The organism is Kitasatospora sp. NPDC033851, assembly GCF_055576085.1.
On the sequence record NZ_JBVIRL010000011.1, the window covers coordinates 54723 to 168926 of the forward strand.

Genomic DNA, 114204 nt, shown 5'->3' on the forward strand with positions numbered 1-114204 from the left:
GCCGTCACCCGGTCACCTGCTTGACCAGCGCGGTGAACTGCTCGGGCGAGGCCGCCTTGCCGTCGGTGAGGACGTCCAGCTTCCGGCCGTCCAGCTTGACCGTCGGGGTGCCGGTGACGTCGCTCTTGTCGAACTCCTCGTTGACCTTGGCCGCCCACGGCGCGTAGGTGCCCTCCTGGACGGCCTTGACGAAGGCGTCCGTCTTCAGACCGGGCACCCGGCCGGCCAGGTCCAGGACGTGGTTGACGTCGCCGAAGGCGTCGCTGCGCTCGTCCGGCTGGTTGGCGTAGAGCACGTCGTGGAACTGCTTGAACTTGTCCACGCCCTCGTTCAGGGCGGCGCCGGCGGCGGCCAGCGCGGTGCGCGAGCCCTTCCCGCCGAGGTTCTTGTCCAGGAACGTCGCCAGGTGGTACTCGATCTTGTACGTGCCCGCGTCGGCGAGCTGCTGGATGGTCGTGCCGGTGGTGGTCTCCAACTGCTCGCAGAACGGGCAGCGGAAGTCCTCGTAGATCGACAGCGTGTGCGGGGCGTCGGCCTTGCCGTAGGAGATCACCGTGCCGCCGTCGCCGGTCGCGTTCGCCGGAACGACCAGCGGGCCGCTCGCGGCGGCGTCCGAACCGGAGCCGGAGGAGCCGCCGACGGCGAAGGCCACGCCCGCCGCGAGGGCCAGCACCGCGGCGGAGGCGACGCCGACCACCACCCGGCGGCGGATCCGGTCGGAGCGCTCGGCCTGGGCGCGGGCGCTGCGCATGCGGTCGGTGGCGGAGGTCTTCTGGTCGGTCTTGCGGGTGTTGCTCATGGGGTGTCGTCCTGTGCTCTCGGGCGTGCGGGGGTGCGGGCGCGGCCGGTCGGGGCCTGCGCGGGGAGAGACGGCCGGGTGAGCGAGCGGGCTCGGGTCGCGCGGGGAAGCCCGGGGCGAGCAAGGAAGCTCGGGTCGAGCGAGGGGCTCAGACGGCCAGGGCGAACACCGGCGGACCGCGCCGGACGGCCGGACGGACGACGACGTCCTCGGCGGGGACCAGCACGCGGCTGGCCGGGGGGAACGGCATCCGCGCCACCGGACGGGCCGGGACGGGCGCGGTGAGCAGCAGCAGCCGGCGGGCGGCGGCCGGGAGGTGGCGGTGCAGGAACTCGCCCAGCATCCGGACCGCCCGGGCGAGGCCGGACAACGCGGCGTCCGCGCGGCGCAGCCAGTACGCGCCGACCAGCGCGATCACCGCGTGCAACAGCAGGAGCAGCAGCACGCCGGTCTGCTGGGAGACGCCGTGGCCGAGCAGGAAACCGCCCAGCGAACCGCCGCCGCACAGCAGCGGCTGCAGGCCGTGCCCGGCGCCGGGCGGCAGGGAGGGACAGGCGGTCTGGGCGACGTCGAACAGCGCGCCGGCGCCCAGCTGCAGGGGCAGGAACACCGCGGCGATCGTCGGGTAACCGCGCTCGCGGCCCGCCAGGGCGAAGGCCACCGCGAAGACGGCGACCGAGGCGAGGAGCATCGGACCGACCGGCAGCGCGCGGCCGGTGACCAGCACCTGACCGAGCCCGGCGAGCAGCACGACCAGCGCGGCGAAGACCGCCGCGCGAAGCGTCCTGGTGACCGGGCCGATGTCCATGGCATCCGAGTCTGCCACAGGTTGAAAGTGGAACGGTCTGCTCGGCGGCGCTCTGTGAAGAGCCTCACCACCTGTGCTGAGCTGGGCTTATGTGTCTCTTACGGCTCCTGCGGCGGCTCGTCGGCGGCGCTCACCCGGGCCTCGACCAGCTCCCGGAAATGCTGCAGGTCCTCGCGGACCGTCCGCTCGATCGCCCCGGCCTGGGCGAAGCCGCGCGGCCCGCCGAACGCCTCGTGCACCGCCTCCGGGTCGTACTCCACCCGGATCTGCAGCCGGGTGTGCCGGGCGTCGAGCGGCAGCAGGGCGAACGCGCCGCGGAGCCGGAGGGAGTCCAGCGTCCGCCAGGCCATCACCCGGCCCCGGCCGCGGTCGGTGATCTCGGTGTCGACCGAGCGCTCGGCGCCGCCGACCGCCACCCCGAGGTGCGCCAGGTTCTGCCCGTGCGGATGGGCACTGCGGACGCCGTCGACGAACCGCGGGTAGTCGTGCACCCGGTGGAGCTGCTCCCAGGCGGCGAGGACGGGGGCGGCGATGTCGATCTGTTCCTCAAGGGTGCTCATGGCGGCGCGGCACCTCCCTCCGTTCCAGCCTGCGCTTCGGGGTGGGGGTGGGCAAAGGCGGCGGAGGCGGAGGGGCGGTTGCGGCAGCGGGCAGGGCGCGCGTCGGGCGGTGGGCTGGGGGAGACTGGGCGCATGCCGGAGCTGCCCGAGGTCGAGGCGCTGAGCGCCTTCCTGTCCGAGCGGCTGACCGGGCGTGTGATCGCCCGGGTGCAGCCGGTGGCGATCAGCGCGCTGAAGACGTACGACCCGCCGGTGACGGCGCTGGAGGGACGGACGGTCGGCGCGGTGGCCCGGCGCGGCAAGTTCCTGGACATCGAGGCCGACGGGCTGCACCTGGTGGTCCACCTGGCCCGGGCGGGCTGGCTGCGGTGGAAGGACAGCCTGCCCGCCGAGCCGCCGCGGCTCGGCCCGAAGAACCCGCTGGCGCTGCGGCTGCGCCTGGAGGGCGAGGCCGGTGACGGTTTCGACCTCACCGAGGCCGGGACGAAGAAGGGCCTCGCGGTCTACGTGGTGAAGGACCCGGCCGAGGTGCCGGGCGTGGCCAGGCTCGGCCCGGACCCGCTGGATCCGGGCTTCACCCTGGACGCCTTCGCCGCGCTGCTGCGGGACGACCGGCACCGGATCAAGGGCGTGCTGCGGGACCAGAGCGTGCTGGCGGGGGTGGGCAACGCCTACTCGGACGAGGTGCTGCACGCGGCCCGGATGTCGCCGTACAAGATCGCGGCCAGTCTGAGCGAGGAGGAGACGGCGCGGCTGTACGAGGCGCTCGGCAGCACGCTGCGCGAGGCGGTGGAGCGCTCGCGCGGGCTGGCGGCGGGGGACCTGAAGGCGGAGAAGAAGCTCGGGTTGCGGGTGCACGGCCGGACCGGCCAGCCGTGCCCGGTCTGCGGGGACACCGTACGGGAGGTGTCCTTCGCGGACTCCTCGCTGCAGTACTGCCCGACCTGCCAGACCGGGGGCAAGCCGCTGGCCGACCGGCGGATGTCGCGGCTGCTGAAGTGAACCCGGTGCCGGGCGGGTCGGTGTGCGGCCGTCCTGCCCGGCACCGGTTCGGCGGCTCAGCGCTTGATGGCGACGCCGCCCCAGTAGTACGCGGCCTTCGGGTCGGCCGGGGGCTCGCCGTCCGGGCGCCAGGCCAGGACCGGGGCGACGCCCGGCTCGACCAGCTCCCAGCCGTCGAAGAAGCGGACCACGTCGTCGTAGGAGCGCGGTACCAGGGTCATCCCGCCGGCCCGGGCGGCCTCGGCGACCTTGCCGACGGCCTCCGGGTCGAAGTCCGGGGTGGGGGTGGTGAGGGCGATGCAGCTGCCGGCGGGCAGGGCGTCGCGCAGCGCGGCGACCCGGCCCCACGGGTCGTCCTCGTCGGCGATCAGCATCAGTACGGCGATCATCAGCAGGCCGACCGGCTCGGTGAGGTCGAGGGTGGAGGTGAGCGCCGGGTCGGCGAACAGTTCCTCGGGCTTGCGCAGGTCGGCGTGGATGTAGGTGGTGCGGCTGGCCGGGCTGGAGACCATCAGCGCGCGGGCGTGGGCGAGCACGATCGGGTCGTTGTCGACGTAGACCACCCGGGTGCCGGGGCTGACGGCCTCGGCGATCTCGTGGGTGTTGGGCGAGGTGGGGATGCCGGTGCCGAGGTCGAGGAACTGACGGATGCCGTGTTCCCGGGCCAGGTGGCGGACGGCCCGGCCCTGGAAGGCGCGGTTGGCCTTGGCCATCTCCTTGACGCTCGGCACGGCCTGCTCGATGGCCTGCCCCATGGCGCGGTCCGGCGGAAAGTTGGTCTTGCCGCCCAGCCAGTAGTCGTACACGCGCGCGGAGTGCGGAGTGGTGGTGTCGACGCCGAAACGTTCCCACTGGCTCGGCTCGACGGCGTCGTCCTGCGGGCCCTGCTGGGGGAAGTTCTGACTTGTCGTCATGGCCACGTCCTCTGATGGCAGATCATCACACTGGGGAAGGCACAGCGTAGCGGCCCGGGCGGGAGGCCGAGCGTCCGGTCGGGGAAGACCGGCGGAAGAACCCGGGAAGCGGGGTGTGTGCGACCGCCCTTGGGCCGTCGGAGTGGTGATCGGGGCTGTAGGGGCTACCCCTGGGAGGGGCGGTGACGGCCGGGGGAAGCATTCAGAATGCTGTCAGATCGTCAGATTACTTCGCGAAGATTGCTGCTGGTCGCGGCCGGGATGTCCCTGCTGGGGGCGGCCGCCGGTTGCCGGAGCCCCTGGAACGGCGAGGAGAGTGGCGCCGAAGTGGGGGTCGCCGAGATCGCCCTTCCGGTGGCGCCGCCCGGGCCCGAGGGAGCGCCGGGCGCCGCACCGGCCGCGCCGTCGGCGGTGCCCTCGTCGACCGCTTCGCCCTCGATGACCCGCCCGTCGCCGTCCGCCTCCCCGTCGGCCGCTGCGCCGAGCGTGGTGCCCGTGCACAAGACGCTCACGGACGCGGAGAGCAAGCCGGTGTACGAGCTGGACGCGGCGCGGCGGGTGGTGGCGCTCACCATCGACGACGGGCCGGACCCCCGGCACACGCCCACCGTGCTGGCGCTGCTCCAGCAGCACGGGATCCGGGCGACCTTCTTCCTGATCGGCGAGAACGCGGTCGAGCACCCGGAGCTGGTGCGGGAGATCGCGGACCGAGGCCACCACATCGCCAACCACACCTGGACCCACCCGGACCTGCGGCACCTGTCCGAGACCAAGGTGAAGGACGAGTTGGAGCGCACCACGGACCTGCTGCACAGGACCACCGGCCGGCTGCCCACCTGGTTCCGCGCGCCGGGCGGGGACTGGTCCCCGGTCTCGCTCAAGGTGGCCACCGACCTCGGGATGCGCAACATGGGCTGGTCGGTGGACCCGAGGGACTGGGCCCGGCCGGGCACCTCGGTGATCACCGACCGGATCCTCAAGGACGTCCGGCCCGGGGCGATCGTGCTCAACCACGACGGCGGAGGGGACCGCTCGCAGACGGTGGCGGCGCTGAAGACGTACCTGCCGGTGCTCATCGACTCGGGGTACTCCTTCACGGCTCCGCCGAACTGAGCGACACGGATCGATGGGGAGTGACATGCGGGATGGACGGCAAGGTGGCGGCTTTTCGGTTCAAACCACTCGAAAGGGTGGATTGGAAGAACCGTTTCTGCGGATTTCTGGCTTCTAGGGTGGTCTCGCACCAATTCATCAGGTACCGCCCGGGTACCACCTGAAAGGCCCTCACCCATGCGTCTCCGCAACACCGTTCTCGCCGTCGCCAGCGCCGTCGCCCTCGTTCTCGCCGTTCCGATGTCCGCCAACGCCGCCACCGGCGACTTCCTCTACAAGGTCGGCCCCGGGGTCCCGGCCGGGATCGCCGACCCGGAGAGCGGCAAGTGCATCGACCTGTTCGGCGCGACGGAGAAGGCCCCGGCTTTCGCGCCGGAGAACTTCACCACCTCCACGGCCACGGTGTTCCTCGACTTCGGCTGCAACGGCGACACCTTCTACGTCATGAACCCCGGCAAGAAGCTGGGCGACCGGCTGAAGCTGCGTTCCGTCATCTTCTCCTGAGGCCGACGGACGGGCTGGACCTCCCGGGCGGGCGGTCCGGCGATCGGTAGGGACCGATCGCCGGGCCGCCCGTCTGTTGGGGCTCGTGGGGTGGCGGCGTAGCGTGGCAGGGAGGGGGTTGCCGTCCCGGCCGCGGAGGAGGAAGTCATGTCCGTACGGGAACCGGACGCGGTGAAGCAGGAGGCCTTCGCCGGACGGATGGTGCAGGTGCTGAACGACGCCTGCCTGGGATTCCTGACCAGCCTCGGCCACCAGACCGGGCTCTTCGACCTGATGGCCGGACTCGCGCCCTCGACCAGCGAGGAGATCGCGAGCACCGCCGGACTGAACGAGCGCTACGTGCGCGAGTGGCTGGGCGGCATGGTGGTCGGCGGCATCGTCGAGTACGACCCGGAACGGCGCACCTACGCGCTCCCGCCCGAGCACGCGGCGTCCCTGACCCGGGCGGCCGGGCCGGACAACCTGGGCGCCATGATGCAGTTCCTGTCGATGATCGGCGAGGTCGAGCAGGACCTGCTCGGCCACTTCCGCACCGGCGGCGGGATGCCGTACTCCGCCTACCCGCGCTTCCAGCGGCTGCAGGCCGAGGAGACCGCCCGGGTGTACGACCTGGCGCTGGTGGACGCGATCGTGCCGCTGGTGGACGGGCTGACCGAGCGGCTGCGGGCCGGGATCGACGTGGTGGACATCGGCACCGGGCAGGGCCACGCCATCACGGTGCTCGCCAAGGCGTTCCCCGCGAGCCGGTTCACGGGGATCGACATCTCCGCCGAGGGGATCGCCGCCGCCCGCGAATCGGCGGCCGAACTCGGCCTCCACAACGCCTGGTTCGAGGTCACCGACTCCGCCGAGCTGACCGGCAGGTACGACCTGGTCACCGCCTTCGACGTGATCCACGACCTGGCCCGCCCGACCCGGACGCTCGCCGCCGTCGCGGGCGCGCTGCGGCCCGACGGGGTCTTCCTGATGGGCGACATCGCGGCCAGCAGCAAGCTGGAGGAGAACGTCGAGCACCCGCTGGCGCCCGCGCTCTACACCTTCTCGACCTTCTACTGCATGGCGGTCTCGCTCGGCGAGGGCGGCGAGGGCCTCGGGACGGTCTGGGGCGAGCAGACCGCGCGGCGGATGCTGGCGGAGGCCGGGTTCCGGTCGGTCGAGGCGAAGCGGGTCGAGGGGGACATCCTGAACCTGTACTACGTGGCGCGGCCGGACGGGGCGGCTGCCTGAGGGGACGGTTCCCGGCCGGGGTGGCGAACGGCTGCCGGGCGCGGTTTTCGGCCGGGGTGGCCCGGGCGCGGCGGCAGACGTACGTTCGAAGTGTCCGGCCCGTTCGCGGCGCGCCGGCGCGTGCGCGCCCGGCGGCCCGGTCCGTGCAGCCCTGGGCGGAGTGAAGGAGGGCACGGGATGACCGGCAACGGCTACGCACACCCCGAGGCGCTGGTCGGCACCGACTGGCTGGCCCACCACCTGGACGACGGGACGATCCGGGTCGTCGAGGTGGACGAGGACACCACCGCCTACGACCGGGACCACATTCCCGGCGCGGTCGGCTGGAACTGGACCACCGACCTGCACAGCCGGGTCGGCCGCGACTACGCCGACCGCGACGGCGTCCAGCACCTGCTGCGGGCGGCCGGGATCGAGGACGACACCACCGTGGTGCTGTACGGCGGCAACAACAACTGGTTCGCCGCGTACGCCTACTGGCTCTTGCGGCTGCGCGGTTTCGGGCCGGTGCGGCTGTTGGACGGCGGGCGCAAGAAGTGGGAGCTGGAGGGCCGCGAGCTCACTGGCGAGGTGATGGACTACCAGCACACCGGCTACCGGCTGACCGGGCCCGAGCGGCCGGAGCTGCGGGCGCTGCGGGACGAGGTGCTGGCCAAGGCCGAGGTGTTCGCCAAGCCAGGGGCGGACGCGGTCCTGGTGGACGTCCGCTCGCCGGCCGAGTTCCGGGGCGAGCTGATCGCGCCGCCGCACCTGCCGCAGGAGCAGGCACAGGTGCCCGGGCACATCCCGGGCGCGGTCAACATCCCCTGGTCGCAGGCGGCCAACGATGACGGTTCGTTCCGGTCGGCGGAGGAGCTGCGGGCACTGTACGCGGGCAAGGGCGTGGAGACGGAGCGCGAGGTGATCGCCTACTGCCGGATCGGCGAGCGGTCGGCGCACACCTGGTTCGCGCTCACCGAGCTGCTCGGCTACCCGCACGTGAAGAACTACGACGGCTCGTGGACGGAGTACGGCTCGCTGGTGCGGGCTCCGGTGACGCTCGGGGCCTGAGTGGTGAGAGTGGCCTGAGCGGCAGGAGTGACAAGTGGGGTGAGGTGACGGCGTCGCGGCATTGCTGCGACGGTGTCATTTCGGCGCGTTTCTTTTCATGAACATCTCACAATGGGGGAGTGGAGCGGGGACCACCGGGACAAGGATCGATCCAACCCATCGTTCCGGTGATCCCTGGAGGACCACGTGCGCAAGAGGCTGATCGTCTCTGCTGCCAGTGCCCTGAGCCTGTTCCTGGCCGTCCCCGCCTCGGCATCCGACTTCCAACCCGGCGCGGCCGGGACGGGCGACTCCTACTACCCGACCTACGGCAACGGCGGATACAACGTCTCGCACTACGACATCCGGCTGAAGTACCAGCCCGCCACCGACGAACTCGAAGGCACCACCACCATCCTGGCCACCGCCACCCAGGACCTCTCCCGGTTCAACCTCGACTTCGCGCTGAACGTCTCGGAGGTCCGGGTCAACGGGCGGCCCGCGACCTTCACCACCAGCGGAGAGCAGGAGCTGGAGGTCACCCCCGCCCGGCCGCTCGCCAAGGGCAGCCAGGCCACCGTGGTGGTCCGCTACAAGGGTGTGCCCTCCACTGTGAAGAAGTACGGCTTCACCGCCTGGCTGCGCACGCCGGACGGCGCGGTGGCGGCCGGTGAGCCCGAGTCGGCCTGGTGGTGGTTCCCGAGCAACGACCACCCGAGCGACAAGGCCACCTTCGACGTCTCGGTGCTGGTGCCGGACGGCAACCAGGTGATCAGCAACGGCCTCCTGACCGGCACCTCCTCCCAGGCCGGGTGGACCCGCTACAGCTGGCGCGAGACCAAGCCCCAGGCGACATATCTGGCCACGCTCGCGGTCGGCAAGTTCGACGTCACGACGGACACCACGCCGAGCGGGCTGCCGGTCTACAACGCGTACAGCAAGGACCTCGGCGACAACGCGGACGCGGCCAAGGCGAGCGTCGAGCGCACCGGCGAACTCGTCGACTGGCTGAGCGGCTACTTCGGCGACTACCCGTTCAGCTCGGTCGGCGGCTACGTCCCCAACGTCCCGACCGGCTTCGCGCTGGAGACCCAGACCCGGGTCTTCTACAGCCCCCGGATGTTCGCGAAGGGCTCCAACACCTCGGTGGTCGTCCACGAGCTGGCCCACCAGTGGTACGGCGACAGCGTCTCGCTCTCGCGCTGGAGCGACATCTGGCTGAACGAGGGCTTCGCCCGGTACTCGCAGTTCCTCTGGTCCGAGCACGAGAACGAGGGCACCGCGCAGGAACTGGCCGACTACGTCTACGCCTCCCACCCGGCCGCCGACCCGTTCTGGACCGTCAAGCCGGGCGACCCGGGTGCCGACGACCAGTTCTCGGGCGCCGTGTACGACCGGGGCGCGGTCGCCATCCAGGCGCTGCGCAACACCGTCGGGGACGAGAAGTTCTTCCAGATCCTCAAGGGCTGGCCCACCGAGCGCCGCTACGGCAACGCCACCATCCCGGAATTCCAGGCGTACGCGGAGAAGATCTCCGGCAAGAAGCTCGGCGACCTCTTCCAGACCTGGCTCTTCACCGCCGCGAAGCCGGCCGCCGGGCCGGTGCCGGCGGGGGCCGCGGCGGCCGCCTCGCTGGCGCCGGGCGCGGGCCAGGCCGACGAGCAGCTGCCGGCGGAGCCGAAGTCCTGGAAGAAGATCCAGGAGACCAACTCCCTGCACGACGCGCGGCACTGACCCGCGGCATTGACCCGCGGCACTGACGCCCCGGTTGTGACGCCGGGTCGGGCCAGGTGAGGTGAGGTGAGGTGACGGGCGGGGCCCGGGTGTCCGCTCGAGCGCGAGCGGGCGGCCGGGCTACGCCGTTGCGGGACCGTCCGCCGCTGCTCCCCGGCCGTCCGCCGCCAGTAGCTCGGTGAGGCGGCGGACGGCGAAGGGTATGAGATCCCGGACCGGGACCAGCCGGCAGGGCGCGGCACCCACCAGCACCTCGCGGATGCCCGCCTGCTCCTCGAACTCCCGGCCCACGAGCGGGAAGTGGGTGTCATTGTCGTCGCCCACGTCCGGCGCCTCGACCCAGACCCGCTCGCCCTGGATCGCCATCGGGAAGCGCCGGAGCTTGAGCCGCCGGTTCGGCGCGAAAGTCTCGGCGTAGTGCAGGAAGGTGTTGCGGTTGTGCCCCACGCCGACCAGCAGCACATGGCCGCCGAGGTCGTGCAGCGCGCCGAACGGCGACTCCCGGCCGATGGCGAAGCCGAGCGAGCGGCGGGTGGTGACCTCCCGGGCGTGCGCCCCCACGGCGGCGACCGAGGCCTGCGGGTGCGTGCTGCGCAGGCTCTCCGGCAGGGCGCGCAGGGCCTCCGCCACCGCCCCCATGGGGGAGGGGAGATCGGGCCGGAACAGCGGGACGGCGGCCCGGAGTTCGGCGACCTCGGGGGTGGGCGGCCCGGGGTGCCCGGGGGCCGGGTCGCTGACCGTGGCGGTCGTGAAGGTGGGCACCGCGACGGTGCCGGACGGCCCCACCGCCTCGCGCAGGCTGGCCACCACGGCCGCCGCGCCGCCCTCGACCCGGCCGAGGCTGGAGAGCGAGGAGTGCACGATCAGCGCCATGCCCTCGCGGACGCCCACCCGGCGCCAGCCCGCCACGAGGTCGGCGGTGGTGAGTGGCGTGGTGAGCGGGATGGTGCCCGGTGCGGTCATGGTGCCCCCTGGTGATGCCGGTGTCGGTTCCGGAGCTGCGGGATGTGGTGCCGGTGCGGGTGCGGCGGTGATGCATCGACGGTGTGGTGGTGGTCCGATCGTTCGGGGCCGACCATAGCGGGTGCCACTGACAACCGGTCAGGAAGGGGCCGGGCCCCGGCTCATCGGGTGTCCGCCTCGGCGAGGGCCCGGGCCTCCTGCTCGGGGGTGAAGCCGTGGCCGAGCGGCGGTTCGCCGCGGCCGCGGTCCCAGGCGAGCACGTCGGCGACGGTGACGGCGAGCGGGGTCGCGGGCAGTCCGGCGGCGCGGGCCCGGGCGGGGTTGCGCCGCCGGCCGGGCCAGAGCGGCTCGGCCCGGACCAGCGGGAAGAACGGCGGCGGGGCGGTCTCCGGCGGCACCGGGACGACCTCCACTTCGGTGCCCGCGACCTCGGCGCAGACGGCGATCAGCCCGCCCAGGGTGGTCGGCTCGGCCGGGCCGACCGCGTGGAAGGCGCCCGGTCGGTCGTCCCGGAGCAGCCGGAGCACCAGCCGGGCGAGGTCGCGCACGTCGACCACCTGGACCGGCTGCTCCGGGCGGCCGGGCAGGGCGATCCGGCCGCCGCGCGCCGCCCGGCGCGCCCAGTAGGTGAGCCCGCGGTTCTCGTCGTGCGGCCCGGCCACCTTGCCGGGCCGCACGATGGTCGCCCGGTCGCCGTAGCGGGCGGTGACGTCGTCCTCGCAGGCGACCTTGAGCCGGCCGTAGGTCTCCTCGGTGAGCTGCTCCGCCTCGCACAGCGGGGCGCGGAGCGGGGCGGACTCGTCCGAGCCGGGGGCGAGGCCGTCCCGCCGGTACACCGCGTGGCTGGAGATGCAGAGGTAACGGCTGACCCGGTCGCCGAGGACGGCCATGGCCTGGTCGACCTGGTGCGGGCGGTAGCCACTGACGTCCACCACGGCGTCCCAGCGGCCGTCCCGCAGGGCGGTGAGGTCGCCGGTGTCGCGGTCGCCGATCAGCCGGCGGGCGTCGGGGAAGAGGCCGGGGCTGGTCCGGCCGCGGTTGAACAGGGTGACCTCGGCGCCGGATCGCAGGGCGTCGTCGACGATCGTGCGGCCGACGAAGGAGGTGCCACCGAGGACGAGGAACCGCATGGGGCCCAGGGTAGGACCCGGTGTCAACCGAGCTGACTGGGCGTCGGGTGGCCCGTGAGCTTCGGGTAGTCGGTGAGACCGGTCGCCGTCCGGCCGTAGAGGTGGGTCGGGTCGACGGGGGTGAGCGGGGCGTGGGCGGCGAACCGTTCCGGCAGGTCGGGGTTGGCGATGAAGGCGCGGCCGTAGGAGACCAGGTCGGCCAGCCCGGCGGCCAGGACCGCCTCGCCGCGTTCGCGGTCGGTGGCGGCGCGGTTCTCGCCGACATTGGCGATCAGCGGGCCGGACCAGCGGGGGCGCAGGTCGGCCAGGGCCGGGTAGTCGTCGTTGTCGGTGAGGTGGAGGTAGGCCAGGCCGAGGCCGTCGAGTTCGGCGATCAGCGCCCGGTAGACCGGTGCCGGGTCGGCCTCGTGCATGCCGAACTGCGGGTTGCCGGGGGACAGTCGCAGGCCGAGGCGGTCGGGGCCGATCGCGTCGGCGACGGCGGTGACGAGTTCGATCGGGAAGCGCAGGCGGTCGGCGAGGGTGTGGGGGCCGTACTCGTCGGTGCGCAGGTTGGTGTTGTCGGCCAGGAACTGGTGGATCAGGTAGGAGTTGGCGCCGTGCAGTTCGACGGCGTCGAAGCCGGCGGCGAGTGCGTTGCGGGCGGCGCCGACGTGGTCGGCGATCGCCTGGTGGATCTCCTCGCGGGTCATCTCGCGCGGGGTGACGGCTTCGGCCTTGCCGCCGTCCCTGACGTGCACCGGGCCCGGTGCGGGGACGGCGGAGGGGCCGGCCGGCAGGTCGCCGAGCAGCCGGTTGAGGGGGTGTCCCTGGCGGCCGCCGTGCATCAGCTGGGCGACGATCCGCCCGCCGGCCGCCTGCACGGCCTCGGTGACCGCGCGCCAGCCGGCCACGTGCGCGGGCGTCTCCAGGCCCGGGAGGTACCAGCCGGACTGGCCGCGGCTGCTGGGCCAGATGCCCTCGGTGACGATCAGGCCGGCGCTCGCGCGCTGGGCGTAGTACTCGGCGACGACGGGCAGTGGCGTACCGTCCTCGGCGGCCCGGTAGCGCGTCATCGGGGCCATGACGACGCGGTTGGGGAGGTCGAGTGAGCCGAGGCGGTACGGGCCGAGCAGGGATTCCGTGGTGGTGGTCATGCCGGCACGGTAGAACTTGACATCAATGTCAGGTTCAAGCGCCGGTGGCCCCTTCGGTGGTTGCCGGGGTCGCGAGGGTTGCGGCTGCGGCGCTCGCCTCGGTGAGGATCAACTCCTCCATGCCGTACAGGAAGTGCTCCATCGCGGGGCGCGGCAGCACGGAGGGGTTCGCGGTCATGGCGAGGCTGAGCGCCTCGGGGGACTGCAGGGCGTCCAGGGCGTAGGTCAGGCCGGGGCGCGGCTCGAACTCGACCGGCCAGGTGAGGGTGGTCCGGTCGTCGCCGGGGTCGGCGGTGGCGGGGAGCAGCTCGCGGGTGTCGTTGAAGACGCAGGACCGGTCGGCGAGTTCGACGCCCTCGGCGGTCAGCCGCGCGATCTCGGCGGCCAGCGCGTGCAGCGAGTCGTGCAGGTGCAGCAGCTGCTCCAGTGCGCCGCGCACGACGGGCAGCGGCAGCCCGGGGTCCAGTGGCGCGGCGGTGGTGATGTTGTAGCGCGGCGCGTCGGCCGGGGCCAGCCGGCGTACGGCGTCCCAGATGGCCTGTTGGCCCCAGGTGGCCGGGCCGGACCCGGCCCGTCCGGACGAGAAGACGATCTCCAGCAGTTGACGAGTGCTCACCGTGAGGCTCTCCGTGGTGCGGTGGTCATGACGTCGTGCCGGTGCGTTGGGAGCGCGGGGTGCTGCTGGGGAGAGTGTGGCGCACCGCCCGCCGCACGTCGAGGGTCCGGTGGGTCGGGGGTGGCCGGGTGGGACGGGGGACGGGGGTTCCATGGTTGTCTTGATATGAAGTATCTTGATGTCGAGATTGATGCCGAGAGATTGATGCCGATCGTGCGACGGGGGCCTGCCATGCGGGGGAACGGACTGATAGCGCAGCTGCGGAAGCCCCCGGGCGGGCGGGACGCGCGGATCATGCTGCTGGCGCAGTGCGTCGACCGGACCGGGACCGGCGTCTGGGCGGCGGCCTCGGTGCTCTACTTCACCTACGTGTGCGGGATGGACGCCCGGCAGCTCGGCCTGCTGCTGGGCGTCGGCGCGGTGGCGGGGATCGCCGGATCGCCGCTGGCCGGGCGGGCGGCCGAGCGGGTGCCGGTGCGGTGGCTGCTGATCGGGTGCCACCTGCTGCGGCTGGGGACGATGAGCCTGCTGCTGGTCGTCGACGACTTCGCCGCGCTGCTCCCCGTCGTCGCCCTGACCTGCCTCGCCGAGCGGGCCGCCAAGACCCTGGAGATGCTGTTCGCCACCCGGATCGCGGGCGAGCGGCGCGCCACGTACCAGGCGCTGTTCCGCAGCGTGGCCAACGCCGGGTACGCGGTCGGCGCGGGCATCTCGGCGATCGGCCTCGCCGTGGGCACCACCGCCGCCTACCGCACGCTGATCGTGGCCAACGGGCTCTCCTTCGTCCTGGCCGCCGTCCTCGTCTGGCGTACCCGGGAACCGGCCGGGCGCGGCCTGGTCGCGGCGGCCTCCGGGGCGGAGCCCGCCGCCGACCCGATCGCCGCGCCGAGCCCCTGGCGCGACCGCGGCTACCTGCTGTTCGTCCTGCTGGACATGCCGATGAACCTGGACGACTCGATCCTCAACGTCGGCCTGCCGCTCTGGCTCGTCCACCACACCGGCGCGCCGCACGCCGTCGTCCCGGTCTTCCTGGTCCTCAACACGGTGCTCGTGGTGCTGCTGCAACTGCGCGTCTCGGCACTGGCGGAGGGCCCGCGCGGGGCGGCCGCGGCGGTGGGCTGGTACGGGGCGACGCTGTTCGCCGGCTGTCTGTTGATCGCGCTCGCCACCGGCGCAGGGCCATGGACGGCCTCGCTCGCGTTGCTGGCCGCGGCGATGCTGGTCACCCTGGCGGAGCTGATGCGGTCGGTGAGCTCCTGGGAGCTGGCGGTCGTCCTGGCGCCGCCGGGTGCCCAGGCCTCGTACCTGGGGGTGGCCGGGATGTCCCAGTCGGTACAGAAGTCGGTGGGCCCGCTGCTGCTGACCGGGGTGGTGATGGCGGCCGGACCGGCCGGCTGGCTGGGCCTCGGCGCGGCGAGCGTCGGCCTCGGCGCGCTCCAGCGCCGGGCCAGCCTGCGCCGACTGGCCGCCCTGACCGGCCCGGCGGCGCCCGAGGCTCCGGCGGCGACCAAGGTTTCGGCGGCCGAGCCGTCGAAGCGGGCGGGCGCGGCGGTCGGCTGAGTCGGTGGACGCCGCCGGGCCGGTCAGCGGGCGCCCGGGGCGTTGGCGGCGGTGACGTATAGGCCCGGGGTGCGCGGGACTGATCAACGGGCTGAGCTTTGATCACCGGGGACGTTCGAAAATGCTCAACCGTGGCCCCTGGGGTCGGCGGGGTCCGATGGCCGGATCGTGCCTGGTTCTGCCGGATTTGAGTGGCTGTGAGCGGTCGCGGCAGGGCGCTTTGGAGGTCTTGACTTCCCCGAAGTGCTCTGCAACCCTTTGCTCGAAGTTGAGCGATAGTGGTCAGAGTGAATCAAAATCGACCCAGTCTCGATACAGCCTCGCGCGCACACGGCCCCGGTCCGTCGTGACTCGTGCCGGCGCGTCGCGCTCGGGCTCCGTTCCCCCACGGCAGCACCGATAGGTGCCCCGCAAAGGAGTACCCGTGTCCCTTCCCCCACCCCGAAGGCTCGCCGTCGCACTGACAGCCGCAGCCGCGCTGCTGGCCCCCGCCGTCCTTCCGGCCGGAGCCGGGGCCGCGGCCTCGGCCGATGCCTCCGCGACCGCGACCGCGACCTACACGGTGAGCGTCGGAGCGCCGACCCCCTACCCGCACCCGACCGACACCCCGGCCGTCCCGTACGTCGACAAGGACGGCACCTTCTACTTCCAGCAGTCGGCCGCGCTCTACGGCAAGAACGACCCGCGCTACTGGGACTTCTTCACCGGGAGCGACTTCGACACCGCCACCCGCTCCGGTGCCATCAGCGACGCCGTGAACCCGGCCGACGCCACCGACCGGAACAACGACACGACCGCGCGCTGCAACAACAGCCCCACGGGCCGCGAGGCGACGTTCGCCGGCGGCACCAGCGGGTACGCGCAGAAGAACTACTGCGACCTGTCCGGGGTCTGGGTCGATCCCGACACCGGTGACTGGTACGGGCTGGTGCACAACGAGTTCACCCCGCAGCCGTTCGGCGACGGACTCCACTACGACGCGATCGACTACGCGGTCTCCACCGACCAGGGTCGGACCTGGAGCATCAGGGACCACGCCATCACCTCGCCGTACAGCACGAAGCGGGGCGACACCGCCCAGTTCCCGAACCAGACGTACTCCTACGGCGACGGCGACCAGCGGCTGCTCGTGGATGCCGCGTCCGGGTACTTCTACGTGTTCTACGGCTCGCGCGTCGTGGACAAGAGCGGCGGCTGGAAGGCCTTCCACGAGCACGTCGCCCGCGCGCCGATCTCCGCCAAGATGGCCCCCGGCTCCTGGCAGAAGTGGTACGACGGCGCCTGGTCCCAGCCCGGCCGGGGCGGCCGGGAGAGCAACATGGTGCCGGCCGACTCCGCGAACCCCGCCGGCTACACCCCGGTGGCGGGGGAGTACGACCCGGCCACCACGGGGACCGCGGACCAGCAGGTCGCGGCCGGGAAGATGCCCCCGACCTCGCCCCTGTTCGTCATGGACGTGACCTACGACGCCCATCTCGGGCTGTACATCGGCGAGCCGCAGGCCGTCGACCAGAGCGGCAACGCGCCCCAGCGCTACTACGCCACCGCGGACCTCTCCACCCAGAAGTGGGTCCCGATCGGCGACAGCGGGAGCTACCACACCGCCTCCTGGTACCGCTGGTTCCTCGACGGCGCCAATCGCACCGGCTCCGCGATCGTCGGCCGCACCTTCCGCACCTACTGCGCGTTCGGGTGCTCCGGCGGCGCGTCCGGCGAGTACGTGAACGTCACCATCGACTCCTCGACGCCCGCGACGCCTCCTGTCGACGTGAGCAGGACGTACCGGATCGCCAACGGCGACGGCCGGGTGCTCGCCCAGCTCGCCGGGGGCTCGGCCACCACCTCGGTGGCGGCGCCGACCGGCTCCGCTCGGGAGTCCTGGGCCTTCGCCGCCAACGGTGACGGCTCCTACCGGATCGCCAACTCCGCCACCGGGCAGCTGCTCGGCGTCGATTCCTCGGCGGTCGGCGGCCGCGCCTGGGGCGCCCGCCCCACCACCGGTCCGGCTCCGGCGGGCGGGCCGACCGTCGGTCAGCAGTGGTTCCTCCTTCCCGGTACGGCGGCCGACGGCACGAGGACCGGTTCGCTGCGGATCGTGAACCGTTACAGCGGCCTCGCGCTCGGCCTGTCCGCGAACGCCGGCCGGCTCACCGAGACCACCCCGGCCCGGAGTTGGACGGACACCACCGGAAGTACCGTGGGCGGCGCGCGGACCGCGGCCGAGCAGACCCTGACGCTCACGCCCGACGGAGCGGCCGCACTCGACGGTCCCCGCACGGTGGTGGCCTCGGGCAAGGCGCTGGACGATCCCGGCCACTCCACCGGCCAGGGCACCCAGCTCGTCACCTGGACCCCCAACGGCGGCGCGAACCAGAGCTGGGTCTTCACCCGGCAGCCCGACGGCAGCTACCGGATCGCGAACGCCGAGTCGAAGCTGTGCATGGACGTCAGCGGCGGCTCGACCTCGGCCGGCGCCCAGGTGATCCAGTGGGCCTGCACCGGCGGCGCCAACCAGCGGTGGATCGCCACCCCGGTGGCGGGCGGCTACACGCTCGCCTCGCAGCAGAGCGGGCTGCTGCTCACCACCGCGTCGAAGAGCGTCGGCGCGCCGGTCACCCAGCAGCCCGACACCGGCTCCGCCCTCCAGCACTGGGTCATCGGCTGAGCTGACCGGACCGTGACGGCCGTCAGGCCGTGACGCGCAGGGCCCGCGGAGGCGCTCCGCGGGCCCTGCGCGTACGTGGCGCGTGCCGATGGGGTATTGATTCGGTCGGGAGTCGAACGATGCTCGGGGTCGAACTGTGGCGGGGAGTCGAACTATGGCTGACCCGTGGGCTGCCGGGCCGGCTCAGTCGCGGCTCATCGCTCGCGTCGGGTCCTGGTAGACGGCGTCGAGGGCGAGCAGGGCGGCTCCGCGCATGGTGCCGGTCAGGCCGATCCGGGACAGGAGGATCTCGGAGCCGCCCGAGTCCGGTGCCATCACGCGCTCGCGGACCTGGTCGGTCACGCTGTCGATCAGGTACTCGCCGAAGAACGCGAAGTGGCCGCCGAGCACGACCAGTCGGGGGTTGAGGATGTCGGCGAGGAGCGCGATGCCGGGGGCGAGGTTGTCGGCGATGCGCCGCAGCGCGTCCAGTGTGCGGGCGTCCCCGGCCCGCGCGCGGTCGCGCAGTTCGGTGAGGCGCCGTTCCAGGTCCACCATCGGGTCCCAGACCATGTCGCCGGGGTCGGCGGCGTAGCGCAGCAGGGCCCCGCGGCCCACGGTGGTCTCCCAGCAGCCGCGCCGCCCGCAGGTGCAGAGCCGGTCGGAGGGCACCAGCTGGAGGTGGCCGACCTCGCCCGCGTAGCCGCCCGTGCCGCGCAGGAGCTGTCCGCCCGCGATGATGCCGACGCCGACGCCGGTCTGGCCGGTGACGTAGACGAGGTCGCGGACGTCGTCGGCGGACGCCCGGACGTACTCGGCCAGGGCGCCGAGCTTGGCGTCGTTCTCCAGGTGCAGCTCCGGGGCGGTGGGGCCGAGCCGCTCGCGCAGGCCGGCGATCGCCGGCACGTCGCTCCAGCCGATGTTGGAGGCGTAGGTGACGGTGCCGGTGGCGAGCCTGACGGTGCCCGGCGTCGCCAGCGTCACCCCGACGATGTGCCCGCCGTCGCGGCGGAGCCGGTCGATGCCCCGGGTGATCAGCTGGGCGGTGGTGTCGAGGACGGCGCCGGGGCCGGCGGCCCGTACGTCGAACGGGATCCGTTCCTCGGCGGTCACCTCGCCCTTGAGGTTGAGGGCGAGCAGGCCGACGTAGTCCACGTTGATCTCGGCGCCGATGCCGTGGACGCCGGTGCCGTCGATCTCCACGGCCTGTCCCGGCCGACCGACCGTGCCCCGGTCCCGTTCGGCCTCGCCCTCGCGGATCAGGCCGCCGTCGAGGAGTTCCGCGGTCAGGTTGGACACGGTCGCCTTGGGCAGGCCGGTGTCCTCGGCGATCCGGCTGCGGCTGCGCGGGCCGTCGTCGCGCAGGAGTCGCAGGACCATGCCCAGGTTGGCCCGCCGGGCGGAGGAGCGGTCGCGGGCGACGGCCGGTCCCGCCATCGCCAGGTTCCGTACGCCGGTGCCCTCCAGTGCTGAGCTGATTGCCCTCTCCTCTCGCGCGTCATCCCCGGGCCGGCCGTGCGGTGCTCCCCGACTCGTGGCGCGGGCTGCTGCGGCCGGTCCGCCACCGCTCTTGACTTTAGCAGGGTTAGTTCAAACAATAACCGAACGAATTATGCACCGCCCGGTCCCCCAACCGAGGAGACGCACGTGAAGGCCGGAACAACCACCCTCGCCGCGATAGCCGTCGTCACCGCATCGACCGTCCTGGTCGGCTGCTCGTCCAGTGGTGACCAGGGATCGACGGGCTCCGCCGGGGGGCCCGTGAAGCTGGAGCTCTGGGGCTGGGCCCCCGGATACGACCAGGTCGTGGAGGCGTTCAACCGGACCCACCCGGACATCCAGGTGACCTTCGGCAAGACCGCCTCCGGCTCCAAGGGCGGCTACACCAAGATGCTCACCGCCGCGAAGGCCGGCAACGCCCCCTGCCTGGCCCAGGTCGGCTACGAGACGCTGCCCAGCTTCGCCGCCGCCGGCGCCCTCACCGACATCACCAAGTACACCGCCGACGCCAAGGCGAAGTTCGCCGACTGGACCTGGAAGCAGGTCACCATCGGCGGGCAGACCTACGGCATCCCCGTGGACACCGCGCCGATGGCGCTGTACTACCGCAAGGACCTCTTCGCCAAGTACGGCATCACCACCCCGCCGGCCACCTGGGAGGAGTACGCGGCCGACGCCGCCACGGTGCACGCCGCCGACCCGACCGTCTACCTCGGCAACTTCGGCAACGACGCCTACAACTACGCCGGGCTCGCCTGGCAGGCGGGCGCCAAGTGGTTCGGCACCGGCAACGACACCTGGCAGGTGAGCCTCGCCGGCGAGGCCGGCACGAAGGTGGCCGGATTCTGGCAGGGCCTGCTGGACAGGAAGCTCCTCAAGGCCGATCCGAGCTACGACCCGTCGCTCTACGCCGACCTGACGGACGGCAAGGTCCTGACCGACGTCAACGCGGTCTGGAACGCCCCGACCCTCGCGAGCAGCGTCAAGAGCGGCGCCGGCCAGTGGGCGGTCGCCCCGATGCCGGTCTGGGACGCCGCCGACCCGGTCTACGGCAACGACGGCGGCTCGGCCACCGCCGTCCTCAAGGGCTGCGCCCACGCCAAGGAGGCCGCCGAGTTCGCCGCCTGGATGAGCACCGACCCCGACAGCGTCGGCACCCTGATCAAGGTCACCGGCATCTACCCGGCCGCGACCTCGGGCCTGACCAACCCCGCGCTCACCCAACCCGACCCGTTCTACGGCGGCCAGGTGATCTTCGACGTCTTCAAGACCGAGAGCGCCCACATCGCCACCGACTGGCAGTGGGGCCCCACCATGACGCAGACCTCCACCGACCTCGGCGACGGGCTCGGCAAGGCCGGCACCGGCGGCGCCACCCTGCCGAGCGTGCTCGCCGACGTGCAGCGCAAGACCGTGGCCGGCATGAAGCAGCAGGGCCTGGCCGTCTCCGGCTGACGCCCCGCCGGCCGGCCCCGCACCACCCCCACGGGTGCGGGTCCGGAATGACGGCTCCGCACCATCCGGTCAGACCGAGGAGAGGCAACACGCATGACCACCGCCCCCGCCGGGCGGACAGCACCGCAGGCCCCGCCGGAACGGCCGGCCCGGCCCGCCCGCCGCCCACGCGGCCGGGGCCGGACCGCCGCCCTGTTCCTGGCCCCCTTCCTGCTGCTGTTCACGGCCCTGTACCTGGCACCCATCGGCTACACCGTCCACCAGAGCCTGTACCGGATGCGCCGCTCCGGCCTCGGCCTCTCGGCACCCACGCAGGTGTTCGCCGGCCTCGGCAACTACACCACCGCGCTGGGCGACCCGGAGTTCCGCGCCTCGCTGCTGCGGGTGCTGCTGATCGGTGTCGTCCAGGTGCCGCTGATGCTGCTGCTGGCCCTGGTCCTGGCGCTCCTCCTGGACGCCAGGTCGACCATGTTCAAGCGGTTCTTCCGGCTGGCGTTCTTCCTGCCCTACGCCCTGCCCGGCGTGGTCGGCGCGATCATGTGGTCGTACCTGGTGGCCCCCGGACTCAGCCCGATCACCGCAGCCGCCGAACACCTCGGCCTCCACCTGAGCCTGACCTCCGACGCCATGCTCGGCCCGACCATCGGCAACATGCTGACCTGGGGGTGGACCGGCTACAACATGCTGATCATCTACTCCGCCCTGCAGTCCATCCCGGCGGAACTCGGCGAGGCCGCCGTCATGGACGGCTGCTCGGCCATCGGCATCGCCTGGCGCATCAAGGTGCCGATGATCCGCCCGGCCCTCGTGCTCACCACGGTGTTCTCCATCATCGGCACCGCCCAGCTCTACAACGAGCCGGCCATCCTGCACAACGTGGCGCCGAACCTGAGCAGCACCTACACCCCGATCTACGCCGCCTACAACGCCGTGGACGCCGACAACTTCACCATGGCCGCCACCGAGTCCGTCCTGCTCGCGCTGCTGGCGTTCGTGCTCTCCTTCGGCTTCCTCAAGCTCGTCCAGCGCCGCGGAGCCGCCCTGTGAGCACACCGTCCACCCCCCGCACGCACCCGCCGGCCTCCCGCTGGCTCGTCCTGGGCGTCCTGCTCATCGCCTCCGTCTACTTCCTGGCCCCCGTGTGGTGGCTGCTCGTCGCCTCGACGAAGACCAGCAGCGGCCTCTTCTCCGGGAACGGCTTCTGGTTCGGTGACTTCGCCCTCTTCGACAACCTCGGCCAGGTGTTCACCCGCCAGGACGGCATCTACTGGCAGTGGCTGGGCAACAGCGCCCTCTACGCGGTCGGCGGCGCGGGGATCAGCACCCTCTTCTCCGCCATGGCGGGCTACGCGCTGGCCAAGTACCGGTTCCGCGGGCGGGAACTCACCTTCAACGGTGTCCTCGCCGCCGTACTCGTCCCGCAGCCGCTGCTGGCCGTGCCGCTCTACCTGCTCTTCTCCCGGCTCCACCTGGTCAACACCCACTGGGCGGTCCTGCTGCCCAGCATGGTCAGCCCCTTCGGCGTCTACCTCGCCCGCGTCTACGCCGCCGCCTCCGTCCCCGACGAGATCATCGAGGCCGGACGGATCGACGGAGCCGGCGAACTGCGGATCTTCGCCACCATCGCGCTGCGGGTGATGTCCCCGGCGCTGGTCACCGTCTTCCTGTTCCAGTTCGTCTCCATCTGGACCAACTACCTGCTGCCCGTCCTGATGCTGGCCGACGACCACCTCCAGCCGGTCACCGTCGGCGTCGTCGGCTGGCAGGCCCAGCGGGCGCTCGGACCCGGCGCGCCGCCGCTGAACATCGTGATCACCGCGGCCATGGTCTCCGCCGTCCCGCTGGTCGTCCTCTTCCTGTCCCTGCAACGCTTCTGGCGCTCCGGCCTCACCGCCGGCAGCACCAAGTGAGGAGGCCTCGCGTGCCCGCGAGGTACCACCTGCGGTTCCAGCTCCACCCGACCCCGGACGCCGCCGAACGGGCCGCCGAACTGGCCGAGTTCTGCCGGGACGCCGGCGTCGACGAGGTCGTCCTCCTCCTCGGAGCGGAGGAGTTCCACGCCGGGCACCCCTACGGCGCCGCCGAGGACCGCTGGTACGACACCGCCTCCGCCGCGGCCACGGTCCTGCGGACGGCCGGGCTCGACGTCAGCCTCAACCCCTGGGTGACCGCCGGCCACGCGGACCGCGGCCGCGTCGACCGCCTGGGATTCGCGCCCATGGTCGGCCCGGACGGCACGGTGGCCACCGCGCAGGCGTCCTTCGCCTGCCCGCGCTTCCGCTCCTGGATCACCGCCCACTACGCCCGCTTCGCCGACCTGGACCTGCGAGTGCTGTGGCTGGAGGACGACTTCCGCTACCACAACCACGCCCCGCTGCCCTGGGGCGGCGGCTTCGAACCCCTGATGCTCGACCGGTTCGCCGACCTGGCGGGGGAGCGGGCGACCCGGGAACAGCTCGTCGCGGCCGTGACCGCCCCCGGCGCGCCCCACCCCTGGCGCGCACTCCTGCAACAGGTCTGGCGCACCGCCCAACTGGAGGTCGCCTCGGCGATCGCGGCGGCCGTCTCCGAGCGGTCCGGCGGCCGTACCGGGCTCGGCCTGATGAGTTCCGAGCCCGGCGTCCACGCCGTCGAGGGCCGCGACTGGCCCGCCCTCTTCGACGCGCTCGCCATCGACGGACAGGTCACCCACCGGCCCCACTTCGCCCGCTACGGCGACGCCCCGGGCCGCGAACTCAGCTTCTCCGTCTGGATGCTGGAGGTCCAACGGGCCCTGCGGCCGCCGTACGTGCGCAGCGAACCGGAGATCGAGAACTGGCCGCACACCGCGTGGTCCAAGTCCGACACCCAGACCTGGTCCGAACTGGTCACCGCCCAACTCGCCGGCTCGGACGCCCTGTTCCTCAACGTCCACCCGATGCAGTCCGGCCGCGCCCAGCGCTTCCCCCGCGTCGCCGAACTGCTGCGCCGCTCCCGGCCCGCGCTCGACCTCGTCGCCGAACGCGTCCCGGGCCGGCCGGTCACCCACGGCGTGGCGCTCCCGGTGCGCCAGGACGCCGCCGCCCGGGTGCGCACCGACCGGGGCGGCGACCTCGCCGACCTGGCCGTGGACCCGGGCCCGGCAGCGGACTTCCTGCTCCGCTACGGCGTCCCCGTCACCGCCGGGGACGCCCCGGTCCGCGTCCTGTTCGGCCGGCTCGCCCGGGTCTACGACGACGCCGAGCTCCGGCGGATGCTCACCGGCGGCCTGCTGCTGGACGGCACCGCCGCGCGCATCCTCTGCGCACGCGGATTCGGGCACCTGATCGGCGTCACCGTCGACGAACTCGCCCAGCGCGAGGGCGGCCGCGAGAGCGTTGCCGAGCCGGGCCCCTACGCGCTGGAGCGGGTGCTCCCGGTGCCGGGGGCCGGTGCGAGTCACGGTGCCTACCTCAGCGTCAACGCGCAGCCGGCGCTCGCCCGGCTGCGGCCGGCCGCGGACGCCGAGAGCTGGACCGAGGTCCTGACCCCGGACCACCAGGTGTGGGGCACCGGCCGGTGCGTCGTCACCAACGAACTCGGGGGCCGCGTCGGCGTCCTGGCCGCCACCGCCGTCGAACTGCTGCCCTACGACGACGACGGCCAGCGGCTGCTGCACGCCATGGTCCGCTACCTGGAGGGCGACCGCCCCACCCTGCCACTGGTCAGCGGCGGCCCCCACCTGATCCCGCAGCTGGCCCGGACGGACGACGGCTGGCGCCTCGCCGTGGCCAACGGCAGCGCGGACCCGGCCCGGGTCCGGGTGCACCTGCCCGGCGACCCCGTCCACACCGAGACCACCCTGCTCCGCCCGCTGGCCGCTCCGGAGAGCGTCGCCGCCACCGCGACCGGCCGCACCGTCGACATCGACGGGGACCTGCCGCACCGCGGTTGGCTGCTCGTCGACTGGCGGTAGCGGCGGAGTACGTGCCGACGGCCTGTCGGACGGATGGCTCGGACGGCCTGATCAGACGGATGACTCAGACGGACGGGTCAGACGGGCGGCTCAGACCGATGGCTCAGACGGGCGGCTCAGACGGATGTCACCGTGCGGAACCTGTCCCCGCCGAGGATCCAGCGGCCGCGGCGCATGACGGCGACCAGGTCGAAGCTGTCGGAGTCGACCACGACGAGGTCGGCGAGCTTGCCTGCTTCGAGGGTGCCGATGGAGTCGCTCAGGCCGAGCAGCCGGGCCGGGGTGGCGGACAGCGACTCGACGGTCTGGCCGAGGGTCAGCTTCCCCAGGGTGAGCGCTCTTCGGAACACCCGGTCGAGGGTGAGGGTGGAGCCCGCGATGGAGCTGCCGTCCGGAAGCAACGCCACGCCGTCCTTGACTTCGACTTGGAGGGGGCCGAGGGGGTAGAGGCCGTCGCCCATGCCGGCGGCGCCCATGGCGTCGGTGATCAGGGCGACGCGGGAGGGGCCGGCGGTGCCGTAGGTGAGGTCGAGGACGGAGGGGTGCAGGTGGACGCCGTCGTTGATGAGTTCGACGGTGACCCGTTCGTCCTCGAGGAGGGCGACGATGGGGCCGGGGGCGCGGTGGGCGATGCCGGGCATGGCGTTGAAGAGGTGGGTGGCGACGGTGGCGCCGGCGTCGATTGCTTTCAGGGTGGTGGCGTAGTCGGAGTCGGTGTGGCCGACGGCGGCGATCACGCCGAGGTCGGCGAGCATCCGTACGGAGTCGAGGCCGCCGGGCAGTTCGGGGGCGAGGGTGACCATCGCGGTGTGGCCGCGGGCGGCGTCGACGAGTTTGCGGACCAGGGCGGGGTCGGGGTCGCGCAGCAGGTCGGGGCGGTGGGCGCCGCAGCGGTTGTGGGAGATGAAGGGGCCCTCGAAGTGGATGCCGGCCAGGACGCCGTCCTCGACGAGTTCGGAGAGTACGGCGGCCTGGCGGGCGAGGTCGTCGATCTCGCCGGTGACGGTGGAGGCCACCGTGGTGGTGGTGCCGTGTTCGAGGTGGGTCCGGGCGGCGGTCAGGGCTTCCTCGGCGATGCCGGAGGCGTAGGAGGCGCCGCCGCCGCCGTGGACGTGCAGGTCGACGAAGCCGGGCACGACGGTGTGTCCGGTCAGGTCGAGGTCGCCGGGCTCGGGCTGACCGCTCGCGATGGCCGCGATGCGGTCGCCCTCGACGGCCAGCCGGTCGCCCTCGACGACGCCGCCGGGCAGGACCAGGCGGGCGCCGGCCAGGGCAGTACGGTCACGGTCCACGACGATCACAGCCCCCGGTGGTGCTTGGAATTGATCGAATGCTCGACATTGTAGTCATCTTTGAGCAGAATTCTCGATGCCTCTGAAGCCACCGAGGGGCGGTACCGGAGGCTCTACCGAGCGGTGGTCCACCGGGGGTACCGGGGGACGCGGGCTGCCCGTTGGGTCGGCTGACGGGCCTGGCCTACACTCCGTCCATGCTCAAAGCCGATCGTGCCGCCCGGATCCTGTCGCACATCGCCGAGGCCGGAAGCGCCGACGTGCACGCGCTCGCCGAGCTGCTCGGGGTGTCGGGCGCGACCGTGCGCCGGGACCTACAGGAGCTGCACGATCAGGGCCTGCTGCACCGCACGCGGGGCGGGGCGGTGACGGGAGCGGTGAACCTGGAAGTCCCCCTGCGGCACCGCGGTGAGAAGCAGCAGGAGGAGAAGCGCCGGATCGCCCGGGCGGCAGCCGAACTGGTGCCGGACGGGGCCGTGGTGGGCCTGACCGGCGGCACGACCACCACCGAGCTGGCCAAGGCCTTGGCCGAGCGGGGCAACCTCACCGTGGTCACCAACGCCGTGAACATCGCGGCCGAGCTGATCGTGCGCCCGGAGATCCGGCTGGTCGTGATCGGCGGCATCGCCCGGTCGGCCAGCTACGAACTGGTCGGGCCGGCCGCGGACAGCATGCTCCAGCGCTACCACCTCGACCTCGCCTTCATCGGCGTGGACGGCCTCACTGCCCAAGAGGGCTGCACCACCCACGACGAGATGGAGGCCCAGACCGACCGGGCGTTCCTGCGCAGCAGCGCGCGTACGGTCGTGCTCGCCGACCGGACCAAGGTCGGCCGGGTCACCTTCGCCTCGATCTGCCCGCTCGCCGACGTCCACGACCTGGTGACGGACACCGGGCTCTCCGATGCCCAGGAGAAGGCCATCGCCGACTGCGGCGTACGGGTGCGGCGAGCCTGAGCGACCGCACCGGGTTCCGGCCGGGCGCGCCCGGAAACCGCGGAGGGCTGCTCACGGAACCGTGAGCAGCCCTCCGGGCAGCCGTCGCGGCGCACCGGGTGTCGGTGACGGGCGGGTGCGGTTCAGGAGCGGACGGCGGTGACGACGTGGTAGTCGAGGAGGCCGTCGCGCCAGGCGGGGAGGAAGTTGCGGGTCCAGTGGGCGGTGGGGACGGTGCCGGTGAGGTAGCGGTCGAGGCCGGGCCAGACGTCGGCGCCGATCGACTCGGTGGTGACCTCGGAGAAGCCGGCCGTCGCGAGGTCGTCGGTGAAGGCGTCGAGGGGGTGGGCGACGTCCAGTCCGTCGGCGAAGCTGGCGAGGAGGATGGCCAGGCGTTCGGCGGCGTCGGGGCCGGGGGCGGTGAAGAAGGTGGTGACGACGAGGCGGCCGCCTGGCCGCAGGACGCGGGCGGCTTCGTGGGCGAAGCCGGTGAGTTCGCGGAAGTGCTGGGCGGCCTCGACGGAGTACAGGCCGTCCAGGAAGGAATCGGGGAACGGGAGTTCGTCGGCCGAGCCGAGGGCGTAGGCGAGCCGGTCGGGATAGGTGGCCAGGGCCTTGGCGTTGACGGCGCGGGCGCGTTCGACCTGGTCGGGGTGGATGTCGACGCCGGTGACGGCAGCGAAGCGGAACTCGCGCAGTGCGAGGGCGGCGCCCAGCCCGCGCCCGCAGCCGACCTCGGCGAGGCGCTGCTGCTCGCGCGGCTCAGGGAAGGCCCCCAGGACGCGTCGGTAGAGCTGCTCCTGGCTGTGCACCCGGTCCTCGGGGGTGGGAGCGGTGAGGTCGATGCCGTGCCAGTCGCCGAAGTTGATGAATCCGCCTGCGAAACTGGCGGCTTTGGACAGATCGCCGGCGCCGTAAGTCTGGCGCACGGTCGGGGGGATGCGGTTGTGGTCCATGGGCCGCTGGATCTCCTGCTCGGTGGGCGCCCGGGCGTCGGGCGCGCCGAGGTACGTACCCAAACCGGTGGTGGTCCGAACACGGTACGTGATGGGCCGGTGTGCTTGGCGGGAAAGGGGCGCGGCGGTGTTCCGAGGGGGCTCGGAACACCGCCGCGCGACCGGGGGCGGCGACGGGTGAGGTCGGCCGGCTCGTCGAGCCGGGGCAGCCGCGTCGGTTGGGTCGGTTGGGTCGGCTGTGACCGGCGGGAGATAAATCCCTGCCGGTCGGGCGCCGGGTTCGCTACAGTCCGCGAGGATTCCCGCGATCTTGACGAGACATGAGGAGAACGACACCGTGAAGACCCCCGACGAACGCCCCGTACCGCCGCTGACCGGCGGAGAACGCGAGATGCTGCGCGGCTTCCTGGACTTCCACCGGGCGACCCTCGCCATGAAGTGCGAGGGCCTGAGCGACGAACAGCTGCGGCAGCGCTCCAGCCCGCCGTCCACGCTGTCCCTCCTCGGACTGGTGCGGCACATGGCGGATGTGGAGCGCACCTGGTTCCGCCGGGTGATCAACGGCGAGGACCTCCCGCTGGTCTGGTCGGACAGCGACTACCAGGCCTCGTACGACGCCGCCGACGCCACCCGGGCCGAGGCCTTCGCCGGCTGGCAGGCCGAGGTCGAGCACTCCCGCCGCATCGAGCTCGCCGCCGAGACCCTCGACGTCACGGGCTACCAGGCCCGATGGGACGCCGACGTGTCACTGCGGCTGGTGATGCTGCACCTGATCCACGAGTACGCCCGGCACAACGGGCACGCCGACTTCCTGCGGGAGGCGATCGACGGGGTGGTGGGGGCGTAGCGGAGTCACGCGGGGCACGGCGCCACCCGCCGGGGATGCCGTTACCAGCCGAGACTGCCGCCGGCACCCGGGGCGCGGCGCTACCAGCCGAGGAGGTGGGTGCGGCGGGTGAGGGCGGTGAGCACGGTCTCGGCGGCAGTCTCGTCGGTGAGGTCGCTGGTGTCGAGGGTGTGCGGGGCGTCGTCCGGGGCCGGGCCGGCATGGAGGACGACGTAGTGGAGCGCGGTGCCGGTGGCGCGGCTCTCGCGGCGGAAGGTGTCCAGTGCGGCCGGGACGGCCGGGCACTCCACCACGACCTGGTAGCCGCGGGTGGCGTAGGCGAAGGCGGCCTGGGCCGCGGCGGCCAGAGCGGTGGCGTTCTGGCGGCCGGCCTCCGGCAGGTGGGGCGGGAGCCGGCCGCTGCGGATGACCCGCAGGAAGTCGTCCGTCCGCAGGTGGACGCTCAGGCGCAGTTCCCGCGCGAGCAGCTCCGCGACCGGGCTGTTCCCGGCCACGGACGGGTCGACAAGGACGAGGACGCCCCCGGCGCCCCGGCCGCCCCCGAGCTCCGGCCCACCTTCGGTCGTACGGTTCACAGCTGCTGATCCCTTCGCGGGCCGGGGACGGTCGGGTAGCCGGGGCGAGGCGGTCGGAGTGCGAAGGAGCTGGTCGGTCCATATCCGGACAGCCGACCGCCTCGTCCCTACGACTGATGCGTTTCGGAGATCAACCTAGTCCAAACGGGTGCCCCGAGTCGTCCCCCACCCGGTCCGCGGACGGGCACCGCGGGCGCTCGGTGGCCGCCCGGTGACCGGGCGGTGGCCCGCCCGCGTCGTTCCGGTGCCCCCGCGGGTGCCCCTGCCGGTGCTCCTGCCCCGGTGCTCCGGTGGCTGCTCCGGTGGCTGCGACCGTCGGTGCGGTCAGTGCTCCTCGGCGCGCAGGACGATCGGGTTGGTGAGCGCCGCCATCGGGCCCCAGGGCAGGTCCGGGCCCATCGCGTTGCCCCTGCCCGGCGTGCCGTCCGGCTTCGGATGGCGCACCTCGGCCCGGACGTACGCGGCGAGCGAGGCCGTCGTGCGCCACACCACCGTGCCGGAGCCGGCCGCGGGCAGTGACTCCTGGTGCATCTGCCCCTCGTCGGTGACCAGCCGGACCGTCCCGCCGGGCACCCCGGAGACGGTGAGCCGGACGTCCAGCGGAGCGTCGGCCGGGACGGTCAGCTCCTCGCCGATGCCCGCCTGGCGGCCGTGCCCGGTGACGGTGAACTCCAGTTGGACGGCCCGGGATTCGGCGAGCCAGCTGCGCCCGTCGCGCAGCCCGTCGAGGATCGCGTCCCGGGTGAGGTCCTCGGCCAGCACCACGTTGTGCGGGGAGCCGATCACCTGCGGCTCGCTGTGTGCGTCACTGTTGCCCAGGGCGGGCAGCCAGGAGCGGCCCTCGCGCAGGGCGACGGCGAGCCGGCCGTCCCAGGTGTCCACAGCGGACTCGTCGTCGTACGTCCAGGGGCCGTTCCACACCTCGACGGCGTCGGCCTGCTCGTAGCCGAACTTCCACTGGCAGGCGACGTACGGGCAGTACGGGTGCGCGGGCACGACCAGGCCGCCGGAGCGGTGGACCTGGCGGACGAAGCGCGGGAACTCCTCGTCGCGCGAGCGGTAGCGCCAGTCGACGAACTGCCCGCCTTCCAGGCCGAGGGCCAGCCAGTGGCCATTGCGGGTGGTGATCTCCTCGCCCGGGACGATCAGCAGGTCCGGGCCGGCCAGTGGGCCCCAGACGGCGTGCGAGGAACTGGTGTTGTGGTCGGTGGAGACGATGAAGTCCAGGCCGGCCGCGCGGGCCCCGGTCGCGACCTCCTCGGGCAGGCGCCGCCCGTCGGAGTGGACGGTGTGCAGGTGGCAGTCGCCCCGGTACCAGGCCCGGCCGCGGCCGCGGGCCCGCTCTGCCGGGTAGTGCGGGGTGAACTGCGGCCCGGGCGCGCCGAACCGGAGGGTGACCTGGACGCGGTAGTCCAGACCCTGCGGGGCGATCTGGTACGGGCCCAGGACGACGTGCCAGGTGCCGGGGTTGACCGGGCCGGGGAGGTAGCCCGGCGTGGCGGCGGAGCGGGAGAGGCTGAACTCGGTGCGGAAGCCGCCGGACCAACCGCGGAAGCCGGGGCCGCCGAGGTCGGTGCCGCGCTCGTCGAAGACGCCGATGTCGCAGGAGTTGCCTGGGGTGCCGGCCGGGACCGGAGGCTTGTCGTAGCTGTAGGAGACGGCCATCTCGCGGACGCCTTCGGGGACTTCGACCGGGAGGTAGACGAAGTCGGGGGCGCCGGTGGCGAGATGGCCGGTGAGGGTGAGGGTGCGGTCGGGGGCTGCGGTAGGGGCTGCGGCGGGTGCGGCGACGGCCTCGCCGGTGGTGGTGGCGAGGCCGAGTGCGGTGGCGGCACCGGTGGCGAGGCCGGTACGGAGCAGGTCGCGGCGGGCGGGGTGCGGGGTGCTGGGTTCGGTCGGCATCGAGGTCTCCGGATCGGGGCGGGGCGGGTCGCTCGCGTGCCTACCCGGGTGAGTGAACCGGGGGTGAGTCGGGGCCCACGGGGACGGGGCGGGTCGGTGAAGAGGGGCCGGGCGGGGGCCGGGGCGAGTTGCGGGGAGTGACGAATGGTCGGTTCATAGTCATGTAATCGGTTGATAGGAGTACAGATGGGTCGGGAGGCGGGCGTGGCGGTGAGTCGGCGGACGCTGCTCGTGGTAATGGCCGGAAGCGTACTGGCGGGGTGCGGGACGCGGTCGGCCTCGACCTCCCCCGCCGGGGAGGTCTCAGGTCCGGCCTCCGCTTCGGCGACGGCGGCTGCCACGGCGGGCGGCATACCCGTGGAGGCCGGCGCCGCGCCGACGGCCGCCGCGACCGCCACGCCCACCGATGCGCCCACACCCGCGCCGACTCCGGCTCTGACCCCGGCACTGACCCCGGCTCCGGCGAAGGAGCCGACCCGGGCGGAGGTCGTCGACCGGTACGGGGCCGTGACCCCGACGGACTGGGGGCTGGAGGTCGCCGGGGTGATCACCGAGCTGCCCGAGGGCGAACGCGCGACGGCGCTCACCTTCGATGCCTGCGGCGGCCCCGGCGGCAACGGCTACGACGCCGAGCTGATCGGCTTCCTGCGCGCGAACGCCGTCCCGGCCACGCTCTTCCTGAACGCCCGCTGGATCGACGCCAACCCGGACGAGTTCGAGCAGCTCGCCGCCGACCCGCTGTTCGAGATCGGCAACCACGGCACCGTCCACCGGCCGCTGTCGGTCACCGGCCGCTCCGCCTACGGCATCGCCGGCACCCGCGACGTCGGCGCGGTGTACGACGAGGTGGCGGGCAACGCGCGGAAGCTCGCCGACCTGCTCGGGCACCCGCCCCGCTTCTTCCGCTCCGGCACCGCGCACTACGACGACGTCGCCACCCGGGTCGTCGCCGACCTGGGCGAGCGCGTCGCCGGCTTCACCGTGAACGGGGACGGCGGCGCGACGCTCAGCGCCTCCCAGGTGCGGCAGGAGGTCGGGTCGGCACCGCCGGGCGCGATCGTGATCGGCCACCTGAACCACCCCGGCGGCGGCACCGCCCCCGGCGTGGCGGCGGCGGTGCCGGGGATGCTGGCGGCGGGGCGGCGGTTCGTCCGGCTCTCGGACGTGCTGTAGGCCGGGCGCTCGGCACTCGGGCCTCGGGCCGCGCTACGTGAGCCGCAGGCCGCCCGGGTGCTCCTCCTCGATGATCCGCACCAGCCAGTCGAAGACCGTCGGCCCCTTGCCCGCCCGGGCGGCGGCCAGCTCGGCGGCGACGTCCTCGCGGTTGGTGGGGTGGCAGCGGCCCAGCCGCAGCTCCAGTTGGCGGGCGGTCTCCGGGTGGCCGAGGTTGCGGCGGGAGACCTCGTGGTCGCGCCACTCGATGACCCAGTCCCCGTCGTCGGGCGTGCCGTAGCCGCCGCGCAGGCAGTCGGCGAAGGCGTCGAGGTTGCGGCCGAAGTAGCCGTCCACGCCGATCTCCTGCCCGACGGCGTCCCAGAAGTCCTCCAGGGTGCCGATCCTGCTGCCGTCGATCACGTAAGTCACCGTCACGGGTCGAGGATATGCCCGGGTGGTGAACGGACGGTCGACGAAGGGTTACGGCTCCACGGCGATGGCGGTGGCGATCAGCCCGTCCCGGACGGCCCAGCGGCCGTCGAAGCCGTCGAGCCGCCGCCCGCCGACCACCGGGCCGGGGACCAGCAGGCGGGCGGTGAAGGTGCCGTCGGGGGAGAGGTCCAGCTCGGCCTCGCTGAACTCCAGGAAGAGCCCGGTCAGCGGGAACCACGCCTTGTACACCGACTCCTTGGCGCTGAACAGCATCCGGTCCCACGGGGTGCCCGGGTGGGCGGCGGCCAGGTCGGCGAGTCGCCGCTGCTCGACGGGCAGCGCTATGGCGTCCAGGACGCCTTCCGGCAGCGGCAGCGCGGGCTCGGCGTCGATGCCGACGGAGGCGAGGGTGCCGGCCCGGGCCACGGCCGCCCCGCGGAAGCCGTCGCAGTGGGTGAGGCTGCCGACCACGCCGTCCGGCCAGCTCGGCGCGCCGCGCAGGCCCGGGACGAGCGGGCGGTAGGGGACGCCGAGCCGGGCGAGGGCGGTCCGGGCGCAGTGCCGGACGGTGGTGAACTCGCGGCGCCGCTTGTCGACGGCCTTGGCGATGACCGCCTCCTCCGCCGGCTCCAGCCGGGCCTTCGGCGGGTCGTCGTACGCCACCTCGGTCGCCACGACGTCCGGCAGCAGGTCCCCGATCACCCGTTCCCCCCTCGGTCGGTCGCGCGGGGTCGTCGCCGCGCGGGACGAGCGTAACCCGATCGGGGGATCTTGGTGGGCGGAACCGGGACTGCTGCCGGGGATCCGTCCTGCCGCGTGCTATTCGAAGGCGGCCGCCGCCTCGCGCAGCGCCCGGGCGACCGTCTCCGGGTCGTACGGCGCCGGGTCGCCGGGCAGGTAGGTGACGGACTTCAGCGCGCCGGTGTAGCAGAAGGAGCGGTGGCGCTCGTACACCGGCCAGGAGACCGGGGACTTGCGGTCGATGCCGACGCTGATGCCCTGGAACGGTGCCATGCCGATCAGCTGGTGCACCGGGCCGAGGCGGCCGGCCCCGGTTCCGGCCTCGGTGCCGGTCTCGGTTCCGGCCTCGTCGCCGTCCACGAGCAGTCGGAACTCCCACGCGAGGCCGGCGACCGCGGTGGCTTCCAGGGTGACCAGCCGGGTGCCTTCCGGCAGGGGACCGCCGTCGGCCTCCAGCAGTTCGCCGTACTGGTTGTAGGCCAGGCGCAGCCGGCCGTCCTCGACGTAGAGGCTGTAGCCGCCACCCTGGTCGCCGTGCGAGACCAGGACGCCCTGGTCGCCCGCCCGGTAGCCGTCGAGCGCGACCTCGACGGTGAAGGAGCGGAAGGAGATCAGCCGGGAGGAGCGGTAGCGCTCCAGCTCGGGAGTGCCGGGCAGCAGGGTGACCGGGCGGCGCAGCCGGTCCGCCTCGGGGCCGCGCAGGGCGAGGGCGCCGCTGCCGTCGGCGAGCGGGAAGACGCCGTCGCGCCAGGCGGCGTCCTCCCAGGCGGTGGACAACTCCTTGACCAGGTCGGGGTGTTCGTCGGCGACGTCGTGGATCTCGGTCGGGTCGGTGCGCAGGTCGTACAGCGCCCACTCGCCGTCGTCGTACGGGGTGCCGGGGCGGTGCAGGGTGACCAGCTTCCAGCCGTCGCGGTAGTAGCTGCGGTTGCCGGTCATCTCGCAGTACTGCTCGTGGTGGGTGCTGGGGGTCGTGCCGTCGCGCAGGACGGCGGCGAAGCTGATGCCGTCGAGTTCCTGGACGGGACGCTCCCGCCGCTCCGACGGCCGTTCCAGGTCCGCGAGTTCGAGCAGGGTGGGGAGGATGTCGGTGACGTACTGGTACTGGGCGCGGACGCCGCTGTCGCCCTCGGCGCGCGGCAGGCCGGCCGGCCAGGAGAGCACGAAGGGTACGCGGACGCCGCCCGCGTAGGTCTGGCCCTTGTAGAGGCGGAACGGGGTGTTGGAGGCCATGCCCCAGCCGCGCGGATAGTGGACCAGGCTCTGCGGCCCGCCGATGAGGTCGATCTCGCGCCCGACGTCCGGGTTCCAGTCGTCGGGGAGGTTCGGGTGGTGGACGAAGCGGCTGAAGTAGCTGCGGGTGCCCTCGGCGCCGCCCTCGCCGGTGCCGCCGTTGTCGCTGGTGAACACGATGACGGTGTTGTCGAGTTCGCCGAGGGCGGCCAGGGTGTCGGTGAGGCGGCCGAGGTTCTGGTCGACGTTGTCGACCATCGCCGCGTACACCTCCATGTAGCGGGCGTACAACTTCTTCTGCACGTCGGTGAGTTCGTCCCAGGGGTCGACCTCGTAGCCGGCCTCGGAGTTGCGCTCGGGCAGTTCGGTGCCGGCCGGGAAGTGGCCGGCGGCGAGCTGGCGGGCGAAACGGGCGCGGCGCAGCTCGTCCCAGCCGTCGTCGTAGCGGCCCTGGTGGCGGGCCAGGTCCGCGGGCTTGGCCTGCAGCGGGCCGTGTACGGCGTTGTGGGCGAGGTAGAGGAAGAAGGGCTTGTCGGCGTCGTGGGCGCGCAGCGACTTGACCATCTTGATGGCCTGGTCGGTGATGTCGTCGGTGTAGTAGTAGTCGTCGGGGAACTCGTCGATGTCCAACGGGCTGTTGTCACGGACGAGTTGGTGCGGGTGGAAGAGGCCGGTGAGGCCTTCCAGGACGCCGTAGTACTGGTCGAAGCCCTTCTGTAGCGGCCAGTTGGCGCGGTCGTCGGCGGCGTTGGAGGCGGAGTCGCGGGTGAGGTGCCACTTGCCGACGGCGTAGGTGGCGTAGCCGGCGTCGTGGAGCAGTTCGGCGAGGGTGGGGATGTCCCCGGCGACTTCCATGCCGTAGCCGGGGAAGCCCGGGTCGGCGTTGGCGACGAAGGAGTAGCCGACCCGGTGCGGGTTGAGGCCGGTGAGCAGGGCGGCCCGGGCGGGGGAGCAGAGCGGCATGGTGTGGTAGTTGGCGAGCTTGACGCCGGTGGCGGCGAGCCGGTCCAGGGTCGGGGTGGGGATCTCGGAGCCGAACGGGCCGATGTCGCTGTAGCCCATGTCGTCGATCAGGACGACGACGATGTTGGGCGCGCCCTCGCGCGGGCGGACCCGCTGCGGCCAGGCGGGGGTGGACTCGCGGAAGGTGCGGCCGACGGTGCCGGGGAAGCCGGCGTACGGGTCGCGGCGGTGCGGGTTCGCTTCGGGTGCGGTGGTCATATGCTGCTCCGGGTGGTGGCGCGGGTGGCGGCCGGTAGGGGCTCCAGGCGCGGGACGGCGGCCAGGAGCTCGGCGGTGTACGGGTGTTCGGGCGCGGTGACGACGCGGTCGGCCGGGCCGGTCTCGACGATCCGGCCGCGGTGCATCACCGCGATCCGGTGGCTGACCCGGCGGACGACGGCCAGGTCGTGGGCGATGAAGAGGATGGCCAGGCCGAGTTCGCGCTGCAGCCGGGCGAGCAGGTCGATCACCTGGGCCTGGACCGAGACGTCGAGGGCGGAGACCGGCTCGTCGCAGATCAGTACGCTCGGCTCGGGCGCCAACGCCCGGGCGATGCCGATGCGTTGGCGCTGGCCGCCGGAGAAGGCGCGTGGGAGACGGTCGGCGGTGGCCGGATCCAGCCCGACCTGGGTCAACAACTCGGCGACCCGGGCGGCCCGTTGGGCGCGATCGCCGAGGCCGTGGGCGATCAGCGGCTCGGCGATGATCTGCCCGGCCGTCATCCGGGGGTTGAGCGAGGAGTACGGGTCCTGGAAGACCAGTTGGACCTCGCGGTGCGGCCGTCGGCCCGGTTCCTCGCCACGGAAGCGGATGCTGCCCGCCGAGGGTGCGTGCACCTGGACCAGCGCCCGGGCGAGGGTGGACTTCCCGGAGCCGGACTCGCCGACCAGGCCCAGCGTCTCGCCGGGGTGCAGGTCGAGGTCGACGCCGTGCAGGGCGGTCCGACTGCTCTTCCGGGATCCGTAGATCTTGGTCAAGCCCCGGACGGTGAGCAGGGGTCGGGCGCCAGGGGTGCTGTTGGCGGCGGCCCGGGAGGGTTCGTCCAGGCGCGGGACGGCGGCCAGCAGCTCGCGGGTGTACGGGTGCCGGGGCGCGGTGAGGAGGTCGGCGGTGAGGCCGCGCTCGACCACCCGGCCGTGGCGCATGACCAGCAGTCGACGGCAGGTCCGGGCGATCACGCCGAGGTCGTGGCTGATCACCACCAGCGCGGTGCCGCTCTCCCGGTTGATCCGGGTGAGCAGGCCGAGGATCTGCCGCTGGACGGTCGGGTCGAGGGCGGTGGTCGGCTCGTCGGCGACCAGCACCTCGGCGTCGTGGGCCAGTGCGAGGGCGATCATGATGCGCTGGCGCTGGCCGCCGGAGAACTGGTGTGGGTGGTCGCGCAGCCGTCGGGCGGCGTCCGGGATGCCGACCAGGTCGAGCAACTCGGCGGCACGCGCCAGCCGTTCGGCCTTCCGTGACCGGCTGCCGTGGGCACGCAGCGCCTCGTCCAGCTGCCGGCCGATGGTGAGGACCGGGTTGAGTGAGGACATCGGGTCCTGGAAGACCATGGCGATCCGCCGGCCGCGCAGGGCGCGCAGCGCCTCCTCTGGGAGGGCAGCGAGGTCCTGCCCGGCGAGTCGGACCGATCCTGCGGTGATCGCGCCGCCGGGCGGCAGCATCCGCAGCAGGGCGAGGGCCGTGGTGGACTTGCCGGAGCCGGACTCGCCGACGATGCCCAGGGTGTCGCCCGCCGCGAGCTCGAAGTCGACGGCGTCGACGGCGGTGGTGGCGCTGTCGGCTGTGGCAGCGGCGGCGCCGAACCGGACGGTGAGGCCGGAGACTTGGAGCACAGCGCGGTCCGGGGTGGGCTCCGGGGTGAAGTCCGGAATGCGGTCCGGTTCGCGGAGCGTGGCGGTCATCGGCGGATCCCCCGGTTCAGGGCCTCGGCGATCAGCGTGAAGCCGAGCACCAGCGCGGTGGTGGCGGCCAGCGGGGCGGCCGCGAAGGTCGGGTCGGTGGCCAGGTAGGCGACGGACTGGCTGAGGATGCTGCCCAGGGTGGGCTCCGGCGGACGGACCCCGAGGCCCAGGAAGCTCATCGCACCCTCGATGAACACGCCCAGCGAGAGCGCCACGGCGGTCTGCACGATCAGCGGGTCGACGGCGTTGGGCACCACGTGCCGCAGCAGCACCCGGGCCCGGGAGGCGCCGCCGACGCGGGCCGCCAGGGCGTACTCGCGCTCCCGCTGGACCAGGATCCCGGCCCGCAACTGGCGTCCGAAGCCCGGGATTTCGGCCAGGGCGACGACGATCACCACCGGCCAGCGGCCCGGGCCGAGGACGGCGGTCACGGCGAGGGCGAGGATCAGCCCGGGGAAGGCGAGCAGCAGGTCGAAGGACCGCTGGACGGCGAGGTCGGCCCACCGGGAGGTGGCCGCGAGCAGCGCCGCCGAGCAGCCGAGCAGCGCGCCGACCGGGACGGCGGTGACGATCAGTGCCAGGTCGGTGCCGATGCCGTGCAGCACCCGGCTGAACAGGTCGCGGCCGAGGTCGTCGGTGCCGAAGGGGTGATCGGCGCTCGGGCCGGCCAGGGCGAGCGCGCTCTGGGCGTTCGGGTCGGTGCCGGTGAGCAGTGGTGCGAGCAGCCCGCCGAGCGCGACCACGCCGACCAGGGCGAGGCCGGTCAGACCGCGCCAGGTGCGCAGGGCGGAGAGGTGACGGCGCTGCGTCGCGGGGGACGTGAGGGGAAGGGTGGCGGTGGTCATCGGGTCACTCCCAACGGATCCGGGGGTCGAGCCAGGCGTACGCGAGGTCGGTGAGCAGTTGGACGGCGACGTAGACCGCCACCACGAGCAGCAGCAGGTCCTGTACCACCGGGTAGTCGCGGCGGGCGACGCCCTGCTCGATCAGCCGGCCGAGGCCCGGCCAGGCGAAGATCCGCTCCACCAGGACGGCCCCGGCGATGAGATGGCCGATCTGCAGGCCGAGGACGGTGACGGCGGAGGGCAGGGCGTTGGGCAGTGCGTGCCGCCAGACGATCCGCCGCCGGGAGACGCCGAGCGCGGTCGCGGTGCGGACGTAGTCCTCGGCGAGGGCGCGTTCGATGCCGTCCTTGAGGTAGCGGGCGAGCACGGCGGCGCTGGGCAGGGCGAGGCAGAGCGCGGGCATCGCCAGGTACTGGACGGCGAGGTCCGGGGCGTCCAGCAGGGATTCGTGGCCGCCGGCCGGGAGCAGCCTGAGCGAGACGGCGAACACCAGGACCAGCACGACGCCGGTGACGAAGGGCGGGACGGCGAGCACGGCCGTGGTGACCGCCTGGATGGCGGCGGCGACCGGACGGCTCCGGGCGGTCGCGCCGGCCACCGCCAGCGGCAGCGCGATCAGCACCACCAACAGCAGCGCGGCAAGGGAGAGTTGGGTGGTGGCGCCGAGTCCGTCGCCGATCAGGTCGGCGACCTGGCCGCCGATCGCGTAGCTCGGCCCGAGGTCGCCGCTCAGCAGGTGGCCGAGCCAGCTGACGTACTGGCCGAACAGCGGTCGGTCCAGGCCGAGTTGGGAGCGGATCGCCTCGACGGAGGCGGCGGAGGCGTCGGGACCGGCGAGCGAGGTGGCCGGGTCGCCGGGGATGAGGCGGAGGATGAGGAAGACGAGGAAGGAGGCGAGGGCCAGGACCAGCAGTCCGCTGGGGAGGCGTTTGAGGAGGAAGGTGCGCATGGGTCGGGTACCGGGCCGTCCTGCTCAGGCCGTCAGTTGGGCGTCGTCGAGGTTGAGGTAGCCGAACTTGTTGAGCGTGGCGCCGCGGACCTTGCGGCCCGCGACCTCGACCAGTCCGGCGATGGCGAGGTCGATCACGAACTCCTCGTCCAGCAGCACGTCGGTGATCTGCTGGTAGAGGGCCTTGGCCTCGGGACTGTCGCTGTCGCCGCGGTTCCAGGCCCGCTGCACCACGTCGGTGTAGGCGGGGGAGGCGAAACGCGAGCTGTTCTTGGCCTCGTTGAACGGGTAGGCGCTCACCGCGAGGGTGGCCGGGTGGAGCTGGGCGAAGCCGTGGCTGAGCGTCCACAGGGCGGGCATGGACTGGGAGATGAGCTGCTTCTGCATGGTCGGTGAGTCGGTGGGCTGGAGCACCGTGTCGATGCCGACCTGCTGGAGGTCGTACTGCAGGATCTGGGCGACGGCCGTCGCACCGGGCTCGCTGGAGTGGGCGAAGGGCAGGGTGATCCGCTCCAGGCCGGCCTCCTTGAGCAGGGCGCGCGCCTTCTGTGGATCGTGGCGGTAGTGGGTGGCGCCGGCCTCGGTGTAGGCGGGGGAGGACGGGGGCCAGGGCACGGAGGAGACGCTGCCGTAGCCGCCGAGGGCCTGCTGGACGAAGCGCTCGCGGTCGACGGCCCAGGCGATGGCCTGGCGCACGTGCTTGTCGCCGACGTGCTCGGCGCTGACGTTGACGCCGATGTAGGAGGCGCCGGAACCGGTGTCGTACTGCTTGATCCGGAACCGCGGGTCGCCGCGGAGGCCGGCGACGTCCTGGCCGCGGACGTTGTACGACAGGTGGGTCTGGCCGGTCTTGAGTGAGGACAGCAGGGACTCGGCCTGCGGGACGATCCGGATCTCCACGCCGTCGAGGTACGGCCGGCCGGGGTTCCAGTACGCGTCGTTGCGGGCGAAGGTGAGCGAGGAGCCGGGCTTGCGGTCGGTGAGGGTGAACGGGCCGGTGCCGATCAGCCTGGTGCCGGAGACGGCGTCCTCGACGGTGCCGGAGTCCGGGATGATCATGAACTCGAAGAGGTCGAAGAGATTGCTGACCGGGTGGGCGAGCACCAGGGTCAGCTCGAAGTCGCCGTTCTTGCGGAAATCGGTGACGGTGGCGGCGGTCGAGCGCAACTGGGCCGAGCGGGCTGGGTTCTGGAGGTTCCTGACCGCGAAGACCACGTCGTCGGCGGTGAACCGGCGGCCGCTGTGGAAGGTGACGTCCTCGCGGAGCTTGAGCGTGACGCTGGTGCCGTCCGGCGCGACCTCCCAGGCGGTGGCGAGTTCGGGCTGCGGCCGGAGCCGGTCGTCGTATCTGGTGAGGGTGTTGAAGACGAGGCGCTGGACGAGGGTGTTGGCGCTCTGGGCGAAGAGCAGGCTCGGCGTGAAGTCGATGCCGGTGGCGACGGAGAGGACGCCGCCCTTGCGGGGGGTGTCCACGGCGTCGGCCGCGTCGCCGGCACTGGCGGCGTTCGCGGCCTCGTCGACGGCGGACCGGCAGGCCGCGAGCGTCAGCAGGCCGGCACCGGCGAGGCCCGCGCGCAACAGGGCGCGGCGGCTCGGGGCGGGGGGACGGGTGAGCGCGGTCATGGCGGTCCCTGGGAGTGGTGAGGCGGTCAGAGGTGGCGGGCCGGCGCGTGGACCGGCCGCGCGTACGGCTCGCCGAGCACCGGGGTGCCGACGGCCACCAGCGTGCGGGCGATCGGCCTGCGGTCGAGCACCGTGCGCAGGACGGTGGCGGCGTCGGCATCCCGGCGGTCGTCGCCGGTGGGCAGCGGGGTGGCTAGGCCGCTGCCCTTGTGCCGCAGATCAGTTGGATTCAAGCGACTCGGCGGGCACCAGGCCCGGCACCCGCGGCGGGTCGGCCGGCTCCAGCAGACGGCTCGGGACGCCGTCCACGCCGACCGGCAGGTCGCCGTCCAGCGTGATCCGGCGCACCAGCCGCGGCTCGTCGCCGTAGTCCGCGACCGCGTAGTGCTGGGTGGCGCGGTTGTCCCAGATCGCCACGTCGCCGACCTGCCAGTCCCAGCGGACGGTGTTCTCCAGCCGCTCGACGTAGCGCTGGAAGAGGTCGATCAGCGCCTTGCTGTCGTCGCCCGAGAGAAGTTGAATGCGCTGCGCGAACGCGCCCAGCAAGAGGGTCTTCTCGCCGGTCACCGGGTGGACCCGGACCACCGGGTGCTCGGTCTTGAAGGCCGTGGAGACGAAGACGTCCCGGAACAGCTTCGCGACCTCGGCGTTGTCCGCCAGCTCCGGGCGCAGGGCGAGCCGGGCGGCGTAGTCGTAGTCGTTGGTGTGGACGGCGCGCAGGCTCTCGGCGAGCGCCTTCAACGGCGCCGGCAGGTCCTGGTAGGCAGCCGCCGTGTTGGCCCAGACGGTGCTGCCGCCGGCCGCCGGGACCTCCAGGGCGCGCAGGATGGAGGCCTTCGGGTACGACGGGACGAAGGTGACATCGGTGTGCCAGTTGTTGGCGCGCACGCCCTTGGTGGCGTCCAGCTCGAAGATGTAACGCCCGTCCGCGCTGGGCACGGTGGGGTGGCCGACCGGGTGGCCGAGGAGCCGGGCGAAGGCCTCCTGCCCGGCGTCGTCCAGGTGCTGCTGGCCGCGGAAGAAGAGCACCTTGTGCTCGTACAGGGCGGCCTCGAGGGCGGCGACGGTCTCGGCGGGGAGGTCGCCGCCGAGGAGTATGCCGTGCACGATCGCGCCGATGCGGCCGGCGACGGGGGTGAGGCTGGGGGCGGTGTGGGCGGTGGTGGGGGTGGTTTGGGCGGTGGTGTGGGCGGTGGTGGTCATGGCGGAGCCCTTTCGGGGAGTGTGGTGACTGAGAGTGATGTGTGGTGGTGCCTGGCGCGGCAGGCACGGTCGCACGGCGCAGCGCGGGGCGAGGAGTGCGGGAGGGGCCGGTCCGGACTGGCGGACGGTCAGAACGCGAGCGCGCCGCGACAACAACGGCGCGGGCAGCGGCGGGGAACGGGGCGGACGACGGTGTGCATCGGCCCCTCCTTTCCGGCTCGCTGCGAGTGGGCTCGGTGCTCATCGTGCTGAAGCGCGCAGGCCGCTGTCAATCACCATCTTGGCTGGTGGGAACGGGTGTTGCCGCTTCATTGCGGCTGCTTGCGGTTCCTTGCGGCCTGTTGCGGCCCATTGCCGCCCGTTGCGGAGGATGACGGATGGCGGGCGCGCCGTGGGCGGGAGGTCGGCCCTGTGGTGCCGGTGCGGGAGGTGCCCAGGTGCGGAGCGGAAGTGATCCGGGCCGGCGCGGGCGGTTCCCGCGCCGGGGCTGACGCCTGCCCGGAGCCGTACGGAAGTTACCTTCGGTGACTGCCGGCGGTCACTGTCCGAGGAGTCGGGCGAAGTCCAGCCCGAGGCCGCCGAGGACGGGCAGCGCACCGAGGTCGGTCACGCCGCCGACCGGATGCTGTAGCCCTGGTTCACCTCGCGGGGCGCGCCGGCGGCAATGGCGGCCGGGGCCAGGACGGCCGGGGCCAGGGCGACGCCGAGGAGCAGGGCGGCGAGAGCGGTGCGCATGTGACGGGACCTCCGGGGCGGCTGTGTACGGGACAGTCAGGTGGGTGACGGCCTGTCAACACCCTGCGTGGCGGAGTGGTCACGCATCTTCGCCCCTTCGGCCGCATTCGTAAAGATCCTTGCCTTGTGTTCATGCCAACATTGTGGAGGTCTGGACCACGCCGAGGAGGAGCGCATACGTTCCCTTCGCAAGGGCGGGCATCGGGTCGCCGAACTGCCACGCAGACATGGCGACTTCGACCTGTCATGCCCATGAAGAGAACGCCAGAAAAACAAGCAGCCAGGCTTTCCCAGCACTGCAACCGGAGGGAACGAACCATGCGCGCCATTGGCAAGAACCTCAGGATCCTCGCGGGCGCCCCGCTCGCCGCAGCCGCTCTCATCGCCCTCACGGCCGGCTCCGCCAGCGCCGCGATCCCGATCAACAAGCCCATGACCGGCAAGGCCACCTACTACACCGACTCGGGCTACGGTGCGTGCGGCACCCAGATCAACGCCTCGTCGCAGATGCTGGTGGCCGTCCCGCGTTCCTGGTGGACCACCGCCAACCCGAACAACGACCCCGTCTGCAAGGGCATTTCGGTCAAGGTGACCTACCAGGGCAAGACCATCACCGTCCCGGTGAAGGACCAGTGTCCCTCCTGCGACTCCACCCACATCGACCTCAGCAAGCCGGCGTTCGCCAAGCTGGCCCCGCTGGACAAGGGCGTCATCAGCGGCCTCACCTGGCAGTTCGTCAAGACCGGCCTGAAGGGCGAGACCGTCGAACTCTCCGCCCCCGTCACCGGCTCCAGCATCGGCTGAGACCGACCGGTCCGACAGGCCCGTGCCCGCCCCCGCAGCATGACGGGGGCGGGCACGGCCGGTTCGCGTGGCAGGCCGGATCATCGGTGCGGCCTTCCCCGGGCATCGCAGCCCGGGCGTTGTAGCTCAGGCGTTCGCAGCCCGGGCGTTGCAGTCCGGTGACACGGAATGTGTCATTCCGTCGACTGTTCGGACTAGTTTCGATCGTGCACGCCGCTCCGTCGCCCGCCGGCCGATCTCCGCAGGGCACGGAACGGGCAACGTGCCCGTCCCCAGCCGTACTTCGTTCAGGAGAACCAGCATGTCCCTCTCGACGACCCGCCGCGCGACCACTGCCCGCACGCTGGCCGGCACCGTCCTGACCGTCGCGCTGCTGGTACCCGCCGCAACGGCCTGCAGCAGCAGCTCCGGCGCAGCGAGCGCGGCCTCCCCCGTCGCCACGGCCGCGGCAACCGGCGCGCCCAGCGCCCCGGCGTCCCCGGCCGCCACGGCCACGACGCCCGGAGCGCCCAGCGCGCCGACCGCCCCTCCGGCCGCCAAGCCCGGCACCGGCACCACGGCCGCCAAGCCCGACGCGCGGCCCACCGGCACGGCGACCGCCCCGGGCAAGCCGGCGCCCGGCGCCCACACCCAGACCCTGCCGGACGGCAGCACGGCCGAGATCCGGGAAGTCGCCCCCCAGCACTTCGTCGCCAAGATCGTCCACGGTGGTGACGTCCTCGCCACGCTGGACGCGAAGGACACCGACGCCGGACTCGACGCCAACGACATGTTCATCGTGCTCTCGCTGGACGGCACGGTCCACGCCTGGATGGGCGGCGGGCACCAGGGCCCGGGCACGTTCAAGCTCGCGGGCGACTGGACGGTCAAGGTCACCAAGACCGGCGAGCTCAAGTACCGCGCGGACATCCTCGGCATCGACAACGCGGTGTACGGCACGCTGGAGACCAACGGGCACGACGTCGGAGTCGACGCCAACGGCGTCTACATCGTGCTCTCGGCCGGCGGCCAGATCAGCGCCCACGCGTGAACGCCCGGTCGAACGAGCCCCCCGCTTCGCCCGCACGCCCGCCGGGCCCCGCCCTGGTGCGGGCGGGGGCCGGCGGGCGTGTGCCGGATCAGAACCAGTGCAGGCAGTGCGGCGGTCGCTCGGCGCGGAAGAGGGCGTCGGCGAGCGCGACCGCACCCGGGCGGTTGGCCCGGATGTGGCCGGCGCGCACCAGCGTGCTCGGGGCGGTGCCGCCGAGATAGACCGAGCCCAAGTCGCGGACATCCAGGGACAGATCGGGCTCGCGGTCCGTCGCAACGCACTCGGCCTTGCCGTCCCGGACGGTCAGCAGGTAGCGGCCCCGCTCGCCGAGGAACGGGTCGTCGACGTCGAGGACCAACTCCCCGTCACCGAACCAGCCGCGCGAGGTCAGCGCGCGCGGCACATCCAGGATCCGCACCCAGAGCCAGTCGGTGCTGTTGCCCAGCTGGCCGGCGTTGAAGTCCGCCAGCTGCCAGCGCAGCGGGTTCTCGGGCGCGAAGTGTTTGAACACCACCTGGGTGACCAGATCGTGGTCGAGGACGAACCGGGCCAGGGCCGTGCGGACGGTGTCGTCGGTGGCGATGGTCTCGTCGACCGTCAGGGCGTCATCGCCGAGCGAGTAGCTGGCGTACCCGTCCGCAACGCCGTCGACATCACGGTGGACGGCGACGTAGCGCGGCGCCCGGGCGACCGGGGGCTGCCCCGCACCCGAAGCCCACCAGCGGTGCGGCCGCGACAACGCGCCCGGCTGCGCGCGGCGGTACCGGTCGTAGACCTCCTCCAGGATCTCGCCGCACTCCGAACGCCGCAGCACCTCGACCGAGCCGGACGCAGGCACCTCGGCTGCCCCACGCGCCCGAGGGAGAGTGAAGTCGCCCTGCCGGCGCGACACCGTCAACCGCTCCGTGTAGGTCGCCGGGCCGTAACCGAACCTGCCGTAGATCGGCGCCTCCGACGCCAGCAGGACGGACAGGAACTCCCCCCGCTCCCGCAGCTCCCCGAGCTGGTGACGCATCATCGCGGTGAGCACGCCCTGACGCCGGTGCGACGGCAGGACACCGACACAGCTGATGCCCGCGGCCGGGACGACGGCCTCACCGGGCAGCGTGAGCTCGAAGGAGTACGCACAGGCGGTACCCACGGGCTTCCCGTCCGGCGCGACGGCGAGCAGGCCGCGGTCGATCTCGAGCGCCGACCACCAGACCCCGCTGCCGTCCTCGGCCGCAGTCTCGGGGAACCGCCCGAACGCGGCATGCAGTGTGTCGACGAAGACACCGAGGTCCTGGTCGGTCGTGGAACGAATGCGCATTGCTGCCGCTGCCTCCCCCGGAACCGGCACCACGGCTTGCAGTGCCCCTGCCACAGTGCAGCGCTGCAGCGTTCCGAGGTCAAACGAATTACCTACGGGCGGCGCGGCGAAGGGGTTCAGACGGCGCGCTCGATGGTCTCGAAGATGTCGGCATCGGTTTCCTGCTGCCACTTCGGCAGGTCGTCCCAGTCGGCGACGTAGGCGGGCTTGGGGTCGTCGATGTGTTTGTGGATCTGGGCGATCCAGCAGGTGGCGACGAAGCGGCCCTTCTGCTCGCGGGTGAGCTTGGCGGTGGTGCCCGCGCTGACGGCGACGAAGTCGCGGACCTGCCCGAACACCGCTGCTGCGGAGGCGCGTTCCCAGTTGGGCGTTTGGTCCCAGGGGGTGGTGTAGCCGGGCTTCGGATCGCCGGGGAAGTGCTTGCGCACCCCGGCGATCCACGCCTCACGGAAGATCCGGCCGCCATCATCGGTCATGGTTGTCACCCTTCGGTCGGGAGGTACACCTTCTGCCACTCCGACGACGTCATCGTCAGCGCGGCATCGGCCGGTTCAGATCTGCCATGGCTCTGCTCCGTTGTGCAGGTAGCGGGTCCGGTTGTCGGCGAGTGCCCGCAGGGCGGCGCGTAGGCGCCGGCGCTGGCGCGGGCGGAGGCGAGCGGCGGCGTCGGGGGCCGGGAGGAAGAGGGCTTCGGAGAGCTCATCGTCGTGTGGGCGGACGGCGGCTGCGAGGGCGGGGGATAGGGTGCCCGCGTCGAAGATGAAGGCGAGTTGGTCGTCCCAAGGCCCGTGCGGAGCAACCCAGTCCACGACGAGCAGGCCGTGGATCACGATGGCGAGGCCCAGTTCCTCGCGCAGTTCGCGTACGGCGGCCTGGTCGGGCGGCTCGTTGGACTCCGCCATGCCGCCGGGCAGGTCCCAGCCGTCCTTGTAGGTCGGGTTGACGGTGAGGACGCGGCCGCGCTCGTCGCGCAGGATGACATCGGCCGAGACGCGCTTGCGGGCCTGCTTCGCATTGCCCTCGGCGAGGTAGGCGTTCCAGGCTTCTGTATCGGTGGGTACGGGCCTCACGATGAACCTCCCCGTGGCTCCGGGATGATGTCGGCGAGCAGGAGCAGCCGGGGCCGGCTCGCTTCATCGAATCGTGCCAGGTACTCCTGTACGGGACTGTAGTCGCGGTGCCTGCCGAGGAGCCCGGCCAGATCGTCGAGTTGGTTGACGACTCGTACGGACCCGAGTGTGGGGCTGGTGGCGAGTAGGTCGGCGCCGACCGAGACCGCAGCGTCCAGATTGCCGCACTGGATGTGGGCACGGGCAAGCGCGATCCGACTGAAGGCCATCGAACGCGTGCGGCCCTCCTCGCGGAGCGCTACGGCCTGTTCAGCACATCGGAGGGCGTCGGAGTGCCGTCCCAGGTCGGCGAAGATCAGCGCGGAATCGCTGGCGAGAGTGGCGTGGTCGAACGGGCTCAACCACGGATGCGACTCGTCGGCCGGGGCTGCGAGAGCTGCTTGGGCGAGTTCGAGCGAGCGGATGGCGGGGCCGAACTGTCCGGCGGCGGCGAGGGCGCGGGCGCGCATGACATGCAGCCGGGCCACCAAGCTCGGCAGGTGAGGTCCCTGGCGGGCCAGATCGATGCCGATCGTGGCCCAGTACGAGGCCAGGGACGGATCGCCGTCATGCAGGGCCAGGTGGCTTGTACTGGCGGCGATGTGAGCGGCGAGCGGCAGGTCGCTCGCCGCTCGGGCCAGAGTGAATGCACGGGTGAAGTGGTGCGCGGCGAGGCGGTCGCGCCCCGAGTCGTGTGCCATCCACCCTGCCATCTCGGTGAGCGCGGAGGCGGTGGCGAACACCTGAGGGCTGCTGCCGATGTCGACCAGCCGCGGAGCCACGTTCGCGGACAGGTGCCGGACGACGGCGGAATAGAGCCGACCACCTCCGGTTTGCCGGTCGGCGACGCGGAAGGCTTCCACGGCGGAGAGGTCGTCGTCGGCCGCCGCGCATGGGGACACGGGAGCCGGCGGCCTGGCAGCGGAGGCTTGTGGCTCCCACGGCCGTCGGGCGAGACCCGACAGATGACCGGGGATGTGGAGCGCATCGGAGATCTGTTCGAACAATGCGAGTTTCTCCACGCGGGTCTTGCCGTTCATGTAGTCGTAGAGCCGGCCTTGGGTGATGTCGACGGTTGCGGCCAGCCGACGGGTACTGATGCCACGGGAGTTCAGGAGACGGAAGAGGGCTCCCATGTCGCGTGCCGCGCACGCCGCCAGGAAGCGCTGGTCGTCGAGGAGCCCCGCGATGACCTGGTGCGGGTTCGGTTGACGGTCCACTACTCGCTCCCTTGAACGCGTGATCCGATCGTACGGCCACAGAGAGTGTGCTGACCTCAACTTGGAGTCACTGGGTCGGAGTCCTTGGGGTGGTTCTGAAGGGGATTGGGTGAGCGCGAGCCGCTCGGCCCCCCGACCCGACTGAGGAGTGACCCGCGATGAGCCAGCCCGCCGAGGCGAAGCGTGCGACGACCGTCCAACATCTGCAGCTGTCGTTGGTTGGTCGGCCCGACCGGAGTCCCCTTCCGGCCCACGGCCCGCCTTCCCTACCTGCCGGAATCGGCTTCTGTGGCGCGTCGGTTGGTGCGGGAGAAGTTGGTGGAGTGGGAATTGGCGGAGCTGATCGACATGGGGGAGTCGATCGTCAGTGAGCTGGTCACGAACGCCACCAAGACCGGCTGCCTGACGAGGATGACCGTCACGATCCGCCGTGTCACCGACCGGACCGTCCGGGTGGCGGTGCGGGACGGGTCGCGGGTGATGCCGACGTTGATGGTGGCGGGGGAGGACGAGGAAGGGCATCGGGGGTTGGCTCTGGTCCACGAGCTGACGAAGGGGCGTTGGGGTGCAGTGGCGGAGCCGTTTGGGAAGGTGGTGCATGCCGATCTTGTGGTGAGTCGGCGGTGACGGGAGAGGGGAGCGCTGGGAATGACGACGAAGCCGATGCTGTATGTCGTGGTGTGTGCGGCGGGGGTGGCTGGTGGGGTGGGGGAGCTGATCTCGGCCGCGCAGGCGCAGGGGTGGGATGTGGGGGTGGTCGCGACTCCCCACGCCATCGGGTTCATTGACGTTGACGCGATCGCCGCGCAGACGGGGTATCCGATTCGCTCGGCCTGGCGGAAGCCGGGGGATCCTCGGCCGCTGCCGGATCCGGACGCCATCGTCGTGTCGCCTGCGACGTTCAACACGATCAACAAGTGGGTGGCGGGCATCTCGGACACGCTTGCGCTCGGGATTCTCTGCGAGTCCTACGGCTGGGGCATCCCGGTGGCCGTGCAGCCGTGCCTGAGTGCCGCGCAGGCTGCTCACCCCGCCTACGGCGAGAGCCTGGCGAAGCTGCGGCGGATGGGGGTGCGGGTCGCGGACTTCGTGCCGGGCTCGTACAACTGGACGCGGGCTCTGGAGCTGCTGCGGGACTGACAGGGTGGCTGGTCGGGGAGGGCGTTCCTGGCAGTGTGAGGGGTGGTTCGCGTCGGCTGGGCCGGGGTAGCGTCCGGGCAGGTCAGCGAGGGTGTGGGAGGTTTCCGGTGGCGGCGGTCAACGGCGAGGTGTCGTTCTGGTACGCGGCGGGCGGGGTGCCGCAGGCGGGGCCCGGGCTGCCGGGGGACAGGGACGTCGACGTGTGTGTCGTCGGGGGCGGGTACACCGGCCTGTGGACGGCGTACTACCTGAAGAAGGCCGACCCCTCGCTGCGGATCGCCCTGCTGGAACGGCGGTTCTGCGGCTACGGCGCCTCCGGGCGCAACGGTGGCTGGCTGTACAACGGCTTCGCGGGCCGTTCCGCCTTCGCCAAGCGGTACGGGCAGCAGCGTGCGGCGGCGATGCAGCGGGCGATGGACGATGCCGTCGGGGAGGTCGTCGATGTGGCGACGGCCGAGGGGATCGACGCGGATGTCGTGCGCGGCGGAGTCCTCGAAGTCGCCAGGAGCAAGCCGCAGTTGGAGCGCCTGCGGGCCTTCGTCGAGGCCGAGCGCGCGTACGGTGAGGGCCGCTTCGAGCTGCTGAGTGCCAGGGAGGCCACAGACCGCGTCACTGTCGCCGGCACCCTCGGCGGCTCGTGGACCCCGTACGGCGCCCGCATCCAGCCCGCGAAGCTCGTGCGCGGCCTGGCCCGGGTCGTCCGGGACCTCGGGGTGGAGGTGTACGAGGGCACGGCGGTCACTGCGATCCTGCCCGGCACCGCCTACCGGAAGCCGCGTGCCGTCACCCCGTTCGGCACCGTCACCGCCGATCGTGTGCTGCGCGCCACCGAGGGGTTCACCGCCGGGCTGCGCGGGGAGCGGCGCACATGGCTGCCGATGAACTCGGCGATGGTCGCCACCGAGCCGCTGCCTGCCGAGTTCTGGGCGGACGCGGGCTGGCAGGGCCGGGAGGTGCTGGGGGACTTCGCCCACGCGTACATGTACGCGCAGCGCACCGCCGACGACCGGATCGCGCTCGGCGGGCGCGGCGTGCCGTACCGGTTCGGCTCGCGGACGGATTCGGACGGCAGCACCCAGGTGGAGACGGTGGTCCAACTGCGCGCGATCCTGGACCGGTTCTTCCCGGTTGCCGCGCAGGCCCGGATCGATCACGCCTGGGCGGGTGTGCTCGGCGTCCCCCGGGATTGGTGCGCCACCGTGGAGCTGGACCGGGTGAGCGGGCTCGGCTGGGCGGGCGGGTACGTCGGCAGCGGGGTGACCACGACCAATCTGGCCGGGCGGACCCTGTGCGACCTGGTGCTGCGGCGTGACACCGAGCTGACCCGGCTGCCCTGGGTGGGCCACACGGTGCGGCGTTGGGAGCCGGAGCCGCTGCGCTGGCTGGGGGTGCACGCGATGTATGCCGCGTACCACGCCGCCGACCGGCAGGAGGCGTCCGGCCGGGCGACCACCTCGCCGATCGCCCGGGTCGCGGACCTGGTCTCCGGGCGGTAGCGGCGCGGGGGTCCGGACGCTACCGGCGCTGGGCCCCGGACGGTAGCGGCGCTGGGGTCCGGGCGCTGACGGCGCTGGGCCCCGGACGGTCCACGGTCGTTCGGACGCGCCGTCCAGCGGAATCGGCCCGTCCGCCGACGGTTTCATGCCCGTCCACCTGGCGGATCGGGCGGCAGAGCGGGATGTGAGGAGCGTCGTCGCCCCTCCGAGGCGAGGGGGTGGGGAGGCTATTAGCAGATCCGTGACGCCAGGTAGTTGATCTTGGGCGTCGCGTCGGCGATACCACTCGAATTGCGGACAGCGTTCGGCTGACAGGGCATATTGTGTACCCCGGCAAACTACTCCGATGGAAGTCAGTTTCCCGTCGCGGTCCGAAAACCATCTGCCGACCCCCGTCGACTGGGATAGCGTCGAAGGCGTCGGGGGGTCGACACCGATCCGGTGTATTCGAACGCTAGCTACCGGGCCGTAGAGGCCGATTGAGTCCTGGAGAAAAACGTGCGAAATTTCCCTTCGGAAAACCAGCCGGAGACACTCGACGATCTGCAGCTCGCGGTGGACTCGCTGGCCGCGTTTCCGTCCCGGAATGTGGCGGGCGGGTCGGTCGTGACCGAGCGGCTCGCGGCGGTAGCCGAGTTGTGCCGCTCGGTCGACGCGGTGCTCGACAGCCTGGTCGTCCAGGCTGCCGCGGAGGCCGCCGAGGAGGGGTGGACCGCGGCCCGGATGGCGGTCGAACACTCCGGGTACTATGCCAGGTTGCAGCGCGCGCTGCTCCCCGCCGGGGCCGGTGCCGGGCCGGCGCAGCAGTGAGCGCGGTGCACCTGGGCGCGCACGTGCTGGCCTGCCCCACCCGGTGGAGCGACGTCGACGAGAACGGGCACATCAACAACGCCCGGCTGGTCGGCTACATCCAGGAGGGGATTTACGACCTGTTCTGCCACCACGCGACCGCCGTCCGGGAATCGCTGTTCCCGTCCGGCTTCATTATCGCGCGGCACGAGATCGATTATCTGGAGCAGTTGCACCACCGCCCCGAGCCATTGTCGGTGCGGCTCACCGTGGAACGGCTCGGACGGAGTTCCGCGCATGTCGAGGTGAATGTCTGCCGGGACCCGCTCACCTTTATGCGGGCGCGGACCGTGGTGGTCGCGCGGGACCGCGAAACCGGCCGCTCGCGCACCCTGAACCCGGACGAGCGACGCTTTCTCTCGGCGTTTATGCCGGACACGGCGCGTGCCGAGGCCGCCCTGGCCACCCCGACGGCGACGGCGCCGGCGCAGCGGGTGTCGCCCGGGGCCGCCGCCGGCGCGGTCTCCTCCTCGCGCCGGCCGCGCAGGCGCTGCCGCGCCTCGGCGGGCTGAGAGCGGCCCCGGGCGCGGCGCGATCCCCGGGGCCGACGCCCCGGGCCGGCGGCGTGATCGACAACGGCGTCGATCCGCCAGACCGGATTTCCGGCGCCCGGCCGGTTGCCTGGTCGAGCCTGCGGGCAGTGGGCCGGTTCCCGAGGGCAAGGGGCCGGTTCCCGAGGGCAGCGGGCCGAGTTACGCTGAGCAGCACGGGCACCGGTACGTCCCACGGCGGTCACCAGCTGCGACCTCCCTCCCCGGCCCGGGGCGCAGAGCGCCGTCGGTCCTGCCGGATCCCGCCGACCGGAAGGAGGACGCGATGACCATCTCCTGGGAGGACTTCCTCGCCCGCGTCGTGGAGCGCGGCGAGTACCGGGGTGAGGCCGAGGCGGACCACGCCGCCCGGGTGGTGCTCGCCCTGCTCGGCGAGCACCTGGTGGGGTCCGAGCGGCTCGAACTCGCCGACGCGCTGCCCGTGACGTACGCCTCCCTGCTGCGCGACGCCAAGCCCGCGGCCGAGCCGCTGACCGCCGAGCGCTTCGTCCAGGGCGTGGTCGGGTGGATCGACGGGGCGACCACCACGACGGCGCAGTGGGACATCGGGGCGGTGCTGAGCACGCTGGCCGACCTGGTTCCGGGGGAGCTGATCGACCAGGTGATCGAGCAGCTCCCGGAGGGCTACGACCTGCTGTTCGGGCATCCCACACCGGCGTGAGCGGTCCGGCCGGCCCGCAACCTACCGCTGTCGGCCGCTACCGGCCGCAACCTGCCGCAGCCGACCGCTACCGGCCGCTATCCCGTGGTAGCCCGGAACAGCTCCGCGCCCGGGCCGGTCAGCCCGACCGGTCCGGCGCCCGGGCGCAGGTAGGCGGACGCCCCAGCAGGAAGGGCGAGTTCGGCTCCGTCGGGAGCGTGCAGCCGGGCATGCCCCGAGACGCAGAGCAGGATCTGCGGGGTGGGCAGTTCGATGCGGGTCGCGGTGGTGCCGGGGCGCAGCCGGGAGAGCATGAACTCCTCGGCGGGCGAAGGGAATTCCTCCTCGATGCCGCCATCGGCGGGGCGCGGTGCGAGGATGTCGGGCACCCCGGTGCGGAAGGACGTGACCGCCAGCAGTCCGTCGACGTCCACGTGCTTGGGGGTGAGCCCGCAGCGCAGCACGTTGTCCGAGTTGGCCATCAACTCGACTCCCAGGCCCCGGAGATAGGCGTGCGGCACCCCGGCGTCCAGGTAGAGCGCCTGCCCGCAGGCGAGCCGGACGTGGTTGAGCAGCAGCGCGGCGATCAGGCCGGGGTCGCCGGGGTACTGCCCGGCGACCCGGGCGTAGCCGGCGCAGGCCTCCGCGTACGGTCCCCCGGAGGCCGCGACCCGCTCCAAGGCCCTCGCGGTGAGCGAGAGTTGGGCGGCCGAGGGGCGGGCGGACGCCAGCGCGCTCCGCAGCAGCTCCGGCAGCACCTCGGAGGAAGGCCGTGCGCGTAGCGCCGCAGCCCACGGTGCCAGCAGCGGCACGTCGAGCGCGTCCAGCAGTCCGGCCGTGTCGGCAGCTGGACGGAAGCCGCAGAGCGCCTCGAACTCTCCGAGCGCGCAGAGCAGTTCGGGCTTGTGTCCACGGTCCTTGAACACCCGCTCCGGCGCGTCCGGCGGGACACCCCGGGCCTCCTCGGCCGCGTACCCGGCCTCGGCCTGCGCACGGTTCGGGTGGACCTGCAGGGAGAGCGCCCGGTCGGCGGCCAGCACCTTGAACAGGAACGGCAGCTCCGGGCCGAACCGCCGTATGGTGTCCGGCCCGAGCATGCCGTCCGGGTGCGCGCGGATCAGTTCGTCCAGCGGCTGCGGGCCGTCCGGTCCCAGGACGGACGACGGTGCCGACGGGTGCGCGCCCAGCCACAGTTCGGCCTGCGGGGTGCCGTCGGGCTCGGTGCCGGTGAGCGCGGGGATGGCGGTGGGCGAGTCCCAGGCGTACCGGCGGACCGGGTTGTGAAGCAGGGCGAAGGGAGGCCGCGTGAACGGAGGCAGTGTGGAGGGCGGCATGCGGGGGGCTCCGGGACGGTTCAGCGGCAGAGCGCGGCCGCGCCGATCAGCCCGGCGTCGGTGCCGAGTTCGGCGCGGCGCACGTCGAGGCCGCGGATGTAGGAGAGGGCCGCGTAGCGGTCCAGGTGGCGGGCGAGCGGGGCGAACAGCACGTCCCCGGCGGTGGCCACGCCGCCGCCGACGACGACGCGGTCGAGGTCGACCAGGGCGGCCGTGGCGGCGATGCCGGCGGCCAGGGCCTGGGCGGAGCGGTCGAAGGAGGCGAGCGCGACCGGGTCGCCCGCGGTGGCGGAGGCGGCGACGGCGCGGGCCGTCCGGTCGTCGCCCGGCGGCCGCCAGCCTTCGGCGAGCGCTCGGCGGGCGATCGCGGTGCCGCTGGCGAGGCCCTCCAGGCAGCCGCGCGAGCCGCACGGGCAGGGATCTCCGTCCAGGTCGACGGTGATGTGGCCGAGGTGCCCGGCGTTGCCGCTGGGGCCGGGCCGCACCACGCCGTCGAGCACCAGCCCGGCGCCGACGCCGGTCGACACCACCAGGCAGAGCGCGTTGGCGGCGCCCCGGGCCGCGCCCTGCCAGTGCTCGGCGGCGGCCATCGCGACGCCGTCGCCGGCGAGGCGCACGGGCAGTGCGCGCGCTGCCACCGCCGGGTGCGCGGCGACCTCGGCGACCAGCGGGAAACCGCGCCAGCCGGGGATGTTGACCGGGCTGACGGTGCCGGCGGCGAGGTCGACCGGACCGGCGCTGCCGATCCCGACGGCGGTCACGGCGGCCCAGTCGGCCGTCCCGGCGAGCTGGTCCAGCACCTTGTGCACGACGGCGAGCACGGCCGTGCCCGGTTCCGTCGCCGGGGTGGGCAGCTGGAGCCGGTGCCGCAGCCGTCCGTCGCCGTCGACCAGTGCTCCGGCGATCTTGGTGCCGCCGATGTCGACGGCGGCGAACAGCGGGGTGAGCGGCACGGTGGACTCCAGGAGGGTCGGGAGGGGCGGCGCCCCGGCCGGTGGGAGCCGGGGCGCCGCACAGCGTAGATCAGCCGCACAGCCCGGAGCAGCCGGACGGCGCAGAGCAGCCGCACAGCCCGGAGCAGCCGGACGGCGCAGAGCAGCCGCACTGCGCAGCGCAGCGCAGGGGCTAGCCGGCCGCCCGGAGCCGCAGGGTGACCAGCTCGAACGGGCGCAGCGCGAGCCGCACCGCGCCGTCCTCGACCGCCACCTCGCCGCGGGTGCCGTCCCAGGGCCGCTCCAGCAGGTCGCAGGGGACGGCGTCGGCCAACGGGAGGGAGGTGGTCAGCCGGCCCCGGGCGCGGCCGCCGCCCGCCTCGTAGACCCGGACGATCAGGTCCCCGCTGCGGTCGTCGGCGAGCTTGACCGCGCTCACCACGAGCGCGTCGTTGTCCAGCTCCACCAGCGGTGCGACCCGCTCGGCGCTGCCGGTGACCCGCCGCTCGGGCAGGCCGATCCGGTACCCCTCGCGGACGGCGTCGCCGATCGCCGCGCCCGGGACCAGGGCGTGCCGGAAGCGGTGCAGGCCCTGGTCGGTCTTCGGGTCGGGGAAGCGCGGGGCGCGCAGCAGCGAGAAGCGGACCGTGGTGGTGGTGCCGCCGTCGCCGGAGCGCACCGTGCGGGTGACGTCGTGGCCGTAGGTCGAGGCGGTGACCAGGGCGACGCCCCAGCCGGGCTCGTCGAGGTGGACGAAGCGGTGGTTGCAGGCCTCGAACTTGGCGGCGTCCCAACTGGTGTTGGTGTGGGTGGGCCGGTAGAGGTGGCCGAACTGGGTCTCGGCGGCGTAGCGCTCGGTGTGGATGTCCAGCGGGAACGCGGCCTTGAGGAACTTCTCGGTCTCGTGCCAGTCGACCAGGGTCTCGATGTCGAGGCGCTGCTCGCCCGCGCGCAGGGTCAGATCCTGGACGGCGGTGGACGAGCCGAAGGAACGCACGACCCGGACGGAGACCCGCTCGGCCGTCTCCGAGAGGACGGTGAGCGAGTCCACGCCGGTCAGGTCGGTGACGGTGTTGCGGTAGAACTGGTCGACGTCCCAGGCGTCCCACATGTTGGGGAAGTCGGGGTGCAACTGGAGCAGGTTGGCGCGGGTGCCGGGGGCGACGGACTCCCGACCGCTCGCCACCTCGACCACCGAGGCCACCAGGCCGTCCGCGTCCACCACGACGTCCAGCAGGCCGTTGCGCAGGAGGTAGCCGCCCTCGGGCCGCTCGACCACCGTGCAGCCGTCCACCGGCGGAGCCACCACGCCGGCCCCGCCCGCCGCGACGGTGGAGCGCGCGTGCGGCGCCGCGTTGAACACCAGCTCGCGTCCACCCGAGGGATCCCCGGCGAGGGCCCGCTGGGCCCGTCCGATCAGCTCCCCCAGCTCCCCGGCCAGCGTCGCGTACGTGGCCTCGGCCTCGCGGTGCACCCAGGCGATGGACGAGCCGGGCAGGATGTCGTGGAACTGGTGCAGCAGCACGGTCTTCCAGATCCGGTCCAGCTGCTCGTACGGGTACGCCGCTCCGGTGCGCAACGTGGCGGTGGTGCACCAGAGTTCGGCCTCGCGCAGCAGGTTCTCGCTGCGCCGGTTGCCCTGCTTGGTCTTGGCCTGGCTGGTCAGGGTGGCCCGGTGCAGCTCCAGGTAGAGCTCGCCGACCCAGACCGGCGGGTTCGGGTACTCGGCCTCGGCCTTGGCGAAGAACTCGGCGGGCTTCTCCCAGCGGACGGTGGCCGAGCCCTCCAGGTTCTTCATCCGGGCCGCCTTGGCGACCATCTCGCGGGTCGTGCCGCCGCCGCCGTCGCCCCAGCCGGTCGGTGCGAGCGAGTGCCTGGCCACCCCCTTGTCCTTGAAGTTCCTTGCCGCGTGGGCGATTTCGCTGCCCTTCATGGAGCAGTTGTAGGTGTCCACGGGCGGGAAGTGGGTGAAGATCCGGGTCCCGTCGATGCCCTCCCACAGGAAGGTGTGGTGCGGGAACTTGTTGACCTGGCTCCACGAGATCTTCTGCGTCAGCAGCCACTTGGAGCCGGCGTTGCGGATGATCTGCGGCAGGCCGCCGGTGAAGCCGAAGGTGTCCGGCAGCCAGGCCTCGTGGTTCTCCACCCCGAACTCGTCCAGGAAGAACCGCTTGCCGTGCACGAACTGCCGGGCCATCGCCTCCGAACCGGGCATGTTGGTGTCCGACTCCACCCACATGCCGCCGGCCGGGACGAACCGGCCCTCGGCCACCGCCTTCCGGACCCGCGCGTACACCTCGGGTCGGTGCTCCTTGATCCAGGCGAACTGCTGCGCCTGCGACATGGTGTAGAGGAAGTCCGGCTCGTCCTCCAACAGCGCGGTCATGTTGGCGGTGGTGCGGGCCACCTTGCGGACGGTCTCGCGCAGCGGCCACAGCCAGGCCGAGTCGATGTGCGCGTGGCCGATCGCGCTGATCCGGTGCGCGGACGGCGCGGCGGGCGCGGCCAGCACCCCTTCGAGCTGTGAACGGGCGGCCGCCGCCGTGCCGTTGACGTCCTGCAGGTCGACGGCGTCCAGGGCCCGGTCGATGGCGCGCAGCAGGTCCCAGCGGCGGGCGCTCTCCACCGGCAGCTCCGCCATCAGTTCGCCGAGCACCTCCAGGTCCAGCACCAGCTGCCAGACCGTCTCGTCGAAGACGGCGAGGTCCATCCGGGCCAGCTTGTACTGCGGCCGGTCGCCCGCCGTCTCCTGGTCGCCCAACTCCGTGGGCAGAAAGGGGTGGTAGTCCAGGATGACCGGGTTGGAAGCGGCCTCGACGTGCAGCAGCACCGGCTCGCCGCCGGCCGCCGGGGCGGCGATCCGCACCCACTGGTTCTGCGGGTTGAGGCCCTTCACCGGGGTGCCGTCGGGGCGGTAGACCAGGCCCTCGCACTGGAAGCCGGGCATGTTGGCGTCGAAGCCGAGGTCGATCAGCGCCTCGACGGTCCGGCCCGCCCAGGCCTCGGGCACCGTACCGGTCACGGTGATCCAGCTGGTGCCCCAGGGCGCGCCCCAGGCGTCGCCGACCGCGATCGGCGTGCGCGGCGCGGCCAGGCCCTCGGCGACCGGGACGGGCTCACCTGGCGCCGTCCAGATGCCGACCTCCAGCGGGATGGACTCGGGGTACACGGCCGGGCGGATGCGCTCGTCCAGGACGCGCTTGAGGCGGGACTCGACCAGGGTGCGGTCATCGTGCATGTCAGCGGGCTCCGTTGCGTGGCTGAGGGGTGCGTGGCAGTGATGCGTGGCTGCGTGATGCGTGACTGAGGGCTGCGTGACTGCGTGGTGTGTGGCTGAGGGTCGGACGGGAACGGGCTAGAGGGAAGATACGTCGTCGGGGTGGACCACCTCGGTGATACCGCGCGCGGCCAGGTGCTCGCGGTCCCCGGCGCGTTCGGCGAGGACGGCGGTCGGGCGGGCGCCCGCCTCGGCGAGGCGCATGAACGCCTCGTACACCGGGCCGCCGGGGCCGCAGGCCGAGCGTTTCGGGGAGGTGACCTCGTCGCCGGTGGTGACCACCACGGCGGTGCTGCGCGGCTTCGGGGGCTGCCAGGAGCGGCGGGCCTCGGCGGCGGCCTCGGCGAGCCGGGCGCCGGCCGGTTTGACCGTCCGGTCGGTGGTCAACAGGCCTAGGCTGTACTCGAGTTCGGGGAAGTCGGCGAGCGAGCGGTTCACGTCGTGCGAGCACCACCAGGTGACGCCCCACAGGTCCGGGCAGTCCAGGACGGCCTCGACGGTGGCGCCGGTGAAGCGCGCCGCGTCCTCGGGGCCGATGTGCGGGGCGGGCGCGCCGACCTCCTGCAGCCAGACCGGGCGGGCCGGGTCGTCCGCCCAGGCCTTGGACAGTTCGACCAGGTACGCGGCGTGCTGGGCGGTGGCGGTGGAGTGGGCGCCGTAGCGCTGGGCGGTGCCGTTGAACACCCAGGAGTGCACGGCGGTGGCGGCGCCGATCCGGGCCGAGTGCCAGGGCGTGAACGGGTGGTCGTCCAGGTACCAGGCGGCGTCGTACGAGGCGTGCAGGTGCAGCCGGCCGGGGGCGCCGGTCTCGCAGGCGTCGAGCATCCGGCGCAGCCAGGCCTCGGCCTCGGCGGGGGTGGCCCGGTCCGGGTCGGGGTGCGGGTCGCCGGAGAACTGGTTGATCTCGTTGCCGAGCGTCATCCCGAGGAAGTTGGGCCGTTCGCGCAGCGCCTCGGCGAGGGTGCGCAGGTAGGCGGCCTGGCCGTCGCCGACCTCGGGGTCGGTGAAGAGGTTGCGCCGGTGCCAGGTCCGGGTCCAGGCCGGCAGGAAGTCGAAGCTGGACAGGTGGCCCTGCAGGCCGTCCACCGCGACGTCCAGCCCGCGTTCGCCGGCCGCGTCCACCAGGGCGGTCAGCTGGTCGACGGCGCGCGGGCGGATCAGGGTGCGGTTGGGCTGGAACAGCGGCCACAGCGGGAAGACCCGGACGTGGTCCAGGCCGAGGGCGGCGATGGAGTCGAAGTCGGCGCGCACGGCGTCGAGGTCGAAGTCGAGCCAGTGGTGGAACCAGCCGACACTGGGGGTGTAGTTGACGCCGAAGCGGGGGGCGGTGGTCATCGGAGAGCTTCCTCGACTGGGTTCGGGGCGTACGGACGGTGGCGCTAGCCCTTGACGGCTCCCTCCTCGACGCCCTTGAAGAAGAAGCGCTGGCAGACGCCGAACACCACGACGATCGGCAGGAAGGCGATCATGGTGCCGGCCGCGATCAGCCGGGGGTTGGCGGAGAAGGTGCCGTTGAGGTACTGCAGCCCGACGGTGAGGGTGTACTTCTGCGGGTCGTTGAGCACGATCAGCGGCCAGAGGAAGTCGTCCCAGGCGCCGATGAAGGTGAAGATCACGATCACGCTGATCATGCCGCGCACGTTCGGCAGGCCGATGTGCCACAGCCGCTGCCAGACGTTGGCGCCGTCCACCAGCGCGGCCTGGTCCAGCTCGAGCGGGACGGCCGCGAAGGCGGTGCGCATCAGCAGCACGTTGAGCATCGCGATCGAGCCCGGCAGCGCGACGCCCGCCAGGGTGTCGGCCAGGCCGAGGCCGCGCACCAGCACGTACTGGGAGACGATGGTGACCTCGCCCGGCAGGACGAGCGTGGCGAGGAAGAGGCCGAGGACGAGCTTGGCGCCGCGGAAGCGCAGCCGGGCGAACGCGTAGCCGGCCAGGGTGCAGCCGACCACGTTGCCGGTGATGCAGACCGCGGCGACGATCACCGAGTTGAGCGCGTAGGTCCACACCGGGATGGTGTCGGCGACCTTGCCGTAGTTGCCGAGGGTGGGCTGCTCGGGCAGGAAGGTCGGGGTGCGGGTGAAGACGTCCTCGGCGGGGCCCTTGAGGGAGGTGGACAGCTGCCACAGGAACGGGCCGATGACCAGGAGCAGGACGAGCACCAGGAGCAGGTAGCGGGCGACGGTCCGGGCGGGGGAGGGGGTGTCGAAGCCCCGGGAGCCCTTGGCGGCCTTCATCGGGCGGGTGGTCACGGGTTCAGGCCGCCTTCCGGTTCAGGCGCATCAGGAACAGCATCGGGGCGAGGGTGACGACGAACAGCAGCAGGCTGAGCGCCGAGGCGTAGCCGAGGTGGCCGTTGAAGCCGCGGCTGTACATCTGGATCAGCATCACCACCGACATGTCCCGTCCGCCGGGGCCGCCCTGGCCGTTGGAGAGCACGTACAGCTCGGAGAAGACGCGCAGCGAGCTCACCGAGATCAGCGCGGAGATCAGGACCATGGTCGGCCGCACCCCGGGCAGGGTGACGTGCCAGAACCGGCTGACCGGCCCGGCGCCGTCCACGGCCGCCGCCTCGTGCAGCTCGCGCGGGACGTTGGCGAGGGCGGACAGGTAGATGACCATGTAGTAGCCGAGGCCCTTCCAGACGGTCAGGGCGATCGCGCTGAACAGCAGCAGCCAGCGGTCGGTCAGGAAGTCGACCGGGGAGTCGGCCAGTCCGGTCTGCTGGAGCACGCCGTTGACCAGCCCGCGATCGTTCAGCACCCAGCCCCAGATCAGCGCCACCACGACGGCGGAGGCGATCACCGGGGTGTAGAAGGCGGTCCGGAAGAAGGTGATGCCGGGGATCCTGCGCTGGACGAGCAGCGCGAGCAGCAGCGGCAGGATGGTCAGCAGGGGCAGGCAGACCAGCATGAAGACGATGCTGTTGAGCAGGGCGTCGGCGAGCTGCTCGTCGTCCAGCAGGCGGCCGTAGTTCTCCAGGCCGGTGAACTGCCCGCCGCCCAGCGGCTTGGCGTTGGTGAAGGACAGGATCACCGTGTTGACGGCCGGCCAGAGGTTGAAGACGGCCAGCCAGACTATCGCGGGCCCGGCGAGCAGCCAGGGGGTGAACCAACGCCGGTGGGTCATGCGGTTTGCCTTCCTGGAGCCTGGGCCTGCGGGCGGTGCGGGTCATTCCCGGGAGCGGCGGGTTGGGGGGGCGGGAGGGTACCCGGAACCCGCCGCTCGGCCGGTACGGTCGGGGCTGTTGGTCGGGGCTGTTGGTGGGTGACGCTGGTCGGGGCTGTGGTCGGTGACGTTGCGCGGGGCTGCTGGTCGGGGTCAGCCCTTGAGCAGCTTGTTGCACTGCTCGACGGCGGTGTCCAGCGCCTGCTTGGAGCTCGCGTCGCCGCTGATCGCGAGCGCGATCTGCTGGTTGACGATGGTGCTCATCGCGTCGTCGACCTGGACGGGCTGGATCAGCTTGGCCTTGGCGAGCGAGTTGAACGCGATCACCTTGGCGTCGCCCGCGTTGGTGCCGTCGCTCTTGCTGAAGAAGGGGTCGTCCGACGAGGCCTTGGTGGACGGGAAGATGCTGGTCAGGTGGGCGAAGGCGGCCTGGTTCTCGGCGCTGGTGACCCAGCGGGCGAGGGCGACCGCGGCGGCCGGGTTCTTGGTGCTCTTCGGGATGGACACGCCCTGGACGTACAGCGGAGGGGTGGCCAGTGCGGCGGACGGGACGACCTTCGGGGCGAGCGTCGGGTTGTCGGTGGCGAGGCTGGTGATGTAGTTGGCGCCGGCGGTGGTCCAGGCGGCGGTGCCGGCGTTGAACAGCTTGGTGTTGCCGGCGTAGGTGTTGGTCAGCACGTCCTTGGGGAGCAGGCCCTCCTTGAAGGCGTCGCGGTACCTGTCGAGCAGCGCGGCGGCCTCGGGGGTGTTGAAGGTGAAAGTCCTGCCGTCGTCGGACATGAGTTTCACGCCGGCGTTGTAGAGGTCGCCGAGGCCCGGCTTGCGGCTCATCAGGTAGGTCTGGCCGCCGGACTTCTCCTTCATCACCCGGGCCTGGGCGATCAGTTCGTCCAGACTGGTCGGGGGCTTCTTCGGGTCCAGGCCGTTCTTCGTGAGGAGTTCCGAACTCCAGTAGTTCACATCGGTGTTGAGGTACCAGGGGTAGCCGAAGGTGCCCGGGTGGCCGGCGAAGCGGTAGGCATCGACGCCGCCGGCGACGTACTCGTCGGCGAGCTTCGGGTCGGCCTTGGCGACGTCCAGCAGGAGGTCCTTCCGCGCGAGCGGGAGGGCGAAGTCGGGCGGCAGGTTCACCACGTCGGGCAGGGTGCCGGCGGCGGCCTGGCTGAGCACCTTGTCGGAGTAACCCTCGCCGGGCTGGTCGAGCCAGTCGACCTCGACGCCGGGGTACTTCTTCTTGAAACCGTCGATCACGCCCTGCATGTAGTCGGTGAACTTCGGCTTGAGCGCCCAGGTCTGCAGCGAGACCTTGCCCTTGACCTCGCCGGTGGCGGCCGCACTCGCCACGCTGTCGCTGTCCTTGGTGTCACCGGAGCCGAGTCCGCAGCCGGTGAGTGCGGCCGCGGTGAGGGCCGTAGTCGTCAGTGCCGCCCAGATTCTTCGCATGAGGGTCTCCCGGTCCTGGGGGTGGGTGGGGGATCGTGCTGAGCTCGGGGTGCTTCCCGGGGATGTTCCGGGGGTTCTCCGTCAACGGGGGTTTCTGTCAACGGGAGTTCCGTCGACAGGGGGTTGTGGCGAATCCCGGAACCTGACTCACTAACCAACTAAACCGGTCTAGCTATGCCAGGGACTATGCTCCCGCCTAAACTTGGCTGTCAAGAGAGGAGTCGGGTCCTGTGGGCAGACCGACGATCGCCGACATCGCCCGCCAGGCCGGTGTCTCCAAGGGCGCGGTGTCCTTCGCGCTCAACGGCCGCCCGGGCGTGAGCGAGGCGACCCGGGCCCGGATCCTGCGGGTCGCGGAGGAGATGAACTGGCGCCCGCACAGCGCCGCACGCGCCCTCGGCGGTGCCCGGGCCGACGCCGTCGGCCTGGTGATCGCCCGCCCCGCCCGCACCATCGGTGTCGAGCCGTTCTTCAGTCAGCTGCTCTCCGGCCTCCAGGCCGTGCTCTCGGCCAGCTCCGTCGCGCTGCACCTGATGGTCGTCGAGGACACCGCCGCCGAGATCGAGGTCTACCGCCGCTGGGCCTCCGAGCACCGCGTCGACGGCTTCATCGTGGTCGACCTGCAGGTCAAGGACCCGCGACTGCCGGTACTGGACGAGCTCGGGCTGCCCGCCGTCGTCCTCGGCGGGCCCGGCAAGGGCGGCAACCAGCTGCGGATCTGGGCCGACGACCGGGAGGCGATGCTCTCGATCGTCGACTACCTGGCCGCCATCGGGCACCGCCGGATCGCCCACCTCGCCGGGCTGCCGCACTTCCAGCACACCCAGCGGCGGATCCGTGCGCTGCGCGACGCCTCGCGCCGGCTCGGCCTGGAGGAAGCCGTGTCGGTGCCCACCGACTTCAGCGACGCCGAGGGCGCCGCCACCACCCGCACGCTGCTCTCCCGGGCCAGGCGTCCCACCGCGATCGTCTACGACAGCGACGTGATGGCCGTCGCCGGGCTCGGCGTGGCGGGCGAGATGGGTGTCGCGGTGCCCGGCGAGCTGTCCATTGTCTCCTTCGACGACTCGGTGCTCGCCCGGATCGTCCACCCGCCGCTGACCGCGCTCAGCCGGGACACCTTCGCGCTCGGCGAGCAGGTCGCCCGCAGCCTGCTGGCCGCCCTCGACGAGGCCGGGCCCGGGCGGGACCTGCAGATGCCGACGCCACGGCTGACCGTACGGGAGTCCACCTCGCCGCCCGGTCGTGCCGGCGAGTCCGCGGCGGGTTCCCTCGTCGAGTCCGCGGCCGGTTCGTCCGGCGAGTCCGAGGCCGCTTCCCTCGTCGAGTCCGAGGCCGGTTCCGTCGGCGATTCGCTCCCCGGAGTGGTTGCTGCGCGAGTCGTTGACAGCGGTTCTGAACCGGTTTAGCCTCGCAGCGCCGAGCGGCTCCCGCCCGGCGCGCTCCGCCGCACGCTGCCGCACTTCGTCCGGCTCCCGCTGCGCCCGTACGTCGAGCAACCGCCGCAGCGGCGACGACCCCCACCCGTTCCGGCGCCACGCGTTCCGCCGCCACCAGCTCCGGCGCCACCTGCTCCGGCTCTACCCGTTCCGGCGCCACCCGTTCCAGCACTGGCACGCCCGCATGCACCCGGCCCCCGTACGCGACGGCGGGCCCGCCCCCACCTCCTCCGCTCGATCGGAGCCACCGCATGTCACGACGCCTCCCCCTGCTGCTCAGCGCCGCCCTCGCGACGGCCGCGCTGACCGCCACCCCCTCGGCCTGGGCCGAGCCGAGACCGGTCGCGGCACCCGTCGGCACGGCCGGTTCGGCACCCGCCGGAACGCCAGGCTCGGCACCCGCCGCCACCGCCGGCCCGGGCAGCCAGCCCTTTGCCTCGTACTGGTACCCCAGCACCATCCTGAACTGGGACCCGGCCACCGACCCGGACGCCCGCTTCAACCGCTCCCGCGTCCCGCTGCAACCGCGCACCAGTGACCCGGCGCTCAAGGCGAACCCCAACGCCCGTACCGGCGAAGGGAAGATCGCCTCCCTGGTCTCCTTCGGCCCCACCTCCAACAACCCCTCCCAGGGCTCCGCCGACCCCAACTACTACGCCTTCGGCTACTGGCAGTACGTCGACAAGCTGGTGTTCTGGGGCGGCTCGGCCGGCGAGGGCCTGATCCTCGCCCCCAACCCGACCGTCATCGACGCCGCCCACCGCAACGGCGTCAAGGTCTACGGCACCGTCTTCTTCCCGCCCGGCGCGTACGGCGGCCAGATCCAGTGGGTGCGCGACTTCGTCCAGAAGTCCGGCAGCCGCTACCCCGTCGCCGACAAGCTCGCCCAGGCCGCGCAGTACTACGGCTTCGACGGCTGGTTCATCAACCAGGAGACCGGCGGCGGCGATTCGGCTCTCGCCGGCGAGCTGCAGAACCTGATGCAGTACACCAAGGCGCAGAGCGGCACCGAGTTCATGTGGTACGACGCGATGACCACCTCCGGTGCGGTCGACTGGCAGAACGCCCTGACCTCTGCCAACTCCCCGTTCCTGCAGGATGGTTCGAAGCGCACCTCGGACTCGATGTTCCTGAACTTCGACTGGTCCGCGAGCGGCCTGAACTCCTCCCGGACGCTGGCCCGGCAGCTCGGCCGCAGCGAGTACGACCTCTACTCCGGCATCGACACCGAGGCCAACGGCTACAACACGAGCGTGGACTGGAACACCCTCTTCCCGTCCGGCACACCGCACACCACCTCGCTCGGCCTCTACCGCCCGGAGTGGACCTGGAAGTCCGCCACCGACCGCGCCGACTTCTACGACAAGGACGCCCGCTACTGGGTCGGCGCCAACAACGACCCGTCCCGAACGGACCTTTCGTCGAGCTGGCCCGGCCTGGCCGGCTACGTCGCCGAATCCTCGCCGATCACCGCCAAGCCCTTCGTCACCAACTTCGACACCGGGCAGGGCGACTTCTACAACGCGGGCGGCACCCGGGTCGCCACCGGCGGCTGGAACAACCTCTCGCTCCAGGACGTCCCGCCCACCTACCGCTGGATGGTCGACTCCACCGGCAGCAGGCTGACCCCGTCCGTCGACTTCACCGACGCCTACCAGGGCGGCTCCTCGCTGCGGCTGACCGGCACCCTGGACGCCGCCAACACCGTCCGGCTGTACCAGGCCAAGCTGCCGGTCGCGGCGACCACCAAGCTGGACCTGGTGGTGAAGACCCCGGCCGCCGGGCCCACCAAGCTCAAGGCCGCCGTCACCTTCACCGACGCACCGAACAGCTTCACCACGATCGACGTCGGCGCGGACTCCGGGACCGGGTGGGAGCGCCACACCCTCGACCTCTCCCCGTACGCGGGCCGCACCATCGCCCAGATCGCGCTCCGGGTCGAGGGATCCGACCCCGCGTACGACCTTCGGGTCGGCCAAGTCGCCGTCTACGACGGCACGGTGGAGACCCCGGCGGCGCCGAGCGGCCTCACCGTCCTCGGCGCGAGCGACGTGACGCCGGGCTCCAGCCAGTCGCTGCGGCTGTCCTGGGCGGCGGCGCCCGGCAGCAACGTCCACCACTACGAGGTGTACCGGCGCAACGCGGACGGCACCCGGACCTTCCTCGGCGCCACGCCCAACGACGCGTACTTCGTCGGGCGCCTCGACCGGGCCGGCGGCGAAGCCGCCACCACACTGGACGTCGAGGCCGTGTCCACTACGTACGGGCGCTCGAACGCCGCGTCGGCGACGGTGAGTTGGACCAGCACGCCGCCGACCTCCACCAACCTGGCACGGAACCGCCCGGCCACCGCCTCCGGCCAGTGCAACGCCAACGAGACGCCGGCCAAGGCCGTCAACGGCAGTGTCAGCGGCGGCAACAGCGACAAGTGGTGCACTCTGAGCTCCGCCAAGTGGCTGGAGGTGGACCTCGGTTCGGCGAAGCACCTGTCCAAGTTCGTCGTCAAGCACGCGTCGGCGGGCGGCGAGAGCAGCTCGTACAACACCCGCGACTTCACCATCCAGGTCCGGTCCGGCACCAGCGATCCCTGGACGACGGTCGCCGCCGTCACGGGCAACACGGCCGGCACCACCACCCACCCGGTGACCACCACCGCCCGCTACGTCCGCCTGGTGGTCACCAAGCCCACCCAGACCACCGACCAGGCCGCCCGCATCTACGAGTTCGAGGCCTGGGGCGCGTAGTCCCGCGCCGCTCGCACCTGAGGAAAGGAAGCCCCCGTGCCGGTCACCATCACCGCCGTCGAGAGCACCGACCTGTTCGTCGGACCGGAGGACGCCCCGCGCCAGATCCTGCGTGTGACGACCGAGGGCCCGGCCGCCCGGATCACCGTCAGCGGCCCGGGCGTCCACGGCGAGGCGACCGGCACGGGACTGGTCGAAGTCCCCCTGGAGATCACCGCCGATGCCCGGCCGGGCGATCGGATCCCGGTCACCGTCCGGTCCGAAGACGCGGTCACGGAAGGGCGGTTGGACATCGCCGAGCCCGGCTGGACGATGTTCCTGGTCTCGCACTTCCACTACGACCCGGTCTGGTGGAACACCCAGGCCGCCTACACCTCCCCCTGGGAACTGCTCTCCGCCGACGCCACCACCCGGCCGCTCTGGGAGCGCAACGGCTTCGCGCTCGTCGACGCACACCTGGACCTCGCCCTGCGGGACCCGGTGTACAAGTTCGTGCTCGCCGAAGTCGACTACCTGAAGCCCTACTTCGACCAGCACCCGGAACGGCGTGAGACGCTGCGACTACTGCTGGAACGCGGCCAGGTCGAACTCGTCGGCGGCACCTACAACGAGCCGAACACCAACCTCACCGGCGCCGAGACCACCATCCGCAACATCGTCCACGGCATCGGCTACCAGCGCGACATCCTCGGCGGGGACCCCCGAACCGCCTGGCAACTCGACGTGTTCGGACACGACCCGCAGTTCCCCGGCCACCTCGCCGCAGCCGGTCTCACCGGCAGCGCCTGGGCACGCGGCCCGTTCCACCAGTGGGGCCCGATCCAGAAGAACTTCCGCGAGGCCAAGGACGACGCCCGGGTGATGCAGTTCCCGAGCGAGTTCGAATGGATCGCCCCCGGCGGCGAGGGTGTGCTCACCCACTACATGCCGCACCACTACTCGGCCGGCTGGTGGATGGACTCCTCGCCCGACCTCGCCACCGCCGAGGAAGCCGTCCACGAGCTGTACCGCAAGCTCAAGCCGGTCGGCGCGACGAAGAACCTGCTGCTGCCGGTCGGGACGGACTACACTCCGCCCAACAAGTGGGTCACCGAGATCCACCGCTCCTGGGCCGCCAAATACCTCTGGCCCCGGTTCGTCTGCGCCACCCCGCGCGACTTCCTCGACGCCGTCCGGGCCGAACTCGCCGCCACCGGACGGCGACCCAGCCCGCAAACCCGCGACATGAACCCGGTGTACACCGGCAAGGACGTCTCGTACATCGACACCAAGCAAGCCCAACGGGCCGGCGAGGTCGCGGCGGTGGACGCCGAGAAGCTCGCCACGCTCGCCGTCGTCCACGGACTCGGCCGCTACCCGGCCGCCGCGCTGGACAAGGTCTGGCGCCAACTCGCCTACGGCGCCCACCACGACGCGATCACCGGCTCCGAGTCCGACCAGGTGTACCTGGACCTGCTCGGCGGCTGGCGGGAGGCGTACGACCTGGCGAGCGGTGTACGGGACGCGGCGCTGGACGCGCTCACGGGCCGGATCTCCACGGCGGGGGCCGGTTCGGCGGTCGTGGTGACCAACACGCTGTCCTTCGACCGGACCGATCTCGTCTCGGTCGAACTGCCTTCCGGCGTACGGTCGGTGCGGGTGCTGGACGACCGGGGCGAGGCGGTGCCGAGCTTCGTCGACCGGGGGACGCTACGGTTCCTCGCCGAGGACGTGCCCGCCCTCGGCTGGCGCACCTGGCGACTGGCGGAAGGCACCGCCGAGGAGCCGTGGACGGCGACCGAAGGCCTGGGCATCGCCAACGGACGCTACCGGGTCACCGCCGACCCGGCACGCGGCGGCGGCCTCACCTCGGTCTGGGACCTGCGGCACGAAAGGGAGTTGCTCCAGGACGGCCGGATCGGCAACGAACTGCGCGTCTACGAGGAGTACCCGCAGCACCCCGACTTCGGCGAGGGCCCCTGGCATCTGGTGCCCAGCGGCCCGGTGGTCGGCTCCGGTGACGGCGCCGCGTCGGTCCGCCGGGAGACCGGGCCGCTCGGCGAACGCCTGGTGATCGAGGGCACGGTCTCCGCTCTTCGATACGAGCAGACCGTCACCCTGTGGCGCGGCCTCGACCGGGTCGACTGCCGCACCCGGATCGTGGACTACTCCGGCGCCGACCGGCTGCTGCGGCTGCGCTTCCCCGTGGACGTCCCCGGCGGGCTGCCCGTCAGCGAGGTCGCGGGGGCGGTCGTCGGGCGCGGCTTCGCCATGCCCGACGTGGACTCGGCGGAGGCGCCGTGGACCCTGGACAACCCGGCGAACACCTGGTTCGGGCTCGGCGCCACAGCGCGTGTCGACCTCGCGGACCCGGCCGGTACGGTCATCGGCTCCCGGGCCCTGGGTGTGGCGGAAGTCGTCGTGCCCACCTTGGACGACGCCGCCGACGCCCGCCCCCTGGTCGTCGCGCTCGCCCGGGTTGGTGTGACGGCCACCACCTCGGGCGCCGACTGGGCGCGGTACGGCTGGCTGGACGTGGACTCCAACCTGCCGGACTTCCGCATCGTCGTCGGCTCGCCCGAAGTCAACGACGCCGCACGCGAGTTGATGGCACAGGTGGGCGAGGAGTACGCGGCCGCCCTGAAGGCACACGGCGCGGTGTGGGTGCCGGCGCTGACCCCGCTCGCCGAGGTCTGGCGGCCGGACGCCGACCTGCGCGACCTGCGGGCCCTGCCCGCGCTGGTCGTCACCGACCTCGCGGCGCTGGCCGAGGACCTCGCCGACGCCCGGATCACCGCCGTCTGCCCGGCCGCTGTCTCCGATCAACTCGCGGACCACACCGTGGCATTGCTCAGCTTCGGCCTGCCCGGCTTCGCCGTCGACACCACGGGCGCACTGCACCTGTCCCTGATGCGGTCGTGCACCGGCTGGCCCTCGGGCATCTGGATCGACCCGCCCCGGCGCACCCTGCCCGACGGTGCATCCTTCCAACTCCAGCACTGGACCCACGAGTTCCGCTACGCGCTGGTCGGCGGGAACGGCGACTGGCGGGAGCAGACGCTGCCCGCGCACGGCCAGGAGTTCAACCACCCGCTGTACGCCCGCGTCACGGCCGCGCAGGAGGGCCCACTGCCGGCCACCCTGTCCTGGCTACGCGTCGAACCGCAGCGCGAGGTCCTGCTCGGCGCGCTCAAGCCGGCCGGGAACCCGATCGCGAAGGGATCGGCGGCGGAAAGCGGACCCGAACTGGCCGTCCGGCTGGTCGAGTCCACGGGCCTCGGGCGAACCGCCGCACTCGCGGGCGCGCTCGGGCTGGGCGACGTACGGCCCGCCGACCTGCTGGAACGGCCGCTCGCTTCCGCCACGTCGGGCCTGGACCTCGCGGGTTCGCAGATCGCCACCCTGCTGGCCGCCCCCGAGGTCTCCGCCTCGGCGGACGGCCCGGTCCTCGGCCCGGTCGCCGAACCCGCCCAGCCCGTCCACGCCCGCTACTGGCTGCACAACCGAGGCCCGGCACCGCTCGGCTACCTGCCGGTATCCGTCGGCGCCTCGCCCGGACTGCTGCGGACAGCAGGAGAGCCGGTGACGCTCTCGGTCGCCCTCTCCTCGCAGCTGCGGGACGCGGCGGTCGAGGGCACGGCCGTCGTCCTGCCGCCCGAAGGCTGGGCCACCAGCCTCGGCAGCCGCCCGTACCGACTGGAGGCGGGCGGCCACCTGCGCTTCCCGGTCACCCTCACCCCGCCCGCCGACGCCGAAGCCGGGCTGTACTTCGCGGCCGTCCGGATCGACCACGACGGCCAGCAGATCGAGGACGTGGTGACGATCGCCGTCGGCGACCTCCCCGCTCTCCTGCCCGTCCCCGGCGACACGCCCGAAGACTGGACCGCCGCCCAGGGCACCAAGGCGGCCTCGGGTCGGGACACCGGACTGAACGTGGAGGTCCCGCACCAGACCCTGCGCCTGAACCCGGGCGGCCACGCCACCCTCGGCCTCACGCTCACCAACCGCACGCGCGGTGAGATCAGGGGCGAGCTGCAACTGGTCTCGCCATGGGGCACCTGGGAGGCCATCGCCGACCCCGTACGCGGCTTCACCGTCCCGGCCGGTACGTCCACGGTGGTCGACTTCGCCATTGCCGTCCCCGAATCCGCGGACCCCGGCTCGTACTGGGCCCTCGCCAAGGTGATGTGGTTCGGCCGCTGCCAGTACGCACCGACCGTCGCCCTGGTGGTGGAAGCATGACCCTCGGCCTGCTCGACGGTCGGCCCCTCGCGCGCACCGGCCTCGATCAGCGGCTCGCCGTCCTCCGGAACGGCCCGCGCGCCACCGCCCTGCCGCAACCCGGAAGTTCGGAGGACCGGCAGCTGACCCGATGGGTCGCCCAGGTGCTGCTCACGGAGGCACTGTGCGAGGCGGTGGCCGCCGAACGCAACCTGCCCGTCGCCCTGTCCGGCCCCGCCCAGCTCGACCAACAAGCCGCCGTCGAACTCGGCTCCATCACGGCGGCCGCCTACGAGGGCAGCGCAGCCGTCCGGGCCGCCTATGTCTGGGTGACAGCCGACATCGAGCCCTCGGCCGAGGACATTGCCCACTACCGCACCATGACCACCCGAGCGCCAGTGGAACGCTGGCACCTCTCCCTCCCCGACGGCGAGTTGGAGGCCAACCCCGACACCCTGCCGACAGCTCTCGCCGAAGCCCTCCGCGCGGCCCCGGTCGGCGAGTGGGTCACCGCAGGCCCCTGGGCGGCTGCCCTCCTCTCCACCGTCATGCCATCGGAGACGCCCGACCCCACCCCCGCCCTCCGCGACGCCGCCCGCCGGGCCGCCTTCGTCCGCTGGCTCGACCGGGAACGCGCCCGACGCCTCACGCTCGTCGAAGGCCTCGAACACCCCGGCGACCCCGCCCAACCCGACAACCACCACCGTCACTGAGCGCGCCCCCGGGGAGGCGGCGACGCCGCCCCGGCCCGGGCGAGCCGACGGAAAACGGCGTGCGGTCGGTGGGGTGGCGCAGCTAGCTTGCCGAGGTAACACAAACCGGTCCGCATGGAGGAGAAGTGACGGTTCATCGGCCCGCAACTCCGCAGCAACTGCCGTCCGAATATCAAGAGTTCATCGATCGCGCCACCGCCGACGACGACGTGGTCGGGCTGATCCTCAAGGGGTCGCACGCGCACGAGGACATGCCCACCGAGCATTCCGACCACGACGTGTACGTCGTCCTCGCGGACCGGGCCACGACCGGACTGGCGGCCCTGGACGGCTATCGCTCCGCCGCGCTGGACGTGGTGGTGACCACGCTGGACGGGTTGCGCGCGTTCGGCGGCCTGGAGCGGTACGCCCTCGCCCGGGCCCGCGTCGTGCTGGACCGGACCGGCGGCGAGCTCGCTGCGATCATCGCGGCGAAGGGCCGGCTCGGTACGGAGGAGGCGCGTGCCGTCGCCGCCGCCCGGCTGGACGCCTACGTCAACTGGCTGTACCGCTCGGTCAAGAACGCCCGCGACGGCCTCGCCCTGCCGTCCCTCCTCGATGCTGCCGAGAGCATCGGCCACCTGCTGGAACTCCTGTTCGCGCTGGACCGGCGGCCACGCCCCTACAACAAGTACCTGTCCTGGGAACTGGAGCGGCACCCGCTGCCGGGCTGGGAGGGCCGCGTGCTGCTCGACACGATCGAGCGGATCCAGCGGACGGGCGACGTGTCCGCCCAACAGGGGCTGTTCGCGCAGGTCGAGGTGAGGGCCCGGGAAGCGGGCCACGCGGCGACGCTGGACGCGTGGGGCGACGACCTGACGCTGCTCCGGCCGTCCACGGGGCCCACCGCCCGGTCCCACACCGCCGTCACCCTGCCCGTCACCGTGCGGAACCTGCGCCACGAGGACCTGCCGACCTGCACCTGGTCCGGCTCGGCCACCCATCTGCGCTGCGTGGAACACGAGTTGGTGCGCGCGGCGGCCGGCGAGGTGGACTACCTGGCGGTCTGCACACCAGCCGACCTGCCGGTGGCGATCGGCGGCATCGACTACCAGGTCGCCGACGGCGCCGGCACCGTGTGGCAGCTCGGCGTCCACCCGGCACTCCAGTCCTGCGGCCTGGGCACACTGCTGATCCGCGCGGCCGAACAGCGGATCAGGGAGCGCGGCCTGACCCGCAGCGAACTCGCCGTCGAGGAGGACAACCCCCGGGCCCGCGCCCTGTACGAACGCCTCGGCTACGTCGCGTACGGCCGCGAACCCGACTCCTGGGACGAGGAGGCGCCGGACGGCACGATCCGCCGCTACGAGACGATGTGCGTCCTCATGCGACGGGAGCTGTGATCCCGCGAACCGGCGATCGGACAACCACCACCGCCACGGAGGCACGATCCCGTCGGCCCGCCGCGCTCGACCCATCGAACGCGGCGGGCCCTGGGCTACGGGGACTGGTCCTCGCGGCGACGGCGGTGCTCCCGCTCGACACGGTCGAGAGGTGCCCGAAGGGCGGGCGAGGTCAGGTGCAGGGCACGGTTGTCGCGGCCGTCGAGCATGTGGTTCAGCCAGCGTTCGTACCAGGCCAGGAAGTCGGTGGCCGAGGAGACGTTGGGGCCCCAGAATCCGTCGGCGTTTCCGGTGACGACCCGGCCGGTCAGCGGGCCGGTGATGCCGAGGAGAAGCAGGTCGCTGCACCCGGCTTCGATGATGTTCAGGAACAGGTCGCCTGGGCGTGCCGGAGGGTCTGCGCAGGTGAATCCCCGAGGCGATCCGGCCTTCTCCAGGGGATTCATCGTGAACAGCCGGCACGACCGCAGCGGCAGGAGACCGTAGGAGGGCGCGGCGCCGCTGCCGCCGATGGTGGTCAGGAAGTTACGGTAGGCGATGGGTAGCCGGATGCCGTGGTCGGCCTCGAACTCGGCCACACTGGCGGTGGGCAGTGGGGGAGCGAGGCGGAAACCGTGCTTCTCCTCGCCGAAGGAGTGGCTCCGGAGCGGGGCGTAGGGCACCTTGGCCAGCTTGCGTCGTATGCGGGTGACGCGGGAGTCCATGCGGATTCTTCTCTCTGGATCTCCCGCAATCTACCTGGTCGGGGAGACCCTCAGGTCGTGTAGTCCGCGTTGATCTTCACGTAGCCCTCGGTGAGGTCGCAGCCGTACACGGTGAACGTGCCGTCGGCGATGCCCAGGTCGACGCGGATGATCACCTCGTCGCCGCTCAGGTACCGGCCCGCCTGTTCGAGGAGTGCGTCGCTCGGCTCGTCGGGGTACATGGTGAGGTCGCCGAATCGGATGTGGACGGTGGCGGGGTCGATGTCGGTGTCGTCTTCGAGTTTGCCAATGGCCATGGCGATGCGGCCCCAGTTCGGGTCGGAGCCGTGGACGGCCGTCTTGACGAGCGGGGAGTTGACGACGGTCTTGCCGACGCGCTTGGCCTGCGCCGTGTCGCGGGCGCCGGTCACCTGGACCTCGATCAGTTTCGACGCGCCTTCGCCGTCCGAGGCGATGTCGCGGACGAGGTGCAGCGCACACTCGTACAGTGCCTGTTCGAAGGCAGCCGGGTCGACCGGGCCGGCGAGCCCGTTGGCGAAGATCGCGGCGGTGTCGCTGGTGGAGGTGTCGGTGTCGATGCTCAGCGCATTGAACGTCTTGTCCATCACGCGGCGGAAGAGGGCGTCGAGCTCGGCGGTGGGGATGTCCGCGTCGGTGAAGAAGAACGTCAGCAGGGTCGCCATGTTGGGTTCGATCATGCCGACGCCCTTGGCGATGCCGACGAGTACGGCGTCGCCGCAGCGCACGTGGACGTGCTTGGGGCGGGTGTCCGTCGTCATGATCGCCTTGGCGGCCGCCCGGTAGTCGGTCTCGGGGAACGGCCAGGTCATGGCGTCGAGTCCGGCACGGATGCTTTCCATGGGGTACGGGCGCCCGATCATGCCCGTGGAGCCGATGACGAGTTCGTCCGGCGAGACGCCGGCGATCTCGGCGACCCGGCGGCGTACTTCGGCGGCGTTCTCCGCCCCGGCCCGCCCGGTGGCGACGTTGGCGTTGCGGGCCAGGACGACCATTCCGCGGCTGTGGTGGAGTGCGGCTGCCTCGCGGCTGAGGATGACGCTCGGGCCGGCGAACCGCGACCGGGTGAAGACGGCCGCCGATCGGCACGGCACTTCGGAGATGACCGCCGCGAAGTCGTCCTCGACGTCCTTGAGGCCGAGGTTCGCCGTGACGGCCCGGAAGCCGCGGGGTGCCACAGGCTGCATGGCTGATTCCTCCCTGGGTGATCGCGAATAGATTTGCAAAGTATTGAATACATCAGCCATCAAGGTGTGGTCAATTCAGCCGCCGAGGTCGGTGCATGGTGCATGAATATGCAGGCGATGCGGTGAGGTGAGTCGTTACTTGACCAGCCGGAAGCCCGGCCGCCAGGCCCAGGCCCGCAGGAACTCGGCCGTCACCAGCGCGGTGTCCCACCCGTCGTCGGCGATCCCCAGCAGCCCGGGGAGCCCGGCGATCACCGCCTCCTGCCCGGGCGCCAGCTCGGCCTTGCCGACACCGCCGGTGACGTCCAGGACGGCGGCGGTCAGCAGGGCCGTCGCGATGTGGTCGATCGGGCGATTGCAGGCGGCGCTGACGTTGACGGCCTGCACCGGTCGGAACCCCAGGAGGGCCTCGATCTCGTCCTCCTCCTCGTGCTCGGCTTCGAAGACGGACTCGTCACCGACCCCCGCTCCCATCAGGTAGACGTCGAACGGCCGACGCCAGTCCTCGCGCTGCGGGTTGAACCCCACCAGCGCCGCGAGCCGATCGTCCGCCGGCTGCCCACCGAGCAGCGGCAGCGGGTTCGGCTGTCGCCAGTCCGCGTCCCGGGTGTCCTCGACACCCAGCCGTTCCGCGGGCACGTTGACGTCGTAGCAACCGGGGCGCTTCTCCTCGAAGCGGCAGGAGAGCCCCACCACCAGCTCACGGAACTCCCGCAGCACAGTGGGGGAGAGGGGCTCCGCGAGATCGATCACCAACGTCGGTCCGGACATGCCGGGAGCCTAGTCACCGGCTTGATGCCCCGCGTGAACGACCTCACCCGTTGTCCGGTCGCCGCGAGGCCGCCAGAGAGGCCGCCTGGGTGTCCGTCTGGCCGGGGGGTACGGTGCTCCGTGGATCCAACGGGCTGGTCGGGGCGCGCATGTCGTTCAGGAGGTGACGCGACAAAGAGCGCCCAGACATTCAGGATCACGGCCAGGACTGTCGGGATCCCAATCCGGATCCGGCGCTGTATCTGCTCCTGTCTTCTGGCCTCGTTAAGGGCGGCGCCTGCTTCCATGCCGCCCTGGCTGACCAGTTTCCTGCCTCTTGGTCACATCCGCGTCCCGGACTCGGTCGTCACCGAATTCGGCGCGTTCGCGCAGAAATTGCTGCTCTGGGGCCGTTGGAAGGAGGAGCCGGCAGTGGGCTGAGTTCCCCTATTGCTCTGCGTCCGGGCCGGGGGTGTCGGTCCGCTGCCAGATCAGCTTGATCACGAAGTTGCCCTCGGCCGCCGTCTTGGCGATGACCGCGCCCGCCTCGGCGTTGATCTTCACACCGAGTTCCACCTCCACGCTGCTCGGCGGACTGGGCAGCGTGGTCAGCCGGTCCAGCAGGGCTGCGGCCGCGCCCCGGACCTGGTCGAAGCTCTCGGTGAGGGTCCGGGTGGCGGTCCCGACGATCTCGCCCGGCCGGGCGGCGCGCACGATGCCCGAGGCGGCGGTGTCGACCTCCAGTACCACCTGCCCAGCGGTGTCCGAGCCGCCCAGGGGTACCCGGATGAGCTGGGTCGCGTCAGCCATGCTTCTCCTTCTTCCACGTGCACAACGATCCCCGGTAGGCACCGGGAGGCAGCTTCTTCGAGGCGGTGGACGGCAGTGTCTCGTCACCCATGACCCGGCACAGCTCGGACAGCCAGTGCTCGGCCTCGGCGACGGAGGGAACCTTTTCGGTGTTCTGGCGCCGAGCGGGAAGTCTGCGCACCGGATCACCGCCCGTCGGGCCCACGACGGCGATCACCCCCATGTCGGCCATGATCACGGACAGCGCCTCGTCCGAGCCGAGGAGGTCCGCCGTCCACTCGCCGGGCAGCGGGACGAAGGGGACGTCACCGGACAGCTCCCCATCTGGCGTCCCGAAGACCACTATGCGCGAACTCCTGGCCGGCACCGCGACGCCGGTCACCGTCACCTGCTGAGCGGTCGTGCTGTCACTCAGGACCTTGCCGCTCGGAAGTTCCTGGACCACCAGCCGGTGGCTCACCGCCAGGTCGGTCTGCCGTGTCTCGACGACCGCCAGCCGACTCAGGTCCGGGCTCACGTCCACATGGAGCGTCATCGTGTCCGTGCCGCTCCAGTGGAACAGCTCCCGCGCGACCGGGACTTCGCCGCGCAGGTCCCACAGTTTCACCGACGCGGTGCCCGATCCGCTCAGCGCGGAGGCGTCCATGAGGGTGAGCATGCTGTCCCCGCCGGGACCCAGCCAGATTTGGTCGACGGGCTCCGCGACGGTGGGCATCACCTTCCTGATCCGACCGTCGGCCGTGTCCCAGAGGACGAGCCGGCCTCCCCTGCCGTAGAGGCCCGTCTGCCCCAGCAGCGCCGATCCGTCGGGGGCGAAGGAGAGCCGCGCGTACTGCGTCGGCATGGCCGCCCCCGGCAGGTCGGAGAGGTCGGGGAGCTTGGGCAGTTCCAGGCCGGGAACGCTCGGCAGGGAGTTCGGGTCCGGGAACGGGTCGCCCTCCCGGGGGCGATCCAGCTCCCGGACCTTCCCGGTCCGTACGTCGTACAGGGCCGCCGGCAGCCCGCGGGGGTCCGGCAGCGCCGTCGGAGCCTCCTCGACAGACACGGGAATGGTCGGCCGTCCCATGGCCACCAGGGAACCGTCCGGGCTCACCGCCGTGACACCCGCCGGCTGATCGGTCGGATCCCGGTGCACCCCGGAAGCGTCGACACGGACGACCACGATCGTGCCGTCGGCGGCCCGCGCCGCGATCACCCGGCCTTCGGAGTCGGCGATCGCCGAAGCGGTCGGCTTCCCCAGCGGGTCGGTCAGGAGCGAGTCGACGCTGCCGTACCGGGGGGCGATCAGGTCGGCGAAGCCGTACCGGGCGTACATCTCGCCGAGCCGCGTTCGGGTCTGCTCGGTGTCCTGGGTGCGGTAGGCCCGCAGCGCCAGCAGCAACGCGGTGTACGAGAAGCCCGTGTCCTGCGCGTCGCGCATCTGCTCGGCGTCCCGCGACTGCTGGACCAGCACCTGCGAGGCGGTGGTGGCCGCGTCCTGGCTGATGTCGTTCCGCCACGCCCAGGCGCCCAGGCCCGTGACGAGACTGAGCGCGACGGCGAGCGAGATGAGGGTGCGCCGGCGGCGGCGTGAGCCGCGGGCACTGGCTTCGACGAACTCCACTTCGTCGGGGCGCAGTTCGTCCCGACGACGGGTGAGCCAGTCCCGGGCGTCACGCAGCTCGGCCCCCCGCAGCAGGCGACGGCCGGAGCGATCGTCCCCCTTCCAGAGCGCGACCCGCCGCCGCAGGTCCTCCTGCCAGACCCGGAAGTCGCGGTCCGCGGCGAAGAAGTCGCGCAGCCGGCCCCAGTGCGTCAGCAGCACCTCGTGGGCCAGTTCGATGGTCTCCTCGGGCGGCCCGTCGGCCGGACGGAACTCCTCACCGGGAACGATCAGCCGAGTGGTCAGCAGGCGCTGGGCGATCCGCCACTGCCCGGCACTCAGCTCGGAGCGGGCGACGGTGCGGCGGGTGGGTGCCGTGCCGTCGCCGCCGGGGTGGACGAGCTGGACGAGCAGCCCGCGGGCCGCCAGGTGCTCCTCCTCGGTCAGGCTGCCGGTCCAGATCTGCTCCGCGTGGGTCACCAGCGCGTCGCTGACCCTGCCGAGTGCCTCGTACGCGGCATGGCCGATGACGCCCCGGTGCTGGCGCTCCCAGAGCTTGGTGAGGGCGAACTCCAGCAACGGCAGGCGGCCCGGATCGCTCCCGAGGTCACCCAGGATCCGGTCCACCAGCCCCGGCTCGTACGCCACGCCGGTGTGCTCCAGGGGCCGGACGACGGCCGCGCGGAGCTCGACGTCGGTCATGGCACCCACCGTGACCAGGCGCTCCCCGCTGAGCAACGGGGCCAGCCCCGGGTGGGTGAGGGCGGCGGTAAGGAAGTCGCTGCGCAGGGTCGTCACCACGCGCAGCCGGGCCCCGGGAAGCAGGGCGGCGCCGAGCGCGGACGCCAGGGCGTCCACGTCCGCGCGCTCCGTGCCGATGAGGACCTCCTCGAACTGGTCGGCGACCAGCAGCAGCCGGTCCTTGCGCTGCCGGGCGAGTATCCGGTCGACGATCGCCGGCAGCTGGCCGTCACGCAACAGATCGGTGAGCCCGGGGAGTTCGGCCAGGCGGGCGGTCTCGGTCAGGTCGGGTTCGAGCCGGGGGAGCAGCGCCAGCGCCAGGGCGGCGAGCGGGCTGCGGCCCAGCTGCCCCGGGCGGAAAACGACGATCTCCAGATCCTCGCGGTCCCGCAGCCTCGGCAGCACACCGGCGTACAGCAACGACGACTTTCCGCAGCCCGACGGGCCGACCAGGTTGATCGTCGGTGCCCAGCCGAGCAGGTCGGCGATCCGGCGGGCGGGCTCCTCCCTGCCGTGGAACAGACCGGCGTGGCGCTCCTCGAAGGGTTCCAGCGACCGGAACGGGCAGGCAGGCAGCGCTGCTTCGCCGAGAGCAGGCCAGCTCCCGCGCAGGGTCTCGGTCGGGATCAGGTACGCCGTGCGCACGTCCGGTCTGCTGTCGGCCGCCACGACCATCCCGACCACGCCGCCCTCGGTGACGTCCCACACCGGCGCACCGGAGAACCCGGACTCCACCCGGTGCTCGCTGGCCGGGTCGGTGTCGTACTGGAACCACCCGGCGCCGGTGCGGCCGCGCAACCAGCCGACGCTCCAGGCGCCGTCGTCATGGGTGTCCGGGAATCCGAAGGTGCGCACTCGGCGGTCCGGACCTGCCACGTGCTCCACCAGCCTGCCCACAGTCGCCTTGGCGGGCGCGGGGGAGAGGAGCCGCAGAACCGCGACGTCCCCGGACCCGTCCGGCCGGATCGGGGTCCACGAGCCGATCTCCACCGCGATCCGCCGGCCGGGCGCGGCCAGCGGGAAGTCGATCTCCAATCGCCCGACCGGCGGATCCGCCGCATCGGACGGTACGCCGAGTGCCTTGGCGACCACGTGCGCACAGGTGATCACCTCGCGCTGCCCGGCGAGGAACCCGGCCCCCTCCGGTCGGCCGTCCGGGCCGAGGATCCTCACGACCGAGGCGTCACTCGGTGCCGCGCTGCCTGATCCCATCAGCCTCACCCCCCGACCGGAAATTCTTACAGAACGTCAGATCAGTTGTCAGTATGAGGTGTTGACCGAGTTTTGACACTTGCTTTGTGCGCAAGGGGAGGGCCATGGGTCCGCGGGCCGGGGCGTCCGCCGGAGACTGGGCGAAACCGGGCGGACGGAGACCAGTACCGTGCGAGCCAATGTGACATCGAACCTGCGCGTGCCGGAGGTGGCCTCGGTCGAGCGGCACGGCTCGCAGGTGGTGGTCACCGGCACCGGCAACCTGGTGTACGCGGTCGCCTCGGCCCTGGCCCGCCACCGGATCGTGGCGGTGGACCTGCGGGCCGAACCGGCCGGGCTGGAGGACGCGTTCCTCGCGCTGACCGGGCGCCGGTTCGACCACCCCGGCCGATGACCCATGAGCACCTCGAACCGACTGAAGGAGCTGTTCGTCAGCGAGGCCAGCGTGAAGACGCACCTGCTGCGCATCTACGACAAGCTCGGGGTGCGCGACCGGGCGGGGGCGGTCGGCGAGGCGTTCCGGCGCGGTCTGGTGACCTGAGCCGGGACGCCTGCGGTGGTCCTCACCGGTGGCCTTCGCCCGCGGACAGGATCCGGCGCAGGGCGCTGAGCAGCTGCGCGCCGTCGGCGGCGGTGGGCCGGTGCGGGGCCCGCCAGGCGATGTGGCCGTCTGGGCGGACGAGGATCGCTTCGGTCGGCGAGTCGTTCCCGAGGAGCGCCGTCGGCAGCGGACGGACGGCGACGGGCAGGCCGGCCGCCGCGGCGGTGTCCGCCTGCCACTGCAAGGCAGTCTCCGTGGGGGTGCCAGCAGGGTGAAGCCTGGCCCGACCAGGTCCAGGGTAGACGCGGGCCCGGGCGGGCCGGCGAGCCGCAGGTGGAGGAGCCGGGTGCCGGGCACGCCGTCCGGGTGCTCGCGCTCGGGGTCCAGCGGAGGGCGGGCGAGGGCCTGTGGGTCGACTGCCGAGTCGACTGTCGGGTCGGCTGTCGGATCGGCTGTCGGGTCGCTCGGGACCGCCGTCGAGCGGTAGGCCGCTGTCAGCAGCAGCTCGTCCGCGCACGGTAGTCGGTGGGGGTGACGCCGACGCGGGCGGTGAAGTGGCGGCGGAGGTTGGAGGCGCTGCCGAGGCCGCTGCGCTCGCCGATCTGCTCCACGGGCAGGTCGGTGGCTTCGAGGAGCGATTGGGCGTGGGCGAGGCGCTGGTTGAGGAGCCACTGGAGCGGGGTGGTGCCGGTGGCGGCCTGGAGGCGGCGGAAGAAGGTGCGTGGACTCATCCTGGCCCGGTGTGCCAACTCACCTGTGGTGATCGGGCGTTCGAGGTTCTTGGTGGCCCAGGAGAGGACGGGGGCGAGGCTGTCGTCGTCGGCCACGGGTACCGCGAGGTCGACGAACTGGGCTTGCCCGCCCGGGCGGTGGGCGGGTACCACCAGTTTGCGCGCCAGCTGGTTGGCGACGTGGGCGCCGAGGTCGCGCCGGACGAGGTGCAGGCACAGGTCGAGTCCGGCGGCGACGCCGGCGCTGGTGAGTACGTCGCCGTCGTCGACGTAGAGCACGCCGTCGTCTACGGTGACGGCCGGGTACCGGCGGGCCAGGTCGGCGGTGTGGGACCAGTGTGCGGTGGCTCGGCGACCGTCCAGCAGACCGGCTTCGGCGAGCGCGAAGGAGCCAGTGCACAGGGACACCATCCGCGCCCCGGCCCGGGCGGCGCGTCGGAGTTCGGCCACCAGCGCGGGCGGCAGCTCGCGCTCGCCGGTCACACAGCTGTCCGGGACGGAGGTGACGATCACGGTGTCGGCCCCGGCGAGCGCGTCCCAGCCGTACTCGGCGCGCAGGGAGAAGCCGAAGCCGCCGGGAGTGCGGGGCGGCGCCGGGGCGTCCGGCGTCTCGGCGCACAGGCGTAGTTCGTACCAGCGCTCGGCGAGGCCCGAGAGCTGGCCGACTGGGCCGCCGGGATCGGCCTGACCTACCTGGACGGCGCGATCATGATCACCCTCCCGGTATCGGAAGCCCGGATGTAACGGTGCTCTACAGCGGTGCACCGGACGTCCTGACCCGCCACCGCTCGACGCTCGCCGCCCTCGGCGAGCCGGTGGAGCTCGGCCCGGACGCCGGGATCGCCGGACTGTACGACACGGCGCTGCTCGGCCTGATGTGGTCCGCCCTGAGCGGCTGGCTGCACGGCGTCGCGCTGGTCGGCGCGGACGGCGTCAGGGCGGCCGAGTTCACGCCGGTGGCCACCCGCTGGCTGTCCGGCGCGGTGGCTGGGTTCATCGACCGCTACGCGGCGCACGCCGACGCCCGCAACTACCCGGGCGACGACGCCAGCCTGGACATCCACCTGGCCGCGATGGAGCACCTGCTGCGTGCGAGCCGGGCACGCGGCGTCGACACCGCCCTGCCGGAGGTCTTCGCCAGCCAGGCCCGCCAGGCCATCGCCGCCGGCCACGGGGCCGACAGCTACGCGCGCCTGATCGAGGTGATCGAGCGGTGAGCGCCCCTTCCACTGCTCCGATGTCCACCACACCCTCACATTCCCTTGCCTCGCTTTTCTCTCGGCCCGACTGGCCCAACTGGCCCGCGCTGGTGGTCGAGGCCGCCGCAGCGACCACCGGCATCCTCGAACGGGCGGCCGACGCCGATTGGTCCCGCCGCCTCGCCGGAAGCGACTGGACCGCCAGGGCCACGCTGGACCACCTCGCCCTCGGCGGGCTGGGCTACGTCGGCCTGCTGACCGCCCGCCCCACCGACCGCTACATCACTCTGTTCGGTTCGCTGGACCCCGTTGCCCTGATCGCCCACTGCCTGGAGGGCCTGCGCATCGCCGCCGGCCTGCTCGCCGCCACCCTGCGCGACACCCCGCCGGACGCCAGGGCCTGGCACCCGTGGGGCGCATCGGACGGTCCCGGGCTTCGCGGCCATGGGGGTGGTCGAACCCCTGGTCCACGGCTGGGACCTGGCCGGGGCCTTCGGGCTCGGCTGGCAGCCACCCGAGCACCTCGCGGGCTCGGCCGTGGCCGGCTGTTCCCGGAGGCGCCGACCGGCCACGGCCGTGCCGACACCCTGCTGTGGTGCACCGGCCGTACCGCCCTCCCGGGCCACCCGCGCCTGCCGGCCGACGGGTGGACCTGGGACGGCCGGGTGCGCTGAGCCCCGGACGCCAGCTGATCGACGGCGGCGGCCGCTTCGACCCCGGTGTAGCGCGGGGCCTTCGGCGCAGGGTGCGGTGGGTGTAGCCGGCGCCCACGGGCGAGGGAATGACGGCGATCGACGAGGGCGCGGACGAGGACGCGGTGGCGGGCACGGCAGTCATGGCAGGACCTCCTTCGGGCCACCCGGTGGCGGCCTCCGATGTCCCTCAGCGTGCCACCCCACCACGGCCGCCCGGCAGTTGCCGATCGGCACATTTCCGCAGCCTGCGGGCCGGTGAAGGGTGCCGATCGGCAGGGCCCCGGACCGTCCATACCTGGTCGGCCGCGCGCATGACCCGGCCCCGGCCGCCCTGCGGGGGTGCGGGCGACCGGGGCCGGGGGTTCAGGGGGGACGCGTCAGCGTCGGTGCTGCGTGAGTGCTGCGTCGGTGCTGCGTCAGCGTGCTGCGTCAGTGCTGCAGGATCTCGGCCAGGTAGCCGCCGCAGCCGTTGGTGGTGTACATCGAGGAGACCCACCACCCGCCCGGGAGCGCCGAGTTGGCGCACACGTTGATGCCGTTGAAGAGGTTGTTGGTGATGATCTCGCCCAGGTGCCCGCCGCAGCCGTTGGTCTGGTACGCGGAGGTGATCACGTAGCCGGGCGGGATCGGCGAGTCACCACAGGTGTTGATGCCCGGGAACGGCACGTTGATGACCTCGCCCAGGTGCCCGCCGCAGCTGTTGGTCTGGTACTCGGAGGTGATCACCCAGCCCGCCGGGACGGTGGAGTCGGCGCAGACGTTGATGCCGGGGAAGAGCTCGTTGCTGATGTACCCGCCCATGCGGCCGCCGCAGCTGTTCGTCTGCTGCTCGGAGAGGATCACGTAGCCCGGCGGGATGGGGGAGTCCATACAGATGCCCATGCGCGAGGCGGCGATGCTGATCACGGCGACGAGGTGGCCGCCGCAGCCGTTGCCGGTCGACTCCGAGGTGATCACGTAACCGGCCGGGATCGGGGAGTCGCCGCAGATGTTGACGCCGTTGTACGGCGGCTGGACGGTGAGTTCCAGGTAGCCGCCGCAGCTGTTGCTCGTGCGCTCGGCGGTGATCACCTGGCCGGGCGGGACGGGCGAGTTGCCGCAGATCGTGGCGGCCGAGGCGGGAGCGGCGAACGCCACGAGCCCGCCCGCGAGGACGGCCAGTACGGCGACGACGCGCCCGAGCCAGTGTGCGATGGGTTTCATGCGGTCTCCCGGAGGGGTGGACGGTTTCCCGGAGGGTGGACGGGTTCCCGAAGGGGTGGACGGTTGGTCAGCCGGGTCAGCCGGGTCAGCCGGGTCGGCTGGTTCGGGTGGACGGGGTTGGTGGTGCACCTGTGAGTCCGGCGGTCCCGGTGCGCCCACCACACTGGCGGGCCGGTCGGTCGTGGCCAACACCATCGGGACTCGGACAAACAATTACGGAAAACGATCAACTCCTGGTCGCCAAGCGAGACGGTGCGGACAATCTCGTTCGGACAATCAATCGGCGCGAAGTCGCAGCACGGGGGAGGGCGCGGGTGGGCCGCAGACAACGGAGCCTGGACCCCGACGCGGGGCCGGTCGCGGAGTTCGCCCTGCGGCTGCGCACCCTGCGCGAGCGGGCCGGCACCCCGACCTTCGCCGCCATGAGCCGACGGGTCCACCGCTCGACGACGGTCCTCTCGGAGGCCGCCGGTGGGGTCGATCTGCCGACCTGGGCCACGGTCGAGGCGTTCCTGGAAGCCTGCGGCGAGACCGACACCGGGCCGTGGCGCGAGCACTGGGAGCGCGCCCGCGACGCACTGGGGGAGCCCGTGCCCCCGTCCGACAGCCCTCCGGACGGACCGCCCGACAGCCCGGCAAGCAGCCGGCCCGACAGCCCTCCGGACGGCCCGCCCGACAGCCCGCCCGACGGTCCGGCCACCGTACGGCCGTACCGATCCGCGCGCCCTGCCCCGTTACCGTCCGCCCCGCGCTGGTGGTCCTCGCGCCCCGCCACCGCGGCCGCCGCACTCGTCGTCGGCCTCACCGCCGGTCTGCTGGCGGGCTTCCAGCTCCCGCGCGGCACCCCGTCGGCCACGGCCGACCCGCAGTCCACGCCGTCCCGGGCGCTGCCGACCGTCGTGGTCGTCCCGCCGCCGGTACCCCCGCCCTGGCCGGCCGCCGGCTCCGGCTGCGACGCCCGCACCCACTGGGTCTACCAGTACGACCACGCCTACCAGGGCCAGGTCTACGCCCTGCTCGCCCGCCCCGACGGCAAGCCCGCCGACACCGCCGTCACCCTCACCTGGGGCGCCTGGCGCTGGCAGCATCCGGTGACCGTCCAACCCGGCACCCCGGCCCAGACCACCGGCGGCACCCTCCTCCTCTACACCAAACTCGACACCAGCCTGCGCGACCCCCTCGTCACCGTCGACACCGCCGACCCCGTCTGCGCTGCCTTCGGCACCGCCGGGCCGACCTCCGTCGCCCCTCTCAGCACCGTCGACGCCAACCAGGGCTGGACCGGCGCCGAACCCACTGCCGACACCCCGGACGACCCGTCAGCCACCCCCGGGTAGGCGCGTCTCGAACTCCCAATCCGCACTCGCTCAGGCGATCGACCTCCGGGCGTCGTCCCCGTGGTGCGGGGCAGGCCCGTGGGGTGCGCGGATCGTTCTGGTGCGCCGGGGGCGGTGTGCGCTGCCGTGCGCCCGGCGGCGCCGTTGACGGTGCCCGTTCAGGTGCGTCAGGCTCGGCGGACTGTCGGGGGCGGGTGGCGTGTGGGTTCTGCCGTGCGTCCTGAGGCCGCCTCCGGCTCGGATGTTCACCGTGAACGCCCTGTCTGGAGGTACCGCCATGTCCATTCGCCGCCTCGCCGTCCCCGGAGCCGCCGTCGCCGCTCTGACGCTCGGCTCGCTGCTGTTCCCGGTCGCGGGCGCCCATGCCGCTCCGGCCGCCGACTCCTGCACCCAGAACTGGAGCGTCAGCTCCGCCGAGGGCTACGCGAACGGGAAGTGGTGCAACTACAACACCAAGGTCGTCGGGACGGTGCACGACACCAAGGCGGACGGCCGCTGTCCGTTCGTGCGCGGCAACCTGTCCAACGGAGGTGTCGTGGACAGCGATTGGGCGGGCGGCAAGGGCAAGTCCCGGGCCATCACCCTCTATGCCCCCTCGGGCACGCACTTCACCAGCGTCACGATGCGCTACATCGGCTGCTGACACTGGAACTGGCGGACGCAACGGGCCGCCGCGCCGGTTCCGTTGAACACCGTCAGTTCCACCAGAACGACCAGCAGTTCTCGATGACGAGCTCCTGTGCGTAGTCGGTCAGGCTCTCGGTGCCCCGGAAGACGTTGTCGGGGTAGAACGCGACGTGCTCGGCCGCGGCCGGCAGGGCCTCGTCCAGGTCGGCCGGCTGGGCCGTTGTGCTCAATCGCAGGCCGTCGAAGCCGACTTGGACGAGGCGGGTGCCGTACCGCTGCTCAGCCACATGACCGGGGCGCTGTCGTCGCCGCAGGCCGGGCGGCAGTGGGGCGCGGTCGATCATGTGTCCGCGCTGGCGGCAGGGTCGGACAGTGCGCGCACGGAGGCATGCGGCTGTTCGGGGCAGCCGATCCGTAGCACGGCCCGCTCGATAGTCGGGAGATCCTCTTCTATGACTTACCAAATCCCTTGCAGCACACTTGTGTTGGCGATTTCGCCGTTGCTAGCTTCGCCGTGTGACCCTGCCCTACCGGTCCATTCTCGCGGAATTCCTGACGCCATCCGATCAGGCCGCCGGCTGGCGCGTACGCCACCTCGAGCCGTGGTGGACCGTGACCCCGCCGGGCCACCTGCCGCGCCGGCAGGGCTGGAAGCTCCACGTGTCGGCGACCCTGGCCTCGGCGCCGCAGGTGTTGGAGCGGGCCGGTCGGGTGCTCGTCGCGCGCGGGTGCGCCTTCAAGTTCGCGGCCGGGCCGCGGGTCACGGCCGAACTGACCGGCACCCGGGCGCCTCGCGGGCAGTCCGGCAAGTTCCTCACCGCCTACCCTGCCGATGACGACCAACTCCGACTCATCGCCGAGGAGTTGCACGAGGCGACCGTCGGCCTGCCAGGCCCCGCGATCCTGTCCGACCGCCGCTACCGGCCGGACAGCGTGGTGCATTACCGCTACGGGTGCTTCGTCCGCTCCCGGGTGCTCAACGACGAGGGGTTCTACGAGGGCCGGCTGGTGGCGCCGGACGGGAGCCTCAGCACCGACCAGCGCAACCCCTGGTTCTCGCCGCCCCCTTGGGCCGAGGACCCGTTCGCCCGGCCGGAACCGGCGCCCGCCGTGCAGCCCGCCGTGCAGCCGGTCGTGCAGCCCGCCGTGCAGCCGGCCGAGGAGTCGGCGACGGCTGCGGAGTCCGCGACGGCCGCGCGGGCGACGCGGTCGGCCGCGCCCCGCCGCCGGGGCGAGCCGGTCCTGCTGGACGGGCGGTACCTGGTCAAGGAGGCGATCCGGCACTCCAACCGCGGCGGGGTCTACCGCGCCGAGGACACCCGCAGCGGCGAGACGGTCCTGCTCAAGGAGGCCCGGCCGCACGTCGGCGCCGACCCGGACGGCCGGGACGCCCGCGACCGGCTGCGCCACGAGGCGGCGATCCTGGACGAACTCGCGCCCCGGGGCATCACCCCCCGGGTGCGGGAGCTGTTCGAGTCCGGCGGGCACCTCTTCCTGGTCGAGGACCTGGTCCCGGGCCGGAACCTGCAGCAGTGGGCCGCCGAGCACCTGGAGCGGGGCGACGGCCGGATCCCCGTCGCGGCGGCCCTCGGGCTCGCCCGCGCGCTCGTCCGGCTGATCGGGGAGGTGCACGCCGCCGGGCTGGTCCTGCGTGACTTCAAGCCCGGCAACGTCCTCGTGACCCCGGAGGAGCGGCCGGTCCTGGTCGACCTGGAGCTCGCCGTCCGGTTCGGCTCCGACACCCACCCGGCGGGCACCCGCGGCTTCACCGACCCCGCGTACCTCGACCCCGCGTACCTCGACCCCGCGTACCTCGACCCCGCGTACCTCGGTGCCGCGGCACGACGGGGCGGTGGTCCCGCGCTCCGCCCGGCGCCCGCGCCCGGCCCCGAGGCGGACTGCTTCAGTCTCGGCGCGACCCTGCTGCACGTCACCAGCGGCATCAGCCCCGTACTCGCCGACGACGGCACACCGGCCCGGCCGCCCGGCGAACGGCTCGCCGCCCTGGTCGCTGCCGCCCTGGTCGGCGCCGCCCCGGACCTGCCCGCGCTGCACGCCCTCGCGCCCCTGGTCACCGGGCTCACGGCGGAGGCGCCACAGCGCTGGACACTGCCCCGCGCGGAGTCCTACCTGCACACCGGGCTGCACCCGGCCGGCCGCGAGCACCTCACCGAACCGCCGACCGCCACGCGGCTGATCGAGGACGGCCTCGCCCACCTCGCCGCCACCATGACCCCCTCCGCCGAGTACCTCTGGCCGGCCCCGCGCTCCCTGCCGGACGGCGACCCCTGCAACGTGCAACTCGGCGCGGCCGGGGTGCTCGCCGTCCTCGCCCGGGCCGTCCGCTGCGGATACGAGGGCGCCCGGCCCACGCTGCGCACGGCCGCCGACTGGCTGGACGGACGGCTCACCGAGCCCGGGCGGATCCTGCCCGGCCTCCACTTCGGCCGATCCGGCACCGCCTGGGCCCTGCACGACGCCGCCACCGCCCTGGACGACCGGCGCCTCGCCGACCGCGCCCTCGCCTACGCCCTGCGCATCCCGCTCGACTCCGGCAGCACCGACGTGTGCCACGGCCTGGCCGGTGCCGGGCTCGCGCAACTCCACCTGTGGCTCCGCACCGGCGACCGGCGCTTCGCCGACCGGGCCCAGGAGTGCGCGGACGGGCTGCTGCACCTGCTGAAATCCCGCATCGGGGTGGACTGGCCGCTCGGCCCGGAGTTCCGCGCCGAACTGGCCGGCTCCACCCACTACGGCTTCGCCCACGGCGTCGCGGGCAACGCGGCCTTCCTGCTGGCCGCCGGCCGCGACCTGCGGCAGCCCGAGCTGACCGACATCGCGCTCGGCGGCGGCGAGGCCCTGTGCGCGCTCACCGACTGGCGCCACGGCGCCGCGTACTGGCCCAAGGGCCCCGGCCGGACCGACCGTCCGGGCCTGAACTACTGGTGCCACGGCTCCTCGGGCATCGGCACCTTCCTGCTGAGGCTGTGGCAGGAGACCGGCGACCAGCGCCACCTCGCCCACGCCCAGGGCGCCGCCCTCGCCGTGCACCGCGACCGCCACCGCCTCGGCCCCGGCACCTGCCACGGCCTGGCGGGCAACGCCGAGCTGCTTCTCGACCTGGACGCCGCCACCGGCGACGACCGCCACCGGGCCCGGGCCGACGAGCTCGTCCACGGCATCGCCCTGCGCGCCGCACGCCGCGACGGCCGGTACCTGATCCCCGACGACACCCTCCGCGAGGTCACCGCCGCCTACAACGTGGGCTACGGCGGAGTGCTCGACCTCCTGCTCCGCCGCCGCCACGGCGGCCCCCGATCGTGGCTGGTCGACCGGCCGGCCGCGGACCCGCACCACCACCCGAGCCCCGGAAAGGGGGAATGACGATGGAGAGCACCGTCCTGGAACTGCAGGAACTGCCCGAGACCGAGGAGCAGCCGCTGGAGCCGATGATGTGCTGCGACACCGGCCACCGCAGCTACCTGCCCACCGAGATCTGTCTGAGCCCGGTCGACTGACGGTCGACCCCCGTGGTGCTGTGAGAACCGCCGACGGCGCCTCACAGCACCCACCACACACCGGGGGACCGAGCACGGGGACTGAACGCCGGACCGAACACAGGAGGACCGAGCACAGGGGGACCGATGACCGGCGACGGCTGCGACATCCCCTGGCCCGTCCTGCTCGACGGCCCCACGGCGGACACGGCCCGGCAACTGGTCGACACCATCGCCGGCCGACCGCGCGCGACACCCCGGGCGGTCCGGCCCGACCTCGCGGCCGGCGGCGCGGGCCTCGCCCTCGCCTACCACCAGCTCGACCTCTGCCGCCCCGGCGAAGGCTGGCACGCGATGGCCGCCGGCCACCTGGAGGCGGCGGTCCGGGGCGCGGAACGGATGCGTGGACGGGCCCCGGGACTGCTCGGCGGCCTCGGCGGACTCGCCTTCGCGGCGGGTCGGCTCGGGTACCCGGACCTGTTCGGACCCGAGCGGTCGGGTGGTCCGGACACGCTCGGCGTGGACTGGCGCACCGTCGACCGGTACACCGTTGACCTGCGCACCGTCGACCTGCACACCCTTGACCGTCGTCGCGCACTCGACCTGGGCTCCGGCCTGACCGGACTCGGCGCCGTCCTCCTCGACCACCCGGAAGACCCGGCCGCCGTCGCCCGGCTGGAGACGGTCCTGACCGCGCTCGGCCGTCAGGTGGCGGCGTTCCCGGGCGAGTCACCGGGGATGGCGCACGGTCCGGCCGGTCCGCTGGCCCTGCTCGCGCTGGCGCTGTCGGCGGGCGTCGAGGTGCCGGGGCAGGTCGCGGCGGTCCACCGGGCGGTGGACCGCCTCCTGGTGCACCGCCGGGACGACGACTGGGGCCCGGACTGGGCCTTGGCCGAAGGCTCGGACCAGGCCACGCACCGGGCCTCGCAGCACGGCTCGGACCAGGCCTCGGACCACGGCTCGGACCAGGCCTGGCACCACGGCTCGGGCTCATCAGGCTCCGACCGGCGGCCTCTGCCCGCCTCCTGGTGCCACGGCGGTCCGGGCATCGCCCGAGCGCTCTGGCTGGCCGGCACCGCCCTCGACGACGCGCCCCTGCGCGACCTCGGCCGCGAGACCCTGCTGGCCGCGCTGCGCCGCCCGCCCGAGCTGCGCCGGATCGACCTGCGGCCGGGGCTCTGTCACGGCCTGGCCGGCCTGCTGCTGATCACCCTCCGCTTCGCCCGGGACACCGCGGACCCGGCCTTCCGGCCGGCGGTCCGCGAGGTGGCGGCCCGCCTGATCGACCTCTCGGCCGACCGGTACGGATCGGGCGGCTCGGCCGCCCCCGGGTTGCTCGACGGTGCCGCGGGCGTACTGCTGGCCCTGCTGGCGGCGTCGACGCCCGTGCCGCCGGGTTGGGACCGGGCCCTGCTGCTCTCCTGACCGACGAGCGGCAGGGCCCCGCCCGTCAGAGCCGCTCGGGCACCGGGTTGCCGACGGCCTCGATGGCGCGGCGGACCGGGACCTTGACGAGCACCGCGAAGCCGATCACGAAGAACACCAGCAGCGAGATGATCGCCGACCGGTAGCTGCCGGTGAGCTGGTACGCGAGGCCGAACACCAGCGGTCCCATCCAGCTGGTGCCGCGGTCGCTGACCTTGTAGACGCTGAAGTACTCGGCCTCCCGCCCGGCCGGGATGAGGTGGGAGAAGAGCGAGCGGGAGAGTGCCTGGCTGCCGCCGAGCACCAGGCCGATCATGCAGGCCAGGGCGTAGAACCAGGCGGGCTGGTGGGCGGGCATGAAGTACCCGAGGGCGAGGGTGACGACCCAGCCGACGAGGGAGCCGAGGATGGTCCGCTTGGCGCCGTACCGCTGGGCGATCCGGCCGAGCAGCAGGGCGCCGCAGATCGCCACGACCTGGACCAGGAGCACGGCGGTGACCAGCGAGGTCTGTTCCATGCCGAGTTCCTCGCTGCCGTAGAGCGAGGCCTGGGAGACGACGGTCTGGATGCCGTCGTTGTAGCAGAGGAAGGCGGCGAGGTAGAGCAGCGTGAGCGGGTGCTTGCGCATGCCCTTGAGGGTGCGGCCAAGTTCGCGCAGACTGCCCGCGGCGGGCTCGTCGGCCTTCTCGGCGGCCCTGGCCGCGGCCCGTTCGGGTGTCACCCCGGCCCGGGAGGGCAGCCGCAGCAGCGGGACGATCGTGAACAGCGCCCACCACAGCCCGGCCGAGGCCAGGCAGATCCGCACGGCGGTGCCGGAGGACAGGCCGAGCGCGTCGTGGCCCTCGAACAGCGCCAGGTTGGCGATCAGCAGCAGCCCGCCGCCCGCGTAGCCGTACGCCCAACCCTTGGAGGAGACCGCGTCGCGCTCGTTCGGGGCGGCGAGGCCGGGGAGGTAGGCGTAGGACAGTGCAACCGACACCGCGTACGCGATGTTGGCGACGACCAGCAGCGCGCCGCCGAGCAGGTAGCGGTCGCCGTCGAGGAAGAACATGCCCATGGTGGCGAGCGCGCCGACGTACGCGAAGCCGCACATCAGCTCCTTGTGCCGCCCGGTGCGGTCCGCGACCGTGCCGGTGAGCAGCATCACCGCGACCGAGAGCAGCACGGAGAAGGAGACCGTGTACGGGAAGTACGAGCCCGCGCGTATCGACAGGCCGAGCGGGTGCACGTCGCCGGACGCGTCGGCGGCGTTCTTGGCCACCGTGGTGAGGTACGGCCCGAGGAACACCGTCAGGACGGTCGCCGAGAAGGCGGCGTTGGCCCAGTCGTTGATGTACCAGCCGAACTGCATCCGCCGCAGCGCCTGTCCGGCGGTGGCGGTGGCGGCGGTGGCGGCCGTGGCGGCGGTGGCGGTTGCCGGGGAATCGGCCTGGCCGGCTGCCGGGGCACCTGCCTGGCCGGTCGCCGGGGCGGTCGGTGGATCGTCCGGCGGGTGCGTCGCGGAGTTCGTGGTGCTCATGGGGTCCCCATCACCGTGCTGGAGCCGGTACTGCCGTCCGTCCAGCAGCCGCGCTCGCCGAGGACGTCCCGCAGGACGTCGATGCGATCGGCCATGATGCCATCCACACCGAGGTCGAGGAGAGCCCTGATCCGTGTGGGATCGTCCACAGTCCAGACGTGGACCTGCAGGCCGAGGCGGTGGGCGGCCCGGACGAAGGCCCGGTCGACCACCCGCACGCCCCGGTGCCGCTCGGGCACCTGCGCGCACACTCCGGCGAACGGCGCCCCGCGCCCCCGCACCAGCGGCCCGGCGAGCGAGCGCAGCCGCAGCCGGGCCACCTCGCGCGGGCCGAGCGAGGTGGCCAGCCGGGGGCCGGCGGCGGCGCGGACGGCGGCCAGCCGGCTGTCGGAGAAGCCGCCGACGCAGACCCGGTCCCAGGCGTCGGTCCGGCGGACCGCCTCGACCAGCGGCGCGATGGCCGGCACCGCCTTGACGTCGATGTTGAAGCGGGCCTCGGGGAACGCACCGAGCAGGTCCTCCAGCAGTGGCACCGGCTCGGTCCCCCCGATCCGGGCCTGCCTGACGCTCTCCCAGGGCAGCTCCGCCACCGCCCCCGTGCGGTCGGTGACCCGGTCGAGCCGGGAGTCGTGGAACGCCACCAGGACGCCGTCCCGGGTGGCGTGCACATCCGTCTCCAGGTAGCGGTACCCGAGCGCGACGGCGGCCTCGAAGGCCGCCAGCGAGTTCTCGGGATGCCCGAGGTCGCCGCCCCGGTGTGCGAAGGCCAGCGGCCCCGGATGGTCGAGGAAGGCGTGCATGTCGTGCTCCGAGCTGCTGGAAGAGGAGGCCGCGCCGCCCGCTCCACCGCCGTCCCGGGCCGCGCGCGTTACAGTATTACGCACCCTGTCAAGCAGTAATGCCCGCCCGCTCCTGCCCGCCTCGGAGCGGCGCTCGAGGCGCTTTACGGACAGTTCGCGGCCTGACCGATCCCTTGCTGGCCCGCCAATATGGTGCTGGACATGACAGGGTGTCGGATGGGGCCGCCTTCGACGCCGGAGGTCGTGCAGGAATCAACATTTCGGGCGTATTTCAAGCCCTTCGATCGGCCGGATGTCTTTATCTTGTGACCCCCGCCACAGTTCGACGTGCAGTCATGCTTTCCGCGGCGAAGTGTTTGTGGCCGAAACAATGCGCAGTGGCTTGATCTCGCCTGACTATTCGTCAGAAGTTCGGATTTGATGGCAGTGTGTGTTTAGCCGTACCACCTTCTGACCTGGTGCACATCGATCGTGTACACGATGACGAATGGCTGAACTGTGCGCATGACCCGTTCGGATCGCAACGAAGCGACCACGCGGACCCGCCTCGCTGGCGAAAAGCTCACCATCCAGGAGTTCTCCCAGCTCGCCGGCAACGTCGGCGGCTACCCCTATGTGAAGATCGTTTTCGACCGCACCGACGAGGTGCTCCACTTCATCGACAGCGCGGACGGAACTCTCCACGTCCGCTACATCGCGTGCGAGATACTCGGCATGTCGATCGACGAACTCGCCCGCGTGCTTGATTCGTTCAATGACGATGTCTACCGGAATCCGGGCCGCCGTTTCTATCTCGGCACCCTCGCCCTGCACACCCGCAGCGGAACGCAGGAGAGCAGTACGCAGCAGAGCAGTACGCAGGAGAACAGCCGAGCAGTCGGCCCCTTCCTGTCCCTGGAGACCGTCGACGTCGACACCATGTCCCAGGACATGCTGCGCTTCTTCTACCACCGGGTGCGCGACCACATCGACCCGTCGCTGCCGCTGCTCCTCAAGCCGGCCAACCACCGGCAGGAGGGCTACGTCGCCGGGATCCCGGAGACCGAGATACCGCGCGTCCTGTCCCACGAGCTCTACTCGACGGCCGCGTTCGTGCCGCTGAACACCGGGGAGGCCCACGGGCGGCTGCGGGTGTTCCGCTCGGAGGAGGAGTACCGGGCCGACGCCGAGCCGCTGCGGTGGCACGACATCGTGGTGATGCCCCGGGTCCCGGAGGACGTCCCCCGGGTGTCCGGCATCATCCACACCGAGCACACCACCCCGCTCTCCCACATCAACGTGATGGCCACCGGGTGGCGGATCCCCAATTCGGTCGGCATCGGAGCGGCCGACCGGATCGAACGGGCCGGGCTCGCCGGCGAATGGGTCCGCTACCGGGTCGACGCCGACGGCACCGACCTCCACCTCGAACCCGCGCCACCGCGCCCCGACGGCGACCGGCCGACGCCGGCGCCGCAGGCCGAACGCGTCACCGTGGACCGGCCCGACCTCACGCCCACCCCCATCACCCCGCTGACCGAACTGCGCGCGGGCGACCACGTCCGGTTCGGCACCAAGGCCGCGAACCTCGGCGAACTCACCCACCTGCTGCAGCACGGCTCACCGCGCTGGCTCGGCTTCTACCGCGTGCCGCGCCCGCCCCGGGACAACCTGCTGCGCTACCTCGCCCGGCAACTCGGCCTCCCGGAGGACGCGGACGACACCGAACTGACCGAGTCGGCGCTACGCCTGGTCAAGGAGCACGCCCAGGTGCCGCGCGGCATCGTGCTGCCGTTCTCCCTCCAGCAGCGCTTCCTCGACTCCTCGACGGAGCTCCGGAACGCCCTCGACCGGCTCGACTCCGCGCTCCGGCACGGTACTTCGGCGGCCGACGAGCTGTGCCTCGAGGCGCAGCGGCTGATCCGCACCACCCCGCTGCCCGACCCGATCCGCACCGAGATCGACCGGGCGCTCGACCGGCACCTGTACGGCGCATCCGAGCTCGTCGTCCGCAGTTCCTCCAACGCCGAGGACCTGTCCGGCTTCTCCGCCGCCGGACTCTACGAGTCGGTCGCGCACGTCAGCGGCACGGACGCGGTCCTCGACGCGGTCCGGGAGGTGTGGGCCTCGCTGGTGTCGCCGCGCGCCGTACGGCTGCGGCACCAGGCGGGCATCCCGCTGGACCACTGCCGGATGGCGGTGGTCGTCCAGGAGCAGGTCGGCGCCACCGTCGGCGGCGTCCTCGTCACCTGCAACCCGCTGAGCCCGCAGGACTTCCGCAGCGTCTACCTCAACATCTCGCCGCGCTCGGTGACCGAGGTGGTCACCGGCGAGGGCGCCCCGCTCCAGTACCTCTGCAACACCATGGAGGGCGGCAGCCGTACGGTCTCGCTGGGCACCGCCGCCACCGACCTGGACGCCGCGACCAAGGACCTCGTGGGCCGGCTCGCCCTGATCAGCCGGCTGCTGCAGTCGCACTTCTCGCCCGACGAGAGCTACGCCGACCCGGTCGACATCGAGTGGGCGATCGAGGGCGACCAGATCAACCTGCTGCAGCTGCGCCCCTTCCACACCGCCGGCTGACACCGCCGGCTTGACACCGGCCGCGAACGACGCGGCCGTGCGCGATGCGGCCGCGAACGACGCCGCCGTGTGCGGCGCGGCCGTGCGCGACCACGCGCGACGCCACGGCCGCGCCGCGCGACGGCGCCGGCCGAGCGCGCCCCGGGCCGGACACCGCCCCGGGCCGAGTGAACTTCCCTCAGGAGAAAGCACGTTGAACCGGATCCTGTACGTCTACGTCAAGGGCGGAGCCCCGCTCGAGTACGCCTTCCCACGCATCGCCGCCTGCGGGGAACTGCACGTCCTCGCGCTGGCGCCGCTGCCCACCACCGCCGAGGAGGTGTGGCGGCCCAGCTGTACCGGCATCGAAACGGTGGCCGAGGCGCCGCGCGGCGACGAACTGGTCGAACTGATCGTGGAGCACGCGAAGGCCATCGGGGCCGACGCGGTGCTCACGCTCTCGGAGTTCGCGGTGCTGGCCGTCGCGCACGCCGCCAGACGGCTCGGCCTGGCCGGCGCGGGCGAGGGGATCGTCCGCGCCCGGGACAAGCGGCTGATGCGGGAGGCGTGGGCCGCCGCCGGGGTGCCGATCCCCGGGTTCCGCCGGGTCGACAGCCTCGCGGACCTGGACGCCGCGCTCGCCGAGTTCACGCCCCCGCTGCTGCTCAAGCCGGCCTGGGGCGCCGGCTCGGTCGCCCAGATCGTGCTGGAGTCGGCCGCGGACGCCGCCCCCGCGTGGGGCGAGATCGAGCGCGGACTCCAGGCCGGCAGCCGAGTCGGCATGAACGAGCTCTACGCCCCGGACACCGACCGGGACCGGCTGGTCGAGGAGATCGCCCAGGGCTCCACCGACGGCTGGTACGAGAAGCCCGGCTACGGCGACTACGTGAGCGTGGAGGGGATCGTCGCGGACGGCGTCTACCGTCCGCTGGCCATCACCGCCAAACTGCCGACCGTCCCCTCCTTCGTCGAGGTGGCCAGCACCTCGCCCTCCGTCATGGCGGTACCGCTGCAGCGCCGGATCGAGGAGGTCTCGCGGCAGGCCGTCGACGCGCTCGGGCTGGAGAACTGCGGCACCCACACCGAGCTCAAGCTGATGAAGGACGGCGAGCTGGTGGTCATCGAGACCGCGGCCCGCTTCGGCGGACTGCTGACGACCCGGCAGGTCCACGAGGTGTTCGGGTTCGACCCGATCGGCATGCTGGTCCGGCAGCTGCTGGGCGAGCGGGTCGACTACCCCGAGGCCATGCCCACCGACGGGATCCGGGCCGCCGCCTCGGTGGCCGTCGTCCCGGCCGACGCGTCCGGAGTGCCCTGGCGCACCCGGCCGGTCTGGAACCCGCAGGCCGTGGACTGGCAGAGCCTGCTGTCCCCGGGCAGCACCATCGAAGCCGTCCCCGCCTTCGCCATGCCGGCCGGACAGCCGGTACCCGCCTTCGACCCCTTCGCGGGGTCGCGCAACTGGCTCGGGGTCTACCTGCTCAGCGCCGTCGACGCCGACACCCTGCAGCGCGACTGCAACGCGGTGCTGAACGGCATGGAAGCCGCCCTGCACCGCGCCGCCGGCTGATCCCGATCGTCACTTACCGAGGTTCTTCGATGCGTGTACTGTTCGCCGGCGCACCCGGCGTCGGCCATCTCTTCCCGCTGGTCCCGCTGGCCCGGGCGATGCGCGAACTCGGCCACGAGGTCGCGGTGGCCTCGATGGACGGCGGCGAGCCGGTCGCCGCGTCCGGGCTGCCGTACCTGCCACTCGCCCCGGGCGTGGACTGGCGCCGGGAGATCCGGGAGGCCGGCCGCACCCGGCGGCCCGACCTGATGCGGCGGGTCGTCGAGACCAACGCGGCCGACCGCGAGGCCTTCGTCCCGCTGGCCGCCCACGTCAACAGCACGGTGGCCGACGCCACCGTCGAACTCGCCGCGCAGTGGCGGCCGGACCTGGTGGTCTACGAGTACCTGTTCCCGGTGGCCCTCCTCGCGGCGACCACCCTGGGCGTGCCCGCCGTCCAACACGACCTGGGCTTCGTCCGCACCCCCAGGCTGCGCGAACTGATGCTCGCGGAGATGACGGACACCTTCACCCGGCACGGAGCTGACCCGCTGCCCCAGCCGGCCGCCACCCTCGACCTCGCCCCGCCGAGCACGGCCGGCGACGAACGGTACGGCTGCACGCTGCGGCCCGTCGCCTACAACGGTGAAGGCGCCCTCCCCGAAACCCTGGCCGCACCCGCCCACCGCCCGCGCGTCGCCGTCACGCTCGGCACCGTACCGCCCAAGACCGACGGCCTGACCAGGATCGAGCGGGTGATCGCGGCTGCCGCCGACGTCGACGCCGACTTCGTCCTGGCCACCGGCGAACTCGACCTCGCCGCCCTCGGCACCCTGCCCGACAACGTCCACCCGTACGGCTGGGTGCCCTGGCGGGCCCTGCTCGACACCTGCGCCGCCGCGATCCACCACGGCGGCAGCGGCACCGCACTCGCCGCCCTCGACGCGGGCATCCCGCAACTCGCCCTGCCCGACGGCTCCGACCGCTACATCAACGCCCACGCGGTCCGCGACCGCGGCGCCGGCCTCAGCGCGGGCGCCGAGGAGATCGGCCCGGCCCTGCTGAACCGCCTCCTCACCGACACCGCCCTGGCCGGGACGGCCCGCGAGGTCAGCGCCGAAATCGCGGCGATGCCGAGCCCGGCCGCGGTGGCGCAACGGCTCGCGGGCATCGCGGGCACCGCGGGCGTGGCGGGCGTCGCGGGCTGAGAGCACCCGGCGGGGTCCTCCCTGCGAGGACCCCGCCACCCGCTACGTCCCGCTCAGCCCGCTGCCGGCACGGGAACTCCGCTTCCTGGGAGGTCGGGTGACGTCCCCTCGGGGCGTCACCCGAGCACGCGCACTCGAGAACGGACGGGGGCCCTCAGGACTGGTCCCAGGCCTCGATCGTCAACAGCCGGTCGGCCGGGCACGCGGCGATCCGCTCCGGATGCGTCTCCACGGTGAGGACCCGGGAGAACGGCCCGGTACCGGCGCCGGGCACCGTGCCGGCGGTGAGCAGGGGCAGGACGTGTTCGGCGCGGGCGCTGTAGCGGTTCGGGTAGCCGCCGCGCAGCAGCTGCTCGGCCTGGCCCGCGGCCACCAGCTCCTGGACCCAGTCGAGCCCTGCCACCCCGATCTCCCACTTCGCGAGGAGGGCCGCACCGCGCTCCTCACGGGCGGCGTGGTCGTATTCCTGAGGCCCCAGTTCCGTGATGCCGATCCACCAGCCGAGCATGGTCCGTTTCCTCCCCCGTCGACGGCACTGCTGCGGAAGCCTACCGGCGCAGCCGCTGGGCTCGTCAGGCGACCAGGTCGGGCAGCCGGGCCTCCCACGGGTGGTGCGGCGCTCCTTCCGGCAGGTCGCGGCCGAGGGTGAGGAGTGCCTCCGGCGGAATTCCGTAGGTCAGGACCCGGTCGGCGTCCCTGGTGTGCTGGACGGCGGCGTCCAGCACACCAGGGAAGCGCGTCTGGGTGCAGGTGCGCCGTTGGACGGCGGTGACCCAGGCCAGGGCCATGCCGATGCCCGCATAGGCGCGGGCGCGTCCGTCGGGCCAGGTCGGGTCGAGGGCGTGGCCGTGCTCGTCGGCGCACCAGGCGTGGCGGGAGACGGTGCCGTCGTCCTCGATCACGTAGCCCTCGACGTACGCCAGGGCGGGTGATCTACCGGCGATGCGCGACGCGTTGGGGAAGCAGGCGCCGCCGTTGCCTCGGCGGGGCATGCCGGTCGGCCAGGGGGACGGGGTCTGGAGGCGCCCCTGGGCGAGGACCACGGCCTCGGCGGTCAGCGCGCCGCGCGAGGCCCTCGCCCGCAGCGCGCCGACAAGGACCTGCTCGTGGCGGGAGGTTCCGGCGTTCACGGTGGAGGACACGCTGGTCAGTCTTCTCAACACCCATGGGCGGCGCGAGAAGTACTACGCCATCCGATGCCCGGGCCGCCCTACACCTCGCCGAGGAACCCGGGGTCGCACGGCCCCAGGCGGCGCGCGAAGTCGGCCGCCACCCCGAGGACTTCGCGCATCGGAACCGCTCGCCGGGACGTGGCGGACGGGTCCGTCTGCGCCTCCTCCGACCACAGGAACGGGAACACCGCGATCCCCTGGGACAGGGCGAGTTCCTCGGCCTCCGCGCGCCAGCCGGGCCAGCGCAGGGCGTCGTAGAAGGCCTCCGGGTGGCCCGAGAGGAGCCAGGAGACCCACGCGGAGTGGCCCATGTCCAGGGCCTCCCACTCCAGCGTGTCCGGGGCGAAGTAGGTCATCTGCCCCGGCAGCCCCGGGCGGCCCGCGGCGGCCGGATCGTGGCCGTTGAGCGCGAAGACGCCGCCCACGACGTCATGACCGACGACCAGGCCGGCGGCCGGCTGCCAGGCCGGGTCGAACGCGGCGGGGAAGCGGTTGACCCGTCCCAGGCTCGGCAGGCCGCCGTCCGCGGCCGGGCCGCCGCCGAAGACACGCACCCAGCCGTGGTCCAGGAGCAGCCCGCCGGTGTTCAGTACCAGGGCGCCGAGCGTGGAGCGTGCCGTGACCTGCAACTGCAGCAGACAGCGGCGCCCCTCCTCGCGGTCGGCGGGCAGCACCCGGGCGGACACCTGGCCCGCCGCGAGCACCTCCGCCAGCTCCGGCCACGCCGGATCGTCCACTTCGGTCAGTTCGTCGATCGCGCGCATCCGAGGATGATCGCACCGCCGCCGGTCGCCCCGCCGGGCAGGGTCACGGATGGCGGGTTCGCCCCGGCGGCCGACGGTGACCTCGGGCGGGGTGGCGTGTGGGCGGGGTGCCAACTGCCCTCCCTTCAGGGGCTTCCGGCTTCCGCTGACGACGCCCTGTCAGCGCCCTGCTGGTGGCGTGCCGGTGCTGTGAGCGGGCTGTCCGTGTCCTGTGGGTGGCCCGCCACAGGCTGGTTCACGGCAGCATCACCGACCCACGGGAGGTCCACCGTGCCGAACAGCACCGTGTCGAGCGACACCGTGTCGAGCGACACCGTGTCGAGCGACACCGCTTCGAACAGCACCGTGTCGAGCAACAGCGCGTTGAGCAACACCGTGTCGAACAGCAGCGCGCGCCGGGCCTCGGTCCTGGTCTCCGGCGGCGGGATCGCCGGTACCGCACTGGCCTACTGGCTGGAGCGCTACGGCTTCCGCGTCACCCTCGTCGAGCGCGCACCGGCGCTGCGCGGCGGCGGCCAGGCGGTGGACATCCGCGGCAACGCCCTGGAGGTCGTCGAGCGGATGGGCCTGCTGAAGGAGGTCCGGGCCCGGACGACCGGTCTGCGCGGGATGTCGGTGGTCGACGGGGACGGGCGTGAGCTGAGCCGTACCACCGAGTGGACGGCCAGTGGCGGCCCGGTCGGCGGCCCCGACGTGGAGATCCTGCGGGACGAACTCGCGGAGCTGATCGCGGGAGCGGCCGGACCGGGCGTCGAGTACCGGTTCGACGACTCGATCGACACCCTCGTGCAGTACGGGGACGGCGTCCAGGTCCGGTTCCGCAGCGGCACCGAGCAGTCCTTCGACCTGGTCGTGGGCGCCGACGGCCTGCACTCGAACACCCGCCGTCTCGTCTTCGGCCCCGAAGCCGACTACCTGCACCCCATCGGCACGTACGTCGCCGGCTGGAGCGTTCCCAACCACCTCGGCCTCGACCGCTGGGAGGTCATCCAGCAGTCCGACACCGGCTGGGACTGCCTGGTGATGACCGTCCGAGACAACACCGAGCTGCGGGTCTTCGCCGGCTTCGCCTCCGACGAACCGCTCGACCGCATGCTGCCGCGCGACCGCGCCGCGCAGCGCCGGGTGGTCGCCGAGCGCTGCGCCCACCTGGGCTGGGAGATGCCGCGATTCCTCCGGGGGATGTGGGAGACGGAGGCCTTCCACTACGACGTCGTCGCCCAGATCCGGATGGACCGCTGGTCCAACGACCGTGTCGCCCTGCTCGGCGACGCAGGCTACTGCTGCTCCCCGTTCACCGGCCAGGGCACCAGCGTGGCCCTGACCGCCGCCTACGTCCTGGCCGGGGAACTGCACACGGCGGACGGCGACCACCGGACCGCCTACCCCGCCTACGAGCGGCGGCTGCGCGACCACGTGGCGGCCAACCAGGCCATCCTCGAACTGACCGCCACCCTCTACGGAGGCGACGGCGCGTCCGCCGTGGGCGGGCCGGGTTTCGACCGGCCCGGGCCGGAGATGGACGCGGCCTTCCGTGCCGCCACGGTCTTCGACCTGCCCGACTACTGAGGGACCATGAGGGGAGGAGGGCCACTGCGTGCGGAGAGGCCACGAACAGGGACGGGCCACCGAACGGGGACGGGCCACCGAACGGGGACGGGCCACCGCTCAGCCTTCGAACGGGTCCTCCAGCACCGGGACGCACGGCGACAGCAGCGGCTCGGTGTGCTCGGTGACCCGGCCGCGGACCATCCTGAGGACACGGATGTCGTTCTCGTGAGCGCGGTCCTCGTCGTCGCGCACGTGCAGCAGGCCGTACGACCCGGGCGCGCGCTCGCCGACCTCGCGGAAGAGGTCGAGGATGTCCGGGTTCCGGTGGTTCGGTTGGCCGCCGAGGTGGAGGAAGAGCACGCCGTTCATCCACCGCAGGTCGAGGAGGTACGGGTCGGCGAGTTCGTCGATCCGGCGCTGGATGCCGTCGGCGATCTCCCGCAGGCGGGCGTCGACGAGAGTGATGTCGTCGTCCTCGGCTTCGGCCGTTTCCAGGACGTTGATCCACCCGTGGTACTCGAACATGGTGCGGCAGTCTATTCGCCGCCGACCGCCGGCAGCCCGCCGCGGTCGAGCAGCGCATGGAGGCGTTCGGCGGACAGGGCCGGGTTGGCGGACGCGCCCTCGACGAGGTCCGGGTCGGCCGACTCCGACGCCTCCGGAAGCGAATCGCCCAGGATCGATGCGTCCGGGATCGATGCGTCCAGGAACGACGCGTTCAGGATCGACTCGACCAGGTCGAGGGGCAGGAGCGGGTTCGCCGCCGCGGCCCGTCGGACGCGCGGATCCGGGTCGGCCAGGTGCCGGACGGGCGGCTGCGCGAGGCCGGTGTCGGCGGCGGCCAGGGCGCGGACCTCGGCGTCCTCGTGGTCGAGGAGGTGCGTGAGCCCGGTGCGGGGGAGCCGGGACAGGGTGAGCAGGTAGGGGCGCTGCCGGGGTGTGGCGATGAAGGCGTCGAGGACGGTCGCGGGCGGGGCCAGCGGGTGGTTGTAGGCCAGGAGGTGGCGCACGTCCGGGTCGGCGTCCTCGGCCAGACGGTGCACCAGCTCCTGCGGCAGCCGCGCGCAGGTCGCGGCGACCCGCCGGAGGACCGGTTCCGGGGAGACCGCGCACGCCTCGTACCAGCTCGTCTCCGGCTCCTGGAACATCTCGCGGACCGGGCCGACCTGCTCGGCCGGCCGGCCGATGACCCGGTCGATGGCGCGTCGCTCCGGCCAGGTGCGGGGGAGCGGGTGCAGCACGGCCCGGATCCGTACGGTGTCCTCCGGATCCTGCGCCAACTCGGCGAGCAGCGCCGGGTCCGTGTCGGCCCGGGCGGCGACACGCGCGCGCACCTCCGGATCGGGTTCGCGGGCGAGGCGGGGGAGGAACTCGACGGGCGTGTAGGGGTTCTGGGCCAGCGACTGCAGGTCACGGCCCGCCGCGAGGCACCGTTGCGCCATCGCGGGGGAGACGGCGTAGTTGAAGAGGATCATGTTCCGGCCATGGCAGTCGCGGTCCGGCAGGTCCGCTTCCATCGCCTCCGGGTCCAGATTCCGGCTGCTCAGGCGCGCGGCCTCGGCCACGGCGGGCACCGGGTCGGCCAGCAGCGCGTCGCGCTGCTCGGTGGTGAGCGACAGCCACAGGCCGACGGCCTTCGCCCGCAGCTCGGGGTTCGGGTGACGAATCAGCCCGCGCCGGAAGGACTGCGGGATCTGCTCGGAGCACACCAGCTCGGTGGCGATCTCGGCGGCGGTCAGCAGCTGGTCCGGGCGGTCGTCGTCCCGCGCGGTCATCAGGGCTTCCAACACGTCGTCGGGCAGTGCCTCGAGGGCGCCGAACCGTGGACGCGGTCCGCCTGCCAGCCTTTCGCGGACCAGCGCGTCGGGATCGTCGACGAGCCGGCCGCGCTGCGCGGGCGCCACGTACCGGTTGCGGGCGAACGCGACGCGCACCGCCCGCTGGGGGTGCACGAGCACCGCCTCGACGACCTCCGCCGGAAGGGCGCGTCCCTCGCACAGGACCGTCCACGCCGAGCGCGCCGACGGGTCCAGCAGGCGCAGCAGGACTCCGGACGGCGCACCCGGGTTGGCCGCGACGCCGCGCAGCCGGGCCTCGGCGAGAGGGGAGGCTGAAGGAGCGGGGTCCGTACGGGGGGAGGAGGGCATGGGGGGCATTCTGTCAGCGATCAGCACCGACTCACACTGGAGAGTGACCCGATGACGGACCCGATGACGCACCCGAGCCGGAACCCGGACTCGGGAGAACTCCGACTGACCTCCCGCTGACGTCTCGCCGGCCTCCGGCTGACCTCCCCCTGCGGGCGGGGTGCCCGGTCTTCCGCATCGTCGGCAGCTGACACGCCGCGCGCCCTTCCCGGGGCGGGCTCGTTACCCATGTGAGGCCCCCTCGACGACGAGCACCGGAGGTTCCCCATGACGGGCGAGCACGATCACGAGCACGAGTGCGAGTGCGGACACGACCACGAGCCGTTGCCCCCGTACCGCAGCTACAGCTGGGACGCGGAGAACGGCGCTGTCCACCTGGCCTTCTACCCGGGCGAGGAGGAGGCCGACGAGGAGCGCAAGGCCCGGTTCCGCGAAATGGGCGCCCGGATGCTGGCCGAACTGATGGCGGAGCAGGAGGCGGAGCACACACCGCCGCGGCCCGCCCTGACGCTGATCCGCGGCGAGGACCCGTCCTGAACACAGCCCGCTGCCGCCCCCTCGACACCCTCGCCCGTAACCGGCCGCTTCGGGGGTGTGAGGGAGTCAGGCCGTCGGCACCAGGTAGCGGAGCTTGCCGCCGTCCGTGCCGGTGAGGCGGCCCCCGTTGGCCTCGATCACGTGCCGGGACGCGGGGTTCGCCTCGTCGCAGGTCAGCAGCGCCTCCGTGATGCCGAGTGTGGCGGCGACCGGCAGGGCGGCGGCGAGCATCGTGGTCGCGTGCCCCTTGCGCCGGGCGCCCGGCCGCACGTCGTAGCCGATGTGGCCGCCGACCCGCGCCAGGTTCGGGGTCAGCCGGTGCCGGATCGCGATCCTGCCCAGTAGCTCGTCGGCGTCGGCCCACCACAGCGTCGTCATCGGCACACCCGCGTCCCGGCGTGCGCCGGCCTCGGTGCGTTCGGCGAGCACCCGGGCGACGTAGGTGCCGAAAGCGGTGGTGTCGGTCAACGCCGACGGGTCGACATCGGTGACGAACCACGGGAGGGGGTGGCCGCGATCCGCGCGGTACTCGGCCACCGCCGCGAGGAACGACGCCCGCAACCGGACGGTGGGATCGATCAGCTCGGGCGCTCCCCGAGCCCCTGCCACGGCCATCAGCCTTCCTTCCCGGCCCCGTCGGCCGCCGACTTCCACTCCTCGAACACCCGGAGGCGCAGCCGGGAGCCGCTGAAGTCCGCGAACCAGAGGAGCCACGTGTTCCGCGCGGTCAGGGCGGTGCGGGCCGTCCGGTACCAGTCCTCGCGGTCGAGGAGCGAGAAGTGGGCGGCGAGGATCGCGTCGCGCTCTGCCTCGGTGCAGCCGGAGTACTCGGCGGATTCGGCGGCCAGGTGCAGTGCCGGCGCGGCGACGAGGCAGTAGCGCTCGACGGTCGGCGGCAGGTCGCCGGCGTGGCGGGCTTGGGCTGCCAGGACGGTGGCGGCACGGGGGTAGCGCCGCAGGGTCATTCCCATGCCCGAGCTCCTTGAGAGGGTCCGGCCCCCGCCGGCCGCGTGGCCGCGGTCGGCGGGGGCAGTCGTCAGCCCTTGCCGCCGGCCTTCAGGACCTGGGCCGCCGCCACGCCGGCCGCGCTGTTGCCGTGGCCGCCGCCTTCGACCTCGGCGGCGACGGCGAGGTCGCCGCGGTAGGCGATGAACCAGCTGTTGGTGGCCTGGCTGCCGGCTTCGACGGTGCCGGTCTTGGCGCCGATCTGGCCGGACAGGCCGGACATCGGGGCGCGGGCGGTGCCCTGGGTGGCGGTCTTGGCCATCATCGTGCGCAGGTCGCGGGCGACGTCGGCGGGCAGCTTCCCGGGCGCCGTGGCGCGCTTGGCGTCCTCCCGCAGGACGGGCTGGCGGAACGTTCCGCTCTGCACGGTGGCGGCGACCGAGGCCATCAGCAGCGAGTTGACCTGGATCTGGCCCTGGCCGATGTACTCGGCGGCGGCCTCGTCCTTGCTGCCCGGCAGCGGGATGGTGGCGTCCCGGCTCGGGATGCCGATGTGCCATTCCAGGCCGAGGCCGAACTGGTCGCGGGCGACCTTGGTGAGCGTGCCGGGCTGCAGCTTCTCCAGGCCCTTGTCGATGAAGCCGGTGTTGCAGGAGTGGGTGAAGTCGTCGGTGAGCGTGTACGAGGGGAAGTCGCCGGGCTCGTCGTTGTGCCAGGCACGCGGGGAGTAGGTGGTGTCCTTGCACGGCGCCGGGGTGTCCGGGGACACCCCGGCCTCCAGCAGTGCGGCCGAGGTGATGACCTTCATCGTGGAGCCGGGCGGCTGGCCGCCCGCGACGGCGCGGTTGAACCCGCTCGGCGAGTAGGCCATCGCGAGGATGTGGCCGGTGCTCGGCTGGACGGCCACCAGCGAGGCCGGTTTGCCGCCCGCCGACTGCTGCTTGACGGCCTCCTCGGCGACCTGCTGGAGGTCGGCGTCGAGGGTGAGCTTGACCTGCGGCGCGCTCGGCGGGGTCAGCACGAACAGCTGCTCGGGATCCTTCCCGGAACCGCCCGAGAGCACGACGGCCCGTCCGGTGACGGCGGTCGCGCCGTCACCGGGCGCGATCTGGGGCAGCACGGCGTTCAGCGACGGGAAGCCCTCGAGCGGCTTGCCGTTGCGGTCGGTCGGCTTGGACACCGGGTCGGGCAGCGGCTTCACGGCGATCGTCCGGCCCGGGCCGAGGTGGGGGTGGATCACGGTCGGCGCCCAGTGGACGACGGCCCGGCCGTCCTGGGCGCGGACGACGCTGAGCGCGCTGTCGTACTCCCAGGCGCCCGTCGCGCCCTCGAACTCGGCCTTCACCCGGAAGCCGAGCGACGGCCCGCTCGGGGCGCCGGACGACGCCGGGCCTGCGCCGGACGGCGCCGCGCCCGTTCCGGTCAGTGCGAGTGAGCGGGCCGGCACGTTCTCGTGGAACACGGTCAGCGCGGCGCGGGCGGTGTCCGGCTGGTCGGTGAGGGCGGAGGCGGCCGTCATGTCCCCGCGGCCCCAGGCTGCCAGGAAGTCCTTCGCCACCGTCTCGGCCTGCGCGGCGGTCGGCGGCTCCTGCGGGGCCTTCGCCGCGCTGTCTGACCCCTGTTGGCCGCTTCCACCCGAGGACGCGCCGCCAGTCACGGCGTTCATCACGTTGTAGGCGCCGTACCCGCCGACCGCGAGCAGCGCGGCGAACACCCCGCCCGCCGCCACCAGCACGGCCCGCCGCGCGCCCGAGCGGCGCGGGGCTTCGTCCTCGTCCTCGTCCGCGCTCTCGAACCCGACCTGGTTCTCGTCGAGTTCGTCGTACCCGTCGTACCCGCCATACCCGTGGTACGCGGCGTGCCCGTCGTGCCGGTCGTGCCCGTCGGGCTCCTGTTCCTCGCGCATGTCTTCGTCCCCCCTGTGGACTTCGTGGTGCTTCGCGGTGCTTCGTGTCGCGCGGACCCGCCCCCTCCGGCTTCCGGTCCGCGGCCCGGCCGGTTCGTGCATCCGTTCGGGCGCGGACCAGCCTAAGCGGATCGGGGTGATCGGTCGACAGCGGGACGACCCGCCGGGCGCGGGTGCCTGGCGGGTCGTCCGGTACGGCGCTGGGGTGTCAGGCCCAGGGGTCGGTGAAGGAGCGGCCCGGGACGGGCTTGGCGATGAGGGCGATGGCGGTGAAGAAGTTGACCTGGCCGATGGCGATCATCAGGATGGCGAGGGACTTCTCGTCGTAGTGCTCGGAGGCCTCGGCGTACAGCGCGTCGGAGACGCGTTCGCCGTGCGGGTTGGGCTGGAGGGCGGCCTCGGCGAGGGCGAGCGCGGCGCGCTCGGGGGCGGTGAAGTACGGCGAGTCCTGCCAGGAGGCCACCGAGGTGATCCGCTCCTCGCTCTCGCCGGCCTTGCGGAGGAAGCCGGTGTGCAGGACGGTCAGGTAGGTGTTCCCGGCGATCTGGCCGGCGCGCAGCTGGACCAGGCTGATGGTGGCGCGGGGCACCGAGCGGTTGCCGGTGGCCTTGAACAACGCGGCCGAGACCTCGGCGAGTTCGGGGATGAGCTGGACCGGGTCCTGGGTCATGCGGGGGCGCTGCGGGATCTCGGTGGTGATCGATCGGGTGGTCGACATCGTGTTCCTCTCGGGAGCGGCGGGATCATCGTGATCGGTGCCGGCAGGGTGATCAGCGTCAGCAGGGTGATCGGCGCGATCGGGGTGATCGGTGCGATCAGCGGTGCTGTCACTGTCCCGACGGATCTCGACGCGGCGTTGTGACACCGAGGCCCGCGCACATTCCCGGGGCGGTCAGCGCAGGACCGCGGGCGTCGGCCCGGCCGGTCGTACGGTGATGCTGTAGGCGGCGCCCGTCGGTTTGGCGCGGAACTCCAACTCGCCCATCGGCAGCAGGAGTTCCAGCAGGGTGGTGGTCTCCCGGAGGGCGAACTGGGTGCCCAGGCAGGCGCGGGCGCCGAGGCCGAAGGGGAGGTAGGCGCCGAGGTGGCCGGGGCGGTCCGAGCCCGGGGCGAAGCGGGTCGGGTCGAAGCGCTCGGGGTCGGGCCACAGGGCCGGGTCGCGGTGGGTGAGGTACGGGCAGACCAGCACGTCCGTTCCGGCGGCGATGTGGTGGCCGGCGATGACGTCGTCCTCGACGGCGTGCCGGGGGAGCAGCCAGGCGGAGGGGTAGAGCCGCAGCGTCTCGCTCACCAGGGCCTGCGGGTCGGCTGTCCGGGCCTCGGGGTGGCGGTCGAGGAGCAGGAAGAGCCAGGTCAGGGTGGTGGCCGTGGTCTCGTGTCCGGCGACGAGCAGCGTGACGAGCTCGTCGCGGATCAACCGGTCGGTGTACTCGGGGAATTGCCCGCCCGCGTCCAGCAGGACCCGGAGCACGCCCGGCTCCTCCGCCGGACCGGCCGACCGCGCCGCCTCGATCGCGGCGTGCGCCACGGCGTCGACCAGCGCCAGGTCCTCGGCGACCGCGTCCCGGGCGTCCGTCGCGTCGGTCGGCAGTTTCGGCATGGCGGCCACCACCCGCTCCACCGCGCGGAGTTCGCGGTCCGTGCGATCGTCCAGCGGCAGCCCGGTGAGCGCCCGCCAGACCGTGTCCAGGGCGAAGCGGCGCATCTCCTCGCCCACGTCGAAGGTCTCCCCGCTGCGCCGGTACCCCTCCCAGCGCTCGGCGGTCCGGCGCGCCGCCGCCGCGATCCGCTGCTCGTACCTGCGCATCCCGGTGCCGGTGAACTGCGATTGCAGCAAGCGCCGTTGGCGCTTCCAGGCGTCCCCGGTGGCGGACAGCACGCCGTCCCCGACGAGCATCCGGGCGCGGTGCGAGCGCTTGACGTACCGGTCCGGGTGGCGGCCCAGGACGTGCTGCACCGCCGCCGCGTCGGTGACCAGGACGGTGGGCGTCGGGCCGAGCCGGAACGCGGCGACGCCGCCGACGCCGCGTTGCACCCGGGCCAGCAACTCGACGAGTTCGGCCTCCTCGGCCCGCCACTGCTCGACGGCCTCGGGGGCCAGCTCCGGTACCGGGCGGGTGTCCGTGCTCACGGGTGGGTTCCTTCCGGGTTGCTGCGGGCCTGCCGTCCTGCCACTCCGCTGACGGCCTGCTGACGGTTCGTCGGTTCAGACTCTATGCCAGGCCGAGGGCCGACCGGGTTGCGCCGACCGGGTGGCGGGCCGGGCCGGGGCCCGCGTGGCGGACCGCCCCGCCGTATGCGAACGGGTACCGTGCGGCGGGGCCAACCGGCCCTGCTCGCTGCGCGGATGGGAGAACGCATGCCCGGGACCCGGCACATCGGAGGCGGCAGGAGCGGTCGAGCGGCCCGGTGGCTGGCGGCCGTCCTGTTCGTACCGGCCCTGGTGGCCTGCGGCGGTGGTGGCGGCGACTCCGGCTCGGCGACCCAAGCCGGACAGAACGGCCAGACCACCGCTCAGGGGCAGCCGGACGACCAGCGGACCAGGGACACCGGGAACCAGGGCGGGTTCCGGACGGCCGGCGAGCCGTCGGCGAACGTCCAGGGCACGGACAACACCGCCCGGATCACGCTGTCCTTCACGGCGAAGACCAGCTTCCAGGCGACGGTCAGCAAGGTGGCGGACTGCGGCAGTTCGCGGTACGCCACCCATCCCGACTCGCAGCCGGTCCCGGTGACCGACGGTGTGGGCAAGGACGTCACGTTCACCCTTCCGGCCTGGCAGCCGGGCACGGAGAAGCGCACGATCTGCCTCACGGTGACGGTCGACGGCGCCAGCGAGCGGATCCAGGCCATGGGCACCGTGGCGATCATCACCCCCGACAACGGCGGCACCCCCGACAACGGCGGTACCCCGGACAACGGCGGTACCCCGGACAACGGCGGTACCCCGGACAACGGCGGTACCCCGGACAACGGCGGTGCCTCCACAGGCGCCGGGAGCAACCCCTGAGCCCTGCCGAGGAGGAGGCCCCGGCCGAGCCGAAGCAGCCGGAGGTCAAGCAGCCGGAGGTCAAGCCCTGGACCGACTGGATCGCCAAGCTCGCCACCTGGGTAGCCCCGACCACCCTCCTCACCGCGCTGCTCTTCTTCTTCGGCTACGCCTACACCAGTTCGCTCTACAGCTACTTCGGCATCGACGCCGGCACGATCGGCTTCGCCACCCAGGACCTGCTGCTGCGCAGTTCCCCCGCGCTCTACGTCCCGGCCGGGGTGGCGCTGTGCGGTGCGCTGCTCGGTGCGCTGGGCTACCACCTCGCGACCAGGGCGGTCGGCGGCGAGGGGGGCAGGGACGGGAGCGGCGTCCGAGCCCTCCGGTGGGTCTGCCTGGCCGTCACCGCGCTGGTCGTCCCGCTGCTGCTGTTCGGCCTCCTGGCCGGTTTCGAGGTGATCGACGCCGGCCCCATGGGCACCCCGCTGCTGATCGGCGGCGCGCTGCTGCTCGGGGTGCTGGCCCGGCTGATGTACGTGCGCGGCACCGGCGCGGACTACCCGCTGACCGGGGAGCGCGCGGCGCTGGGCATCAGCGTGGCGATCATCGTGCTCTGCTCGTACTGGGCGGTCGACGGCTACGCCCAGCAGAAGGGGACGGCGGACGCCGAGCAGCTCGCCCAGCACCTCTACCGGCGTCCGGCGGTCGTCCTCGACACCTCGGAGCGCCTGCACCTGGGGTGGGCGGGGGTGCGGGAGACGGTGCTGCCCGACGTGGAGCAGGGGGCGCGGTTCCGGTACCGCTACGAGGGCCTGCGGCTGCTGGCCCACTCCGGCGGCCGGATGTTCCTGATCCCGCGCGACTGGACCTGGGAGACCGGCAACGGGCTGATCCTGCCCTTCGACTCCTCCGTCCGGGTCGCCTTTCATCCCGGCTGAGGGCCCGGCCCCGCCCTCCCCGCACACGGCTGCGCCGCGGTCCGTCCCCCTCGACGGACCGCGGCGCAGCGGCTTCACAGGGCGTCAGGTGACGACGGCCTCAGGGCGCCGCCCCGGTCACACCGGCTGCCACAGGGCCGGGACGATCGGCGGCTCCCAGCCGACCTGGGCGGTGTGGCCCTGGAGGCAGACGTAGGTGACCCCGTTGTAGGTCACGGTGTCGCCCGCCTTGTACGTGGTGCCGGGCGTCCAGGTGCCGCCGGGGTTGGGGTTCCCGTTGCCCACGACCAGGGAGAAGCTGGTGCTGTGGTTGGCGGTGCCGGTCCCGGTGAGGGTGATGCTGTAGGTGCCGGCCGGGGTGGCGGTGGTGGTCGCGAGGGTGACCGTCGCGGAGCCGCCGGACTGCACCGAGGACGGGCTGAAGGCGACGGTGACGCCGGCCGGGGCGCCCGAGGCGGTCAGGTTGACGGTCTGGGCCGAACCGGAGGTGGTGGCGGTGGCGACCGTCGCCGTGGCGCTGTCACCGGGCTTGACGGTGGCGGTGGCCGGGTTCACCGCGAGGGAGAAGTCGTTGGCGGGCGTGCTGCCGCCGACCGAGGTCTTCCAGATGGTGTAGGCCACGCCGTCGGCGCTGCGGTTGAGCACCGTCGCGTCGACGTTGCTCGTGGTGTCGCAGGACTGGTGGTAGCAGGAGTCGTACGAACGGCCGCCCGTTCCGCCCCACTTGGCGGCCTGTGCCGAGGTCTTGACGGCGTCGGCGCCGGCCGCGTAGCCGGAGGTGGGGACGCCGGCCTGCTGGAAGGAGTAGTCGTCCGAGCGGCCCTGGCCCTCGACGTTCTCCTCGGGCTGGAGGTTGAGCGAGTCCCAGTAGGCCTTCATCGGCGCGGAGGCCGAGGAGGAGATGTTGTTGATGAAGTAGCCGGCGTTGGGGGAGCCGACCATGTCGAAGTTGTAGTAGGCCTTGATCGCGGAGCGCTGGCTCGAGCCGAGCTGGCCGACGTAGTACTGGGAGCCCTGGAGGCCCTGCTCCTCGCCGGTCCACCAGGCGAACCGGACGTGCCGGGTCAGCGACGGGTTCTGCTGGGCGAGCACCAGGGCGTTCTCCAGCAGGGTGGCCGAGCCGGAGCCGTTGTCGTTGATGCCGGGGCCGGCGCCGACGCTGTCCAGGTGGGCGCCGAACATGGTGACCTGGTCGGCGGGGCCGCCGGGCCAGTCGGCGATCAGGTTGTCGGACCGGTAGGTGCAGGAGGTGCACGTCTGCTCGCTGACGGTGTATCCGGCGGCCTGCAGTTTGGCCTTGAGGTAGGCCACCGACTGGCTGTGCCCGGCGGTGCCCGCCCGGCGGTTGCCGCCGTTCTGGTTGGCGATGCTGTTCAGCTGCGACAGGTGGGCCTGGACCTTGGCGACGTCGATGTCGGGTACGGGCCCGCCGGGGGTGCCTCCGCCGCCGACGGTCAGGGTGTACTGGGCGGTGTGGGTGGCCGGGCCGGCGGTGCCGGTGACGGTGATCACGTACGTCCCGGCCGGGGCGCCCGAGGAGGCCGACAGGGTCAGCGTGGCGGACGAACCGGTCTGCACGGACGAGGGGCTGACCGTCGCGGTGACCCCGGCGGGGGCGCCGGAGACGCTCAGGTTGACGGACTGC

General features: G+C 72.7%; 102 protein-coding genes and 2 pseudogenes (2 of these 104 running past the window's edge). 45 read left to right on the top strand and 59 right to left on the bottom strand.

The genetic code is table 11. The features are described from left to right. The 4 genes from ACZ51D_RS21805 to ACZ51D_RS21820 all read right to left on the bottom strand — a co-directional run. A protein-coding gene (locus ACZ51D_RS21805; protein WP_465663307.1) for a vitamin K epoxide reductase family protein crosses the window boundary here: on the bottom strand, positions 1-8 show its start. Its footprint begins 619 nt before the window's first position; the window shows 8 of its 627 coding nt (coding positions 1-8); the start codon lies at positions 6-8; its stop codon lies off the left edge, out of view. Continuing rightward, positions 5-799 (bottom strand): DsbA family protein, encoded by a 795-nt coding sequence (locus tag ACZ51D_RS21810; protein ID WP_465663308.1) that lies wholly within the window; start codon positions 797-799, stop codon positions 5-7. The genes ACZ51D_RS21805 and ACZ51D_RS21810 overlap by 4 nt, the downstream gene beginning before the upstream one ends. Positions 800-947: 148 nt before the next feature. Continuing rightward, positions 948-1607 (bottom strand): hypothetical protein, encoded by a 660-nt coding sequence (locus ACZ51D_RS21815; RefSeq protein WP_465626145.1) that lies wholly within the window; start codon positions 1605-1607, stop codon positions 948-950. A gap of 98 nt (positions 1608-1705) precedes the next feature. Continuing rightward, positions 1706-2167 carry an SRPBCC family protein gene (locus ACZ51D_RS21820; RefSeq protein ID WP_360491629.1) on the bottom strand — a complete coding sequence of 154 codons (462 nt, stop codon included), beginning with the start codon at positions 2165-2167 and terminating at the stop codon, positions 1706-1708. A gap of 132 nt (positions 2168-2299) precedes the next feature. On the opposite strand from ACZ51D_RS21820, the gene ACZ51D_RS21825 reads away from it, so the two are divergent. Continuing rightward, a complete protein-coding gene (locus ACZ51D_RS21825; protein WP_465663309.1) occupies positions 2300-3169 on the top strand; it encodes an Fpg/Nei family DNA glycosylase in 870 nt (289 codons plus the stop codon). 56 nt (positions 3170-3225) lie between these two features. Here the strand turns inward: ACZ51D_RS21825 and ACZ51D_RS21830 are convergent, their stop codons facing one another. Then, positions 3226-4083 (bottom strand): SAM-dependent methyltransferase, encoded by an 858-nt coding sequence (locus ACZ51D_RS21830; protein WP_465663310.1) that lies wholly within the window; start codon positions 4081-4083, stop codon positions 3226-3228. Positions 4084-4304: 221 nt separating this feature from the next. Then, on the bottom strand, positions 4305-4595 hold the full coding sequence (locus ACZ51D_RS21835) for a hypothetical protein (protein ID WP_465663311.1): 291 nt from the start codon (positions 4593-4595) through the stop codon (positions 4305-4307). Between ACZ51D_RS21835 and ACZ51D_RS21840 the strand changes: the two genes are divergently transcribed. The 5 genes from ACZ51D_RS21840 (at position 4579) to ACZ51D_RS21860 (ending at position 9690) form a co-directional block, all read left to right on the top strand. Continuing rightward, positions 4579-5196, top strand: coding sequence for a polysaccharide deacetylase family protein (locus ACZ51D_RS21840; protein WP_465663312.1), 618 nt, complete (start codon positions 4579-4581; stop codon positions 5194-5196). The two genes, ACZ51D_RS21835 and ACZ51D_RS21840, sit on opposite strands and share 17 nt — an antisense overlap. Before the next feature lie 177 nt (positions 5197-5373). After that, positions 5374-5700: a hypothetical protein gene (locus tag ACZ51D_RS21845; protein ID WP_360491614.1), complete on the top strand. Its 327-nt coding sequence runs from the start codon at positions 5374-5376 to the stop codon at positions 5698-5700. Positions 5701-5847: 147 nt separating this feature from the next. After that, positions 5848-6927 (top strand): class I SAM-dependent methyltransferase, encoded by a 1080-nt coding sequence (locus ACZ51D_RS21850; RefSeq protein WP_465663313.1) that lies wholly within the window; start codon positions 5848-5850, stop codon positions 6925-6927. 177 nt (positions 6928-7104) lie between these two features. Continuing rightward, positions 7105-7977, top strand: coding sequence for a sulfurtransferase (locus ACZ51D_RS21855; RefSeq protein WP_465663314.1), 873 nt, complete (start codon positions 7105-7107; stop codon positions 7975-7977). 186 nt (positions 7978-8163) lie between these two features. After that, a complete protein-coding gene (locus tag ACZ51D_RS21860) occupies positions 8164-9690 on the top strand; it encodes a M1 family metallopeptidase (protein WP_465663315.1) in 1527 nt (508 codons plus the stop codon). Between the two features lie 120 nt (positions 9691-9810). Here the strand turns inward: ACZ51D_RS21860 and ACZ51D_RS21865 are convergent, their stop codons facing one another. The 4 genes from ACZ51D_RS21865 to ACZ51D_RS21880 form a co-directional block, all read right to left on the bottom strand. After that, entirely contained in the window at positions 9811-10653 is an 843-nt protein-coding gene (locus tag ACZ51D_RS21865) for an AAC(3) family N-acetyltransferase (protein WP_465626158.1), read from the bottom strand. A 161-nt stretch (positions 10654-10814) separates the two neighbouring features. Then, on the bottom strand, positions 10815-11783 hold the full coding sequence (locus ACZ51D_RS21870; RefSeq protein WP_465663316.1) for an NAD-dependent epimerase/dehydratase family protein: 969 nt from the start codon (positions 11781-11783) through the stop codon (positions 10815-10817). A 23-nt stretch (positions 11784-11806) separates the two neighbouring features. After that, positions 11807-12919: an alkene reductase gene (locus ACZ51D_RS21875; RefSeq protein ID WP_465663317.1), complete on the bottom strand. Its 1113-nt coding sequence runs from the start codon at positions 12917-12919 to the stop codon at positions 11807-11809. Positions 12920-12953: 34 nt separating this feature from the next. Continuing rightward, positions 12954-13535: a hypothetical protein gene (locus tag ACZ51D_RS21880; RefSeq protein ID WP_465663318.1), complete on the bottom strand. Its 582-nt coding sequence runs from the start codon at positions 13533-13535 to the stop codon at positions 12954-12956. A 231-nt stretch (positions 13536-13766) separates the two neighbouring features. Here ACZ51D_RS21880 and ACZ51D_RS21885 point away from each other — a divergent pair, with 231 nt between their 5' ends. Then, positions 13767-15095: an MFS transporter gene (locus ACZ51D_RS21885; protein ID WP_465626168.1), complete on the top strand. Its 1329-nt coding sequence runs from the start codon at positions 13767-13769 to the stop codon at positions 15093-15095. Between the two features lie 424 nt (positions 15096-15519). Next, positions 15520-17760: an RICIN domain-containing protein gene (locus ACZ51D_RS21890; protein ID WP_465663319.1), complete on the top strand. Its 2241-nt coding sequence runs from the start codon at positions 15520-15522 to the stop codon at positions 17758-17760. Positions 17761-17943: 183 nt separating this feature from the next. Here the strand turns inward: ACZ51D_RS21890 and ACZ51D_RS21895 are convergent, their stop codons facing one another. Next, a complete protein-coding gene (locus tag ACZ51D_RS21895) occupies positions 17944-19176 on the bottom strand; it encodes an ROK family protein (protein ID WP_465626173.1) in 1233 nt (410 codons plus the stop codon). Positions 19177-19386: 210 nt separating this feature from the next. Here ACZ51D_RS21895 and ACZ51D_RS21900 point away from each other — a divergent pair, with 210 nt between their 5' ends. The 4 genes from ACZ51D_RS21900 (at position 19387) to ACZ51D_RS21915 (ending at position 24628) form a co-directional block, all read left to right on the top strand. Continuing rightward, complete coding sequence (locus ACZ51D_RS21900) at positions 19387-20694, top strand: ABC transporter substrate-binding protein (protein ID WP_465663320.1); 1308 nt, start codon at positions 19387-19389, stop codon at positions 20692-20694. Positions 20695-20787: 93 nt separating this feature from the next. Next, positions 20788-21741 (top strand): carbohydrate ABC transporter permease, encoded by a 954-nt coding sequence (locus tag ACZ51D_RS21905; RefSeq protein ID WP_465626177.1) that lies wholly within the window; start codon positions 20788-20790, stop codon positions 21739-21741. After that, a complete protein-coding gene (locus ACZ51D_RS21910; protein ID WP_465626179.1) occupies positions 21738-22604 on the top strand; it encodes a carbohydrate ABC transporter permease in 867 nt (288 codons plus the stop codon). Before ACZ51D_RS21905 ends, ACZ51D_RS21910 begins: the two co-directional genes overlap by 4 nt. Before the next feature lie 11 nt (positions 22605-22615). After that, positions 22616-24628, top strand: coding sequence for a hypothetical protein (locus ACZ51D_RS21915; protein ID WP_465663321.1), 2013 nt, complete (start codon positions 22616-22618; stop codon positions 24626-24628). Between the two features lie 116 nt (positions 24629-24744). Here the strand turns inward: ACZ51D_RS21915 and nagA are convergent, their stop codons facing one another. After that, entirely contained in the window at positions 24745-25920 is a 1176-nt protein-coding gene (nagA, locus tag ACZ51D_RS21920) for an N-acetylglucosamine-6-phosphate deacetylase (RefSeq protein WP_465663380.1), read from the bottom strand. Between the two features lie 197 nt (positions 25921-26117). Here nagA and ACZ51D_RS21925 point away from each other — a divergent pair, with 197 nt between their 5' ends. Continuing rightward, a complete protein-coding gene (locus ACZ51D_RS21925; protein WP_465621192.1) occupies positions 26118-26876 on the top strand; it encodes a DeoR/GlpR family DNA-binding transcription regulator in 759 nt (252 codons plus the stop codon). Positions 26877-26998: 122 nt separating this feature from the next. Here the strand turns inward: ACZ51D_RS21925 and ACZ51D_RS21930 are convergent, their stop codons facing one another. Beyond that, the gene (locus ACZ51D_RS21930) at positions 26999-27874 is read right to left on the bottom strand and encodes a class I SAM-dependent methyltransferase (protein ID WP_465621194.1); all 876 of its coding nucleotides are present in this window, start codon (positions 27872-27874) and stop codon (positions 26999-27001) included. Positions 27875-28202: 328 nt separating this feature from the next. Between ACZ51D_RS21930 and ACZ51D_RS21935 the strand changes: the two genes are divergently transcribed. Continuing rightward, positions 28203-28658 (top strand): DinB family protein, encoded by a 456-nt coding sequence (locus tag ACZ51D_RS21935; RefSeq protein WP_360509176.1) that lies wholly within the window; start codon positions 28203-28205, stop codon positions 28656-28658. 80 nt (positions 28659-28738) lie between these two features. On the opposite strand, the gene ACZ51D_RS21940 is transcribed toward ACZ51D_RS21935, so the two are convergent. Both ACZ51D_RS21940 and ACZ51D_RS21945 read right to left on the bottom strand, forming a co-directional pair. Beyond that, positions 28739-29233, bottom strand: a complete 495-nt coding sequence (locus ACZ51D_RS21940; protein ID WP_465621196.1) for a hypothetical protein — start codon at positions 29231-29233, stop codon at positions 28739-28741. A gap of 324 nt (positions 29234-29557) precedes the next feature. Further along, entirely contained in the window at positions 29558-31135 is a 1578-nt protein-coding gene (locus ACZ51D_RS21945; RefSeq protein ID WP_465621198.1) for a CehA/McbA family metallohydrolase, read from the bottom strand. A gap of 357 nt (positions 31136-31492) precedes the next feature. Here ACZ51D_RS21945 and ACZ51D_RS21950 point away from each other — a divergent pair, with 357 nt between their 5' ends. Then, positions 31493-32308, top strand: coding sequence for a polysaccharide deacetylase family protein (locus ACZ51D_RS21950; RefSeq protein ID WP_465663322.1), 816 nt, complete (start codon positions 31493-31495; stop codon positions 32306-32308). 33 nt (positions 32309-32341) lie between these two features. Here ACZ51D_RS21950 and ACZ51D_RS21955 read toward each other — a convergent pair whose 3' ends face one another. The 10 genes from ACZ51D_RS21955 to ACZ51D_RS22000 all read right to left on the bottom strand — a co-directional run bounded on the left by ACZ51D_RS21955 (position 32342) and on the right by ACZ51D_RS22000 (position 42954). Further along, positions 32342-32725, bottom strand: coding sequence for a barstar family protein (locus ACZ51D_RS21955; protein ID WP_465663323.1), 384 nt, complete (start codon positions 32723-32725; stop codon positions 32342-32344). A 45-nt stretch (positions 32726-32770) separates the two neighbouring features. Continuing rightward, positions 32771-33424, bottom strand: a complete 654-nt coding sequence (locus ACZ51D_RS21960) for a 4'-phosphopantetheinyl transferase family protein (protein ID WP_465621203.1) — start codon at positions 33422-33424, stop codon at positions 32771-32773. 117 nt (positions 33425-33541) lie between these two features. After that, positions 33542-35917: an arylsulfatase gene (locus tag ACZ51D_RS21965; RefSeq protein ID WP_465663324.1), complete on the bottom strand. Its 2376-nt coding sequence runs from the start codon at positions 35915-35917 to the stop codon at positions 33542-33544. Continuing rightward, positions 35914-37599: an ABC transporter ATP-binding protein gene (locus ACZ51D_RS21970; protein WP_465663325.1), complete on the bottom strand. Its 1686-nt coding sequence runs from the start codon at positions 37597-37599 to the stop codon at positions 35914-35916. Before ACZ51D_RS21970 ends, ACZ51D_RS21965 begins: the two co-directional genes overlap by 4 nt. Beyond that, entirely contained in the window at positions 37596-38444 is an 849-nt protein-coding gene (locus tag ACZ51D_RS21975) for an ABC transporter permease (RefSeq protein ID WP_465621207.1), read from the bottom strand. Before ACZ51D_RS21975 ends, ACZ51D_RS21970 begins: the two co-directional genes overlap by 4 nt. Before the next feature lie 4 nt (positions 38445-38448). Beyond that, positions 38449-39393 (bottom strand): ABC transporter permease, encoded by a 945-nt coding sequence (locus ACZ51D_RS21980; protein ID WP_465621209.1) that lies wholly within the window; start codon positions 39391-39393, stop codon positions 38449-38451. Between the two features lie 24 nt (positions 39394-39417). Next, positions 39418-41016 (bottom strand): ABC transporter substrate-binding protein, encoded by a 1599-nt coding sequence (locus tag ACZ51D_RS21985; protein WP_465663326.1) that lies wholly within the window; start codon positions 41014-41016, stop codon positions 39418-39420. 26 nt (positions 41017-41042) lie between these two features. Continuing rightward, positions 41043-41249 (bottom strand): hypothetical protein, encoded by a 207-nt coding sequence (locus tag ACZ51D_RS21990; protein ID WP_465663327.1) that lies wholly within the window; start codon positions 41247-41249, stop codon positions 41043-41045. After that, positions 41236-42219 carry a TauD/TfdA dioxygenase family protein gene (locus ACZ51D_RS21995; protein WP_465663328.1) on the bottom strand — a complete coding sequence of 328 codons (984 nt, stop codon included), beginning with the start codon at positions 42217-42219 and terminating at the stop codon, positions 41236-41238. The genes ACZ51D_RS21990 and ACZ51D_RS21995 overlap by 14 nt, the downstream gene beginning before the upstream one ends. A gap of 606 nt (positions 42220-42825) precedes the next feature. Continuing rightward, the gene (locus tag ACZ51D_RS22000) at positions 42826-42954 is read right to left on the bottom strand and encodes a hypothetical protein (protein ID WP_465663329.1); all 129 of its coding nucleotides are present in this window, start codon (positions 42952-42954) and stop codon (positions 42826-42828) included. Positions 42955-43272: 318 nt separating this feature from the next. Between ACZ51D_RS22000 and ACZ51D_RS22005 the strand changes: the two genes are divergently transcribed. Both ACZ51D_RS22005 and ACZ51D_RS22010 read left to right on the top strand, forming a co-directional pair. Beyond that, complete coding sequence (locus ACZ51D_RS22005; protein ID WP_465621219.1) at positions 43273-43758, top strand: cysteine/serine endopeptidase inhibitor; 486 nt, start codon at positions 43273-43275, stop codon at positions 43756-43758. Positions 43759-44059: 301 nt separating this feature from the next. After that, a complete protein-coding gene (locus tag ACZ51D_RS22010; RefSeq protein WP_465621221.1) occupies positions 44060-44788 on the top strand; it encodes a hypothetical protein in 729 nt (242 codons plus the stop codon). A gap of 88 nt (positions 44789-44876) precedes the next feature. Here ACZ51D_RS22010 and ACZ51D_RS22015 read toward each other — a convergent pair whose 3' ends face one another. The 4 genes from ACZ51D_RS22015 to ACZ51D_RS22030 all read right to left on the bottom strand — a co-directional run bounded on the left by ACZ51D_RS22015 (position 44877) and on the right by ACZ51D_RS22030 (position 48426). Then, positions 44877-46097 carry a GNAT family N-acetyltransferase gene (locus tag ACZ51D_RS22015; protein ID WP_465663330.1) on the bottom strand — a complete coding sequence of 407 codons (1221 nt, stop codon included), beginning with the start codon at positions 46095-46097 and terminating at the stop codon, positions 44877-44879. Positions 46098-46213: 116 nt separating this feature from the next. Further along, positions 46214-46573: a hypothetical protein gene (locus ACZ51D_RS22020; RefSeq protein WP_465621225.1), complete on the bottom strand. Its 360-nt coding sequence runs from the start codon at positions 46571-46573 to the stop codon at positions 46214-46216. Between the two features lie 75 nt (positions 46574-46648). Then, positions 46649-47167 (bottom strand): NUDIX domain-containing protein, encoded by a 519-nt coding sequence (locus tag ACZ51D_RS22025; protein ID WP_465663331.1) that lies wholly within the window; start codon positions 47165-47167, stop codon positions 46649-46651. Beyond that, positions 47164-48426, bottom strand: a complete 1263-nt coding sequence (locus ACZ51D_RS22030) for a helix-turn-helix domain-containing protein (RefSeq protein ID WP_465663332.1) — start codon at positions 48424-48426, stop codon at positions 47164-47166. Before ACZ51D_RS22030 ends, ACZ51D_RS22025 begins: the two co-directional genes overlap by 4 nt. 183 nt (positions 48427-48609) lie before the next feature. Between ACZ51D_RS22030 and ACZ51D_RS22035 the strand changes: the two genes are divergently transcribed. From ACZ51D_RS22035 to ACZ51D_RS22060, 6 genes are all read left to right on the top strand, one after another. After that, a complete protein-coding gene (locus ACZ51D_RS22035; RefSeq protein ID WP_465663333.1) occupies positions 48610-49053 on the top strand; it encodes an ATP-binding protein in 444 nt (147 codons plus the stop codon). Between the two features lie 21 nt (positions 49054-49074). Beyond that, complete coding sequence (locus tag ACZ51D_RS22040) at positions 49075-49566, top strand: flavoprotein (protein ID WP_465663334.1); 492 nt, start codon at positions 49075-49077, stop codon at positions 49564-49566. A 107-nt stretch (positions 49567-49673) separates the two neighbouring features. Next, positions 49674-51062: an NAD(P)/FAD-dependent oxidoreductase gene (locus ACZ51D_RS22045; protein ID WP_465663335.1), complete on the top strand. Its 1389-nt coding sequence runs from the start codon at positions 49674-49676 to the stop codon at positions 51060-51062. Between the two features lie 498 nt (positions 51063-51560). Beyond that, positions 51561-51872, top strand: a complete 312-nt coding sequence (locus ACZ51D_RS22050; protein ID WP_360509167.1) for a hypothetical protein — start codon at positions 51561-51563, stop codon at positions 51870-51872. Further along, positions 51869-52423, top strand: a complete 555-nt coding sequence (locus ACZ51D_RS22055) for an acyl-CoA thioesterase (RefSeq protein ID WP_465621235.1) — start codon at positions 51869-51871, stop codon at positions 52421-52423. Before ACZ51D_RS22050 ends, ACZ51D_RS22055 begins: the two co-directional genes overlap by 4 nt. A gap of 304 nt (positions 52424-52727) precedes the next feature. Then, on the top strand, positions 52728-53123 hold the full coding sequence (locus ACZ51D_RS22060) for a DUF2267 domain-containing protein (protein ID WP_360509170.1): 396 nt from the start codon (positions 52728-52730) through the stop codon (positions 53121-53123). 77 nt (positions 53124-53200) lie between these two features. Here ACZ51D_RS22060 and manA read toward each other — a convergent pair whose 3' ends face one another. The 7 genes from manA to ACZ51D_RS22095 form a co-directional block, all read right to left on the bottom strand. Then, positions 53201-54436: a mannose-6-phosphate isomerase, class I gene (gene manA, locus ACZ51D_RS22065; RefSeq protein ID WP_465663336.1), complete on the bottom strand. Its 1236-nt coding sequence runs from the start codon at positions 54434-54436 to the stop codon at positions 53201-53203. A gap of 20 nt (positions 54437-54456) precedes the next feature. Further along, the gene (locus ACZ51D_RS22070) at positions 54457-55389 is read right to left on the bottom strand and encodes an ROK family protein (RefSeq protein WP_465663337.1); all 933 of its coding nucleotides are present in this window, start codon (positions 55387-55389) and stop codon (positions 54457-54459) included. Positions 55390-55561: 172 nt separating this feature from the next. Next, a complete protein-coding gene (locus ACZ51D_RS22075; RefSeq protein WP_465663338.1) occupies positions 55562-58606 on the bottom strand; it encodes an alpha-mannosidase in 3045 nt (1014 codons plus the stop codon). A 117-nt stretch (positions 58607-58723) separates the two neighbouring features. Further along, the gene (locus ACZ51D_RS22080) at positions 58724-59980 is read right to left on the bottom strand and encodes a glycoside hydrolase 5 family protein (protein ID WP_465663339.1); all 1257 of its coding nucleotides are present in this window, start codon (positions 59978-59980) and stop codon (positions 58724-58726) included. A 44-nt stretch (positions 59981-60024) separates the two neighbouring features. Next, a complete protein-coding gene (locus tag ACZ51D_RS22085; RefSeq protein ID WP_465621407.1) occupies positions 60025-60882 on the bottom strand; it encodes a carbohydrate ABC transporter permease in 858 nt (285 codons plus the stop codon). A gap of 19 nt (positions 60883-60901) precedes the next feature. Next, complete coding sequence (locus ACZ51D_RS22090) at positions 60902-61774, bottom strand: carbohydrate ABC transporter permease (protein ID WP_465621247.1); 873 nt, start codon at positions 61772-61774, stop codon at positions 60902-60904. A 192-nt stretch (positions 61775-61966) separates the two neighbouring features. Next, complete coding sequence (locus tag ACZ51D_RS22095; protein ID WP_465621249.1) at positions 61967-63256, bottom strand: ABC transporter substrate-binding protein; 1290 nt, start codon at positions 63254-63256, stop codon at positions 61967-61969. A 230-nt stretch (positions 63257-63486) separates the two neighbouring features. Here ACZ51D_RS22095 and ACZ51D_RS22100 point away from each other — a divergent pair, with 230 nt between their 5' ends. From ACZ51D_RS22100 to ACZ51D_RS22125, 6 genes and pseudogenes are all read left to right on the top strand, one after another. After that, the gene (locus ACZ51D_RS22100; protein ID WP_465663340.1) at positions 63487-64665 is read left to right on the top strand and encodes a LacI family DNA-binding transcriptional regulator; all 1179 of its coding nucleotides are present in this window, start codon (positions 63487-63489) and stop codon (positions 64663-64665) included. 281 nt (positions 64666-64946) lie between these two features. Continuing rightward, complete coding sequence (locus ACZ51D_RS22105; RefSeq protein WP_465663341.1) at positions 64947-67439, top strand: endo-beta-N-acetylglucosaminidase; 2493 nt, start codon at positions 64947-64949, stop codon at positions 67437-67439. Positions 67440-67475: 36 nt separating this feature from the next. Then, positions 67476-71660, top strand: coding sequence for a glycoside hydrolase family 38 N-terminal domain-containing protein (locus tag ACZ51D_RS22110; protein WP_465663342.1), 4185 nt, complete (start codon positions 67476-67478; stop codon positions 71658-71660). Beyond that, the gene (locus ACZ51D_RS22115) at positions 71657-72352 is read left to right on the top strand and encodes a DUF7158 domain-containing protein (protein ID WP_465621256.1); all 696 of its coding nucleotides are present in this window, start codon (positions 71657-71659) and stop codon (positions 72350-72352) included. The genes ACZ51D_RS22110 and ACZ51D_RS22115 overlap by 4 nt, the downstream gene beginning before the upstream one ends. Before the next feature lie 125 nt (positions 72353-72477). Further along, positions 72478-73224: pseudogene (locus tag ACZ51D_RS22120) on the top strand (hypothetical protein); the annotation flags it as partial. A 39-nt stretch (positions 73225-73263) separates the two neighbouring features. Then, a complete protein-coding gene (locus tag ACZ51D_RS22125; protein ID WP_465663381.1) occupies positions 73264-73734 on the top strand; it encodes a GNAT family N-acetyltransferase in 471 nt (156 codons plus the stop codon). 95 nt (positions 73735-73829) lie between these two features. Here ACZ51D_RS22125 and ACZ51D_RS22130 read toward each other — a convergent pair whose 3' ends face one another. The 5 genes from ACZ51D_RS22130 to ACZ51D_RS22150 all read right to left on the bottom strand — a co-directional run bounded on the left by ACZ51D_RS22130 (position 73830) and on the right by ACZ51D_RS22150 (position 80738). Then, entirely contained in the window at positions 73830-74438 is a 609-nt protein-coding gene (locus ACZ51D_RS22130) for an SMI1/KNR4 family protein (protein WP_465621258.1), read from the bottom strand. A gap of 50 nt (positions 74439-74488) precedes the next feature. Continuing rightward, the gene (argJ, locus tag ACZ51D_RS22135; protein ID WP_465621259.1) at positions 74489-75643 is read right to left on the bottom strand and encodes a bifunctional glutamate N-acetyltransferase/amino-acid acetyltransferase ArgJ; all 1155 of its coding nucleotides are present in this window, start codon (positions 75641-75643) and stop codon (positions 74489-74491) included. A 135-nt stretch (positions 75644-75778) separates the two neighbouring features. Further along, complete coding sequence (locus ACZ51D_RS22140; RefSeq protein ID WP_465621261.1) at positions 75779-76414, bottom strand: DUF6368 family protein; 636 nt, start codon at positions 76412-76414, stop codon at positions 75779-75781. Between the two features lie 426 nt (positions 76415-76840). Beyond that, positions 76841-77203: a CU044_2847 family protein gene (locus tag ACZ51D_RS22145; protein WP_465621265.1), complete on the bottom strand. Its 363-nt coding sequence runs from the start codon at positions 77201-77203 to the stop codon at positions 76841-76843. Beyond that, on the bottom strand, positions 77196-80738 hold the full coding sequence (locus ACZ51D_RS22150) for an nSTAND1 domain-containing NTPase (RefSeq protein ID WP_465621267.1): 3543 nt from the start codon (positions 80736-80738) through the stop codon (positions 77196-77198). Before ACZ51D_RS22150 ends, ACZ51D_RS22145 begins: the two co-directional genes overlap by 8 nt. Positions 80739-80919: 181 nt before the next feature. Here ACZ51D_RS22150 and ACZ51D_RS22155 point away from each other — a divergent pair, with 181 nt between their 5' ends. Together ACZ51D_RS22155 and ACZ51D_RS22160 are read left to right on the top strand one after the other, a co-directional pair. Continuing rightward, on the top strand, positions 80920-81132 hold the full coding sequence (locus ACZ51D_RS22155; protein WP_465663343.1) for a hypothetical protein: 213 nt from the start codon (positions 80920-80922) through the stop codon (positions 81130-81132). Positions 81133-81141: 9 nt separating this feature from the next. Continuing rightward, a pseudogene (locus ACZ51D_RS22160) lies at positions 81142-81279 on the top strand (LuxR C-terminal-related transcriptional regulator); the annotation flags it as partial. 22 nt (positions 81280-81301) lie between these two features. Here ACZ51D_RS22160 and ACZ51D_RS22165 read toward each other — a convergent pair. Together ACZ51D_RS22165 and ACZ51D_RS22170 are read right to left on the bottom strand one after the other, a co-directional pair. Continuing rightward, a complete protein-coding gene (locus ACZ51D_RS22165; protein ID WP_465621268.1) occupies positions 81302-81523 on the bottom strand; it encodes an aromatic-ring hydroxylase C-terminal domain-containing protein in 222 nt (73 codons plus the stop codon). 250 nt (positions 81524-81773) lie between these two features. Then, complete coding sequence (locus ACZ51D_RS22170; RefSeq protein WP_465663344.1) at positions 81774-82775, bottom strand: GlxA family transcriptional regulator; 1002 nt, start codon at positions 82773-82775, stop codon at positions 81774-81776. Between ACZ51D_RS22170 and ACZ51D_RS22175 the strand changes: the two genes are divergently transcribed. Together ACZ51D_RS22175 and ACZ51D_RS22180 are read left to right on the top strand one after the other, a co-directional pair. Continuing rightward, positions 82757-83227: an imine reductase family protein gene (locus ACZ51D_RS22175; RefSeq protein ID WP_465663345.1), complete on the top strand. Its 471-nt coding sequence runs from the start codon at positions 82757-82759 to the stop codon at positions 83225-83227. The genes ACZ51D_RS22170 and ACZ51D_RS22175 overlap by 19 nt on opposite strands. A gap of 20 nt (positions 83228-83247) precedes the next feature. Continuing rightward, positions 83248-83883: a maleylpyruvate isomerase N-terminal domain-containing protein gene (locus tag ACZ51D_RS22180; protein ID WP_465663346.1), complete on the top strand. Its 636-nt coding sequence runs from the start codon at positions 83248-83250 to the stop codon at positions 83881-83883. A gap of 450 nt (positions 83884-84333) precedes the next feature. On the opposite strand, the gene ACZ51D_RS22185 is transcribed toward ACZ51D_RS22180, so the two are convergent. After that, positions 84334-85107 (bottom strand): hypothetical protein, encoded by a 774-nt coding sequence (locus ACZ51D_RS22185; protein WP_465663347.1) that lies wholly within the window; start codon positions 85105-85107, stop codon positions 84334-84336. A 314-nt stretch (positions 85108-85421) separates the two neighbouring features. On the opposite strand from ACZ51D_RS22185, the gene ACZ51D_RS22190 reads away from it, so the two are divergent. Then, entirely contained in the window at positions 85422-86444 is a 1023-nt protein-coding gene (locus ACZ51D_RS22190) for a helix-turn-helix domain-containing protein (RefSeq protein ID WP_465663348.1), read from the top strand. Positions 86445-86721: 277 nt separating this feature from the next. Beyond that, a complete protein-coding gene (locus ACZ51D_RS22195) occupies positions 86722-87087 on the top strand; it encodes a hypothetical protein (RefSeq protein WP_360498867.1) in 366 nt (121 codons plus the stop codon). A 52-nt stretch (positions 87088-87139) separates the two neighbouring features. On the opposite strand, the gene ACZ51D_RS22200 is transcribed toward ACZ51D_RS22195, so the two are convergent. Next, positions 87140-87415: a DUF4253 domain-containing protein gene (locus tag ACZ51D_RS22200; protein ID WP_465663349.1), complete on the bottom strand. Its 276-nt coding sequence runs from the start codon at positions 87413-87415 to the stop codon at positions 87140-87142. Between the two features lie 172 nt (positions 87416-87587). Here ACZ51D_RS22200 and lanL point away from each other — a divergent pair, with 172 nt between their 5' ends. The 3 genes from lanL (at position 87588) to ACZ51D_RS22215 (ending at position 91993) form a co-directional block, all read left to right on the top strand. Further along, entirely contained in the window at positions 87588-90455 is a 2868-nt protein-coding gene (gene lanL, locus ACZ51D_RS22205; protein WP_465663350.1) for a class IV lanthionine synthetase LanL, read from the top strand. Positions 90456-90457: 2 nt separating this feature from the next. After that, positions 90458-90589, top strand: coding sequence for a hypothetical protein (locus tag ACZ51D_RS22210; RefSeq protein ID WP_360498877.1), 132 nt, complete (start codon positions 90458-90460; stop codon positions 90587-90589). 126 nt (positions 90590-90715) lie between these two features. Beyond that, a complete protein-coding gene (locus ACZ51D_RS22215) occupies positions 90716-91993 on the top strand; it encodes a lanthionine synthetase LanC family protein (protein WP_465663351.1) in 1278 nt (425 codons plus the stop codon). Between the two features lie 25 nt (positions 91994-92018). Here the strand turns inward: ACZ51D_RS22215 and ACZ51D_RS22220 are convergent, their stop codons facing one another. Continuing rightward, on the bottom strand, positions 92019-93344 hold the full coding sequence (locus ACZ51D_RS22220; protein ID WP_360499065.1) for an MFS transporter: 1326 nt from the start codon (positions 93342-93344) through the stop codon (positions 92019-92021). Between the two features lie 164 nt (positions 93345-93508). Further along, on the bottom strand, positions 93509-94312 hold the full coding sequence (locus ACZ51D_RS22225) for a glycerophosphodiester phosphodiesterase (RefSeq protein WP_465621280.1): 804 nt from the start codon (positions 94310-94312) through the stop codon (positions 93509-93511). 504 nt (positions 94313-94816) lie between these two features. Between ACZ51D_RS22225 and ACZ51D_RS22230 the strand changes: the two genes are divergently transcribed. The 3 genes from ACZ51D_RS22230 to ACZ51D_RS22240 all read left to right on the top strand — a co-directional run bounded on the left by ACZ51D_RS22230 (position 94817) and on the right by ACZ51D_RS22240 (position 99610). Beyond that, positions 94817-96874, top strand: a complete 2058-nt coding sequence (locus tag ACZ51D_RS22230) for a PEP/pyruvate-binding domain-containing protein (protein WP_465663352.1) — start codon at positions 94817-94819, stop codon at positions 96872-96874. A gap of 193 nt (positions 96875-97067) precedes the next feature. Beyond that, on the top strand, positions 97068-98423 hold the full coding sequence (locus ACZ51D_RS22235) for an ATP-grasp domain-containing protein (RefSeq protein ID WP_360498885.1): 1356 nt from the start codon (positions 97068-97070) through the stop codon (positions 98421-98423). Positions 98424-98452: 29 nt separating this feature from the next. Then, entirely contained in the window at positions 98453-99610 is a 1158-nt protein-coding gene (locus ACZ51D_RS22240) for a nucleotide disphospho-sugar-binding domain-containing protein (protein ID WP_465663353.1), read from the top strand. Between the two features lie 154 nt (positions 99611-99764). Here the strand turns inward: ACZ51D_RS22240 and ACZ51D_RS22245 are convergent, their stop codons facing one another. From ACZ51D_RS22245 to ACZ51D_RS22260, 4 genes are all read right to left on the bottom strand, one after another. Beyond that, positions 99765-100118, bottom strand: a complete 354-nt coding sequence (locus ACZ51D_RS22245; protein WP_465663354.1) for a hypothetical protein — start codon at positions 100116-100118, stop codon at positions 99765-99767. Between the two features lie 64 nt (positions 100119-100182). Next, positions 100183-100752, bottom strand: coding sequence for a hypothetical protein (locus tag ACZ51D_RS22250; RefSeq protein WP_360498890.1), 570 nt, complete (start codon positions 100750-100752; stop codon positions 100183-100185). Positions 100753-100820: 68 nt separating this feature from the next. Continuing rightward, on the bottom strand, positions 100821-101546 hold the full coding sequence (locus ACZ51D_RS22255) for a DUF2625 family protein (RefSeq protein WP_465621288.1): 726 nt from the start codon (positions 101544-101546) through the stop codon (positions 100821-100823). Between the two features lie 125 nt (positions 101547-101671). Further along, on the bottom strand, positions 101672-101920 hold the full coding sequence (locus ACZ51D_RS22260) for a hypothetical protein (protein WP_465663355.1): 249 nt from the start codon (positions 101918-101920) through the stop codon (positions 101672-101674). On the opposite strand from ACZ51D_RS22260, the gene ACZ51D_RS22265 reads away from it, so the two are divergent. Continuing rightward, entirely contained in the window at positions 101910-103115 is a 1206-nt protein-coding gene (locus tag ACZ51D_RS22265) for an FAD-dependent monooxygenase (protein ID WP_465621292.1), read from the top strand. The genes ACZ51D_RS22260 and ACZ51D_RS22265 overlap by 11 nt on opposite strands. A gap of 99 nt (positions 103116-103214) precedes the next feature. Here the strand turns inward: ACZ51D_RS22265 and ACZ51D_RS22270 are convergent, their stop codons facing one another. Further along, complete coding sequence (locus ACZ51D_RS22270; RefSeq protein WP_465663356.1) at positions 103215-103622, bottom strand: Imm7 family immunity protein; 408 nt, start codon at positions 103620-103622, stop codon at positions 103215-103217. Between the two features lie 11 nt (positions 103623-103633). Then, positions 103634-105244 carry a hypothetical protein gene (locus ACZ51D_RS22275; RefSeq protein WP_465621296.1) on the bottom strand — a complete coding sequence of 537 codons (1611 nt, stop codon included), beginning with the start codon at positions 105242-105244 and terminating at the stop codon, positions 103634-103636. Between the two features lie 267 nt (positions 105245-105511). Between ACZ51D_RS22275 and ACZ51D_RS22280 the strand changes: the two genes are divergently transcribed. Next, entirely contained in the window at positions 105512-105781 is a 270-nt protein-coding gene (locus ACZ51D_RS22280; protein ID WP_465621298.1) for a hypothetical protein, read from the top strand. A gap of 66 nt (positions 105782-105847) precedes the next feature. Here ACZ51D_RS22280 and ACZ51D_RS22285 read toward each other — a convergent pair whose 3' ends face one another. From ACZ51D_RS22285 to ACZ51D_RS22305, 5 genes are all read right to left on the bottom strand, one after another. Beyond that, the gene (locus tag ACZ51D_RS22285) at positions 105848-106396 is read right to left on the bottom strand and encodes a GNAT family N-acetyltransferase (protein WP_465621300.1); all 549 of its coding nucleotides are present in this window, start codon (positions 106394-106396) and stop codon (positions 105848-105850) included. After that, positions 106396-106752 (bottom strand): hypothetical protein, encoded by a 357-nt coding sequence (locus ACZ51D_RS22290; protein ID WP_465621302.1) that lies wholly within the window; start codon positions 106750-106752, stop codon positions 106396-106398. Before ACZ51D_RS22290 ends, ACZ51D_RS22285 begins: the two co-directional genes overlap by 1 nt. Before the next feature lie 65 nt (positions 106753-106817). Continuing rightward, positions 106818-108632: a penicillin-binding transpeptidase domain-containing protein gene (locus tag ACZ51D_RS22295; RefSeq protein ID WP_465621303.1), complete on the bottom strand. Its 1815-nt coding sequence runs from the start codon at positions 108630-108632 to the stop codon at positions 106818-106820. 208 nt (positions 108633-108840) lie between these two features. Then, complete coding sequence (locus ACZ51D_RS22300) at positions 108841-109350, bottom strand: carboxymuconolactone decarboxylase family protein (protein ID WP_465621305.1); 510 nt, start codon at positions 109348-109350, stop codon at positions 108841-108843. A gap of 174 nt (positions 109351-109524) precedes the next feature. Beyond that, the gene (locus tag ACZ51D_RS22305) at positions 109525-110763 is read right to left on the bottom strand and encodes a cytochrome P450 (RefSeq protein ID WP_465621307.1); all 1239 of its coding nucleotides are present in this window, start codon (positions 110761-110763) and stop codon (positions 109525-109527) included. Between the two features lie 228 nt (positions 110764-110991). Here ACZ51D_RS22305 and ACZ51D_RS22310 point away from each other — a divergent pair, with 228 nt between their 5' ends. Both ACZ51D_RS22310 and ACZ51D_RS22315 read left to right on the top strand, forming a co-directional pair. After that, the gene (locus ACZ51D_RS22310) at positions 110992-111642 is read left to right on the top strand and encodes a hypothetical protein (RefSeq protein WP_465621309.1); all 651 of its coding nucleotides are present in this window, start codon (positions 110992-110994) and stop codon (positions 111640-111642) included. Between the two features lie 260 nt (positions 111643-111902). After that, positions 111903-112559, top strand: coding sequence for a hypothetical protein (locus ACZ51D_RS22315; RefSeq protein ID WP_465621310.1), 657 nt, complete (start codon positions 111903-111905; stop codon positions 112557-112559). Between the two features lie 117 nt (positions 112560-112676). On the opposite strand, the gene ACZ51D_RS22320 is transcribed toward ACZ51D_RS22315, so the two are convergent. Then, positions 112677-114204, bottom strand: the final stretch of a protein-coding gene (locus ACZ51D_RS22320) for a M28 family peptidase (protein WP_465621312.1). The gene runs 1682 nt beyond the window's last position; 1528 of the gene's 3210 nt are visible here — the last part of the coding sequence; its start codon lies off the right edge, out of view — the gene reads right to left on this strand; its stop codon occupies positions 112677-112679.

What these genes read in the sequence shown, in the direction of transcription:
- ACZ51D_RS21810 (WP_465663308.1), bottom strand. Translation starts at nt 799, where the DNA reads ATGAGCAACACCCGCAAGACCGACCAGAAGACCTCCGCCACCGACCGC.
- ACZ51D_RS21815 (WP_465626145.1), bottom strand. Translation starts at nt 1,607, where the DNA reads ATGGACATCGGCCCGGTCACCAGGACGCTTCGCGCGGCGGTCTTCGCC.
- ACZ51D_RS21820 (WP_360491629.1), bottom strand. Translation starts at nt 2,167, where the DNA reads ATGAGCACCCTTGAGGAACAGATCGACATCGCCGCCCCCGTCCTCGCC.
- ACZ51D_RS21825 (WP_465663309.1), top strand. Translation starts at nt 2,300, where the DNA reads ATGCCGGAGCTGCCCGAGGTCGAGGCGCTGAGCGCCTTCCTGTCCGAG.
- ACZ51D_RS21830 (WP_465663310.1), bottom strand. Translation starts at nt 4,083, where the DNA reads ATGACGACAAGTCAGAACTTCCCCCAGCAGGGCCCGCAGGACGACGCC.
- ACZ51D_RS21845 (WP_360491614.1), top strand. Translation starts at nt 5,374, where the DNA reads ATGCGTCTCCGCAACACCGTTCTCGCCGTCGCCAGCGCCGTCGCCCTC.
- ACZ51D_RS21850 (WP_465663313.1), top strand. Translation starts at nt 5,848, where the DNA reads ATGTCCGTACGGGAACCGGACGCGGTGAAGCAGGAGGCCTTCGCCGGA.
- ACZ51D_RS21855 (WP_465663314.1), top strand. Translation starts at nt 7,105, where the DNA reads ATGACCGGCAACGGCTACGCACACCCCGAGGCGCTGGTCGGCACCGAC.
- ACZ51D_RS21865 (WP_465626158.1), bottom strand. Translation starts at nt 10,653, where the DNA reads ATGACCGCACCGGGCACCATCCCGCTCACCACGCCACTCACCACCGCC.
- ACZ51D_RS21870 (WP_465663316.1), bottom strand. Translation starts at nt 11,783, where the DNA reads ATGCGGTTCCTCGTCCTCGGTGGCACCTCCTTCGTCGGCCGCACGATC.
- ACZ51D_RS21875 (WP_465663317.1), bottom strand. Translation starts at nt 12,919, where the DNA reads ATGACCACCACCACGGAATCCCTGCTCGGCCCGTACCGCCTCGGCTCA.
- ACZ51D_RS21885 (WP_465626168.1), top strand. Translation starts at nt 13,767, where the DNA reads ATGCGGGGGAACGGACTGATAGCGCAGCTGCGGAAGCCCCCGGGCGGG.
- ACZ51D_RS21895 (WP_465626173.1), bottom strand. Translation starts at nt 19,176, where the DNA reads ATGGCGGGACCGGCCGTCGCCCGCGACCGCTCCTCCGCCCGGCGGGCC.
- ACZ51D_RS21905 (WP_465626177.1), top strand. Translation starts at nt 20,788, where the DNA reads ATGACCACCGCCCCCGCCGGGCGGACAGCACCGCAGGCCCCGCCGGAA.
- ACZ51D_RS21925 (WP_465621192.1), top strand. Translation starts at nt 26,118, where the DNA reads ATGCTCAAAGCCGATCGTGCCGCCCGGATCCTGTCGCACATCGCCGAG.
- ACZ51D_RS21935 (WP_360509176.1), top strand. Translation starts at nt 28,203, where the DNA reads ATGCTGCGCGGCTTCCTGGACTTCCACCGGGCGACCCTCGCCATGAAG.
- ACZ51D_RS21945 (WP_465621198.1), bottom strand. Translation starts at nt 31,135, where the DNA reads ATGCCGACCGAACCCAGCACCCCGCACCCCGCCCGCCGCGACCTGCTC.
- ACZ51D_RS21965 (WP_465663324.1), bottom strand. Translation starts at nt 35,917, where the DNA reads ATGACCACCGCACCCGAAGCGAACCCGCACCGCCGCGACCCGTACGCC.
- ACZ51D_RS21970 (WP_465663325.1), bottom strand. Translation starts at nt 37,599, where the DNA reads ATGACCGCCACGCTCCGCGAACCGGACCGCATTCCGGACTTCACCCCG.
- ACZ51D_RS21975 (WP_465621207.1), bottom strand. Translation starts at nt 38,444, where the DNA reads ATGACCACCGCCACCCTTCCCCTCACGTCCCCCGCGACGCAGCGCCGT.
- ACZ51D_RS21980 (WP_465621209.1), bottom strand. Translation starts at nt 39,393, where the DNA reads ATGCGCACCTTCCTCCTCAAACGCCTCCCCAGCGGACTGCTGGTCCTG.
- ACZ51D_RS21985 (WP_465663326.1), bottom strand. Translation starts at nt 41,016, where the DNA reads ATGACCGCGCTCACCCGTCCCCCCGCCCCGAGCCGCCGCGCCCTGTTG.
- ACZ51D_RS21995 (WP_465663328.1), bottom strand. Translation starts at nt 42,219, where the DNA reads ATGACCACCACCGCCCACACCACCGCCCAAACCACCCCCACCACCGCC.
- ACZ51D_RS22000 (WP_465663329.1), bottom strand. Translation starts at nt 42,954, where the DNA reads ATGCGCACCGCTCTCGCCGCCCTGCTCCTCGGCGTCGCCCTGGCCCCG.
- ACZ51D_RS22005 (WP_465621219.1), top strand. Translation starts at nt 43,273, where the DNA reads ATGCGCGCCATTGGCAAGAACCTCAGGATCCTCGCGGGCGCCCCGCTC.
- ACZ51D_RS22010 (WP_465621221.1), top strand. Translation starts at nt 44,060, where the DNA reads ATGTCCCTCTCGACGACCCGCCGCGCGACCACTGCCCGCACGCTGGCC.
- ACZ51D_RS22015 (WP_465663330.1), bottom strand. Translation starts at nt 46,097, where the DNA reads ATGCGCATTCGTTCCACGACCGACCAGGACCTCGGTGTCTTCGTCGAC.
- ACZ51D_RS22020 (WP_465621225.1), bottom strand. Translation starts at nt 46,573, where the DNA reads ATGACCGATGATGGCGGCCGGATCTTCCGTGAGGCGTGGATCGCCGGG.
- ACZ51D_RS22040 (WP_465663334.1), top strand. Translation starts at nt 49,075, where the DNA reads ATGACGACGAAGCCGATGCTGTATGTCGTGGTGTGTGCGGCGGGGGTG.
- ACZ51D_RS22060 (WP_360509170.1), top strand. Translation starts at nt 52,728, where the DNA reads ATGACCATCTCCTGGGAGGACTTCCTCGCCCGCGTCGTGGAGCGCGGC.
- manA (WP_465663336.1), bottom strand. Translation starts at nt 54,436, where the DNA reads ATGCCGCCCTCCACACTGCCTCCGTTCACGCGGCCTCCCTTCGCCCTG.
- ACZ51D_RS22075 (WP_465663338.1), bottom strand. Translation starts at nt 58,606, where the DNA reads ATGCACGATGACCGCACCCTGGTCGAGTCCCGCCTCAAGCGCGTCCTG.
- ACZ51D_RS22080 (WP_465663339.1), bottom strand. Translation starts at nt 59,980, where the DNA reads ATGACCACCGCCCCCCGCTTCGGCGTCAACTACACCCCCAGTGTCGGC.
- ACZ51D_RS22085 (WP_465621407.1), bottom strand. Translation starts at nt 60,882, where the DNA reads ATGAAGGCCGCCAAGGGCTCCCGGGGCTTCGACACCCCCTCCCCCGCC.
- ACZ51D_RS22090 (WP_465621247.1), bottom strand. Translation starts at nt 61,774, where the DNA reads ATGACCCACCGGCGTTGGTTCACCCCCTGGCTGCTCGCCGGGCCCGCG.
- ACZ51D_RS22095 (WP_465621249.1), bottom strand. Translation starts at nt 63,256, where the DNA reads ATGCGAAGAATCTGGGCGGCACTGACGACTACGGCCCTCACCGCGGCC.
- ACZ51D_RS22105 (WP_465663341.1), top strand. Translation starts at nt 64,947, where the DNA reads ATGTCACGACGCCTCCCCCTGCTGCTCAGCGCCGCCCTCGCGACGGCC.
- ACZ51D_RS22115 (WP_465621256.1), top strand. Translation starts at nt 71,657, where the DNA reads ATGACCCTCGGCCTGCTCGACGGTCGGCCCCTCGCGCGCACCGGCCTC.
- ACZ51D_RS22130 (WP_465621258.1), bottom strand. Translation starts at nt 74,438, where the DNA reads ATGGACTCCCGCGTCACCCGCATACGACGCAAGCTGGCCAAGGTGCCC.
- argJ (WP_465621259.1), bottom strand. Translation starts at nt 75,643, where the DNA reads ATGCAGCCTGTGGCACCCCGCGGCTTCCGGGCCGTCACGGCGAACCTC.
- ACZ51D_RS22140 (WP_465621261.1), bottom strand. Translation starts at nt 76,414, where the DNA reads ATGTCCGGACCGACGTTGGTGATCGATCTCGCGGAGCCCCTCTCCCCC.
- ACZ51D_RS22145 (WP_465621265.1), bottom strand. Translation starts at nt 77,203, where the DNA reads ATGGCTGACGCGACCCAGCTCATCCGGGTACCCCTGGGCGGCTCGGAC.
- ACZ51D_RS22150 (WP_465621267.1), bottom strand. Translation starts at nt 80,738, where the DNA reads ATGGGATCAGGCAGCGCGGCACCGAGTGACGCCTCGGTCGTGAGGATC.
- ACZ51D_RS22180 (WP_465663346.1), top strand. Translation starts at nt 83,248, where the DNA reads ATGTCCACCACACCCTCACATTCCCTTGCCTCGCTTTTCTCTCGGCCC.
- ACZ51D_RS22185 (WP_465663347.1), bottom strand. Translation starts at nt 85,107, where the DNA reads ATGAAACCCATCGCACACTGGCTCGGGCGCGTCGTCGCCGTACTGGCC.
- ACZ51D_RS22195 (WP_360498867.1), top strand. Translation starts at nt 86,722, where the DNA reads ATGTCCATTCGCCGCCTCGCCGTCCCCGGAGCCGCCGTCGCCGCTCTG.
- ACZ51D_RS22200 (WP_465663349.1), bottom strand. Translation starts at nt 87,415, where the DNA reads ATGATCGACCGCGCCCCACTGCCGCCCGGCCTGCGGCGACGACAGCGC.
- ACZ51D_RS22210 (WP_360498877.1), top strand. Translation starts at nt 90,458, where the DNA reads ATGGAGAGCACCGTCCTGGAACTGCAGGAACTGCCCGAGACCGAGGAG.
- ACZ51D_RS22215 (WP_465663351.1), top strand. Translation starts at nt 90,716, where the DNA reads ATGACCGGCGACGGCTGCGACATCCCCTGGCCCGTCCTGCTCGACGGC.
- ACZ51D_RS22220 (WP_360499065.1), bottom strand. Translation starts at nt 93,344, where the DNA reads ATGCAGTTCGGCTGGTACATCAACGACTGGGCCAACGCCGCCTTCTCG.
- ACZ51D_RS22225 (WP_465621280.1), bottom strand. Translation starts at nt 94,312, where the DNA reads ATGCACGCCTTCCTCGACCATCCGGGGCCGCTGGCCTTCGCACACCGG.
- ACZ51D_RS22230 (WP_465663352.1), top strand. Translation starts at nt 94,817, where the DNA reads ATGACCCGTTCGGATCGCAACGAAGCGACCACGCGGACCCGCCTCGCT.
- ACZ51D_RS22240 (WP_465663353.1), top strand. Translation starts at nt 98,453, where the DNA reads ATGCGTGTACTGTTCGCCGGCGCACCCGGCGTCGGCCATCTCTTCCCG.
- ACZ51D_RS22245 (WP_465663354.1), bottom strand. Translation starts at nt 100,118, where the DNA reads ATGCTCGGCTGGTGGATCGGCATCACGGAACTGGGGCCTCAGGAATAC.
- ACZ51D_RS22255 (WP_465621288.1), bottom strand. Translation starts at nt 101,546, where the DNA reads ATGCGCGCGATCGACGAACTGACCGAAGTGGACGATCCGGCGTGGCCG.
- ACZ51D_RS22270 (WP_465663356.1), bottom strand. Translation starts at nt 103,622, where the DNA reads ATGTTCGAGTACCACGGGTGGATCAACGTCCTGGAAACGGCCGAAGCC.
- ACZ51D_RS22275 (WP_465621296.1), bottom strand. Translation starts at nt 105,244, where the DNA reads ATGCCCTCCTCCCCCCGTACGGACCCCGCTCCTTCAGCCTCCCCTCTC.
- ACZ51D_RS22280 (WP_465621298.1), top strand. Translation starts at nt 105,512, where the DNA reads ATGACGGGCGAGCACGATCACGAGCACGAGTGCGAGTGCGGACACGAC.
- ACZ51D_RS22285 (WP_465621300.1), bottom strand. Translation starts at nt 106,396, where the DNA reads ATGGCCGTGGCAGGGGCTCGGGGAGCGCCCGAGCTGATCGATCCCACC.
- ACZ51D_RS22290 (WP_465621302.1), bottom strand. Translation starts at nt 106,752, where the DNA reads ATGGGAATGACCCTGCGGCGCTACCCCCGTGCCGCCACCGTCCTGGCA.
- ACZ51D_RS22295 (WP_465621303.1), bottom strand. Translation starts at nt 108,632, where the DNA reads ATGCGCGAGGAACAGGAGCCCGACGGGCACGACCGGCACGACGGGCAC.
- ACZ51D_RS22300 (WP_465621305.1), bottom strand. Translation starts at nt 109,350, where the DNA reads ATGTCGACCACCCGATCGATCACCACCGAGATCCCGCAGCGCCCCCGC.
- ACZ51D_RS22310 (WP_465621309.1), top strand. Translation starts at nt 110,992, where the DNA reads ATGCCCGGGACCCGGCACATCGGAGGCGGCAGGAGCGGTCGAGCGGCC.